Genomic DNA, 113,563 nt, shown 5'->3' with positions numbered 1-113,563 from the left:
CTGTTCGTGCGCAAGGGACGCAGCCTGGAGTCGGTCACCCCGGCCGGCACCGAAGTGATCAGCCGCGCCCGCGCCGTGCTGTCCGAAGCCAACAACATCCGCACCTACGCGGCCAACCAGCGCCGCGAGAGCCAGGGTCAGCTGATCCTGACCACCACCCACACCCAGGCGCGCTTCGTGCTGCCGCCAGCCGTGGCGCGCATCAAGCAGGCTTATCCGCAGGTCAGCGTGCACCTGCAGCAGGCCGGTGAGGCCGATGCGCTGGACCGGCTGAACCAGGGCGATGCCGATATCGCGATCATCAGTACCGCCGGCAGCGAACCCAGCGACGGCATCGCCGTGCCGCTGTTCCGCTGGCGGCGGCTGGTGGTGGTGCCCAAGGGCCATCCACTGGACCGCGCCGGGCGCGTGCCGGACCTGGCAGCATTGGCCCGCCAGCCGCTGATCAGCTATGAATCCTCGACCCGACCCAACTCCTCCCTGCAGCGCGCCTTTGCCGCGCAGAACCTGGTACCCGATCTGGCGCTGACCGCGCTGGACGCCGACCTGATCAAGACCTATGTGCGCACCGGTCTGGGGGTGGGGCTGCTGGCCGAGATGGCGATCAGCGCCAACGATGAAGACCTGCGGGTATGGCCGGCGCCGGCGCCGATCACCGAGTGCATCGCCTGGGCGGTGCTGCCGCGCGACCGGGTGCTGCGCGATTACGCGCTGGAGCTGGTGCATGTGCTGGCCCCGCAGATCGATCCGCGCGACCTGCGGCGGGTGCTGGATGGCAACCAGGCTGCGGCCTGGCCGGTGCCGCCGACCTGGGAATCGTTGACGCAGACGATCACAGTCTGAGGGTTGGTCGAGCAGGGCTGCGCCCTGCACCTGCTACCGGCCGGAGCAACAGCAACAGCAACAGCGTGCATTCCGTGGGGTGGCGGGGCGGTGTCGGAGTGCGGGGACGCCGCAAGTACGTCCCTGTAGGCTTGGCCGCGGCATCCATGCCGCGGACACCCCGCAATCCGACACCGCCCCGCCTCTGACAGATTCCGACGGCTGTTGGTAGGTGTCGACCTTGGTCGACACGGTAGATCCACGCCATGCGTGGATGCTTTTCGATCAATTGTCGAAATATTCGATTTCGATAGAGATTCATCCACGCATGGCGTGGATCTACAGATCGCGGAAATCTGTCGAAGGCGGGGTGGGTCCGGTTGCGGGGGTGTCCGCGGCATGGATGCCGCGGCCAAGCCTACAGGGACGTATTTACGGCGTCCCCCGCAACCGGACCCACCCCGCCATCCCACAGGAAGCCAGCTTCTGTTGTTGCTTCGGCCGTTGCCGTTGCTGTTGCCTCTGCGGGTGCAGGGCGCAGCCCTGCCGATACCCCCCCCTCCTGCGACGGTTCGTCGCACGGCGCCCCCGGGGGGCACCTCTAAACTAGCGCGGTGATCCGTACCGTCCAGCTGCATCGAACCCTGCTCCAGCTCGCCTTCATCGCGACGCTGCTGATGGTGCTCGCGCCGCTGGTCAGCCGCGCGCTGCAGGCGCAGCCGATGGATCATGCGGGCATGGCAGGCATGGACCATACGACCATGAGCCATGACATGCGCGACATGGCTATGGCCGGTCACGCGCACCACGATGCAGATCCGGCTGTGCCCAGCCCGCCCGCCGATCCGCACGCCATGCATGGCGAGGCCTGCGAGTACTGCGTGCTGGCCATGCGCCTGCTGCCGTGGCTGGCAGTGCTGGTGCTGCTGCTGCCACTGCTGTGGCGGCCGACGCTGGTGTTCCCATGGTCACCACCGCGACTGCCGCTGCTGCATTGGCCGGCACACGCCGCGCGTGGCCCGCCGCTGATCTCCACCGTCCGCTGATTTCCCTATCGAATCCGTCGCACGATGCCTGCAAGGGCGTCGTGCGCGCGTGCGTACCTTGGAGCTGTTTCCATGAAAATGACTTTCCCCGGCGCGGGCGCCCGAGCGCGCCTGCCGTTTACCCTTGGCGTTGCCTTGGCCGCGCCCTTCGCCCATGCCGCGCCCGCTGAAGAAGCGCGGACGCTGGATACGCTGGTGGTCACCGCCGCTGCACCGTCCTCGCCATTGCACTGGGTGACCGATCCGCGCCTGCCGCGGCAGCCGGTGCCGGCCAGCGATGGCGCCGATTACCTGAAGACGGTTCCCGGCTTTTCCGCCATCCGCAATGGCGGCACCAACGGCGACCCGGTGCTGCGTGGCATGTTCGGTTCGCGGCTGAACATCCTCAGCAACGATGGCAATCTGATTGGTGCGTGTCCCTCGCGCATGGACAACCCGCTGTCCTACATCTCGCCGGAGAGCTTTGACCGGCTGACCATCATCAAGGGCCCGCAGAGCGTGCGCTGGGGCGCGGGTGCGTCTGCGGGCACCGTGCGTTTTGAGCGTGATACCCCGCGTTTCGACGAGCCGGGGCTGCGTGCCGATGCCAGCACGCTGGTCGGTTCGCGCAACCGCAACGACCAGGTGCTGGACCTCACCCTGGGCAATCCGACGGGCTATGTGCGTGCCAGCGGCAATCGCTCCGAAGCCGACGACTACAAGGACGGCAACGGCGATGTGGTTCCGTCGAAATGGCGCAAGTGGAATGGCGACGTAGCCGTTGGCTGGACGCCTGATGCCGATACCCTGCTCGAAGTATCCGCCGGTGCCGGCGATGCGATCGCGCGCTACGCCGGGCGCGGCATGGACGGTGCCGCGTTCGAGCGCACCAGCTACGCCGCGCGCTTCGAGAAGCGCAACCTGCCCGGGGCGTGGGACACGCTGCAGGCCAACGTGTACTACAACGAAGCCGACCACGTGATGGACAACTACACGCTGCGCGAACCGAACCCGCACAGCATGATGCCGATGCCGATGGCGTCGAACGTGGATCGCCGCACGCAGGGTGGGCGCATCAGCTCCGAATGGCGCTGGCAGGACGTGCAGCTGGTGGCCGGCGTCGACGGCGAGGACAGCCGACATCGCGGCCGCATGGGCATGGGGCGCGACACCTACAAACAAGCAAGCTGGAGCACCGACGCCAATTTCCGTCGCTACGGTGCGTTCACTGAACTGACCCTCGGCGCCGGCACCGGCCAGCGCTGGATCGGCGGCCTGCGCGTTGATCGCGCCAGTGTGCGCGATGAGCGCGCCGGCATCGGCGGCATGATGATGCCCATGCCCAATCCCACCGCCGGCCAGCGCCGCAGGGAATGGCTGGGCAGTGGGTTCCTGCGCTACGAACAGGATCTCGCCGATGGCCTGACCTGGTATGCCGGGCTGGGCCACAGCCAGCGCATGCCCGACTACTGGGAACTGTTCTCGCCCGATCATGGGCCGGCAGGTGCGGTGAACGCGTTCGCTGGCATCCAGCCCGAACGCACCACCCAGCTCGACGTCGGCCTGCAATACAAGGGCCCGCGCGTGCAGGCCTGGGTCTCCGCCTATGCGGGGCAGATCCAGGACTACATCCTGTTCACCTACCGCGGCAGCGGCATGATGGGCATGAGCCAGGCCGACAACGTGCAGGCGCGCATCGCCGGTGCCGAGGCCGGTGTGCAGCTGCAGCTGGACGCGCAGTGGAAGCTGGGTGGCACCCTGGCCTATGCCTGGGGCGAGAACCGCGACCAGCATCGCCCGTTGCCGCAGATGCCGCCGCTGGAAGCGCGCTTGAGCGCTGACTGGGAAGGCCAGCGCTGGAGTGCCGGCGCGCTGGTGCGCGCGGTCACCCATCAGCATCGGGTCGCGGACGGGCAGGGCAACGTGGTGGCGCAGGACCTCGGGCCGAGCAGCGGCTTTGCCACGCTGGCGCTCAATGCGGCCTATCGTTTCAGTTCGCAGCTGCAGCTCAGCGCCGGTGTCGACAATCTGTTCGACCGCGCCTACAGCGAGCATCTGAATCTGGCCGGCAGCGCCGATTTCGGCTTCCCGGCCGATCCGGTACGCATCAACGAGCCCGGCCGCAGCCTGTGGATGAAGGTGAACTACCGGTATTGATCCGCCGGGCATGGCCCGGCGCTACCCATGCGCCGGGCAACAAAGAAAACGGGGTCGGATCCCCGCCAGGTTCCGACCCCGCCCGGCGCCCTCGGCCGGGCCTCCCGACTCTACGACGGCGTCGCCGCTCATGGCGCGCCGGGATACATCCCGACATACACCGACACCGTGCTGCGGACCCTTGCATGGAATGGGCGCACAGCGCTATCGCAGTACCCGTTCCACGCCGGTAAACGCTTGGCACATATCGCTTTTGCGGGGCCTTGCCTACACTCGGCGGCCGTGGATCACTCAGGATTGTTCATGTTGGCTCGTATCGCTTCGACCCTGGCCCTTGGCCTCAGCCTGGCCGTGTTGGCCGGGTGCGCAGGCAAACAGGAGGCCGCCGCGCGTCGGCAGGGCGAAGCCGTGCCGGTCACCGCGCAGGTCGTGCAGGCGATGCAGTGGAGCGACACGCTGCAGGCGCTGGGTACGGCCAAGGCGCGCGAGTCGATCAGCGTGACCGCCAAGGTGAGCGAGATCGTCGAGCGCGTGCATTTCGAAAGTGGGCAGCAGGTCGCCGCCGGTGCGCCCTTGGTGACCCTGCGCGGGCAGGCCCAGGAAGCCGCATTGGTGCAGGCGCAGGCGACCTTCCGCGAAGCCGATCAGTTGTACAAGCGCCAGCGCGAACTGGCGGCACAGCGGTTGGTGTCCAGCGCTACCCTGGATACGCAGAAGTCGATCCGCGACGCCGCCGAAGCACGCGTGGCGCAGATGCAGTCGGACATCGGTGATCGTCGTGTGCGCGCGCCGTTCGCCGGCGTCCTCGGCATCCGCCAGATCAGCCCGGGCACGCTGCTGACGCCGACCACGGTGATCGCCACCCTCGACGACGTCGAGCGCATGCACATCGATTTCCAGGTGCCGGAAGTGGAGCTGGCCGCGCTGACCATTGGCGACAAGGTGCAGGCCACCAGCGTGGCCTGGCCGGGCCGCACCTTCGACGGCGAAGTCAGCACCATCGATGCACGCATCGACCCGGCCACCCGCGCGGTGACCGTGCGGGCCGACTTCGCCAACAGCGACCATGCACTGCGTCCGGGCATGCTGCTCGACGTGCGCCTGTTCCATCCTGATCGACCCGCACTGGTGGTGCCGGAAATCGCCGTGGTGCAGGTCGGTCGCGATAGCTTCATGTACCGCATCAAGGCCGATGACACCGTCGAACGCGTGGACGTGGTCACCGGCGCGCGTCGCGCTGGCGTGGTCGAGATCAAGCAGGGCCTGCAGGCCGGCCAGCGCATCGTGGTGGACGGCACCGGCAAGCTGCGTGCAGGCCTGAAGGTGGCGGCCACCGACGCCGCGCCCGCCAGTGGCGCGCAGCCGGTGACGGCTGAAGCACCGGTCGCTGCCGAGGGTCACGGCGGATGAAGCTGTCTGACGTCTCCATCCAGCGGCCGGTGTTTGCCGTGGTGATGAGCCTGCTGTTGCTGGTGCTGGGTGTGATGTCCTTCACCCGCTTGACACTGCGCGAACTGCCGGCCATCGACCCGCCGATCGTTTCGGTGTCGGTGGACTACACCGGTGCCTCGGCAGCCGTCATCGAGAGCCGGATCACCCAGGTGCTGGAAGATGCGCTGGCCGGCATCGAAGGCATCGATACGATCAACGCACGCAGCACCAACGGCCGTTCGCAGGTCAGCATCGAATTCACCTCCAACCGTGACATCGAAGCGGCGGCCAACGACGTGCGCGATGCGGTCAGCCGCGTGGCCGACCGCATGCCCGAAGAGGCACGGCCACCGGAGATCGCCAAGGTCGAGAGCGATGCCGATCCGATCATCTGGTTCAACATGGTGTCCTCGACCATGGACACGCTGGAACTGAGCGACTACGCCGACCGCTACGTGGTCGACCGCTTCTCCAGCCTCGATGGCGTGGCCCAGGTCCGTATCGGTGGCCGCCAGCGCTATGCGATGCGCATCTGGCTGGACCGCGACCAGCTGGCCGCACGTGGCCTGACCACCGGCGACATCGAAACCGCGCTGCGCAACGAGAACGTGGAACTGCCGGCCGGCCGCATCGAATCCACCGACCGCGATTTCACCCTGCGCGTGGAGCGCAACTACATCAAGCCCGAAGACTTCGCGACCATCCCGCTGGGCAAGGGCAGTGATGGTTACGTGGTGCGCATGGGCGATGTGGCGAAGATCGAGCTGGCCTCGGCCGAGCGCCGCGCCTACTACCGCAGCAACGGCGAGCCCGGCATCGGCCTGGGCATCGTCAAGACCTCCACCGCCAACTCGCTGGACGTGGCGCGCACCGCGCGCGCCGAGGCCGAACGTGTTGCGCTGACCCTGCCCAAGGGCACGCAGATCTTCGTTGCCTTCGACAACACCACCTTCATCGAGGCCGCTGTCGACCGCGTGTACGCCACGCTGGTGGAGGCGATGATCCTGGTGCTGGCGGTGATCTGGCTGTTCCTCGGCAGTTTCCGCGCGGCGTTGATTCCCGCAGTGACGGTGCCGGTGTGCCTGGTGGCGGCGTTCATCGCGCTGTATGCGTTCGACTTCTCGATCAATCTGCTGACCCTGCTGGCGCTGGTGCTGTGCATCGGCCTGGTGGTGGATGACGCGATCGTGGTGGTGGAGAACGTGCAGCGCCGCATCGACCTCGGCGAACCGCCGCTGGTGGCGTCCAAGCGCGGTACCGCACAGGTGGCGTTCGCGGTGATTGCCACCACCGCCGTGCTGGTGGCGGTGTTCCTGCCGGTCGGTTTCCTGGAAGGCAACACCGGGCGCCTGTTCCGTGAACTGGCGGTGGCCCTGGCCGCAGCGGTCGCGCTGTCCGCGTTCGTCGCGCTGACGCTGACTCCGATGATGGCCTCCAAGCTGCTCAAGCCGCATACCGGGCAGGCACCGCGCGGGCTGCACGGTTTCATCAACCGCAATTTGGAACGCCTGGCCGGCGCTTACGGTCGCGTGCTCGATCATCATGTCGATCGCACGTGGATCTATCTGCTGGTGATGGTCGCAGCGCTGGCGGCCAGCTGGCTGCTGATCAAAGTTCTGCCCTCGGAACTGGCCCCGGCCGAAGATCGAGGTTCGTTCCAGATCATGATCGATGGCCCGGAGGGCGCCGGCTACGACTACACCGTGCAGCAGGTGCAGCAGGTCGAAGCGCTGCTGGCCCCGCATGTGGGCGCGGACAAGCCGATCGTGCGCGCCAACCCGCGCGTGCCCGGCGGCTTCGGCGCAAGCGAGGAAATGCACACCGGCCGCGTCAGCGTGTTCCTGCAGCCGTGGCGCCAGCGCAGCGAAGGCACGCCGGAAGTAGCCAACGAACTGCAGAAGGAACTGGACACCATCCGTGGCGTGCGCGTACGCACCCAGGTCGGTGGCGGCCTGGTGCGCAGTGGCGGGCAGCCGTTCCAGATCGTGCTGGGTGGCCCGGAATATGCCGAGATCGCGCAGTGGCGCGACCGCATCCTGCTGCGCATGGCCGACAACCCCGGCCTGGTCGGTCCGGACTCGGACTACAAGGAAACCCGTCCGCAGATGCGGGTGAACATCGACCGCCAGCGTGCGGCCGACCTCGGCGTGCCGGTCACCGCGATCGGTTCGGCACTGGAAACGATGATGGGCTCGCGCCGCGTCACCACCTTCGTCGACAACGGCGAGGAGTACGACGTGCTGGTCCAGGCCGGCCGCGATGGCCGCGCCAGCCCGGCCGACCTCGCCGCGATCCGCGTGCGTGCGACCTCCGGCGAACTGGTGCCGTTGTCCAACCTGGTCACGCTGAGCGAAGTAGCCGAAGCGGGTACCTTGAACCGCTTCAACCGGCTGCGCTCGATCACCATCAGCGCCGGTCTCGCACCGGGCTATCCGCTGGGCGAGGCCATCGCTTGGGCGCAGCAGGTGACCCGCGAAGAGCTGCCGCAGTACGCGCAGGTGAACTGGAAGGGCGAATCGCGCGAGTACCAGAGCGCGGGCGGCGCGGTGCTGCTGACCTTCGCCATGGCCCTGCTGGTGGTGTATCTGGTGCTGGCTGCACAGTTCGAGAGCTTCATCCACCCGCTGACGATCATGCTGACCGTGCCGCTGGGTGTGCTCGGTGCGCTGGTTGGCCTGTGGCTGAGTGGGGGTACGGTGAACCTGTTCAGCCAGATCGGCATCGTCATGCTGGTGGGCCTGGCGGCCAAGAACGGCATCCTGATCGTCGAATTCGCCAACCAGCTGCGCGATGACGGGCGAACCGTGCGCGAAGCGATCATCGAATCGGCGATGGTGCGCCTGCGTCCGATCCTGATGACCTCGATCGCCACCGTGGTCGGTGCCATCCCGCTGGTGGTGGCCGGTGGCCCGGGTTCGGCCAGCCGTGGCACCATCGGCATCGTGATCATCTTCGGTGTCACCCTCTCCACCTTCCTGTCGCTGTTCGTGGTGCCAGCGTTCTACGCGCGGCTGGCCCCGTATACCCGCTCGCCAGAGGCGGTGAAGCGCGAGCTGGAGAAGCAGGAGGCCGACTCGCCGTCGGTCGGTGGTCATGCCTGAGCCGGCGCGCATTCTGCAGGGCGAAGGCTTCCTCCTGCGGCCCTGGCGCAGCGATGACCTGGAGTCGCTGCTGCGCCACGCCAACGACGCGGACGTCTCGCGTGGACTGCGTGACCGCTTCCCGTATCCGTACACCCGCGAGGATGGCGAAGCCTTCCTGGGCGGGCGCGTGCTGGCCCCCGGCACCCTGAACCTGGCCATCGAGATCGACGGCCAGGCCTGCGGCAGCGTGGGCGCCCAACAGGGTGTGGCCGAGCGCGGGCATACCGCTGAACTGGGCTACTGGCTCGGCCAGGCCCATTGGGGACGGGGCCTGATGACCGGTGTGGTCGGTCTGTTCGCGCCCTGGGTGATGGACGAGCTTGGCCTGTTCAGGCTGCAGGCCACGGTGGTCGACTTCAACCTGGGCTCGGCCCGGGTACTGGAAAAGAACGGTTTCCAGGAAGAGGGCGTGGAGCGCTGCGCCGTCTACAAGCGCGGCGTCCTGCATGACCTGCGCCGCTTCGCCCGGGTGCGCACGCAGCTGCCCTGAACACGCGGGCTGGCCGCTGTAGAGCCGAGCCCATGCTCGGCTTGGGTCCCTGACGGCAGCCGAGCATGGGCTCGGCTCTACAAAACAGCGCTATCGCAGCGACCGTCGATCAGGGAGAATCGACCGGTCCCTTCCAGCCGACGGGACGTCCTCACAACCCGCCGACTGGAGAGAGCGCGCGTGGAAGCTACCGTACATTTCATCAACAGCATCATCTGGAGCAAGGCGCTGATCTTCATGTGCCTGGCCGCCGGCCTGTTCTTCAGCCTGCGCACCCGCTTCATGCAGATCCGTGGTTTCGTCGAGATGTGCCGCCTCACCGTGTCCGGTGAGAAATCCGACGCCGGCGTGTCCTCGTTCCAGGCCCTGGCCATGTCGATGGCTGGCCGCATGGGCATCGGCAACATCGCCGGCGTGGCCACCGCCATCGCCTTCGGCGGCCCCGGCGCGATCTTCTGGATGTGGGTGATGGGCTTCCTCGGTGCATCCACCTCGTACGTGGAATGCACCCTGGCGCAGATCTACAAGACCAAGGATGCCGAAGGCCGCTACCGCGGTGGCCCGGCCTACTACATCGAAAAGGCGATGGGCCTGAAGTGGTATGCCATGGCCTTCGCCATCGCCACGATCATCGCCGCCGGCTTCCTGATGCCGGGTGTGCAGGCCAACGCGATCGCCGACAGCGTCATCAATGCCTGCCGTGGCACCGCGCTGTGCGGTCCGCTCGATGGCCAGGCCTTCGGCATGGAATCGGCGCAGGCGCTGAAGCTGGGCATCGGCATCGTCGTCGCCCTGCTGCTGGGCGTGGTGATCTTCGGTGGCGTCAAGCGCATCGCCAACTTCGCCGAAGTGGTGGTGCCGTTCATGGCGGCCGGCTTCATCCTGATGGCCATCGTCATCATGATCATCAACTACGACCGCGTGCCGGAAATGTTCGGCATCATCTTCAAGAGCGCCTTCGGTACCCACGCCGCGTTCGGCGCGATGATGGGCCTGGCGGTGGAATGGGGCATCAAGCGCGGCATCTACGCCAACGAGGCCGGCCAGGGCTCGGGTCCGCACGCTGCGGCGGCCTCCGAGGTCTCGCACCCGGCCAAGCAGGGTTACGTGCAGGCCTTCGCCATCTACTTCGACACCATGATGGTGTGCACCGCCACCGCCTTCCTGATCCTGGCCAGCGGCACCTACAACGTGTATTCGCCGGTGGCCGGTGCCGAGCCGATCTTCCAGGGCCTGGCCGGCATTCCCGAAGGTGCGGGCTACGCGCAGGCGGGTGTGGAAGCGGTGCTGCCGGGCTGGGGCTCGGCGTTCGTGTCGGTGGCGATCTTCTTCTTCGCCTTCACCACGATCATGGCCTATTACTACATGGCCGAAACCAACCTGACCTACGTCAACCACAACAGGAAGCGGCCGCTCACCGTGCTGCTGCTGCGCCTGGGCATCATCGGCATGGTGGTGTTCGGTGCCTTCCACAACGCCACCCTGGCCTGGGCGCTGGGTGATATCGGCGTGGGCCTGATGGCCTGGCTGAACATCATCGCCATCCTCATCGTGCAGAAGCCGGCCATGCTGGCCCTGCGCGATTACGAACGACAGAAGAAGCTCGGTCTCGATCCGACCTTCGACCCCGATGCCCTGGGCATCAAGAACGCCGATTTCTGGCGTCAACGCAAGCTGGAGTTGTCCCGTAGTGAATGATCCCTGGAAGAATGTCCGCCGCCCGTCGTCGCGACCGCCGCGGGCCACCCCGCTGCCACCGCGTGAGGGCAGCACCCCGCCACCGCCGGGGCGCGGCAACGACGAACTGCGCCTGTATGGCTGGAACGCGGTGCAGGCCCTGTTCGCCAAGCGTCCGCAGGCGCTGCGCAAGCTGTACCTGGTGGAATCGCTGATTCCGCGCATGCAGCCGGTGCTGAAGTGGTGCGTGGCCAACCGCGTGGGCTATCGCGTGGTGGAAGAGGGCGACCTCAACAAGCTGGCCGCCACCACCCACCACGAAGGCCTGGTGGCCGATGTGCTGCGTGCGCCGGTGCTGCCGCTGGCGCAGTGGCTGGCCGAACTGGGCGAAGGCCCGGCGCTGGCACTGTGGCTGGATGGCGTCGGCAATCCGCACAACTTCGGTGCGATCCTGCGCTCGGCCGCACACTTCGGTGCCAAGGCGCTGCTGCTGCCGGCCAGCAGCACGCTGGCCCTGTCCGGCGCGGCGGCACGCGTGGCCGAGGGCGGTGCAGAGTCGGTGCCGCTGGTGCAGCTGCCTGAGGACGCAGAAGCGATGGCACAGCTGCGCGCGGCCGGTTTCGGCCTGGCCGCGACGCTGGTCGAGGGTGGCGATGACGTGTTCCGCGCGTCGTTGCCCACCCGCCTGGTGTACGTGATGGGCGCGGAAAGTGAAGGCATGGATCGCGGTCTGGCCAGCCAGTGTGACCAGCAGCTGTCGATTCCCGGCAGCGGCGCGGTGGAAAGCCTGAACGTGGCCTCGGCCACGGCGGTGCTGCTGGCGCAGTGGTCCAGCCGACACGGCTGAGCCCCGGACCGGGGTCAGATCCCTCGCCACGGCGAGGGCTCTGACCCCACTGTGTTACCGCATCACTCGTTCGGCGGCGTGGTCGCCTTCGCTTCACTGCCGAAACTGCCATCGGCTTCGGCGGCCAGATAGGCAAACACGGTGTAGGCCGCCACGTTCTGCGCCAGCGCCTTCGGGTCGATCTTGTCGAGCGTGTCGTCGGCAGTGTGGTGCAGGTGGAAGTAGTCCGAGCCATCCTGCGCCAGCCACGCCCACGCGCCGCCCTTGGCGGCCAGCGGGCCGACGTCCGGGCCCGGGCCGCCCTTGTCGGCCTGGTACTCGATGCCCAGCGGCTTCATCACCTCGGCAATCTGCTTGGTCGCCTCACGCGAACCTTCCGGGTTCGGCGAACCGGTGTTGAAGGCGTAGATGCGGCCAGCACCGAAATCGCTCTCGGCGGCCAGCTGGTGCAGGGCCACGTCCTTGGCATGCGCCTCGGCGTAGGCCTTGCCGCCGTACAGACCCTGTTCTTCATTGGCGAAGGCGATCACGCGGATGGTGCGCTTCGGTGCCTGCTTGAGCTGGCCGATCAGATGACCGGCGGCCATGGTGATGCCCACGCCCGCACCGTCATCGACCGCGCCGGTGCCCAGGTCCCATGAATCCAGATGTCCGCCGATGACGACTACTTCCTTCGGCAGCGTGCGCCCGGTGATCTCACCGATCACGTTGTACGAGGTCGCGGTGCCATCCCAACCGCAGTCCAGCGCCACCTTCACCGTGGTCGCGCCACGGGCGAGCAGGCGTGCCAGCTGGTCGGCGTCGGGCACCGACAGCGCTGCCGACGGTACCGGCGTCAGGCCATCATCGAAGCGGGTGATGCCGGTGTGCGGCACGCGGTGCGAATCGGTACCGGCCGAACGCATCAGGAAGCCGACCGCGCCCTTGCGGATGGCCTCGGACGGGCCCTTGCTGCGGATCGCGCCGCCGCGGCCATAGTCGCGGCCATCGCGGAACGGCAGCATCTGGTAATCGACGAAGGCGATCTTGCCCTTCAGCGAACCGGCCGGTGCGGCCTGCAGCGCGGCCAGATCGGCGAAGCGCACCACCTCGGCTTCCACCGTGCCGCCCGGGCTGCCACCCAGCGCAGTGATCTGCAGCGGCTGCGGGTTCCTGCCGGTCACGGCGGCGTGTTCACTGCGGCGCTCCCACTTCGGGAAGGTCACCGGTTCCTTCCACACCTTGTCAAAGCCCAGTGCCTTGAACTTGGCTTCGGCCCAGGCCACGGCCCGGGCGTCGGCTTCGCTGCCGGCAATGCGCGGGCCGATCTCGGTGGTCAGCGATTCGACCACCTTCCAGCCGGTGTCATCGGCCAGCGCCTGGTCGCGCAGCTGCGCGGCGGTGGCCAGCGAGGCCGGCGGCAGGGTGGTGGCATGCGGTGCCGCGAAGGCCGGCGCGGCCAGCAGGGCGAGGGAGGATGCGATGGCAAGGACGCGGCGACGCATGGACAGCTCCGGGAAGGGTGTAAGCCTTGGAGCTTAACAGTCGTTCAGCGCCGCGCATGGGCGGGAGGTCATGGCCGCTGCGGATGCTGTTTTCCGCCAGATGCAGCAAAGCGAAAGCCCCGCCGGAGCGGGGCTTTCGCGTGTTCAAGGTAGTGCCGGCCGCTGGCCGGCACTTCAGAACGGTGGAGCTGCCGGCCAGCGGCCGGCACTACCGCTAGGCGCTCTTATTTCTTCAGGCTGTCGCGGATCTCGCGCAGCAACACCACTTCTTCGGCCGGTGCAGCCGGTGCCGCTTCCTTCTTGCGCGACAGGCGGTTGATCACCTTGATCACCAGGAAAATGGCGAAGGCCACGATCACGAACTGGATCAGCGTGTTGATGAAATCACCGTAGCCGATCACCACGGCCGGAATCTCCTTGCCATCGACGCCGATGCTGGCCGGCGACAGCGTCCACGCAAGCTGCGAGAAATCGACCTTGCCGATCAGCATGCCCAGCGGCGGCATGATGATCTTCTCCACCAGCGCGGTGACGATCTTGCCGAAGGCCGCGCCGATCACCACGCCGACGGCGAGGTCGATGACGTTGCCGCGCATCGCGAATTCCTTGAACTCGGTGAGCATTCCCATTGTTGTTTTTCTCCTGAGGGCGAGGGGGGACAGCGCGCAGGGTAGCGCAGGTGATGTCAGCCGGCGATCACGCCGTGGCGCTCGGCCACGTTCTCAAGACGTGCGCTGAAACGGTCGCCGGGGTTGAGCGCGGCTACGCCGGAAGGCGTACCCATGAACACCAGGTCGCCGGCACGCAGCTGCCACAGCTTGGACAGCTCGTGCAGGATCTCCGGCACGTTCCAGATCATCTGGTCGAGCAGGGACTGCTGGCGTACTTCGCCGTTGATTTCCAGCGACAGGTTGAGCGCAGCCAGGTCGCCGACTTCACCGGCATGCACGATCTCGCTGATCGGCGCGGAGGCATCAAAGCCCTTGGCTGAATCCCACGGATGGCCCTTCTCCTTGGCGGCGGCCTGCAGGTCGCGGCGGGTCAGGTCCAGGCCCACGGCATAGCCGTAGACCAGTGCCTCGGCATCGGCCACGGCAAGCTCGCCGGCGGGCGCGTCACGGCCGATCGCCACCACCAGTTCCACCTCGTGGTGCAGGTTGCTGGTGGCAGGCGGGTAGGGGATCACATCATCGTGGCCGACCACGATGGCGTCGGCCGGCTTGGTGAAGAACATCGGGCGGCCGCGATCGTCTGCTGCAGGCACGGCAGCACCCATCTCACGCGCATGGTCGGCGAAGTTGCGGCCGACGCAGTAGATGCGGTGCACGGGAAAACTGCCGCCGCCAACAACCGGTACACGCGGCGTGGCTGCAGCAGGGATCACATCGGAGACATCGGACATGCGGGCATCCAGGAAGGGAGTGCCCGCAGTCTAGAACGCAGCAAGGCCCGCCGTCAGCGGGCAGCGTCGATCAACGCGACGCCGGCAACGCCGACTTGCGCACCACGTGGTACTCGCCCTCGACCACGTTCGGGTCGGCCGGGCGGCTCGGGCCGGGCTTGCGCGAAGCCAGCAGCTTCCACGCCAGGCCCACCAGGATCATGGCCGCACCGACAAATACGCCGATGAACACCATCGCGGCCAGGATCGCCAGGCCGAGCAGGCCTACGGCAACGCGCACCAGCGGATGGCGCGGCTTGCGCGGGGCAAACAGGGTGCGGAACTGGTTGAAGGCGAAATCGCGATTGAACATGGTGGCTCGATAGGCTGGAAATCAGCGAGCCATGAGTATCGGCAGCTGCCACTGTCATTGAGTGAAAAACTCGTTAAATATAGCCTTGGCTTATTACGGATCAATGACTTGTGTTCATGTCGCAGCTAGTCACATGACCAGGCATGCGACAATGCGCCACCCCGTCCGAGCCTTCGCCATGACTGCCGCTGTCGCCCTGATCACCCTGGATGCCATTGCCGATGGCGCGTTTGCCGAGGTTGAAGCGGTGGTCGATGGCGATGCCGAGTCGCTGCTGCTGTACCGCGAGGGTGGGCAGGTGCGCGCGTTCCTGAACATCTGCCCGCACGCGGGCCGCCGCTTGGACTGGGCACCCGGCCAATTCCTGAAGAGCCGCGAAGGCCACCTGGTCTGCGCCGCCCACGGCGCCTCGTTCGCGCTGGACAGCGGTGACTGTATCGCCGGCCCCTGCAAGGGCGACCGCCTGCGCGCCGTGCCGGTAGACGTGCGCGATGGGCAGGTCTACCTGGCCTGATGCATCGGTGTGCGGACCAACGGTCCGCACCCACCAAGCCAACAGTCCGCACCCAACCGATCAACAAGTATCCAGATCCATCCACGCATGGCGTGGATCTACTGCAGATTGCAGCGATCTGTCGAAGGCGGGGTGGGTCCGGTTGCGGGGGCGTGAGCGCCATGGATGGCGCGACCGAGCTTACAGGGACGTACTTGCAGCGTCCCCCGCCACCGGACCCACCCCGCCATCCCACGGAATGCAGGCTGTTGTTGTTGTTGTTGCTTCTGCGGGTGCAGGGCGCAGCCCTGCAGAGAAGACCCCTCAGAACATCAGGTTGATCATCACCACCACCACGCACGTATAGATCAGCGACAGCGGGCCGCCGACCCGCCACATCTCGCGCGGGGTGTAGTTGGCCGGGCCGGTGATCATCGATATCACCGGGTTCGACGCCGTCATCAGGTTGTTGGACGCCGACAGCGCCACGATCAGCGCGAATGCCGTGGGATTGCCGCCGGCCGCCAGCGCCAGGTTCACCGCGATCGGCACCATCACGATGGTCGCCCCCACATGGCTGATCACCAGCGAGAACACCGTGGTCAGCAGCGCCAGCGCCAGCTCCAGCACCCAGATCGGAATACCCGTGGGCAGCTTGTCGATGGTATGGCCGGCCACCCACGCCGCCGCGCCGCTGGAATCCATCGCCCAGCCAAGCGGAATCAGCCCGGCCATCATGAACACCGTCTTCCAGTTGATCGAGGCATAGGCCTCGTCCATGCGCAGCACGCCGGTCAGCAGCATGCCGGCCACGCCGGTCATCAGGGTCAGCGCCACCGGCAGCTTGCTGGTCAGCGCGATCAGGATGGTCAGGGCGAAGATCGCCATGGCGATCTTGAACTTGTGCGGGCGCTGCTCGCCGGTCGGGTAGTCGGTCACCACCACGAAGTCGCGGCTTTTGGCGGCCTGCGCCAGGTCGGTCCAGATGCTGTGGAAGACCAGCATGTCGCCGGCACGCAGCTGCACATCGCGCACATCCTCGCGGATCACCTGCTTGTCGCGGTTGATCGCCAGCAGGCTGATGCCGCGTTCCTTGCGCAGGCGAAGGTCGGCCGCGCTCTTGCCGATCACGTTCGAGGTCGGCGGCACCACCGCCTCGGAAATGCCGGCGCGGCTGGGATTGAACAGGTCACCCAGGTGTTTCAGGCGCGAGGACATGCGCAGGAACTGGTTCTGCGCGAAGTCGTGGATCTGTTCGCGCGGGCCCATCGCCCCCAGCACGCTGCCCACCCAGATACGCATTTCCGCTGGCGGCGCCAGGCGGGTGTCATTGCCGGTCTTCAGCGCGAGCAGCAGCGGTGAATCATGCAGGTTCTCCGCTTCGCCCAGGGTCATGCCGACCAGCGGACTCTCGGCGGTGACCACCAGCTCGAACACATCGCCTTCGATGCCGTAGGTCTTGGCGAAGTAGCTTTCGGTGCGGGCCGGCGTGGTGCCGTCGTTGACCAGGCTTTCCTCTTCCACCAGCTTGCGGTCGCCGTAATAGCGGAAATACAGCAGCGAGGCGATCAGCAGGGCGATGCCGATCGGCAGCGGCGCGAACATGCGCAGCGGCTCGATGGTGGCCAGACCGGAGGGCAGGTTGTTGTTGGCCGACGCCAGCAGATCGTTCAGCAGGATCAGCGGCGAGTTGCCGACCATGGTCAGCGCGCCACCCATCACGATCGCCGCCGAGATCGGCAGCAGCAGGCGCTGCATGGTCAGCCCGGTGCGCGCGGCCAGGCGAGAGGCGACCGGCAGGTACAGCGCCATCACCGAGGGGTTCTGCATGAAGGACGAGTTCAGGCCGGCGATGGCCGTGGTCATCATCAGCAGCCGCTGCTCCACGCCATGCCCGCGCCGCAGCAGCCAGGCCGCGAGGCGGTTCAGCGCACCGGTGCGGTCCAGGCCGGCGCCGAGGATGGTGGTGGCGATGATGCTCATCACCGCGTTGCCGGAGAAGCCGCCAAAGATTTCCTCCGGCGCGATCAGGCCGGTCACGCCCAGCACCACCAGCACCACCAGCGCGACCACGTCGGCGCGGATGCGCTCGAACAGGAACATCGCCATTGTGAAGCCGACCAGCCCGAGCACGAGCTTCATGTCAGTGGTCAGCGTCAGCGCGGTATCCATGTGGGGCGCGGCGTCCTCAGGCGTTCATCAGGTGCGGTCGTACAACAGGTCCCAGACACCATGGCCGAGCTTCTGGCCGCGGGTCTCGAAGTGGGTCTGCGGGCGCCAGTCCGGGCGCGGCACGCTGCCACGCGGGCCGGCGCGGTTGACCAGCCCGGGGGTGGCATCCAGCACGTCCCACATCTGCTCGGCGTAATCTTCCCAGTCGGTGGCGCAGTGCAGACGGCCACCGGAGCGCAGCTTGCGCACCAGCAGCTCGGCAAAGCCCGGCTGGATCAGGCGACGCTTGTTGTGGCGCTTCTTGTGCCACGGGTCGGGGAAATAGATGCGCACTTCGTCCAGCGCGCCATCGGCGATTTCCTTTTCCAGCACTTCCACCGCGTCGTGGTGGTACAGGCGCACGTGGTCGGCGTTGTCGTCGGCCAGTGCGTTCAACAGGCGGCCGACGCCGGGCGCGTGCACTTCCAGGCCGATGTAGTCGCGGCTCGGGTCGTGCTGTGCGGCAAAGCGCAGCGCGGCACCGTTGCCGAAGCCGATTTCCAGCACCTTGCGCGCATCGCGGCCGAAGGTGGCATCCAGATCACGCGGTTCACCGCTGAAATCCAGGCCGAAACGCGGCCAGCGCTCGTCGAACGCGCGCTGCTGGGCGGGGGTGAAACGACCCTGGCGCAGCACGAAGCTGCGCACCTCACGGCGGCCTTCGTTGACCGTGAACGGCTTGGGCGGCGCCTTCGAACCGGCGCTGTCGAATGGATTGGTCATCAGCCGATCAACCCATCGATCGGCGAGGACGCGCTGGCGTAGCGCTTGCGCGGAATGCGGCCGGCGAGGAACGCCTCGCGGCCTGCTTCCACGGCCTTGCGCATCGCGCTGGCCATCAGCACCGGGTGGCGCGCACCGGCGATGGCGGTGTTCATCAGCACGCCGTCGCAGCCCAGCTCCATCGCGATCGCCGCGTCCGAAGCAGTGCCCACGCCGGCGTCGACGATGATCGGCACCTTGGCGTCTTCGATGATCTGCAGCAGGTTGTACTTGTTCTGGATGCCCAGGCCCGAGCCGATCGGCGCGGCCAGCGGCATCACCGCAGCGCAGCCGATCTCTTCCAGGCGCTTGGCCAGGATCGGGTCGTCGGAGGTATAGACCATCACCTCGAAACCGTCCTTGACCAGCTGTTCGGCGGCCTTGAGGGTCTGCACCACGTCCGGGTACAGCGACTTCTGGTCGCCCAGCACTTCCAGCTTGGTCAGGTTGTGGCCGTCCAGCAGTTCGCGGGCCAGGCGGCAGGTGCGCACGGCATCCTCGGCGGTGTAGCAGCCGGCGGTGTTGGGCAGGATGGTGTAACGGTCCGGCGGCAGCACGTCGAGCAGGTTCGGCTCGCCCGGGTTCTGCCCGATGTTGGTACGGCGGATGGCCACGGTGACGATCCGGGCGCCTGCGGCCTCGGTGGCCAGGCGGGTTTCTTCCAGATCCTTGAACTTGCCGGTGCCGGTGAGCAGCCGCGAGCTGTAGGTCTTGCCGGCGATCACCAGCGAATCGGGGGAGACATGAGCGTTCATGACGCGATTATCGCTTATCCGCCTGAAGATGGGGTCACGCGGATGCGGGGGCGAGGGTCATTTCTCGCTGGTAGCGCCGGGCCATGCCCGGCGAGCGCAGGGCATGGCCTTGCTTCAACCACCGCCCAGCGCATGCACGATCTCCACCACATCGCCCTCGGCCAGTACATGCTCGGCATGACGGCTGCGGCTGACGATCTCGCCGTTGACCTCCACCGCCACCCGGCGTTGCAGCAGCTGCTCGGCCGCGAGCAGGTCCAGGAGGGTCGCCGAAGCGGGCAGGGTGCGGGGTTCGCCATTGAGCTGGATGTTCATGCGGCCATTGTCGCTGATCGCCGGTTCGCATCGGAACCGTTGCAAGTTGCGCGCTACGCCCGCACCGGCAAAGCCCACCAGGCTTGGCTCGGGCGACAATCCATGCGGCGGCGCAGCGTGAGCAATTGGCGGCGCAGTGAAACCATTCACCGTGCGCCGGCGTACGTGCGTCGGATCCTCAACGATATCCCCACAGGAGTTTTTACATGCTGCTCAGCAAACGCCCGATCCGCTCCCTCATGGCGGCCGCGATCGCGCTGGCCGCGCTGCCGGCCATGGCAGGCGAATCCCCTTACAGCCATGCGGTCTTCTTCGGTGACAGCCTGACCGACGCCGGCTACTTCCGGCCGCTGCTGCCGGCCGACGTGCGCCCGGTCACTGGCCAGTTCACCACCAACCCGGGCTGGGTGTGGTCGCAGCAGGTGGCCAACTACTACGGCCTCAATGGCGCTGCCAACGGCAACGGCCAGAACGGCGACAACTACGCTGTCGGCGGTGCCCGTGTCGGCGTCGACGTTGCCAGTGCCCTGGGCACCATCCCATCGTTGAAGAGCCAGACGGCCCGCTACCTGGCTGCCAACGGCGGCAAGGCTGACGCCAATGCCCTGTACACGGTCTGGGGCGGTGCCAACGATCTGTTCGCCGCAGCGCGTGCGCCGGCCCAGGCGCAGGCCATCATCGGCGCGGCTGTCACCGACCAGGTGGCCCTGGTGGGCGCCCTCAAGCAGGCCGGTGCCGAGTACGTGCTCGTCCCCAACCTGCCTGACGTCGGCATTGCCCCGCAGTTCCGCTCGCTGGGTCCGGCCGGTGCCGCGCAGGCCACCGCGCTGGCGGCTGGCTACAACAAGGCCCTGTATGGCGGCCTGAAGCAGGCCGGCATCGAGTTCATTCCGCTCGATACCTTCACCGTGCTGCGTGAAGTGGCGGCCAACCCGGCCATGTACGGTTTCCGCAACGTCACCGACACCGGTTGCAGGATCAACCCTGCTGACACCACCACCAGCATCCTGACCTGCAACCCGACCAGCTACGTCAGCCCGGATGCGGCCACCGCCTATCTGTTCGCCGACGGCGTGCACCCGACCACCGCCGGTCATGCGCTGCTGGGCCAGTACGCGGTGTCGATCCTCGAAGGTCCGCGCCTGCAGCAGGTGCTGAGCCATTCGGCACAGACCATCGGCCGCTCGCGTGCCGACCAGGTCAGCCTGCACCAGGCGGGTCGCCCGGCTGACGGCCTGTCGTGGTGGGGCGGCGTGCGCGGCGACATGCAGCGCTATGACCACGCCGATCTGTACGACGGTCTGGCCCCGGCCGGCCTGTTCGGTATCGACTGGGCGCGTGACGGCATGGTCTTCGGCGGCTTCGCCGGCTTTGGCCGTCTGAATGCCGACTTCGGCAACAGCCGTGGCGACTTCACCCAGAAGGACACCACGGCCGGTCTGTTCGCTGGCTGGTACGGCGACCGCATCTGGGTCAACGGCCAGGTCAGCTACACCTGGCTGTCCTATGACGTGAACCGCAAGGTCCAGCTCGGCCCGGCTACCCGTGAGCACAGCGGCTCGCCGGACGGCAGCAACCTGACCGCCGCCCTGAATGCCGGTTACGAGTTCGGCACCGAAGGCGGCTTCCGCCACGGCCCGATCGCCTCGGTGATCTGGCAGCAGGTCAAGATCGACGGTTACACCGAAAGCGCCGATGCCGGCACCCTGGCTACCGCGCTGGGCTACGGCAAGCAGGATGTCGATTCCACCGTGGGCCGTATCGGTTGGCAGGCCCGCTTCGACGGCGGCACCGTCAAGCCGTACGTGCAGGTGACCTACGACCACGAGTTCGAAGACACCAAGCAGGCCAGCGCCTGGGTGCAGAGCCTGCCGGACGTGGGCATGTACCGCGTACCGGGCATGGACTTCGACAAGAACTATGCGACCGCTATCCTGGGCGCGCGCATGGAACTGTTCGGCCTGCAGAGCAACATCGGCCTGAGCGCCACCACCCTGCAGAAGCGTGCGCAGGACGCGACGTTGTTTGCCAGCTTCAGCGGCAGCTTCTGATGCACACGACGGCAGGCCTGCGGGCTTGCCGTCTACTCGACGGGCAGGCTGCAAGGGCCTGCCCGTTGCGTTTGAACACGTGCCCCGCATAGACTTGTCGGGCAACGCGGGCGTAGCTCAATGGTAGAGCTGTAGCTTCCCAAGCTACTGACGAGGGTTCGATTCCCTTCGCCCGCTCCATGCCTCCCTAAGGTCTGCTGCTTCTCCAACCACTCCGCGATATCCGGACCGCTCCGCAATTCGCTGCGTCGAAGTGGCTTTGGAGTGTCTTTTCTTCTGGACGTGGATCCCGGTCGTGGTGACCGGTCAATGCCCCAGCCGGGCCGGCACCTCGCGAATGTCGATTGCCAAACAGGCCCTGTCTGCGCCGTCTCGGCGTGGAGATCGCGGAATTGAAAATCCCCTTCGCTCCTCCTTCGACCTTCCGGTTCCTGTCGAACCGATAGTTCAGTTGTTGCTTGGTTTGGAGATGCTAAAAGATCGTTAGCTAGGGGTTTTCATCATCCGTTGTCCGGAGCGCGAATGATCGCTGCACTTTTGCCAATCAGACGGTGCTTCGATTTTTCAGGGCGATCCAACCGGACAGAATTCTGGTCGTTCTTTCTGCTTGCTGCTCTCGTCGCGGCGCTCAGCTATAGCTTGGACAATGCCGGGTACTGGCTGATCGGCACCGATCTGCACAGCTGGGAACTGTCCTCGCGTCTCGGGGATGCGGGACGGGGGGTAGCGTTGGTTGCACTCATACTTTTCCCTCTGCCAATGCTCGCACTGACCGTTCGAAGACTGCACGACATTGATGAGTCTGGGTGGTTCGTTGTGATTGCGTTGGTTCCTCTAGGGGTGTTCGTTCTGTTTCCGGTGATGCTTCTCCCCGGCAGCGAGGAAGAGAATAGATTTGGTTGACCACCATGGACCCCACCGCTTCGGTTGGGCGGGTTGGGATTCGATTCCCTTCGCCCGCTCCTGAATCCAGGCCCCGGAAGCGGCATTGTCGTTTCCGGGGTTTTTCGTTTGCGCACGGCGTACAGATTCAAACAATCCGCATGTCCGACCGCTGCGGTCTTCGCTAGCGTATTGCTCTCATTTCAGGGAGTACGCAGGCATGGATCGCAGGGATGACGTCGTCACCGCGCTGCATCGGATCTTTCTTTCCGCTGGCATTGGCTCGGCCAAACAGGTTGAAGCGGTTCGAGCACTCGGGCGCGCCGGTGGCCCGCAGGCGGCGCAGTTGATCGGGCAGATCTATCAGGAGGCCTTCAGTGGATCGGCGATCCAGATGGCCTGCATCGCGGCGCTGGGCGAAGCGGCGCGCACTTATCCGTTGGCGCTGCCAGGCCCCGATTGAGCTGGGCAGCCACTGCCGCGCGTGGACCGAACAGCATCATCCAGACGCAACGTCGCCACGCTATGCTGCGCGCCTGCCGACCGATCCCACTGCGATGAAGCTCGCCATCCTGTCCCGCAATACCCGGCTGTATTCCACCCGTCGGCTGGTCGAGGCCGCGCGCGCGCGCGGCCATACCGTACGCATCCTGGATCCGCTGCGCTGCTACATGCGCATCGCCGCAGACGGCTTTTCCATGCACTACAAGGGCCGGCCGATGACTGGCGTGGACGCGGTCATCCCGCGCATCGGCGCTTCGGTCACCCGCTATGGCACCGCCGTATTGCGTCAGTTCGAGCTGATGGGCGCGCGCACGCCCAATCCGTCCGACGCGATCCTGCGCTCGCGCGACAAGCTGCGGGCGCACCAGCTGCTGGCGGCCAAGGGCATCGACATGCCGGTCACCGTCTTTGGCGACAACCCGGATGACACCGTCGACCTGTTGTCCATGCTCGGCCCGCCGCCGCACGTGGTGAAGCTCAATGAAGGCACCCAGGGTCGTGGTGTGATCCTCACCGAGAAGGCCAGCGCGTCGCGCGGCATCGTCGAAGCCCTGCGTGGGCTGTATGCCAACTTCCTGATGCAGGAGTTCATCGGCGAGGCCAAGGGCGCCGACCTTCGCTGCTTCGTGGTCGGCGACCAGGTGGTGGCGTCGATGCAGCGTCAGGCCCCGGAAGGGGATTTCCGCTCGAACCTGCATGCCGGCGGTACCGCGGTTGCGTCCAAGGCCAGTCGGGCCGAGCAGCAGGTGGCGGTGCGTTCGGCCAAGGCGCTGGGGTTGGGCGTCTGTGGCGTGGACCTGATCCGCTCCGAGCGCGGCCCGCTGGTGCTGGAAGTGAACTCCACCCCGGGCCTGGAAGGGATCGAGGCTGCCTGCGGGGTGGACGTGGCCGCACGCATCATCGCGCATGTCGAGAAAATCAAAAAACCTTGATATTTCAGTAGCTTGAAATTTAATTCAGGCAGGGTTGGCGGGTTTAACACCGCTTTAATCGCCCCGGGCGTAGCCTTCAACGAACCGCAGCTCTGCCTCTCAGCAGGATCGGTATCGGGATACAACTTCAGGCCCAGGCGGGTGCACCGCCTGGGTCTTTTTTATGCCCGCGCCCCCTGCCAAGGGTCCCTTGTGGGCGCGCGGGGACACTCGTAGAGTTGGGCCTTCGTTCCGAAGGATCGGGAGGTTGGCGATGTACCGCACCACGATGATCGTGCTGTTGCTGTGCCTGCCTGGCGTTGCACTGGCCAAGCCGGAAAAGGCGGCTGTGCAGATGGACCGCCAGAGCCCGGTGGCCGAGCAGGTCCGCCAGGTCGAAAAAGCCCTGCAGCAGGGCGATTACAGCGAAATCTCCGCCGAGGACCGCAGTCAGGTCCAGCAGGCACTGGCGCGGATCACCCAGCGGCTTGGCGACCGGCAGACCGTCCAGGAGCTGCCGCCGCAGGTGCAGAACGACGTTTTCAACGATCAGGAGCGGGTCAACAGCATCCTGACGCGCGCCCACGACGACAGTCGCCAGATCTGCTCATACCAGCGCACCACGGGCAGCAACATGCCCAAGAGCCGCTGCATGACCGTGGCCGAACGGCGCCGTATTGAAGAGAAGGGCAAGGCCCTGCTCAACGACCAGCGTACCTACAGCAACTTGAACCCGGATTCCAAGCTTTAGGGCCACCTGCACCCTGCCGGCCAGCACTTGCTGGCAGAGCGCGCATCCGCATACAGTCGGCGTTCACCTCAAACAGGGATTCGTTTGTCATGAAGCATCCAGTGATATCAGCGGTTCTGGTTTCGGCATTGGCCCTGGTCGCTGCCTCGGCAGGGGCCAAGAGTGCCGAAGAGGTATTCCTGCCGGGCCAGCCGCTGCTGCAGCAGGTAGAGCGCATCGAGATCGAACTCAACGACGGCGAAACCTATTCCGAGCTGCGCCAGGAAGAGCGCGGCAAGGTCCGTGAGACCCTGGTTCGCATCCGTGCCGCCGCCGAGCAGTATCCGACCAGGGAGGCGATGCCTGAATCGGTACGAACCGAGGTCTTCAACGATCAGCAGGTCGTGAACACCGTTTTGACACAGGCGCGTGAAGATAGTCGTCTAATATGCCGACGTGAGAAGGCCATCGGTTCCAACATGTCGTCCACGCAATGCATGACCGTCGCCGAGCGTGCTCGGCAGAAGGACAAGGCACAGCGCGACATGGGCCAGGCCCAGCGCGTCGGTAAATTCGTCAATTAGAGGTGACAGTGAGAATCCTGGTAATCGAAGACAACAGCGACATTGCGGCCAATCTGGGCGACTACCTGGAGGACCGGGGCCACACCGTGGACTTCGCTGCCGACGGAGTGACCGGGTTGCATCTGGCTGTCGTGCACGAGTTCGACGCGATTGTCCTGGATCTCAACCTGCCGGGCATGGACGGTATCGAGGTCTGCCGCAAGCTTCGCAACGAAGCACGCAAGCAGACCCCGGTGCTGATGTTGACCGCGCGCGATTCGCTGGACAACAAACTGGCCGGCTTTGATTCCGGTGCTGACGACTACCTGATCAAGCCGTTCGCGCTGCAGGAAGTCGAAGTACGTCTGAACGCCCTGTCGCGTCGCGGCAAGGGCGTGCAGACCCGCGTACTGGAGACCGGCGACCTGGAGTACAACCTGGATACGCTGGAAGTGCGCCGCCAGGGCAAGCTGCTGCAGCTCAACCCGACCGCACTGAAGATCCTGCAGGCGTTGATGGAAGCGGCCCCGGCCGTGGTCACCCGGCAGGAACTGGAAACCCGTGTCTGGGGCGAAGAGCTGCCGGACTCCGATTCGCTGCGCGTGCACATCCATGGCCTGCGCGCTGTGGTGGACAAGCCCTTTGAAGTGCCGATGATCCAGACCCGCCATGGCATCGGATACCGCATCGCCACGCCGGAAGCCTGATTCTGTGGCAAGCAAGGGGGAGCGCCGGCGCACGCCTTATCGGCGGCGTCTGCGCAGCCGCATCATCGTCTCGTTCGTGTTGTTGGGCTTCTGCCTGACGACACTGTTCGCGTTTGCCACCAACTGGGCCCGCATGCGGGTGGAAAACCAGTTGGTGGAAGACGTGATGAACCGCAACATCAGCGAGTACGTGCGGCGTTACTACGAAAGCCCGGACCGCAACCCCGACCTGCCGGTGCAGCAGATGCGCGCGCGCCTGATCAAGCCGGACAAGTTCGAGGCGCTGCGCGAGGAGGAGCCGGACTGGTACGAGTTCAAGGACGGCCTGTACAACATGGGCGGTGTGGACGAGCGCGGAGAGCGCTATTCCTACAAGCTGGCCGTGCGCAAGACCCCTGATGCCTGGGCGTTCCTGGCCTACGACATGACCGACAGCGTTCGCGGTGGGCAGCAGCTCAACCGCGCGCTGTTCCTGTCGGTGCTGGTGTTCAGCCTGTTGTCGTTGGTGCTGGGTTGGTGGTCGGCCTCCAAGGTGATGAAGCCGGTCTCGGATCTGGCCGCGCGCCTGCGTGCGTACCGTGGCGGCACCAGCGACCCCGAACCCTTGGCGCCGCGCTTCCCCGATGACGAAGTGGGGCAGCTGGCCCAGGCGCTGGATGACTATTCTTCGCGGCTGACCGAAGTGGTGCAGCGCGACCGTGAGTTCAATGCGGACGTCAGCCATGAGCTGCGTACGCCGCTGGCGGTGATCCGTGGCGCCACCGAGCTGCTGCTGACCCGCCCGGGCCTGGACGAGAAGGTGCTGCAGCGCCTGCAGCGCATCCAGCGTGCCGAGCAGCAGTGCAGCGATCTGATTGGTGCTCTGCTGCTGCTGTCGCGCAACGAGCGCGGGCAGGGCAGCAGCAATGTGGCCCGTGTGGCCGAACAGCTGCTGGATGCGCATCGCGCGCAGTTGGGTGGCAAGCCGCTGGAACTGCACTTGGATGGCGAACGCGATCTTGTCATCGACGCCCCCGAAGCGGCGCTGTCGGTGGCGCTGGGCAACCTGATCGGCAACGCGGTGAAGTATTCGCAGGATGGCGAGGTGCGCGTGCATGTGGGCGCCAATGCCGTGTCGGTGACCGACAGTGGGCCGGGCCTGAGCGAGGAAGATGCCGCCAAGCTGTTCCAGCGCGGTTATCGCGGCACCCATGCTGGCCACTCGCAGGGCGGCGGCATCGGCCTGTCGATCGTCAGCCGCCTGTGCGACCTGTACGGCTGGCAGGTAAGCGTGCGCCCGGGCGGCGCCCGCGGCGTGATCGCCACCCTGACGTTCTCGCCGAAGCCGCTGTAATCCCTTCTGGCTACCGCTTTGGTAGGTGCCGACCTTGGTCGGCACGAATCCATCCGTCGTCGAAATCTCCCACTCGGCGCGAAATGTCGCATGCAACGCCAATGCAGTTTTCGCGAAGGCGCGGCGTTTCTGGCCCCGCACGACACCTGCGTGACGTACTCCGCGCCCTGTGCGTGTCACACCGCACGGTTCCGCAGACGGTTGGCCCGCTTGGCGTTTTCGCCTCATGACCGCATTGCATGCAGCTGGCGAGATGGCATGGCTGGGGTCATCGCCCTGGCCGGGATTGGCGTCCCGAACAAACCCGACAATTCAAAAGCATCCTGATGGGCCGTTGGCCGTCGTGGAAAGATGCATCGTCTGCCTTCGCTATGGCGGGCGGTGCGTGGGGATTCACCAGAATCCGCTGGAGTCTTTTTCCTTCGCTTTTGAGTTGTTGGGTCTCCGGTACGCCAACCCGCACCGTCCGCCACCTCGCATCTGCGGGTGGCCTTGCCGTCTGCGAGGAGCACTGCCATGTCTACACGCACTACCTATCCGAACCTGCGCCGCCTGGTCGGCGAATCTGCCGACCAGCTGCCGGCCGACATCGCCGAACGCATCGAAGACGTGCTGGCCGAACCCAGCGACCTGCTGCCGGCACTGATGGCACGCATGGATGGCCGCGACAACGCCGATGGCCAGACCCGGCAGGGCGCCGGTCTCACCCCGACGCAAGCGGTAACCCTGGCCAGCCTCAGCCGCACCCTGGCCGGTCTCAATGCGTTGATCCAGATGCTGCACGCCGCCGAAGCGGCACGGGTGCAGGGCAGTGCAGGCCAGCAACTGCCGCCGGACGTAGTGGAAGGCCTGTTGCTGGCCGCCCGCGAACTCGCCCGCTACGCCCGCCAGCAGCTGGAGTAGATCCACGCCATGCGTGGATGCCTGTTCGCGCGGTACTGGTGAAGTAGATCCACGCCATGCGTGGATGCCTGTTCGGTCGGAGCCGGTAGACCTGCCGGCTTACCCGACAGCCAACCCCAGATATCGAGCGTGCAACCGCTCCACCTGCGCCTGCAGGTCATCCGGATGTCCATCATTGACGACCACGTCATCAGCCAGCGCCAAGCGCTGCGCGCGGGTAGCCTGGGCGGCGATCATCTGGTCGGCCAGCGCGGCGTCGATGCCGTCGCGCTGCATCAGCCGGGCGTGCTGTACGGCCTCGGGCGCGTCCACCAGTAGCACCCGGTCCAGCCACGGGTAGGCCTGGCGGCCGCCCACTTCGGTCAACAGCGGGATCGCCGCCAGTGCATAGGGGCTGGCGGCCTGCTCGCACTGCTGCTGCATCAACCGGCGGATGGCCGGGTGGGTGATCGCTTCCAGCGCCGTCCGCTCGGCCGGGTCTGCAAAGATGTGGGCGCGCAGGCGGGCACGGTCCAGGCTGCCGTCGGCCAGCAGCATGTCAGCGCCGAAGCGCTCTGCAATCAGGGACAGGGCAGGGCTGCCCACCGTCACCACCGCGCGTGCGGCAAGATCGGCATCGGCCACGACAATCCCCAGCGCCTCGAAGCGCCGGGTCACCTCACTCTTGCCCGAGGCGATGCCGCCGGTCAGGCCAACCACATACTGGCTCATGGGGACTCCCCTCAGCGCAGCCCGCTCATCACCAGATACTGGTTCAGCAGGGGCTCGCCCCACATGAAGAACAGCCAGCCGGCCAGGGCCAGATAAGGGCCGAACGGGATCGGCGTCGCCCGGTCACGGCCACGGCTGTACAGCCAGATCGAGCCGATGATGGCGCCCAGCACCGACGACATCAGGATGATCGGCAGGATGCCCTTCATCCCGCACCAGGCGCCCAGCGCGGCCAGCAGCTTGAAGTCGCCGTGGCCCATGCCTTCCTTGCCGGTCAGCTGCTTGAACAGCCACCACACCGACCACAGCGACAGGTAGCCCAGCAGGGCGCCGAGCAGGGCCGGTTTGGCGGGCATGTACAGGTTGTCGATGCTGCCTATCAACCCCAGCCACATCAGGGGCAGGGTCAATTGATCCGGTAGCAGCTGGGTGCGCAGGTCGATGCCGGACAGGGCGATCAGGAAGCAGGTCAGCACGATCGCGCCGAAGCCCTGCCAGCCAAAGCCGAACTGCCACACGCAGGCCAGCACCATCACCGCGGTCAGCGCTTCCACCAGCGGGTACTGGATGGAGATCGGCGCCTTGCAGTGGCGGCACTTGCCGCCCTGGATGATCCAGCTGAACAGCGGGATGTTCTCGTACCAGGCCAGCTTGTGCTTGCAGTGCGGGCAGTGCGAAGGCTCCACCACGATGCCCGGCGGGGGCGGCTCGTAGAAGTCCGGCTCTTCCAGAACCTCGCGCGCATCGCGCTTCCACTGCCACTCCAGCCGCTTGGGCAGGCGCAGGATGACGACGTTCAGGAAACTGCCCAGAAGCAGCCCCAGGCCGGCCGCAGCGGGATAGCCGAGGCCGGGATGCTGGTCGAGAAATGCCATTGTTACCTTTAGCCGACGACGGCGCCGAGTTTGAAGATGGGCAGGTACATCGCAATGACCAAGCCACCGACAAGGGTACCAATGAATACCATGATCATCGGCTCCAGCAGGCTGCTCAGGGCGTCCACTGCGTTGTTGACCTCCTGCTCATAATACTCGGCCACCTTGAACAGCATCGTGTCCAATGCGCCAGCCTCTTCGCCGATGCCGGTCATCTGGATGACCATGTGCGGGAACAGGTTGAGCTGTTTCATGGCCATATTGACCGGATAACCCACCGACACGTCGTCGCGCATGCGAAGTACGCCATCGCTGTAGACCTTGTTGCCGGTCGCACCGGCAACGATGCCCAGGCCTTCCACCAGCGGCACGCCTGCCTTGAAGGTCACCGCCGTGGTACGGGCGAAGCGGGCAATGGCACTGTTGTGCATGATCTGGCCGATCACCGGTACCTTAAGTACCAGCCTGTCCACCGTGTGCTGCATTTTCTCCGAGCGTCGGTAGGTCATGGCGATTGCGACAACCGAGCCGATCAGCACGATCGCCATCAACCACCACCACGACACCATGAACCGGGACAAATTCACTACCATCTGGGTGAACGCCGGCAGATCGGCGCCGAAGCTCTGGAAGACCTCTTCGAACTGCGGCACCACCCATACCAGCAGGATTGTGCTGACCAGAAACGCAACGGCCAAGACCATCGCCGGATAGAACAGGGCCTTCTTTATCTTGCCCTTCAGGGCCTCGATGTTCTCTTTGTAGGTGGCAATGGTGTCTAGCACCGTTTCCAGCACACCTGCGCTTTCGCCCGCTCGCACCAGGTTGCGATACAACTCGTCGAACTGCACCGGATGGCGGCTGATAGCCTCATACAGCGACGATCCGCCCTCGATGTCGGTGCGCACCGAATCGACCAGCTTCTTCATCCGTGGGTTCTTGTGGCCGCTGCCGATGATCTCCAGCGCCGACACGATTGGCACGCCGGATTTCATCATCGTAGCCATCTGCCGACTGAAGAATGCGATGTCCTTCGGCGTGACCGGTTTGCCGGCAGCCCCGAACAGCGGCTTCGGCTTGACCTTAACTTGGCCGGGATTGATACCCTGGCGTCGCAATTCGGCGCGCAGCAGGTTGGCGTTCTTGGCCAACTGCTCGCCCTTCATCTTGATTCCCCGCTTGTCAGTCCCCTCCCAGACAAACGGCTGCAACTCCATCGTGGCACGGGCCACGGGCTCATTCTTGATAGCTCTGCGACTGACAGACATGTTGGCTCCCCGGCCCGCCATCCCCAGACGGGCATCTGCCGATGGTAGCGGGTTCATCGCTGACTTGGCAGGGTCGCAGCGAGCCAGAGTGTGAATTCGTGCCGGCGACCGGCCAAAGGTGACGCACTGCGTCACATTGCCGGCTTCGTCGCAGAATCATGACTGGGGGGTTCACATCGTGGAAATTGCTGCCATCATGGGCGCGGGGAAATCCAGGGGGAGGCGTGCCGGGGTTGGCACGCAACCTGCGTTGATCCACCCGCAGGGTGTAGGACCCGCTCAGCCGGCCGATGGTCGGATCGATCCTGCGCACTGACTCAACCACCACTATCTTGGGGATGTAATCATGAAGAATCAGAAGGGCTTCACCCTTATCGAACTGATGATCGTTGTCGCGATCATCGCCATCCTGGCCGCCATCGCGCTGCCGGCCTACAGCGATTACACCAAGAAGGCCAAGGTCACTGAAGTGATCCTGGCTGCTTCGGCCGTGCGTACCGCTGTGTCCGAGTACGCTGCTGGCAACGGCGCCCTGCCGCCGGCATCTTGGAAGCCGGAAGCGCAGAAGTCCGATTACGTTTCGGGCGTGACCTGGGATGGCGCGAAGATCACCGCGACCTCAACCGTTAGTGGCGCCACCGGAGATGTAACCCTCACTGCAACCCTGAAGTCGAACCAGCAGGTAACCTGGGTCTGCGGCGGCACCGTCGACAAGAAGTACCGTCCGGGTACCTGCCAGGGCTGATCGCTTCTGATAGGCCTGTGGCATGAACGGGGAGGCTTCGTGCCTCCCCGTTTTCGTTTGGGCAGTTTGACCACCAGCCGCTGTTTCCTGCGTGTCTGGCTATGCAGTGGCGGTTTCGGGGAGTTGGTTGTATGTACTACGTCGTATCATTCCTGTGGTGCGGACTCTGGCTGGGGAGCCAATTCGTGCTGCTGTTTGGGCGTCAATCTGAGTTGATCGGCGGCCTGCCGCAGTCCGGCGGCAATGGCCTGGCCGGACTCCCGCTGTCTCAGGCTCTGACTGGGATGGCGTCCTATTTCGCGGTGATGCTGCTCTTGTATGCCGGCCTCGCGTGGGTCAACGCGGCGGCCTTCAAGACTCTACTGATGCCCCGCCTCCGATCACAGCAGCGTCTGCCTGCCCTGCTGGCGCAGCTGTTGCTGGTGACTCTTGCGCTGTCCTTCGCCGCGGCTTGGATGTACCCGCAGTCCGCAATGGGTGATGCACTGTCTCTGGCCCTGCTTCAGAAGAGTGCGCGGGGCATCGCTGTCCTTCTACTGCTGGTCTGCGCTGTCTTCTTTCTGACTTGGATTGTCGTCGCCTGCCGCCGTTCCCGTTCGATGCGGATCGCCCTAGCGCTGACTGTGGTCGCCTTGGTCCTGCCGGGTGCCGGGCTTTGGTCCAGCGCGCCACGCTCCGTCTCGGTGCAGGCGCCGGACGTGATCATCATCGGTATCGACTCGCTACGCCCCGACCATCTGCGGCGCAATCATGCGCCTTTCAAGATAATGCCTAACGTGGAGGCGCTGCTGGATCGATCGGTGGTGTTTGATGACACTCTGAGCCCGCAGCCTCACACCTCGCCTGCCACCACCAGTGTGCTGACCGGTCAATGGCCGGCACACAGCGGTGCGCGCGGCAATCTGTTCCCGTCTAGTCATGCTCTGACCTCTGCGAGCATGGCGCACGCCTTTGCTGCCGCTGGTTACGACACCGTGTTCGCGATGGACGAAACACGCTTTGCGAACATCGACCAGACCTATGGCTTCCAGCGGGTACTTTCGCCAGGCATGGGCGTCAGCGAGATGCTGCTCGGCGTGCTGGGCGACAACGTGCTGAGCAATCTGCTGATGGCTGCCCCGGTGTCGCGCCTGTTGACTCCCAACGTGTACGGCAACCGTGCGCATGCGTCGGTGTACCGGCCGGAGGCGTTCAGCCGAAGGCTGAGCCTGGGCGTGCAGCGGACGCCGTCCGACAAGCCGTTGTTCCTGTACGTGCATTTCTGCATGGGCCATTGGCCTTACCAGCTCGGCGATTTGGCCGAAGACGACCGTTTCGAGCATCTGCCCAGCGGCGACTATGTCGATACCAAGCCGCAGTACCTGCGTGCACTGGCGACCGCGGATCAACAGGCGGGCCAGTTGCTGGAGGACCTGCGCCGTGATGGGCGGCTGGACAATGCAATCGTGGTGTTGATGTCCGACCATGGCGAGGACTTCGACATGCGGAAAGACCTGTGGCCAGACGGCGACATCCGGGTGCCTGGCGGTATCGTCAACGGCCATGGAGGTTCGGCGATCCGTGCGCCGCAGACCTCGGTGCTGCTGGCCTTTACCCGTTTCGGCCACGGCGGTACGGTGCCAGTGGTTCGCCATGACCCGGCCAGCCTCGTGGATATCGCGCCGACCCTGCTGAAGGCTGCCGGCGTGGCCGACCGCGTGCTGCGCGATGGCCGTGACCTGCTGGCACCTGTTCCGGTCGAATCGGATGCTCGCATCCGATTCGTCGAATCCTCCTACTTCCCCGGTTCGCTGCGCAAGTCGGACATTGACGAAGCGGCGGTGCTGCGCGAGATGGCGGCGATGTACCAGATCACTTCCACGGGACGGGTAGAGGTGAAACCGCAGTGGATGGCCTACCAGATCAACCGACGACAGCGCGCGGCCTACCTGGGTGACTGGGTGCTGATGGCGGCCGAGACCCCGGAGGAGGGCTTGTTGGTGGTGGACCGTGCGGCCCGCAGTGGCTGGCACATGCATGACGCGCCGGAGCAGGCACCACTGGAAACTCTGCACGACGCTTGGTGCGAGCATTGGAAGATGGATGATGCCGCTCGCCTGTTCTGCCATGAAGCCACCTTGGCGCAAAGGGTGTCCAAGGTTGCGGCAGTGGCTGCGCCGTAGGGTTACCATGGCTACTGGCGCGGCCGCGCAGCTTTCGCGGCCGCGCGCCTGATCGAACCACGTCGTCCATTCCAGCCTGGAAACCCGCATGAACGCTGCCACCACCGCCAACCTTGTCGGCATCACCGGCCTGGCCCGCCGCTTGGTACAGGACGGGGCCTTGGATGAAGTCGGCGCCCGCGACGCCATGGCCAAGGCCACCGCCGCTCGCCAACCGCTTCCCACCTGGTTTGCGCAGAACAAGGTCGTCGGCGCGGCCCAGTTGGCCGCCGCCAACTCACTCGAGTTCGGCATGCCGCTGTTCGATGTGTCCACCTTCGACAGCAGCCAGAACGCGATGAGCCTGGTCAGCGAGGAGCTGCTGCGCAAGCACAACGTGCTGCCGCTGTTCAAACGCGGTGGCAAGCTGTTTGTCGGCACCAGCAACCCCACCCACTCGCTGGATGAGATCAAGTTCCACACCAATCTGGTGGTTGAACCGATTCTGGTGGACGAGGACCAGATCCGTCGCACGCTGGAGCAGTGGCATGCCAGCCACGACACCATGGGCGATGCGCTCGGCGGCGACGACGACGCCATGGCCAACCTCGACATCGCCGGTGGCGACGATGAGATGGCCAGCACCGACAGCGGCATCGACGCCAAGGGCGACGATACTCCGGTGGTCAAGTTCATCAACAAGGTGCTGATCGACGCCATCCGCAAGGGCGCGTCGGACATTCACTTCGAGCCCTACGAAGACGACTATCGCGTGCGTCTGCGCATCGACGGCCTGCTGAAGATGGTCGCGCGCGCACCGACCAAGCTCAACCAGCGCATCGCTGCGCGCCTGAAGGTGATGGCGCAGCTGGATATCGCGGAAAAGCGCGTGCCGCAGGATGGTCGCATCAAGCTCAACCTGTCCAAGACCCGGCAGATCGACTTCCGTGTCAGCACGTTGCCTACGCTGTTCGGTGAGAAGGTGGTGCTGCGTATCCTCGATGGCAGCGCGGCCAAGCTGGGCATCGACAAGCTGGGTTACGAGCCGGATCAGCAGAAGCTGTTCCTGGAAGCGATCCACAAACCGTATGGCATGGTGCTGGTGACCGGCCCGACCGGTTCGGGCAAGACGGTGTCGCTGTATACCGCGCTGGGCATCCTCAACGACGAAACCCGCAATATTTCTACGGCCGAAGACCCGGTGGAAATCCGTCTGCCCGGCGTCAACCAGGTGCAGCAGAACAACAAGCGCGGCATGACCTTCGCCGCAGCCCTGCGCTCGTTCCTGCGACAGGATCCGGACATCATCATGGTCGGCGAAATCCGCGACCTGGAAACGGCGGAAATTGCGATCAAGGCCGCACAGACCGGTCACATGGTGCTGTCCACGCTGCATACCAACGACGCGCCGCAGACCATCGCGCGCCTGATGAACATGGGCATCGCGCCGTACAACATCACCAGCTCGGTGACGCTGGTGATTGCTCAGCGCTTGGCACGTCGTCTGTGTTCAAACTGCAAGCGGCCGACAGACCTGCCCGCGCATGCGCTGCTGGCAGAAGGCTTCACCCAGGCGCAGCTGGATGCGGGCATCCAGCTGCACGAAGCGGTCGGCTGCGATGAATGCACCGAGGGCTACAAGGGCCGTACCGGTCTCTACCAGGTGATGCCGATGACCGACGAGATCGCGACCATCGTGCTGGCGGGCGGCAACGCGCTGCAGATTGCCGAGGCTGCACAGGCGATCGGTGTGAACGACCTGCGGCAGTCGGCGTTGAAGAAGGCGGCTGCAGGTGTGACCAGCCTCGCCGAGATCAACCGCGTCACCAAGGATTGATGCGGTAGATCCACGCCATGCGTGGCTAGCATGATGCATGGCTCTGCCGGCCAATGGCCGGCACCATTCATTCAATCCTGAGCAGGTACATGTTGATTGCTGTCTGGTTCGTAACGTCATCTGCGTAGACGATCGACAGCATTACCGGGTCACCCTTGTCGCAGGACCACGGTGGGGTTGAGGCCTGCGATATTGCTGCTTTGCCGTCCGGTGTGAACACAAGGCATCCCTTCGGCAGGTACATCAGTTTGTCCGATCCGGTGATGTCGGTGGCAACGCCATTTGGGTCGATCAGCTTGACCCGGAACTGCACGGTCGACCCCGCTTTGACACCTGTGGAGGAGTCGAGCGCTGCTGCCTTGACGTTCTCACCGTCACCAACGATCGGCATTTTGGAAAGCTCCCATTCGCCGACGAGCTCTTTACCTTCCAGGGACGCCTGCAGTGACCACGTAGGAGGCTGGTCCTCCTGAGCGACCGCTCCGAAGCTGATCAATGCAAGGCTGAGGCCGGTGAGTGAGGTCAGGGTCCAACTTCGCATACTTGCCCCTTGAGTTCGTCGTTGATTGGTTTCGGGCGGCCATCCAGAAATCTCTCAGCTTCGCAGAGGGTTCGAATCTCTCCGCGAACGGCGCTGATCAGGGTGCTGCCGAACTTGTAGTAGACCTCTGGAAACCCTGGCTGGGTTTCCCGCAGGCAAGGTTCGATTCTTTCGCCGACGAGGTTCCAGTCTCTTTGACTACCGCAGCCGTGTACGACCAGACTGTTACGAAGATCTGTCACGACGTGATACCAGCCCATAAGGGCGAAGCACTCTTGCTTTGCGACCCAGTTACCTCCGAATTTCGCTTTCAGCCTCATCATGTTCGCGGTGCATGAAGTCTCTATAGGCTGCCAGGAGTTCTGCTTTTTCAGATATGGGTCGACAAAGCCCGGAATGACGTTGTCCATCCATTTGCAGTTATCCATATCACATCGCAATGCGCAGGATTCCCGCGCGATGCAGGTCTGCTGTACATGGAATGGGTAGGTCGGACTGGAGGGCGCCGGTGTTGATGTCTCGAGCTGGGCGATGCTCTTGCCGCACCCGAAATTCTTGTTGTCTGGGTATTTTGCACAATCACCTGCAGGGCGCAGGCATTCTCCGTTGCTGAACATCATACTGAACCCAGGCCTGCAGACTCCGTAGATGCTGAGGTATCGCGAGGTGTCGTAGGCGTTTCCTGGCGGAGAGAGGCCATCAGGACGATAGCTTTGGCAGGTGTGCGTGAATTTCAGCGCTCCGTACCAACGCTGCGTGTACGCGTTATAGCTGACTTCCGTGTAATCCGTTTTCACCGGTCCACATTTTGTCCTCCAGACCGAAGCAGGTTGAGGAAGATCCCAGCCGTTCTTGTTGATGTAGTCCCCAATCCCTCTGGCTTTGGCCTGAGCTTCGGTCGAATACTGAGGGCTGCGATATTCATATGGTCCTGCTTTCCCTCCAGTGAAAATCGTACAGGGGCCTGTCTCGCAGTAGGCGTAGAACTCAAGATCTTTCCTGAGGTCCTGGGCGATGGCGCTGGAAACAGGCGCCGTCCCGGCGAGAAGGAAAATCAAAACAAGCAGGCGGCGAAGTGTGCCTGATGCATTCCGTTGCATTGTGCCGTCCCTGATCCCGGAGGGGGTGGCGCAAATATAGCGCAGGCATCGGGCCGGAGAGCACATGCGGGGGGCAGATTGAGACCCACTTCGCGTTAACTGCTGAAGGAGCAGCGAAGTCGTGCTGGGCCGGCACAGTCTTGCCGCTCAACGTTATTGCCTACCGATGCTCCGTAGATCCACGCCATGCGCGGATGGCGGTCAACGTCCAGTAGATCCACGCCATGCGTGGATGCGCGGCGCCTGAGGTTGCCGGCCAGCGGCCGGCACTACCTATTCCATCCCCAGCTTCTTCAGCTTGTAACGCAGTGCGCGGAAGGTGATGCCCAGCTGCGCGGCGGTACGGGTCTTGTTCCAGCGGTTTTCTTCCAGCGCGCGCTGGATCGCACTGCGCTCAAGCTGCTCGATGTACGAGGGCAGGGCGGCACTGCCAGGATGCAGATCGACCACGGCTTCGGCGTGGGCAGCACTGCCCGGTGAGCGCGGTGCGTGCTGCGGCAGGCGCAGGTCGTCTGCACCGATACGGTCTTCTTCCGCCAGCGCCAGCGCGCGTTCCAGGATGTTCTCCAGCTCGCGCACATTGCCGGGGAAGCCGTACTGGGCCAGCGCGTCCAGAGCGGAGGGCGCCAGCAGCGGGGTGGCGCGGCCGTGGCTGCGGGCCAGCCGTGCCAGGATCGATGCGGCCAGCGCCGGCAGGTCCTGGCGGCGCTCGCGCAGCGGCGGCACGCGCAGTTCGATCACGTTGATGCGGTAGTAGAGGTCGTGGCGGAAACGCCCGTCTTCGACCAGCTCGGCCAGATCCTTGTGGGTGGCCGAGAGGATGCGCACGTCCACCGGTTCTTCGCTGGGCGCGCCAACCGCGCGCACCGATTTCTCCTGGATCGCACGCAGCAGCTTCACCTGCATCTGCAGCGGCAGTTCGGCCACTTCATCCAGGAACAGGGTGCCGCCGTGCGCGGCCTGGAACAGCCCCGGCTTGTCGGCATGGGCACCGGTGAAGCTGCCCTTGCGGTGGCCGAAGAACTCGCTCTCCATCAGCTCGGTGGGGATGGCGCCACAGTTGACCGGCACGAATGGCCCGGCCGCGCGTGCACCCTGTGCGTGGATGGTGCGTGCGACCAGTTCCTTGCCCACCCCGGATTCGCCCAGGATGTAGACCGGTGCCTGGCTGCGCGCGACCTTGCTGATGGTGGCGCGCAGCACGTCCATGGCCGGCGATTCGCCGAGCAGGCGCGCGGCTTGTTCCGCGGCGGGTCCGGCAACGGGGCGTTCGCTGTTGTTGAGTTCCAGCGCATGCTTGACCAGGCCGCGCAGCACGGTGATGTCCACCGGCTTGCTGACGAAATCGAAGGCGCCGGCTTTCAGTGCTTCCACTGCCAGGTCCATGCTGCCGAAGGCGGTGATCATCGCCACCGGCGTGCGCGGGTAGTGCTGGGCAATCTCACTGACCAGTTCGATGCCGTTGCCGTCGGGCAGGCGCATGTCGGTGATGCACAGGTCGTACGGATTGCTGGCCAGCAGTTCGCGGGCTTCGGCGAGGTTGGCGGCGGTGCTGATGCGCAGGCCCATGCGGCCGAGGGTCAACACCAGCAGTTCGCGGATATCGCGTTCATCGTCGACGACGAGGGCGCTGCGGGTTTCGTTCATGGGAGGGAAAGATAGCCGAGGGGGTGGAAGGCGACAAATGTTTGACGCGTGGGATCAGTGCGGAAGCAGGGTGTGCGGGCCGGGCAGAACCAATCGGAAGCAGGAGCCGCCGGCGGGGACGGGAATGTAATCCAGCCGCGCCTGGTTGGCCCGGCACAGCTCGCGGGCGATATACAGGCCCAGGCCGGTGCCGTGCTCGGAGGTGGTGAAGAAGGGGCGGAACAGCTGCGCGGCGATGGTCTCGGGAATGCCGGGGCCACGGTCCATCACGTCGATCACCGCACTGCGTTCGTGCTGGGCGACGCGCAGCCGCACGCGCGCGGGCTGCTCGCCGATGCGGCCGTACTTCAGTGCGTTGTGCACCAGCACGGTCAGCACCTGGTACAGGTGGCGCGGGTCGACCTGTGCCGGCACCGAGGTGTCGTTGATGATCGGTTCGATGCTGTCGGTTTCCAGCGTCTGCCCCTGCTTGTACTCCAGCACGAAGCGGCGCACGAAGGCGGCGAGGTCGACGTTTTCCGGATTGGCGCGTTCGCGCCGGGCCAGGCCCAGCACGCTTTCAACGATGCCGTTGGTGCGTTGGCACTGCTGGTGGATGATCTGCAGCAGGCGGCGGTCGCTCTCGTTGAAGCCGGTGCCTTCCTCGAGCAGCTGCACGGCGTAGTTGATGGCCGCCAGCGGGTTGCGGATCTCGTGGGCGAGGCTGGCCGAGAAGCGCCCCATCGCCGACAGGGTGAGCGATTCGGCGCGACGCGAGACCACGCTGGAGTCATCCAGGAACACCAGCACCAGGTCGCTGCCGGCCAGCAGGCGGGCGAAGCGCGGTTGCACTTCCGGCTGGTCGGGGTTGAGCTGCAGTGGCATTTCATCCTGCGCCCAGCCGTTGCGCCACCGTTGCAGGCGCCTGGCAAGTTCGGGGGCGACGCTGGCCAGGTCGAGGCGACCGGAATCGCTGTTGCCATCGCTGTCGCCGAGCAGGATCGAGGCCGCTTCGTTGGCCAGGGTGATGCGGTTGTCGGCGTCCACCACCACGACGCCGGTACGCATGCGGCGGATGATCAGTTCGTTGATCTGGAACAGGTTGGCCACTTCGTCGCCGCGCTGGTTGGCCAGCTGCTGGTTGCGGCGCGCGCGGTTGCCGACCTGGTAGCTGATGAAGGCCAGCGCCAGGTAACTGGTGGCGAACATCGCCAGTTCGGCCAGGGTGCGGGTGGGATCGCCGCCTTCCAGCACTTTCCACAGGTATTCGGCGGCCGTGGCGACGCTGGCGGCCAGTGCCAGCAGCAGGCCCCAGCTGAGCGGCAGCAGGGTGGCGGCAGCGGCGATGTTGAACAGCAGCGACATCGAGATGCCGGCGCTGGCACCGGGCAGCGCGTGCGCCAGCAGGCTCGCGGCGACGATGTCCAGCAGCACGCCGCCGACCACGATCTGCCGAAGCCAGCGTTCGTTGCGGCCGATCACCAGCCACAACAGGGACAGAAGCAGGTAAGCCGCGCCTACGCTGTTGGCCAAGCGAGGGTGGTGGGCTTCGCCGACCATGGCCGACAGCGGGCTGTACAGCAGGGCGGCGATGACCGAGGCGATCAGCACCCGGTACAGGGCGAAGAAATACAGCTCTCGCCGCGGTATCGATTCGATGCGGTCGATCAATGAAGCACTGGGTGACACGCCGGAACTCCCCTTCTGGCTGCCTGGAACTGGATCATGCCGGCGGTGGGCCGAACCTTCCCGACGTCCCCCGATCGTCGGATCTGCTCGCTGCCCGGTTACCGGCACCGTGGGCTCGAATTTACGGGGTCAGTATAGGGCGCCTGCAGCGGGCTGGACTGCGCAATCGGCCGGGCCCCGCCTTTGGGCGGCGAACCGGGCCGTGCCGCAACTGCCTGAATGACCGTGGAAATCTGGCCGGTTCCGGCCTTTTGTCCATACTTCTTTGCGCCCCGGCGCTGGCTCGGCCACAATAGTGGGCCCGCCGCGGTCCATGCCGGCGCCCCGCCGGGGCCCTGAGGAATTGCGTGCGGTCGTTCCTATTCCCACGGTGACGCATGAATTTCCACGAATACCAGTCAAAACAACTGCTTGCCGAGTACGGCATCCCGGTCCCGGCCGGCAAGGTCGCTGCGACCCCGGACGAAGCTGTTGCCGCTGCCAACTCCCTGGGCCAGGGCCCCTGGATGGTCAAGGCGCAGATCCACGCTGGCGGCCGCGGCAAGGCTGGCGGCGTCAAGTTCTGCAAGACCACCGACGACGTGAAGGCCGCTGCGGCCAAGATGCTCGGCACCAAGATGGCCACCTACCAGACCGCTGGCGTTGAACTGCCGGTCAACCTGGTGCTGGTGACCACCGCTGGCGAGATCGTCAAGGAACTGTACCTGTCGGTGCTGGTTGACCGTGGCACCAAGACCATCACCTACATCGCTTCTTCGGAAGGCGGCGTGGAGATCGAGCAGGTTGCCGCTGAAACCCCGGAGCTGATCCACTCGCTGAACGTCGACTTCGTCGAAGGCGTGCAGGGTTACCACGGTCGTGATTTCGGCTTCAAGCTGGGCCTGACCGCCAAGCAGGCCGGCCAGTTCGCCAACATCATGGTGAACCTGTACCGCCTGTTCAACGAAAAGGACCTGGCGCTGGTTGAAATCAACCCGCTGGCCATCCTGGACGACGGCAACCTGTACGCGCTGGACGGCAAGTTCGACAGCGACGACAACGCCGCGTTCCGCCAGAAGGCCCTGGTCGCCATGCGCGACAAGACCCAGGAAGATCCGACCGAAGTGATCGCTTCGGAGCTGGACATCAACTACGTCACCATGGACGGCAACATCGGCTGCATGGTCAACGGCGCAGGCCTGGCCATGGCCACCATGGACGTCATCAAGCTCAACGGCGGCGAGCCGGCGAACTTCCTGGACGTGGGCGGCGGTGCCAACAAGCAGCGCGTCATCGAAGCGTTCAAGCTGATCCTGTCCTCGGACAAGGTCGAAGGCATCTTCGTCAACATCTTCGGCGGCATCGTCCGTTGCGACATGATTGCCGAAGGCATCATCGCCGCTGTGAAGGAAGTGGGCGTCAAGGTTCCGGTCGTGGTGCGTCTGGAAGGCACCAACGTGGAAGAAGGCAAGCAGCTGCTGCGTGACAGCGGCATGGCCATCATCCCGGCCGACAACATCAACGACGGTGCCAAGAAGGTCGTCGAAGCTGTCAAGAACGCCGCCTGATCCGACACCGAAGGAAATCCAATGTCAGTTTTGATCAATAAGAACACCAAGGTGATCGTGCAGGGCTTCACCGGCCAGCAGGGCACCTTCCACGCCACTCAGATGATCGAGTACGGCACCCAGGTTGTCGGCGGCGTGACCCCGGGCAAGGGTGGCACCACCCATATCGACCTGCCGGTCTTCAACACCGTTGCCGACGCCGTGCAGAGCACCGGCGCCAACGCTTCGGTCATCTACGTGCCGCCGCCGTACGCGGCCGACGCGATCCTGGAAGCCGCTGCTGCCGGCATCAAGGTCATCGTCTGCATCACCGAAGGCATCCCGGTGCTGGACATGCTGCGCGTCAAGAACGTGCTGACCCGTTCGCATCCGGACACCGTGCTGATCGGGCCGAACTGCCCGGGCGTCATCACCCCGGGTGAGTGCAAGATCGGCATCATGCCGGGCCACATCCACAAGCCGGGCAAGATCGGCATCGTGTCGCGTTCGGGCACCCTGACCTATGAAGCGGTCAAGCAGACCACCGAAGTCGGCCTGGGCCAGTCCACCTGCATCGGCATCGGTGGTGACCCGATCAACGGCCTGAACTTCGTCGACTGCCTGAAGCTGTTCAACGAAGACCCGCAGACCGAAGGCATCATCATGGTCGGCGAAATCGGCGGCGACGCTGAAGAAGCCGGTGCCGAGTACATCAAGAACCACGTGAAGAAGCCGGTCGTCGGTTTCATCGCCGGTGCTTCGGCTCCGGCCGGCAAGCGCATGGGCCACGCCGGTGCGATCGCATCGGGCGGCAAGGGCACTGCCGAAGGCAAGTTTGCTGCAATGGAAGCTGCTGGCGTCGTCACCGTGCGTTCGCCGGGCGACCTGGGCGCTGCCATCGCCAAGCTGGTGAAATAAGATCGACTGCCTCTGGCAGACGATTCTGTAGAGCCGAGCCAACGCTCGGCTGCCTGAAACAGAAAGGCCGCCTCCGGGCGGCCTTTCTGCGTCTGGTGTCCTGAGCATCGCAGCCAACCCCATCCACGCATGGCGTGGATCTACTGAGCAGGGCCTGTCCATGGAGTGGGAGCGCCCGGCGCGCACATGGCGCGGCGCTACAATGTGCGCATTGCAACCACAGGCTGGACCCTCATGGCTTCGATCCGCATCGCGATGGCGCAGTTCGACTTCCCGGTTGGCGATGTCGCCGGCAACACCGAGCGCATCATCGAGATGATCGGCCAGGCGCGCGACGAGTACGGCGCCGGGCTGGTGATGTTCCCCGAGCTGGCAGTCAGCGGCTATCCGCCAGAGGACCTGCTGCTACGCCCGGGCTTCCTGTATGAGTGCGAGCAGGCGATGACCCGCATTGCCGCTGCCTGCCGTGGCATCACCGCCGTGGTCGGTTGGCCACAGGCGGCCGGTGCGGTGGTCTACAACGCGGCCAGCGTGCTGCGCGATGGCCTGGTGGAGCAGACCTACCGCAAGCGCGAGCTGCCCAATTACGCGGTGTTCGACGAGCGCCGCTACTTCGATGTCGACCCCGACGGTGGCAGCTGCGTGTTCGAGGTTGATGGCATTCCGGTGGGCCTGCTGATCTGCGAAGACCTGTGGTTCGCCGAGCCGCTGGCCGATACGGTGCGTGCGGGTGCGCAGCTGGTGGTGGTGCCCAACGCTTCGCCCTACGAACGCGGCAAGCATGCCCAGCGCGATGCGGTGCTGGCGGCACGTACCCGCGAAAGCGGCGCGGCCATCGCCTACCTCAACGTGGTGGGCGGCCAGGATGCGCTGGTGTTCGATGGTGCATCGGTGGTGGCCGACGGCGATGGCACGGTGCATCCGGCCGCAGCTGCCTTCGTCGACCAATGGCTGGTGGTGGAGTACGACGGCGCTACGCGCCGCTTCATGCCACACGTGTGGATGGACGACGGCGACGAAAGCATGGATGCGCTGGCCTGGCGCGCGGTGACCCGCGGCATCCAGGACTACTGCAGCAAGAATGGTTTCAAGAAGGTGTGGCTGGGTCTGTCCGGCGGCATCGACTCGGCGATCGTGCTGGCGATGGCGGTCGATGCGCTGGGTGCGGAGAACGTCACCGCCGTGCGCCTGCCCTCGCGCTATACCGCAGGCATGTCCAACGACCTGGCCGCCGAGCAGTGCGAAACGCTGGGCGTGAAGCTGGAAGCCGTTTCCATCGAGCCGGCATTCCAAGGCCTGATGCAGGCGCTGGCACCGATGTTCGAGGGCACCACGCCGGATGTGACCGAAGAGAACCTGCAGTCGCGCAGCCGTGGCGTGATCCTGATGGCGCTGGCCAACAAGTTCGGTGGCCTGCTGCTGACCACCGGCAACAAGAGCGAATACGCGGTCGGCTACGCCACGATCTATGGCGACATGTGTGGCGGCTACGCGCCGCTGAAGGATCTGTACAAGACCGAGGTGTTCGGCCTGTCCAAGTGGCGCAACACGGTGGGTGGCGCACCGGTGATCCCGCCGGCGGTGATCAGCCGCCCGCCCTCGGCCGAACTGCGCGAGAACCAGACTGACCAGGACTCGCTGCCGGCCTACGATGTGCTGGACGGCATCCTGTACCGCTACATCGACCAGGAGCAGTCGCGCACGGAGATCGTCGCCGCCGGCTATGACCCAGCGGTGGTGGATCGTGTGCTGCGGCTGGTGCGCATCAGCGAGTGGAAGCGCCACCAGGCCGCGCCCGGCCCGAAGGTCTCGCGTCGCGCGTTCGGGCGTGAGCGCCGGTACCCGATCAGCAACGGCTACAAGAGCTGAGGGCCGGTCGCCGGTCATGGCCCGGCGCTACCAAACGATAGGTATAGGTAGTGCCGGCCGCTGGCCGGCAACCGCGTGTACCGCCCATCCACGCATGGCGTGGATCTACTGGGCTTCGTTGAGCAGCTGTTCCAGGCCTGCGGTTTCAGCGGCCTCGTTGAAGGAATCGTTGCCCAGCCGCGCACGCACGAATGCCAGGCCATCGGCCGCCGCTGCGTCAAGCGTGCCCCGATGGTCGACCGGGTATCGGCGGAATGCCACCGGTTCGGCGCGCAGGGCCAGGCCGACGGCATACAGCAGGGTGGTGAGATAGGGCACGTCGCGGTCCTGGCTGCCGTGGCCCAGCATCAGCGGCTGGCTGAAGCCCCGCCGTGGCACGCCCAGGTAGTCATGCAGCAGTGCCCAGATGCCAGGTACCGAGGTCAGCGGCGCGCTGAACATTTCTCCTGTGTTGGCGCCTTCCAGGCTGGCAGCCAATGGGCCGAGGCACTGCTGGCGCGCCAGCGCGACCCGCGCATGGCCTTCATCGCTGAGCACCTGCGCGATGCGCGGTTCCACCTGCAGCAGGCCATCGAGCAGGTAGGCGTGATAGGCGTTGACCGCCCCGGGATTGGCGGCGCGGTTGTCGGGCTTCATGACCAGTGCGGTCAGTTCGACGGCCGTGGGCGTGCCGGTGGTGAAGCTGCCGCGGTACTGCAGCGAGGGGCCATAGGATGGCGCCAGATGCCCGGCCTTAAGTGCGGCGGCGCCGCCCTGCGAGTGGCCCACGGAGACCCAGCGCGGCGACAGCGTGGCAGTGCCGAGGAAATGGCGGCCGGCCTTGATGAGATCGATGGCGTTGCGCGCGGAGGTACGCACGTGCAGGTAGGCATGGTCACCCGGGCTGCCCAGGCCTTGGTAATCGGCTGCAACGACGGCATAGCCCTGTCCCAGGAACTGGTCGAGGAAGCGGCCATCGCGCTCGGGCTGATAGGGGCCCGATACCGAAGGCGCGCAGTGATCGGCGATGCCCTGGGTGCCGTGCGCCCAGGACACCACCGGCCAGCCACCTGCCGGCGCAGGCCCGGCGGGCAGGTAGACCAGCCCGGTGGCCTGGGCCAGGCGACCGTGATGATCGGGGGTGCGGTAGGCCAGCTTGTAGGCCTGGGCGGCCTTGGAAGGCACCCAGCTCGCGCGGTAGGGCGAGGCTGAGAGCAGGTCGCCCGGCTGCGCCGCGAGGGCGGCAACGGGGCAGGCGGCCAGAACGAGCAGGGCCGTGACCAGCAGGGTCGGGCGGGGGCGGAACCGCAGGGACGATGAGGACATGTGGCGCTCCATGCAGGCCGGGATGGCCTTTGCGCCGCAGTCTGGAAGCTGTCCTTCGCGCTGACTGGGACGAACGTCGCAGCGATCGCGGATTCGGAGAATTCCTAGCGATGACGCCAGGCAAAAAAAGGCCCCTTGCGGGGCCTCTTTTCTTACTTCTTTTCCAGTCGCGCGTTGCGCTGGCCGGTGGCGGCGGACTTCTCGCCGGCAAACGGGTTCAGCTTGCGGACCATCCACGGGTACTTCGGCCACTTGCCTTCCAGCCACGGGTGGTCCGGCTGGTTCAGCTGCAGGACGCGGCGGGCGTCGTCGGCCAGGGTCTTGTTGCCCAGGTGGGTGTAGGAGTCAGCCAGTACCGCCACGGCATCGTTCTGGAACGCGCTCTGCGGGTAGGTTTCCAGCAGGTAGTTGGCGCGGCCGGCGGCCGAGACGTAGGCGCCACGGCGCATGTAGTACAGCGCGTTGTCGAGCTCGTGCTGGGCGAATACGTCACGCAGCACCAGCATGCGCTGGCGCGCGTCGGCGGCATAGCGGCTGTTGGGGTAGCGGTCGACCACGATGTTGAAGTCTGAATACGCCTGGTGCGGCGTGGACAGATCGCGGCGGCTGGCGTCCAGCGACCATACGCGACGCAGGAAAACCGTATTGCGGTTGGAGTTGGCCAGGCCGCGCAGGTAGTACAGGTACGCGATGTTGCGGTGGGTCGGGTAGGTACGGATGAAGCGGTCGATGCTGGACACGGCGTCATCGTGCTTGCCGGCCTTGTACTGGGCATAGGCCGATTCGATCATCGCCTGCTCGGTGTACGGGCCGTAGGGATACTGCGCCACCAGACGGCGGAAGCTGGCTTCAGCGCCGCTCCAGTTGCCGCCTTGCATCAGCTTGTGGCTCTTTTCGTAGAGCTGTTCGACCGGGGTGCCTTCATCAGGGCGATCGCCCTTGGTGCCGCGGTTGCAGCCGGTGGCGACGATGACCAGCACCAGCAGAAGGGCGGTGAGGCGGACGGGCGCGGAGAGCAGGACGGAGCGTCGGATCATGGGGTCAATGCGGGACGCGGCTGGAATACGAAGGGTCGATGATAGCCTAGTGTCCTGTCCAGCGACTGAAACCGGCTCGCCGGGACCCCAAAATTTCAAAGATGCCCCCCTGCCATGTCTGAACAACCCTCCGAATCGGCCCGCCAGGCCATTGTCCCCGACACCTCCGCCGGCCGTCGCTTCGACGCAGTCGTGGCCGAGCTGTTCCCCGAATACTCCCGCTCCCGCCTGACCGAGTGGATCAAGGCCGGCGACGTCCTGCTGGATGGCGCACAGGCGCGCCCGCGCGATGCACTGCGCGGCGGCGAGGTGGTTACCCTGCAGGTGGTGCTGGAAACACAGACCACCGCCGAGCCGGAAGACATCCCGCTGGACGTGCTGTTCGAGGACGAGCACCTGCTGGTGATCAACAAGCCGGTCGGCCTGGTCGTGCACCCCGGTGCCGGCAACCACAGCGGCACCCTGGTCAATGCGCTGCTGTACCGCGACCCGTCGGTGGCGGTGCTGCCGCGCGCGGGCATCGTGCATCGCCTGGACAAGGACACCAGCGGCGTGATGGTCGTGGCCCGCACGCTGGAAGCGCAGACCGCGCTGGTCGAGCAGCTGGCTGCCCGTGACGTGCACCGCCAGTACCTGGCCGTGGTGATGGGCGCGCTGGTGGCCGGTGGTACGGCCGATGCGCCGATTGATCGCCACCCGCGCGACCGCCTGAAGATGGGCGTGCGCGAGGATGGCAAGGAAGCGGTGACCCATTACCGCCTGCGCGAGCGCTTCCGTGCGCATACCGCACTGGAATGCCGCCTGGAAACCGGACGCACCCACCAGATCCGCGTGCACATGGCGCACCTGCGTCATCCGATCGTGGGCGATCAGCTGTACGGCGGCGCGCTGAAGCTGCCCAAGGGTGCCAGCGACGAGCTGGTGGCCGCGCTGCGCGGCTTCAAGCGCCAGGCCCTGCATGCAGAGACCCTGGAATTCGTGCATCCGATCAGCGGTGAGCCGGTGCGCAATACCGCGCCGGCGCCGGCTGACATGCTGCACCTGATGAAGGTGCTGCGCGAAGACAGCGCTGCCTTCGCCGAGCGCGAGCGGAACCGCTGGTAATGACGACTGCGCTCCCGCTGCTGCAGGCTGATTGGCCGACGCCCCCGGGCGTGCATGCGTTGACCACGCGCCGGCATGGCGCGGGCGTCTCGCCGGAGCCGTTCGCCCAGTTCAACCTGGGCAACCGGCACGCGGCCGACGGTGACAGCCCGGCCAACGTCGAGCACAACCGGCAGTTGCTGCAGCAGGGGCTGGCGTTGCCGTCGGCGCCGCATTGGCTGCGCCAGGTGCACAGCAGCACCGTGCTGCGCTTTGGCGCGCCGCCGGTGGAGGGAGCCAGCGAGCCGGTGGCCGATGCCGCGGTGACCTCGGTACCGGGCGTAGTACTGGCGATCCTCACCGCGGACTGCCTGCCGGTGGTATTCGCCGCTGTCGATGGCAGCGAGGTGGGCGCTGCCCATGCCGGTTGGCGCGGCCTAGCCGACGGCATGCTGGAGGCCACCGTGGCCGCCATGCAGACGCCGCCAGCACAGTTGCGCGCGTGGCTGGGCCCGGCAGCGGGACCGGCCGATTACGAGATCGGCGAAGAGGTGTACCACGCCTTCGTCGGCCACGACGCGGCCGCTGCGGCGGCCTTCGTGGCAACCCGGCCCGGCCACTGGAAGGTGGATCTGTTCGCGCTGGCACGACAGCGCCTGCAGGCGGCGGGCATGGAGCTGGGCAACATCCACGGCGGCACGGTCTCGACCATGGCCGATGCGGACCTGTACTCGCATCGCCGCGACCGCCGTACCGGCCGGATGGCGACGCTGGTGTGGATGGACTGATGCGGGGGGATCGCGCTGCGGGCGCAGAATCTGGCGGCGTGATCGTGTTCGACGGCGTCTGCGCGTTGTGCAGCCGCTGGGTACGTTTCCTGCTGCGGTTCGACCGGCAGGAGCGCTTTCGCTTCGCGGCAATGCAGGGCGCGCAGGGCAGCGCGCTGTTGCGGGCGCATGGCCTGGACGCGCACGACCCGACCTCGTTCCTGCTGTTGGACGGGCAGGGCGCGTGGACCGATACCGATGCGATCCTGCGCGTTCTGGACGCACTGGGCGGTGGTTGGCGCCTGGCGGGCGTGCTGCGCGTGCTGCCACGGCGCTGGCGCGATGGTGCGTACCGCGTGCTGGCACGCAACCGCTATCGCTGGTTCGGGCGGCATGACGCCTGCTTCCTGCCGACGCCGGCACAGGCCGCGCGCTTCCTCGATTGATCGCCTGTTGTTGTAGAGCCGAGCCATGCTCGGCTGGCTTCTGTAGAGTCAAGCCATGCTCGATTGCTCCGCTCGACTCTACGGAAGAGCCAGCCGAGCGTGGCTCGGCTCTACAGGAGCTCTTGCCTCAGCCTTCCAGCGCCTCGAGGTAGCTGCGGCGCCAGTGGTTGATGTCGTACGTGCGCAGGTGTTCCATCATCGCGTGCCAGCGCTCCTGGCGCTTGCGCAGGGACATCGTCGCGGCGGTGGCGATGGCATCGGCCACGCCGTCCAGGTCGTGCGGGTTGACCAGCAGCGCCTGCTTCAGTTCATCGGCGGCGCCGGCCAGCAGGGACAGCACCAGCACACCGGGATCTTCCGGGTCCTGCGAGGCCACGTATTCCTTGGCGACCAGGTTCATGCCATCGCGCAGCGGGGTGACCAGGCCGACAGCGGCGGCGCGGTAGAAACCGGTCAGGGTGGCGTGGGTGAAGTTCTGGTTGACGTAGCGCAGCGGGGTCCAGTCGGGCTCGGCGTGGCCACCGTTGATGTGGCCGGCGATCTGCTCCAGCTGGCTGCGCAGTTGCCGGTACTCGGTGACATCGCCGCGCGAGACCGGCGCGATCTGCAGGTAGGTGAGCGAGCCGCGCTGGTCGGGATGGCGCTGCAGGTAGCGTTCGAAGCCGAGGAAACGCTCGGGCAGCCCCTTGGAGTAGTCCAGGCGGTCCACGCCGATGGCGAGCTGGCGGTCGCGCAGGCTGCTGCGCAGGTTCTTCACTGCCGCCTTGCTGGCGGCGGTGCTGGCCTGGCGGGCGATCAGTTCGGTGTCGATGCCGATCGGGAACGCCGCGGCGCGGAAGTGGCGTCCACCGGGCGCTTCGAGGTTGCCGTTGTCGAGCACACGACCGCCGCCGAACAGGCGCAGGTAGGTCTGGAAGCGATCGGCATCGCGCTGGGTCTGGAAGCCGACCAGGTCGTAGGCATACAGCGCTGAGAACAGCCGCAGATGGTCGGGCATGGCCTGCAGCAGGTCGGCCGAGGGCATCGGGATGTGCAGGAAGAACCCGATGCGGCAGCCGATGCCGCGCTCGCGCAGCATCGCGCCGAGCGGAATCAGGTGGTAATCGTGGATCCAGACGATGTCGTCTTCGCGCAGCAGCGGCGCCAGCTTGTCGGCGAACAGTGCGTTGACCCGGTGATAGGTCTCGCGGGTGCCGCGGTCGTAGTCGACCAGGTCCAGGCGGAAATGCAGCAGGGGCCACAGGGTGCGGTTGGCGAAGCCGTTGTAGTAGCCATCCACATCGCGCTTGGCCAGGTCCATGGTGACGTACTGGATGTCACCATCGCGCTGTTCGTGCAGCGCGCCACTGGCCTCGCGCACGCTCTTGCCACTCCAGCCGAACCACAGCCCACCGCGCTCCTTCAGTGCCGCCAGCAGACCCACGGCGAGGCCGCCGGCGCGGTTCTCGCCGGGGACGGCCACGCGGTTGGAAACGATGACAAGACGGCTCACGAGGCCTCCTGCCAGGAACGCGACAGGCGCATGGCCGCGGTGATCAGGCCGACATGCGAGTAGGTCTGCGGGAAGTTGCCCCAGGCTTCACCACCGTCGAAGGCAAGGTCCTCCGACAGCAGGCCCAGATGATTGCGTTGCTGCAGCAGCGCTTCGAACATCTCACGCGCTTCATCCATGCGGCCGATCGCAGCGAGCGCATCGATGTACCAGAACGTGCAGATGGTGAAGCTGGTTTCCGGCTCGCCGAAATCATCCGGTGCGATGTAGCGGTACAGCGCGTTGCCATGCTTGAGGTCACGGCCGATGGCCTCGACGGTGGCGACGAAGCGTGCGTCGTTGGCGTCGATGAAGCCGATATCGGCCAGCAGCAGCAACGAGGCATCCAGTCGATGGCCATCGAAGGTATCGGTGAAGTGGCCGAGCTCCTCGCTCCAGGATTTTTCCATGATGCGTGCGTGGATGGTGTCGGCACGTTCGCGCCAGTACTGCGCGCGGTCATCACGCTTCAGGCGCACGGCGATCTTGCACAGGCGATCGCACGCCGCCCAGCACATCGCGCTGGTGTAGGTGTGCACTTCGGTGCGGCCGCGGAATTCCCACAGGCCGGCGTCGGGCACGTCGTGCAGGGCGAAGGCCTGTTCGCCCAGCGGTTCCAGCCGTGCGAAGGTATGGCTGTCACCCGGATCCTGCAGGCGGCGGTCGAAGAACAGCTGGGTGGAGGCCAGCACCACGCTGCCGTAGACATCGTGCTGGCGCTGCACCCAGGCCAGGTTGCCGCGCCGCACCGGGCCCATGCCGCGGTAGCCGGACAGGCTGGGTACTTCATCCTCGTCCAGCTTGGCTTCGAAGCCGATGCCGTACAGCGGCTGCAGGGTGCCGTCGGTGGTGGCGAGGTTGAAGATGTAGCCGAGGAACTGCTCCATCGTGCGGGTGGCGCCCAGGCGGTTCAACGCGCGCACCACGAAGGCGGCATCGCGCAGCCAGCAGTAGCGGTAGTCCCAGTTGCGCACGCTGCCGGGTGCCTCCGGAATCGAGGTGGTCATCGCCGCGATGATCGCGCCGCTGTCCTCGTACTGGCAGAGTTTGAGGGTGATCGCACTGCGGATCACCGCGTCCTGCCATTCCAGCGGAATGGACAAGTAGCGCACCCATTCGCGCCAGTAGTCGCGGGTGCGCTGGAAGGCTTCCTGCACGTAGCCGCTGATGGAACGGTTGAGCGATTCATCCACGCCCAGGATCAGGTGGATGGGATGGTTGAGCACGAACGGCATGCCATCACGCACGAAGCGCACAGGTACGTCGGTGGTCAGGCGCAGCACATGCTCGGGCAGGATCCAGCGCACGTGGTTGCTGCCCCAGGTGGACTCGGGCACGCGCGCGCCCCAGTCGGCCAGTGGGCGCGCACGGATGACAATGCGCGGGCTGCCGGACAACGGACGCACCTGGCGGATCAGGCTGACCGGCCGGTAGAAACGATCGTTCTGGCGCCAGCGCGGGGCGAAATCGAGGATTTCCAGCGCGCCGCCATGCGCATCGCGCAGCACGGTGCGCAGGATCGCGGTGTTGGTGAGGTATTCCTGTTCGCTGTCGGCGAAGTCCTCCAGCTCGATGGCGAAGTCGCCGCCGGTCTGCTGGTTGGGGCTGAGCAGGGCACAGAAGGTCGGGTCGCCGTCGAAGGTCGGCAGGCAACTCCAGACAACACGGGCGTGTTTGTCGACCAGGGCGCCGAAGCTGCCGTTGCCGACCACGCCCAGATCAAGATCGGGTTGGGTCATCACGCGGTACATCTCGGTTGCGGCCGTGGGGGCCGGGGTCAATACGCATTCTCACGCAGCCAGGCGTGCACGCTGCGTATGTCGGGCAGCGCGAACACCGCCGCGCTGGGTTCACGTTCGCCGATCAGCACGCTCCAGCCGTGCAGGCCGTTGGCCGCATCGAAGCCGAATTCATCGGTCAGGTCATCGCCGAGGAACACCGGCAGACGCCCACGGAACGGCAGGTACTGCATCAGCCGACGTACGGCCCGGCCCTTGTTGGTAGCCACCGGAACGAATTCAACGACATGGTCGCCGGGCTGCAGGCGGTAGCTGGCACGGCCGCGGATGTGGCGGTCGGCGAAGGCACGCACGTCGTTGGCTGCATGCGGCGCGCCACGCCAGTGAAGGGCCAGGCCTACGCCCTTGTTCTCGACCAGTACGCCGGGGTGGCCATGGGCGAAACGCATGGCTTGTTGATGAAGGGCATGCAGCCAGTCGGCGGTGTCGTCGCCATGCTCATCGCGTATGACATGCCCATCCTGTGCACGCAGCTCGTGGCCATGCAGGCCCGCGGCGGGAAGCTTGAGTGGCGCGAACAACTGGTCCAGCTGTTCAAGCGGGCGACCACTGACCAGTGCCACGGCACCTTCCAGTCGATCGCTGATGCGGCCGATGGCTTCACGCACATCGGGGAGAAGCTGCACGGCGTCGGGGCGTGCAGCGAATTCGATCAGGGTGCCATCCACATCGAGGAACAACGCACAGGCGTCGTCCAGCAATGGAGGTGGCGGACGCAGGGGGAGCGGTTCAGCCATGGCGACCACCATGCCAGCGCCAGCGTGTACGTGGGGTCGAGGTCAGGCTACGGCTGTGGGTCGTGCCGGCTGTGCGGACCAACGGTCCGCACCCACCCGCAGCGATCAATGGCGTCCCGGTGGGTGCCGACCGTTGGTCGGCACGCCGTTCGCAGCAATCAGAACGTGTAACGCACGCGCCCGTAGTAGTACGCACCGTTGCTGCCGATCGGCGACAGCACGTCGTAGGGCAGGTTGCCGAAGTAGTGGATGTCCTCGTTGGATCGATCCGGGTAGTTGTCGGTCAGGTTCTGCCCACCGATCGCCACGCTCCACTGCGGCGTGATGCGGTATTCAACTTCCGCATCCAGCTGCCATTCGGCCTGGTAGGTCTGACGCGGAATGTAGCCATCGCCGAAGTTGAATACGCGGGTCGCGCTGCCGTAGCGGTTCACCCGGCTGCTCAGCGACCAGCGGTCGTTGCTCCAGCTGGCCGCGAAACTGCCACGGGTGCGCGGCGTGGCATCGGTCAGCGTATTGGTCTCTTCGATGCCGAACAGTACGTAGTCCGGGTCGAGTGCCTGCAATTGCGCGGGCGTGGCCAATACGTTCTTCAAGGTGGTCTTGGTGTAGGCGTAGGTGCCGGTCAGCAGCAGCTGGCCATCGCCCAGCGACTGCCGCCAGTTGCTCACCAGCTCGGCGCCGCGGGTGCGCGTGTCGGCGGCGTTGACGAAGAAGCTGGCGCTCTGCAGGCCGCTGACGCCGTAGTTGGCGGCCACGTAGTCGGTCAGCGCATCACCGGTGATGCTCTCCGACAGTGCGATGCGGTCATCGATGTCGATCTGGAAGAAGTCCAGCGACAGGTCGAAGTGCTCGCCGATGCGGCTGGTGAAGCCGAGCGAGGTGTTCAGCGACTTCTCCGGCTTCAGGTCCTGCGCACCCAGGCCACGGGCGATGGGGTTGTTGACCGACAGCAGGCGGCCCTGCACCAGCTGGCCACCGGCGTTGTAGCCGGTGGAGGTGGATTCGTAGCCGATCTGCGCCAGCGACGGCGCGCGGAAATTGTTGGAGATCGCGCCGCGCAGGGCGAATGCGGGGGTGAATTCGTAGCGCAGGCCGAGCTTGCCGGTCAGCTCGCCACCGAAGTCATCGCTGTGCTCATAGCGCGCGGCCAGATCGGTGGAGAATTTGTCGCCGAACTGGCTGGACAGGCTGGCGTAGGCGCTGGCCACATCACGCGACAGGGTGGCCGCGTCCTGCGGGGTCAGGCCGCCACCCGCCTGCGAACCGGTCGGACGATCGGTGTACGGGCCGGCGGCGTAGCTGGCCGGGTCGCCTGGACGCGTCTGGTAGCGCTCGTGGCGGGCTTCCGCGCCCAGGCCCAGGGTGTGGCTGATGCTGTCGGACTGCGAGAACACGCGGCTCAGATCGACGTTGCCCACGGTCTGCGCGTACTCGTAGTCGGCGGTCTTGAAGCGGGTCGGGCTGGTCGGGCCCAGCGAGGCGTTCAGCGAATCACGCAGGCGGTAGGTGAAGTCATTCTGGCCGTAATCCAGGCTGCCGTCGTAGCCCCATTCGCCCCACTGCCCGCGCACACCGGCCACCGCCTGCACGTCGCGGTTCTCGCCTTCGGAGATCGGCCGGTAGCCATTGGGATAGACCTGCTTCCAGTTGGCATCGCCGTCGGGGTAGCGGAAGTAGTTCGCGCCTTCGGTGTCACGCTGGTTGAACGTGCCGAACGCATAGAACGTCGCGGTCTTGCCGACCGGGATCTCGGTGTTCAGCCACAGGTTGATGTCCTTGCTGGCGCCATCACCGAGCACGTAGTTGCGCTTGCCCTGCAGGGCAAGATTGGCCTCGGTCTGGTCCCACGGCGGAATCTGGTCGAAACCGGCGCGGTTGGTGCCGTTGCGCTTTTTGTATTCCAGGCCCACGCGCAGGAAGCCGCCGTCCTCGCCCAGCGAAGTGCCGACCTTGGCGCTGAGGTTGCCGGTCTGGCCATCGGTGAGGGTGCGGCCGATCGGCTTGAGATCGGTGTGGTTGGCGCCGTAGCTGGCTTCGATCTCGCCGCCGTCGCCGCCGTTGTCGAGAATCACGTTGATCACGCCGGCCACCGCATCGGAGCCGTACAGCGCACCTGCGCCATCGCGCAGCACTTCGATGCGCTTGATGGCGCTGACCGGGATCGAATTGAAATCGACCGGGGTGGTGCCCTTGCCGATCTTGCTGTCGGTGTTGACCAGCGCGGTGTGGTGGCGGCGCTTGCCGTTGATCAGTACCAGCACCTGGTCCGGTGACAGCCCGCGCAGCTGCGCGGCGCGCACGTGGTCGGCGCCGCCGGAGTTGGACTGGCGCGGGAAGTTGAACGAGGGCAGCAGGGCCTGCAGGGCGCTGCCGAGCTCGCCATTGACCACGCCGGCCTTGCGGATGTCCTCGGCGGTCAGCACGTCCACCGGCGAAGTGGACTCAAGCACAGTGCGGTCGGCGGCGCGGGTACCGGTGACGATCACCGTGTCCAGGTTGGTGGCGGCGTCCTGGGCCGAAGCCAGGGCGGGGGACAGGGCGAGCGCGATGGCGAGGCCGAGCGGCGACGCGGACAGGCGGGGGGACATGCGGACTCCAGCAGCAACGACGTGGGGAAGGGGCGGGGGAGATAGTTTCACTTACATCCATCCGGATGAAGCGATATATTATCTTGGCGTGAGGAGGTGGTGCGATGCAAGCCCCTTCTCCCATCGCATCACTTCATGCCCTGCCGGCATGAGGGCATTGGTTGCAGCCGCAACCGAGGCGCAGGTGTACCCTCCGTGCCCCTTCGTCGTGCTTTTTCCCCTTCCCGGAGTGCTGTTCCCGATGAAACACCTTGGCCTTGTCTTCGCCGTGCTGCTGGCCACCAGTGGCTGCGCCAGCCTGTCTTCCAAGGCGCCCAGCGCCTATGCCACCACCGCCGACCTGCAGGGCGACGCCGCGCGGCCGTCCAGCGGCCACGGCTGGGTGCGCAGCGAGCTGTACTTCGGCGTGGGCGAAGAGCAGGGCGCCGGTGACCGCCCGCAGGCCGACACCATCAGCGATGCGCAGTGGCGCGCGTTCCTGGACAAGGAGGTGACCCCGCGCTTCCCGGAAGGGCTGACCGTGTTCGATGCCTACGGCCAGTGGCTGTTCCGTGGCGATGCCTCCCCGAACCGCCTGCGCACCAAGGTGCTGGTGGTGCTGCACGAGGACAGCCCGCAGCGCCGCGCCGACATCGAAGCGATCCGGCTGGCGTGGAAGCAGCAGACCAAGCACCAGTCGGTGCTGTGGTCGCGGCAGCCGGTTGACGTATCGTTCTGACCCAGAGGCGCCACGGTGGCGCTGCAGGGAATGACGATGAAACCCAGGGATGTGCTGTTGGGCGCGATGCTGGCCGGCGTGTTGGTGCCCGTGGCGCAGGCGCAGGATGACGGCCAGGGCCCGCTGCGGTTTTCGCCGGCAGCGGGTGTGCAGGTGACGGCCGAGGTGCAGGAGGACGGCATGCTTGCCGTGCTGCTGCAGCCGGCCGGGAAGCGCCAGCACTTGCCCGGCGCGCCGGACGCCGATGGCAATTCACGCCTGAGCGCGGAGGACCTCGATTTCGATGGGCACCCTGAACTGGTTGCGCGCGCGGCGGTGGGCATGGTCAACGAGGCTGTTGCGGTGTATCGCTTCGACGCGGGCAGTGGTGAATTCCGCGCGCTGAAGGCGGTGACTCATGGACACGATCAGTGCGGTGAACTGATGGGCCTCACTGCCGATGCCGCCACGCGCACGCTGACTGCCAGCTGCCGCAGCGGGCCGATGTGGTACACCGACGTGTATCGCTTCAACGGCCCGCAGCTTTATCTGTATCGCGGTGAGAATGTGCTGATGCTGGGCGATACGCTCAACCAGGCGCTGCGCTGGGAAGAGACCGGAAACCAAGGCCCGCTGGCGGTGTGGCGCACCTATGATCCTGCCGGCAAGGTGCTGGAAAGCGCCATTGGTGACGGGTTGGGCGCACCCGCCAGCAGCGCACCGCTGCGGGGCCAGGACGGCACCGTGGTGCCAGCGCGCCTGTTCCTGTTCGACCGGCCCGGCGCATCAAGCACCAAGCGCTACCTGGTACAGGGCGATCAGGTGGAAATGCTGGATGAGCAGGACGGCTGGGTGAAGCTGCGTTACCGCACTCCGAAACAGGGCGCGATCGAGGGCTGGATCAACGTCAACGATTGACGGCAGCGCTGCCCGGAGTTTGCACAACAAGGCGATCGGCCTCTTGCCCACGGGAGCATCACTTCACCGGGTCTAGCCTCGGGTTTCCCCCGAACCAGGCTGCAGCACCATGAGCAAGCGCGTTGCCGAGATCGTTGTCGATACATTGCAGCAGGCGGGCGTCCGCCGTTGCTATGGCATCGTCGGCGACACCCTGAACCATGTCACCGACGCACTGCATCGCAGTGAAATCGAGTGGGTGCATGTGCGCCATGAAGAGGTCGCCGCGTTCGCGGCCGGTGCCGATTCATTGATCAGCGGCCAGCTGACCGCCTGCGCAGGCTCGTGCGGGCCCGGTGGCCTGCATTTCATCAACGGCATCTTCGAGAGCAACCGCAACCGGGCACCGATGGTGCTGATCGCCAGCCAGGTGGTCACCAGCGAACTCGGCATGGAATTCCCGCAGGAAGTGGATTTCAAGGCGGTATATGGCAGCTGCACGGTGTTCTGCGAGCAGGTGCACAGCCCGGCGCAGGCACGCCGCGTGGTGGCGCTCGCCTGCCAGGCGGCCATCAGCCGTCGCGGCGTGGCGGTGGTGATCCTGCCGGCCGACATCAGCGAAGCGGACGTGAAGCACGATGTGCCGTTCTCGGTGCATTACACCCAGCCGGTGCTGCGCCCCTCCGATAGCGAGCTGCAGCAGGTCGCTGAACTGCTGGGGCAGGGCAAGCGCATCGGCATCTATGCCGGCGCCGGTTGCCAGGGGGCGCATGCGCAGCTGCTGGAGCTGGCGCGGCGCCTGCAGGCACCGGTGGCGCACACGTCGCGTGCGAAGGACTTCGTCGAACCGGACAACCCGTACAACATGGGCATGACCGGCGTCTTCGGCATCGAATCCGGATTCCATACGCTGATGGAGTGCGACACGCTGCTGCTGCTCGGCGCGGATTTCGCCTGGGGCCAGTTCTATCCGGACAAGGCCACGATCATCCAGGTCGACCGCGACGGCAGCCACCTCGGTCGTCGCCATCCGGTGAACCTGGGCGTGGTCGGTGATATCGCGCCGACGCTGGATGCGCTGCTGCCGATGCTGCCTCCTCGCGAAGACAGCAGCTTCCTGGACGAATGCATCGAGCATCGCGACAAGGCGCTGAAGAAGCGCGAGCAGGAGGAGCAGCCGGGTGAGGGCGAGTTGATCCATCCGCAGCACCTGACCGCGCTGCTGTCCAAATACGCTACCGACGACGCACTGTTCACCGCGGACGGTGGCTCGCCGATGGTGTGGGTGCTGCGGCACATCCGGGTGAACGGCAGGCGCCGTACGTTGACCAGCCTGCTGCACGGCACGATGGCCAACGCGATGCCACAGGCGCTGGGTCTGCAGAAGGCGTTTCCGGGAAGGCAGGTGATTTCGCTGTCCGGCGATGGCGGGCTGGCGATGCTGCTGGGCGATCTGCTGACGGCGGTGCAGGAAAATCTTCCGATCAAGGTGGTGGTGTTCAACAACGGCTCGCTGAACTTCGTCGAGCTGGAGCAGAAGGTGGAGGGCCTGCTGGACAACTACACCGACCTGAAGAATCCGGACTTCGGGCGGTTGGCCGAGGTGATCGGCTTCCACGGCCGCACGGTGACCCGCAGCGAGGATCTGGAGGAAGCGGTGCAGGATTTCCTGGCCCAGCGTGGGCCGGCCCTGCTGGACGTGCACACCAGTCGCGCGGAGCTGGTGATGCCGCCGCAGATCGAGGCCAAGCAGGTGGCGGGTACGGCGCTGTACGCGGCCAAGGCGGTGCTGAGTGGTCGCATCGACGACGTCAAGCATCTGCTGGTGGACAACTTCCTGAAGAAGTAAGAGGTTGGGTTTGATGCAGGGCTGCGCCCTGCACCTGCAGAGGCAACGGCAACGGCCGAAGCAACAGCAACAGCTTGCTATCCGTGGGATGGCGGGGTGGGTCCGGTTGCGGGGGACGCCGTAAACCCATCCTTGGGGGCTTGGCCGCGGCATCCATGCCGCGGACACCCCCGCAACCGGACCCACCCCGCCTTCGACAGGTTTCCGCGATCTGTGGGAATTGCATGGCCTGCTCTTGGTGGATGTCGACCTTGGTCGACACGGTAGATCCACGCTATGCGTGGATGCTTCCCGGTAGTGCCGGCCGCTGGCCGGCAACCAGGCAGATGCCTGCGATCAGGCGCTTGAGAGCGAAGCGACCGGCTTCTGCCTTTGATCTTTTGATTCTGTTCCGTGGCCGGCGCCCGCAGGAAACTGTCAGGGGCCGGGCGGGCAGGCTGTGCAGGGGCGTGAGCCGCATGGATGCGGTGACCGAGCTTACATGGGTGAGGGCGCTTTGCTTGCGAAGCACTGCTTCGCAAGCGCCCGAACGCACAGCCGCCAGCGGCTGGGCCGGGCCCCGGAGGGGGACTTGCAGCGTCCCCTGCGCAGCCTGCCCGCCCGGCCCAACCTCAGAACCCGCTTTCGGCGACCAACCACGATGGGCTCCGCCGTTGGCTGGAACCCATCATTCCACGCGGGAATTGGCGCGCCGGCCCCGCTGGGCCTACCATCGGCGGTCCCCACCCCCACCGCCCCTTCCATGTCCGCTCCCGCTTCCACCGCGCCGCGCCGCTGGTTCGTCGCTGGCGACTTCAATGGCTTCTTCGGCCTGGTCGTCGACAATCTTTCCATCCTCGGCTTCATTGCCATGGCCCTGGTCGGGATGTTCCAGTTCCCCGCCGACGTGGTCTTCGGCCGCATGTTCCCCGGCACTGCCCTGGGCGTGCTGGTCGGCAACCTGCTGTACACCCTGATGGCACGGCGCCTGGCCGCGCGTACCGGGCGCGATGACGTCACCGCCATGCCGCTGGGCCTGGATGCGCCGACCAGCATCGGCATGGCACTGCTGGTGCTGGGCCCGGCCTTCCTGGCCTTCAAGCAGCAGGGCCTGGACCCGCATGCCGCCGCCATCGCCACTTGGCAGCTGGGCATGGCCTCGCTGGTCATCATGGGCGTGCTCAAGCTGATCCTGTCCTTCTTCGGCGAAGCAGTGACCCGCGCGCTGCCGCGTGCCGCGCTGCTGGGCTCCATCGCCGGCATCGCACTGGTGCTGATGGGCCTGCTGCCGCTGCTGGAAACCCTGCGCTCGCCGCTGGTCGGCTTCACCACGCTGGGCCTGCTGCTGTACGTGCTGATCGCCAAGGGCAGGCTGCCGGTGCGCGGTCCGGGCGTGCTGCTGGCGTTCGTGTTCGGCACCGTCCTGTATTACGGGCTTGGCCTGGCCGGGCTGGGCGTGCCCGGTTTCCAGATTCCGGCCTGGGTGCCGCCGCAGGTGGTACTGCCGCTGCCGACGCTGGGCTTCATCGAGGGCCTGCCGACCGCGATGACCTACCTGCCGCTGCTGCTGCCGTTCGGCCTGCTGATGGTGGTCGGTGGCATCAACGTCTCCGAGAGCGCGCGCGCGGCCGGCGATGACTACCGCACCCGCGACATCCTGCTGGTGGAAGCGGTGGCCACGCTGGTGGCTGGCGTCTGCGGCGGCGTTGCGCAGACCACCCCGTACATCGGTCAGCCGGCCTACAAGCACATGGGCGCGCGCAGCGGCTACACGCTGCTGACCGGCCTTTTCGTTGGCATCGGCGGCATGCTCGGCATCATTTCCGGGCTGGTGCAGTGGCTGCCGCTGGCGGTGCTGGCGCCGATCATCGTGTACGTGTCAATCGACATCACCACCCAGGCGTTCCAGGCGACGCCGCGCCAGCATGCCGGCGCGATGGTGCTGGGCTTCCTGCCGTCGGCAGCTTACCTGCTGGCCATCAAGGCACCGGGCTGGATTCCGGCCGAGCAGATGGGCGCACTGCTGACCCACGTCGATGGCCACGGCCTGCCGGAGCTGGCGGTGATCTTCGCACTGGGCAACGGCTTCATCATCACGTCGATGCTGTGGATTGCCACCGTCGCGGCGATGGTCGATGGGCGCCTGCGTCGCGCCTGTGGCTTCCTGCTGGTGGCGGCGGGGCTCACCCTGTTCGGCCTGATCCATTCGGTGGATCCGCGCGGCGGCATCTACCTGCCGTGGGATCTGCAGGGGCTGGCCCGTGTCATCAGCTGGCAGTTCGCCGGCGCGTATGTGGCACTGGCCATCCTGTTGGGGCTGTTGTCGCTGCAGAAGCAGGCGGTGAAGACGCTGGCTGAAAACGCCCATTGACCGGTAGCCGGGCCATGCCCGGCGCTGGGCTGCGTTGCCGCCGGGCATGGCCCGGCACTACCGCTCTGAATCCAGCTCCGGGTAATGCCGGAAGATGCCGTTGGTATTGAAGGCAAGCCGCCGCTCCGAAGCGAGATAGGCGGCGATGCCGGGCCGCTGTTCCACTCGATCCTTCAACGCGCGCAGCAACGGCAACGTGGGCCACAGCGCCTGCATGCGGCGCGGAAACATGTAGTCCAGCCCGCTCAGCAGCTGGAACAGCGACAGATCCACGTAGGAGTGTTCGCGCAGTGGGTGGCGACCACCATTGGCCTTCAGCACCTGCTCGAAGTAGCCGAGGAACTTCGGCAGGCGCTCACCGCGCATCGCTGCTGCACGCGCCCTGGCTTCGGTCTTCTGGTCTTCGTAGTACTTCGACGCGGCGATCGGATGGTGGGTGTCGTGCACCTCGGCCACCAGATCGGCGATGGTCAGCTGCCACTGCAGCGCCTGCATGCGCCGCGAGGCGGCCTGCGGAACCAGGTCGAGTGTCGGGCCGAGGAAATCGAGAATGGCCGCGACCTGTGCGATGACCTGTCGCCCGGCCTTCAGGAACGGTGGCGCGAAAGGTTGCGCACCTTCGCTGTGGCCGTCCAGGAACGGCTGCATCACCGCGTCGCCGTGCACCCGCGCCATGTCGACATAGTCGGCGCCGGCATCTTCCAGCGCCAGCCGCACGAATTCGCCACGGCCCTGGATGCCGGTCCAGTAGTACAGCGCGTACTGCATGAGGCTTCTCCGCAAGACAAGAACAGCAGGGTCGCGCGTACCGCGCAAAGCAGGCGTGAACCACAACGCCAGCGGAACGGGGAGGGAACCCAGCGGAACGAGGGGAGTCACACCTTGTCCATGCAGGTGAAAAGCGAGGTACTGCATCATGCAGAGTGGAAAAGCGGTCTGGCCCTGGGTTCTGGGCGTGGTGGTGGTGGGTGGCGCGGGCACATGGTTGTTCCGCGACCAGTTGCAGGGCCTGGCAGATGGCGTATCGGTGCCGGTGCAATCCGCGCCGACCTCGGCAGGCGCCGCACCGAAGCCTGTTGCTGTCGAAGAGCCCGCACCACCGCCGATCAGGCATCCGCTGGATGCCGAGGCTGCCGCTGACCCGGCGCTGCCGAAGCTCGCTGACAGCGATACCGCTGCCTGGAGCGCATTGAGCGCACTGTTCAAGGGCGAGGGTGCGTTGACCGTTCTGCTGCGCGATCACCTGATCCAGCGGCTGGTTACCCAGGTCGACAACCTGGACAAGGCCAGTGTGCCGCCTACTGCGCTGGCCGCTCGGCCGCTGCCGGGCAGTCTGCAGGTGGAGCAGGGCGAGGGCGGGGACCGCATCGCTGCGGCCAATGCGGCGCGCTATGCGCCCTACGTGAAGGCCTTCGCTGCGATTGACCCAGCGGCCGCGGCCGATGCCTACAAGCGCTTCTATCCGTTGATCCAGCAGGCCTATGTCGATCTTGGCCGGCCCGACGGCTACTTCAATGATCGTCTGGTGACGGTGATCGATCATCTGCTGGACACCCCTGAGCTGGCTCAAGCGCCGCTGGTGGAACGCGATGAGCGCGGACGCTACCGCTTCGTCGATGCCACCCTGCAGTCGCGCTCGATCGGCCAGAAGGCCTTGCTGCGCATGGACGCGGCGCAGGCGCGGGCGGTCAAGCAGCAGCTGCGGGCGATCCGGGGCGCGATCAACCGTTGAGAGCCCCCGTCGTGCGGATGTGATCCGGATCAACGCGCCGACAACACCCCGTCCGGCATGCTGGCCCTAGGCTGACTGGCCTTCGAATGCAGTCGCAGCCACCCTTGAAACGAGGTGGGGCAACCGCATCTCTCCAGCATCGCCGGCGCGGCCGGCCAAGATGACCGATGAGGTTTCACAATGCGCATGGACAAGCTCACCTCGCGTTTCCAGCAGGCGCTGGCAGACGCGCAGTCGCTGGCGGTAGGCCGCGACAACAGCATCATTGAACCGGTACATGTCTTCAGTGCCCTGCTGGACCAGCAGGGCGGCAGCACCCGGCCGTTGCTGGCCCAGGCCGGCGTCAACGTGCCGGTGCTGCGCGAGCGCCTGGACGAGGCGCTTGAAGCGCTGCCGAAGGTGTCCGGCCAGGCCGGCAACCTGTCGATCGGCAACGATCTCAACCGCCTGCTCAACCACACCGACAAGCTGGCACAGCAGCAGGGCGATGCCTTCATCGCCAGCGAGTGGTTCGTGCTGGCCGCGCTGGAAGACGGCGGCACATTGGGCATGGCGCTGCGCGCTGCCGGTGCCGACAAGGCGCGCCTGCAGACCGCCATCGACAAGCTGCGTGGCGGCGAGAACGTGCAGTCGGAGAACGCCGAAGAGCAGCGCCAAGCGCTGGAGAAGTACACCATCGACCTCACCGCGCGTGCCGAGAGCGGCAAGCTCGACCCGGTAATCGGCCGTGACGAGGAGATCCGCCGCACCATCCAGGTGCTGCAGCGTCGTACCAAGAACAACCCGGTGCTGATCGGCGAACCCGGTGTGGGCAAGACCGCGATCGTCGAAGGCCTGGCCCAGCGCATCATCAACGACGAAGTGCCCGAAGGCCTGCGTGGCAAGCGCGTGCTGTCGCTGGACATGGGCGCGCTGATCGCCGGTGCGAAGTTCCGCGGCGAATTCGAGGAGCGCCTGAAGGGCGTGCTCAACGACCTGGCCAAGAGCGAAGGGCAGATCATCCTGTTCATCGATGAGCTGCACACCATGGTCGGCGCGGGCAAGGCCGACGGCGCGATGGATGCCGGCAACATGCTCAAGCCGGCACTCGCTCGCGGTGAACTGCACTGCGTCGGTGCGACCACGCTGGACGAGTACCGCAAGTACATCGAGAAGGATGCCGCGCTGGAGCGCCGCTTCCAGAAGGTGTTCGTGGGCGAGCCGACGGTGGAGGACACCATCGCGATCCTGCGCGGCCTGAAGGAAAAGTACGCAGTGCATCACGGGGTGGAGATCACCGACCCGGCCATCGTCGCGGCGGCCACCCTGTCCAACCGCTACATCACCGACCGCCAGCTGCCGGACAAGGCCATCGACCTGATGGACGAAGCCGCTTCGCGCCTGCGCATGGAGATCGACTCCAAACCGGAGGAACTGGATCGGCTGGAGCGTCGCCTGATCCAGTTGAAGATCCAGCGCGAGATGCTGAAGAAGGAAAAGGACGATGCCTCGCGGCAGCGCCTGGCTGACCTGGAAAACGATATCGATGCGCTGGAGCGCGAGTTCTCCGATCTGAACGAGGTCTGGAAGTCGGAGAAGGCCGCGCTGCAGGGCACGACGAAGATCAAGGAGCAGGTCGAGCAGGCCAAGGTCGAACTGGAGTCGGCGCAGCGCCGGCAGGATTTCGCCCGCATGAGCGAGATCCAGTATGGCGTGCTGCCGCAGCTGGAAAAGCAGCTGGCCGCCGCCCAGGAAGTGGAGAACCACGACTTCAAGCTGGTGCAGGACCGCGTCACCGACGAGGAGATCGCCGAGGTCGTCTCGCGTTGGACCGGCATTCCGGTCAACAAGATGCTCGAAGGCGAGCGCGACAAGCTGCTGCGCATGGAAGAGGTGCTGCACAACCGTGTGGTCGGCCAGGAAGAGGCAATCAAGGTGGTGTCCGACGCGGTGCGTCGTTCGCGCGCTGGCTTGTCTGATCCGAATCGACCGGGTGGCTCGTTCCTGTTCCTGGGCCCGACCGGCGTGGGCAAGACCGAACTGTGCAAGTCGCTGGCCGAGTTCCTGTTCGACAGCGCCGACGCGATGATCCGCATCGACATGAGCGAGTTCATGGAGAAGCACAGCGTTGCCCGCCTGATCGGTGCGCCCCCGGGCTACGTGGGCTACGAGGAAGGTGGTTACCTCACCGAGGCCGTGCGCCGTCGCCCGTATTCGTTGATCCTGCTGGATGAGGTGGAAAAGGCACATCCGGATGTGTTCAACATCCTGCTGCAGGTGCTGGACGACGGTCGCCTGACCGACGGCCAGGGCCGCACGGTGGACTTCCGTAACACCGTCATCGTGATGACCTCCAACCTGGGTTCGCACCAGATCCAGGACATGAGTGGCGATGACACGCCGGAGGCCTACACGCAGATGAAGGCGGCGGTGATGGGTGTGGTGCAGGCTCACTTCCGTCCGGAGTTCATCAACCGGCTGGACGACATCGTGGTGTTCCATCCGCTGGACAAGCAGCAGATCAAGCAGATCGCGCGCATCCAGATGCGTGGCCTGGAAAAGCGCTTGGCCGAGCGTGGCCTGAAGCTGGTGGTGTCCGATGCGGCGTTCGATCTGCTCGGCAACGTTGGCTTCGATCCGGTGTACGGTGCGCGTCCGTTGAAGCGTGCGATCCAGGCACAGCTGGAAAACCCGCTGGCACAGAAGATCCTGTCCGGTGCGTTCGTCAACGGCGATACCATCGAAGTGGGCAACGACGGCGGCCATCTGGTGTTCGCCAAGGCCTGAGCCTGAGCCGAACGGGGCGCTGCATGAGTGCAGCGCCCCGTTTCGGTTGCAGCGACCGGCCGCATCCGGCGCTTGCCGGCAATGCTCAGAACCGGTGCGTATACCCGGTCATCAATCCGAACTGGTTGGCCTTCTGCACGATCGGGCTGTCGGCCGCATCGCCCAGCAGTCGGGTGCCTTCCACAGCGATGTACCAGTTGCCGTTGCGACCGGCGCGATGGCTCCATTTCATGCCCAGGCCGGCGCTGACCAGACCGGCCTTGGGCTTGTGCTGGGCGAAACCGGTGCGAGCGGCCTGGTCAGGGCTGACGCCATACCAGGTCTGCATGTAGCCGCGGTTGCCGTAGTCGGTGGATACGCTGCCGCTGACCACGCCACCGGCCAGATCGAACAGTGGCATCTCCAGGTTCAGGTGGATCTGCTGGGTGGCAAGGCCGTTGTCGCCCTTGTCGTCGTCTTTCAGCGTGTACTGCCAGGAACCGCTCAGCACCGCCTCACCCAGCGTATAGCCAGCCGCCAGGCCGACCAGGGGCCGGGTATCGATATCACCCATGCCACGCAGGAAGTCCGAGCCGCCGAGGATCGAGTTCTTCTCGCGGCGGCTGCCGCTGCCACCGACGTAGGCACGCACGCGGGTGTGTTCGCCGATCGCCGTACCCCAACCCGCACCGCTGGTACCCAGAAACCAGCCGCCCGGTGAGGTCACGTCGAAGGACAGCGTCGGTGCGGCCTGGAATTCCTCGCTGCCGCTGTAACGCGGGGCGACACCACCGCCAGCAGCAAGCTCGAAGGTCCACTGGTCATCCTTGGCATGCGCTGCGGACGTTGCCAACAAGGGCAACAGGGCCAGGCCGAGCAGGGTGGGGAAACGGCGAAGGTGGGACATGGCAACTCTCTACATTGGGAGGAAGTGCAGCGCGCGCATCCGGCGCGTGCTGCTGGGTCGCCAGCGTGGCGGGACGCCGGCGACCAATCCGTCCGCAGTTGTGCGGGAGTTGTAAGCAACTGTAAGCGCGGCCTGCGCTGTTCAGCTGGCAGCCATTGGCCAGTGCATTTCCAAGCGCGCGCCACCGAGGGTCGCGCGTCCCACGCGGAGTTCGCCGTGGTGCCGAACCGCGATGCGCCCGGCGATGGCCAGGCCCAGGCCGAAGCCCCCGGTATCGCGGCTGCGGCTGTCATCCAGGCGGGTGAACGGGCGCAGCACCTTTTGGCGATCACCTTCGGCGATGCCGGGGCCATCGTCATCCACGCGCAGGCAGGCCTTGCCGGCCACGCTGACCAGTGACACCTCCACGCGGGTGCGTGCATAGCGCATCGCGTTGCCGACCAGGTTGCTCAGGGCCAGCTGCAGCAGGCGCGGCTCGGCATCCACGCGTGGCAGCGCACTGGGCCACACCTGCAGCACCAGTCCCGCGCGCTCGGCATCGCGCCGCGCGTCCTCCATGCAGGCCTGCAGCCAATCGTTCGCTTCGATCCGCTGCATGGGCTCGGCATCGTTGGGATGCTCCAGCCGCTCGTACGCCAGCAGCTCGCTGACCAACCGGTTGAGCTCGGCCAGATCGCCATGCAGGCCGGTAGCGAGGTGTGCCCGCCGCGCCGGATCGTTGCTGTCCTGCATCAGGTCCAGGCCGAAGGCCAGGCGTGCGATCGGCGTGCGCAGCTCGTGGGAAATGGCGTGGGTAAGGTCGCGCTGTCGTTGCACCAGTTCGGCCACGCGCGCTGCCATGCGGTTGGAATGCTCGACGATGACCCGGATCTGCGAGCGCGGCGATACCTGCGCACGCGCCTGCAGATCGCCGGCACCGATGCGGTCTGCATGACCCCGCAGCGCCTCCAAGTCGCGCCACAACAGGCGTACCCAGGCATAGAGGCAGGCGCCAACCAGCAGCAGGATGCACAGGTACGCGGCGATGGTCATGTACAGGGTCATCTGCACTTCGCCGGGAAAGCGCAGTTGCAGCCAGCGTCCGTCAGCCCCCTCGATGGGCAGCAGGACCTGCTGGTAGCGCTCCCGAACGATGAAGCCATCACCGCGCAGGGCGCTGCGCTCTTCGTCATCCAGTGCCGGCGGCGCATCCAGCAGTGACAGTGCAATGCCGTAGTGCGGTTGCCATTGCGCCACGCGCTGCTGTTGCTGCGGGGGGGCCAGGCCGGCCAGTCCGCTGCGCAGTGCATACACCTGGCCGCGCACCTGTTCGGCGAAGACACGTTCCTGCAGGGGCGTGTAGATGCGGTCCAGCAGATGGTTGAGGCTGAACACCGACACCAGCAGGCAGGCACCGGTAACGAACCACAACCACAGGAACAGGCGCTTCACGCCGACCAGGCCGACGGATTGAACTGGTAGCCACGGCCCCACACGGTCTTGATACGGCGTGGTTCGCGCGCGTCGTCGCCGAGCTTGCGGCGCAGCTTGCCGATGCAGACATCCACGCTGCGGTCCAGGCCGTCGAAACCGATACCGCGCGCCGCCTGCAGGATCTGGTCGCGCGAGAGGATCTGCCCGGGCTGGCTGGCCAGCAGCCAGAGGATCTCGAATTCGGTGGTACCCAGTTCCACCGGCTGCCCATGCAGGTGAACCTCGCGTTGCACGCGATCGATCAGCAGTTCGCCATGCATCAGCCGGCACGGCACGCCCGCAGGGCCGCTGCCATGGCGACGGCGCAGCAGTGCGCGCAGGCGCGCCAGCAGCAGGCGCGGCTCGATCGGCTTGTGCACGTAGTCATCGGCGCCGGACTCCAGGCCCAGCACCTGTTCGATATCGTCCTCGCACGCCGTCAGCATCAGGATCGGCACGTCGGAAAAGCTGCGGATCTGCCGGCACACGTCGATGCCACCGAGGCCAGGCAGCATCAGGTCCAGCACCACCAGTTCCGGCGCGTGCTGGCGACAGGCCGCGCTGGCCAGGTCGCCGCGCGGCACGTGCTGCACGGCAAATCCATGTTCGCGCAGGTAGTCGCTGACCAGCTCGGCCAGGCGGCGGTCGTCCTCGACCAGCAGCACCTGGGTCGGGGTGCCGGTGGCGGGAGTCCACGGGGAGGGCTGCATCGGTAGGGCGTCCTTGTCCGGGGCGAAAGGCCCGGCGGCGAAGCCTAGCAATGGCCCATGACGACTGCCTGAATCCCGGGCAACCTGATAACCGCCGGTACTGGCGTCATCGCCAGGGGCTCTCAGTGGCGGTCGAAGGCTGGCCTATGGTGGGCGTTTCCCCGGATGGAGCCTGGCGCAATGAGCGATCCGCAGTGGCAACTGGAAACCCTGGCCGTGCACGGCGGTTATCGTCCCGACCCGACCACCCGCGCGGTGGCGGTGCCGATCTACCAGACCGTGGCCTACGCATTCGATGACACCCAGCACGGGGCGGACCTGTTCGACCTGAAGGTGCAGGGCAACATCTATACGCGCATCATGAACCCCACCACCGACGTGCTGGAGCAGCGCGTGGCGGCGCTGGAAGGGGGCATCGGCGCGTTGGCACTGGCCTCCGGACAGGCGGCGATCACCTATGCGATCCAGACCATCGCCGAGGCCGGTGACAACATCGTTGCCGCCAGCGCGCTGTATGGCGGCAGCCTCAATCTGCTGGCCCACACACTGCCGCAGTACGGCATCCAGACGCGTTTTGCCGATCCGGCTGACCCATCTGCGTTCGCAGCCCTGATCGACGAGCGCACCAAGGCGGTGTTCGTTGAATCGATCGGCAACCCGCGCGGCAACGTCACCGACATCGCCGCCATCGCCGAGGTCGCGCATGCGGCGGGCGTGCCGCTGATCGTCGACAACACCGTGGCCACGCCGTTCCTGCTGCGCCCGTTCGAACATGGCGCCGATATCGTGGTGCACTCGCTGACCAAGTACCTCGGTGGCCACGGCACCAGTCTGGGCGGCGCGATCGTCGATTCCGGCCGTTTCGACTGGACGGCACAGCCGCAACGCTTTGCCCGTTTGAACCAGCCCGACCCGAGCTATCACGGTGTGGTCTATACCGAAGCGCTCGGCGCGGCGGCCTACATCGGCCGTGCGCGGGTAGTGCCGTTGCGCAATACCGGCGCAGCGTTGTCACCGTTCAATGCCTTCCTGATCCTGCAGGGCATCGAGACCCTGGCTCTGCGCATGGAGCGGATCAATGCCAATGCGCTGGCCGTGGCGGAGTACCTGCGCGCGCATCCGAAGGTGGCGTGGGTGCGTTATGCCGGGTTGCCCGACGACCCCGAACACGCGGCGGCGCAGCGCTATCTGGGCGGCCACGGCTCCGGCGTGCTGACCTTCGGCCTGCCCGGCGGGCGCGTTGCCGGCGCGCGTTTCCTCGATGCACTGAAGCTGTTCACCCGGCTGGTGAACCTGGGGGATGCGAAGTCGCTGGCCACCCATCCAGCGTCGACCACCCATCGCCAGCTGGATGCGGCCGAGCTTGCCAGGGCCGGGGTCAGCGAGGACACCGTGCGCCTGTCGATCGGCATCGAGCACATCGGCGACCTGCGCGCTGACCTGGAACAGGCGTTGGCCGACGCCTGATAGCCGCCGGCTTGGTTGTCATCGCCACAGGCGATCACCACCGCCGTAGGAACGCGCTACGGTAGAGACGCTCTCCAAGGGCGTGGCGATATCATCCCCGGCCGATGCGGGTCGGCCGGGGATTCTTTTGGGCGCAACCCACCCCGGTAGATCCACGCCATGCGTGGATGAATCTCAATCGAAATCCAATAGTCCGACGACAAGCATCCACGCATGACGTCGATCGACGTGTCGACCAAGGTCGACACCCACCAAGATCAGGCCATGCCATTCCAGCAGATCGCGGAAATCTGTCGAAGGCGGGGTGGGTCCGGTGGCGGGAGTGTCCGCGGCATGGATGCCGCGGCCAAGCCCCCATGGACGGGTTTACGGCGTCTCCCGCCACCGGACCCACCCCGCCAACCCACAGGAAACCCGCTTTTGCTGTTGCTTCGGCAGTTGCAGTTGCCACCGCGGGTGCAGGGCGCAGCCCTGCCGCACACCCCTCACACCACCGGAATGCTGTGCTGCCCAAGACTGCGGTACGGCGGAGTTGCCATCACCATTTCCGCCAGCGAGTAGGCCAGCTCGCGCTCGGCCATCACCGTGCCGTCGGCACCATGTTCAAGCAGATGCTTCACTTCGGCATCGCTGTGCGCGCGCGCCAGCAGGGTCAGGTTGGGGTTGATCGCACGCAGCTTGGCCAGGGTCTCACCGGCTTCCAGTGGCTGCGGGATCGCCAGCACCGCGATCTTGGCGCGCTCGGGATGGGCCTCGGCCAGCACCTTGTCCGAAGCGGCGCTGCCGCGGATGCCGGGCAGGCCCGCCGCATGCGCTTCGGCAACATGTTCCTTGTTGTCGTCGATGATCATCACCGGCACGCCACGGTCGCGCAGCACCTGTGCCAGCGCGCTGCCAACACGGCCGTAGCCGATGACGATGGCATGGTCGTGCAGGTCCAGCGACGGTCCTGGCGGCAGCTCGGTCTCCACCGCCGTAGGCGTGGTTTCCTGGTGCTTCAGCAGCCAGCGGTCGAGCAGACCGAACACCAGCGGATTGAGCATGATCGAGATCAGCGCGCCGGCCAGCACCAGCGCCTGGCCGGTGGGCGGCAGGATCTTCAGGGTCACGCCGAGGCCGGCGATGATGAAGGCGAACTCGCCGATCTGCGCCAGGCTGGCCGAGATCGTCAATGCGGTGCCGGTCGGGTGGCCGAACGCGCGCACGATGAAGAACGCCGCCGCCGATTTGCCGAACATGATGATGCCGGCGGTGGCCAGCACCTGCCACGGGTGCTCGATCAGGATGCCGGGATTGAACAGCATGCCCACCGAAACGAAGAACAGCACCGCGAATGCATCGCGCAGCGGCAGTGAATCGCTGGCCGCCTTGTGGCTGAGTTCGGATTCGTTGAGCAGCATGCCGGCGAAGAACGCGCCCAGCGCGAAGGACACGCCGAACAGCATCGCCGAACCGAACGCCACGCCCAGCGCGATCGCCAGCACCGACAGGGTGAACAGTTCGCGTGAGCCGGTACCGGCGATGCGCTCCAGGATCCACGGAATGACCCGGCGGCCGACCACCAGCATCACTGCAACGAACAGGCCCAGCTGCACGAACGTCCAGCCAATGCTGGCCAGCACGCTGCCGATGGTGTGGTGTTCGTTGGCCGCGTCGGGCCCGAACACGCCGGCCATCACCGGCATCATCACCAGTGCCAGCACGCAGGCCAGGTCTTCGACGATCAGCCAGCCGACTGCGATCTTGCCGCGCTGGGTTTCCAGCAGGCGGCGCTCCTCCATCGCGCGCAGCAGCACCACGGTACTGGCCGTGGCCAGCGCGAAACCGAACACCACGCCGTGGATGACCGGCCAACCCATCAATGCCGCCAGGCCCCAGCCGAGCAGGGTCGCGACCAGGATCTGGCCGATGGCACCGGGAATGGCGATGGCCTTGACCGCCATCAGGTCCTTCAGCGAGAAGTGCAGGCCGACGCCGAACATCAGCAGCATCACGCCCAGTTCGGCCAGCTGGTTGGCCAGGGCCTGGTCGGCGACGAAGCCCGGGGTGAACGGGCCTACACAGATGCCAGCAACCAGGTAACCGACCAGAGGAGACAAGCGCAGCTTGTTGGCCAGCGCGCCGAAGATGAAGGCGAGCCCGAGACCAACGGCAACGATGTTGATCAGGTCGGTGTCATGGTGCATCGGCTCTCGCAGGAAACAGGGGGGTACCCCGATTTTCACCGATACGGCCAGATACGGCAAACCCGCAGGCCATGATCCGTGGCCTGCGGGTGCCCACGCGTCGTTGCCGGCCAGCGGCCGGCACTAGCAGAGCAGGCACCGGGCAGGTCCCGGCACTCCCGCTACTGCTTACCAGTTGTACTTGATCCGCCCATACACATACGCGCCATTGAAGCCGAACGGCGAGTAGTTGCTGTACGGCAGCATGCCGAAGGTCGAGTTCTGCAGATCCTCGGTGCGGTCCGGGTACTCGTTCAGCAGGTTGTCGGCACCCACCGTCAGCGTCCAGTTGGCACTCGGCTTGTAGCTGGCCGAAGCATCCAGCACCCACTTGTCGCCGTAGGTCTGGTCACGCGTGGCCGTGGCCGAGTTGCGCACGGTGAACTTGCCGTAGCGGGTCGCGGCCAGGCCCAGCTCCCAGTGGTCCGAGCGCCAGGTGCCGCTGAGGATGGTCTTGTCGTGCGGGTAGCTGTCCTCGATGCGACCGATCTCATCGCGGCCGATCAGCGACTGGGTCAGGCCCAGCGTGCCGAACACCGCCGGCGTGCCACCCACGCGCTGCACTTCGGTGTCGTTGTAGCTGTACGCCGCGGTCAGTTCCAGGCTGCTGGCGCTGAACGGCACGGTGTAGCTGGACACGAAGTCAACACCGCGGGTGCGCGTATCCAGGCCGTTGGTGAAGTACGAGAAGGCAGTCACCTGCGGCAGGCCCAGCCCGGCCAGCAGCGCACTGGAGGCGGCGTTGGTGGTGATGCTGGACGACAGCGCGATGCGGTTGTCGATGTCGATCTGGTACGCATCGACGGTGACGTAAAGGCGGTCGATCGGCTGCAGCACCAGGCCCAGGCTGTAGGAGGTGGACGTCTCGGCCTTCAGCGGCGAAGCGCCCAGCGCCTGTGCGGCCTGGCTGGTGGTCGGGAAGGTGCCGCGTTCGACGAACACGCCGTTGGTGAACTGGCTGGTCACCGCCTGGTAGCCCTGCTGCGGCAGCGACGGCGCGCGGAAGCCGCTGGAGGCGGTGGCCCGCAGCGCGACCTTGTCGGTGAACGCGTAGCGCGCCGACAGCTTGCCGGAGAAGCGGTCACCGAAGTCCGAGTAATCCTCGTAGCGGCCGGTGATGCCGGCCGAGAACTTCTCGGTCAGGTCCGCTTCCAGGCCCGCATAGACCGCGTAGTTGTGGCGGTCGGTGTGCACTTCGTTGGTCGGGGTGAAGCCGGCGAAACCCTGCGCGCCGGTGCCGGTGTAGGAGTTCAGTTCACCCGGGTTCTGGTCCCACTTCTCGCGGCGGTACTCACCGCCGAAGGACAGCGTGACCGGATAGGCCAGTCCCCAGTCCAGCGACTTGGTCAGGTCGGCGTTGAAGATGTCCTGCTGGTACTTCAACGTGCCGTCGTAGAACGAACGCGGGCTGGTGGCGCCCAGGCTGTAGTTGATGCTGTTGCGGGTGTGGAAATCCAGGGTGTTCTCGCCGTGGTTCAGGCTCAGGTCCCAGGTCCAGCCGTTGTCGGTGTTGCCTTTGACGCCGGCCACCAGCGAACGGTCCTTGGAATACTGGTTGATCTGCGGCACGTAGCCGTCCGGGTAGGTCTGCGCCAGCAGCGCGGTCTGACCGTTGTGGTTGCGCGAACGGTAGAAGGCGAACGAGGTGATGTCGCGGTTGCTGAGCAGCGCGCTGGCATAGCCGGTCACGTGGTCGCTGAAATCGAAGCTGGCGTTGGCCGAGGCGGCGGTGGCGTCCACGCGCGGGTCACCGACGATGAAGGTGGTCTGGCCAACGGACGGGTAGTTGACGGTGTTCGGCGTGGTGCCGCGGTAGGGACCGGCGCGGTCGCTCTCGTCCTGCTGGCTGATCTGGCCGGCTACGTGCACGCGGCCACGGCCGTTGCCGAATTCCACGCCGGTATCGCCGGACAGCTGGTACTTGTTGCCGTCGCCGGCCGAGTACTGGCCGTAGTCGACGGCCAGGCTGCCGCCACTGCCGCTGCCCTTCAGCACGATGTTGATGACGCCGGCGATGGCATCCGAACCGTACTGTGCGGAGGCGCCGTCACGCAGCACCTCGACGCGCTCGATGGCGGCGATCGGAATCGCGTTGATATCCACTGCCGACGAGCCACGGCCGATGCTGCCGTTGACGTTGATCATCGCCGAGGTGTGGCGGCGCTTGCCGTTGACCAGCACCAGCACCTGGTCCGGCGACAGGCCGCGCAGCTGTGCCGGGCGCACGCCGCTGGTGCCGTCGGTCAGTGCCGGGCGCGGGAAGTTCAGCGACGGCAGCGCGCGCGACAGCGCGGTGGCCAGCTCACCGGTGCCGGTGGACTGCAGGATCTCGGGGGTGATGATGTCGATCGGCGACTGCGATTCGGCGACCGTGCGGTCGGCCACGCGGGTGCCGGTGACGATCACCGTATCCAGGGTGTTGGCGGCGGTGCCGGCCTGCTGGGCGGCGGCAACGAACGGAGAGCCACCGAGTGCGACAGCGACGGCGGCGGCGATCAGGCTGGTCTTGCGGGTCATCGGGAGGGGGCTCCGGTTGGCGGGATGGCACCGGAATCGACATCACGGGGGTGAGCGGACGACGGTTGTTGCGGTGCGCAATACAGGAATTAACGGGATATTCAGTGCCTGTCAAATGCCGGTCATCAGAAAAAACGTTGCAGCAGCAACCATTTAGCTGCGACAGGCAGTGACGGGGGAGGGGGCCCGGGAGGCGCGCGGACAGGACGTGGGAGAGAGGAACGTCGCCCGCCGCGCATCCCGGGGCGCGTCAAGTATTCGTTAACGTTAGAATTGCGTCGCAGGAACAGTGCTTACCAGCACATTCCATTCGGTTATATGGACGCCTCCCCCCATGATTTCGCTTCGTAATTTCGCCTTGCGCCGCGGCGAGCGGCTGCTGTTGTCCAATGTCGACCTGACGCTGCACGCCGGTTACCGGGTGGGTGTGGTCGGCCGCAATGGTGCTGGCAAGTCCAGCCTGTTCGCGGCGGTGAAGGGCGAGCTGGAGGCCGACAAGGGTGACGTCGACCTGCCCGGCAAGATCCGCATCGCCAGCGTCGCCCAGGAAACCCCGTCGCTGCCGGACCCGGCGCTGAGCTTCGTGCTGGGCGGCGACGTCGAGGTGGCCGCCGTGCTGGCTGCCGAGGCCGAAGCCACCGCCCGCGAAGACTGGGAAGCGGTGGCCGAGGCGCATACGCGCATGGCCGAGCTGAACGCCTACGACGCCGAAGCGCGCGCCGGCAAGCTGCTGCATGGCCTGGGTTTCCCGGCCGAAACGCACCACCGCGCGGTGTCCTCGTTCTCCGGCGGCTGGCGCGTGCGCCTGAACCTGGCCCGCGCGCTGATGATGCCCAGCGACCTTCTGCTGCTCGACGAACCGACCAACCACCTGGATCTGGACGCGGTGTACTGGCTGGAACAGTGGCTGCTGAAGTACCCGGGCACGCTGCTGCTGATCTCGCATGACCGCGAGTTCCTCGACAACGTGGCCACCCACACCCTGCACCTGCACGGTGGCGGCGCCAAGCTTTACCCGGGTGGCTACACCGACTTCGAGCGCCAGCGCGCCGAACAGCTGCGCCAGCAGCAGATCGCGCACGAGAAGGAACAGGCCGAGCGCGCCCATCTGCAGAGCTTCATCGACCGCTTCAAGGCCCAGGCCAGCAAGGCCGCGCAGGCACAGAGCCGGATGAAGCGACTGGCCAAGCTGGCCGGTACCGAAGCAGTGCGCGCCGAGCGCGAGTTCCGCATCGAGTTCGCGCCGCCGGCCAAGCTGCCGTTCTCGCTGATCCGCCTGAACCACGTCGAGGCCGGCTACGGCAGCGACTCGGTGATCCTGCACAACGTGGGTTTCGGCCTGGAAGCGGGCCAGCGCATCGGTCTGCTGGGCCCCAACGGCGCCGGTAAGACAACGCTGGTGAAGACCCTGGTGGGCGAACTGGCACCGATCGCCGGCGAGCGCGCCGCGCATCCGGACCTGCGCATCGGCTACTTCGCCCAGCACACGGTCGAGTCGCTGCATGAAGGCCAGTCGCCGATGGAACACTTCCGCGACCTGGCCCCGGATGCACCGAACCAGTCGTTCCGCGACTTCCTCGGCAAGTGGAATTTCCCGGGCGACCGTGCCTTTGAACCGGTGGACGGCTTCTCCGGTGGCGAGCGCGCGCGCTTGGCGTTGGCGTTGATCGCCTGGCAGCAGCCGAACGTGCTGCTGCTGGACGAACCAACCAACCACCTTGACCTGGAAATGCGCGAAGCGCTGGCTGAAGCCCTGGCCGATTTCGACGGCGCAATCGTGATGGTCTCGCATGATCGCCATCTGATCGGCCTGGTCTGCGACACCTTCTGGCGCGTGGCCGATGGCGTGGTCGAACCGTTCGACGGCGACCTCGACGCGTACGCTGCCTGGCTGCGCACGCGCCCGCAGGCGCAGGGCACCAAGGTACGCATGGAGCAGGTGGAGGAGCCGGTGGTGGTCAAGACCGCACCGGTCGCGCAGATGGTGCAGAAGAAGCCGGTCAACCCGCACAAACTGGCCAGTGCCGAAGCCAAGGTCGCCGAGCTGGAAGGCGTGCTGGCCGAACTGGACCGGCAGCTTGCTGACTCGAGCAACTATGCCGATGCCACGCGCATGGCGGTGCTCGGCCGCGACCGCGAAGCCACCGCCGCGCAGCTGGAAAAGGCCGAAGCGGCCTGGATGGAACTGCTGGAGTCCTGATTCCATCGGTAGCGCCGGGCCATGCCCGGCGGCTTTTCCCATCCGCTGCGCTCGCCGGGCATGGCCCGGCGCTACCCGCGGCGCGCGTGTTTCATCCCTGCGCCTGCAGCCATTCGCGGAACCGCTTGGCCGGTTCCCGCTCTGCGCGTGAGCGCAGCCGGGTCAGCCAGTAGCGGCCCAGTTCCAGCGTGGTAGCAAACGGTTGCAGCAGCCGGCCCTCGGCCAGCTCCGCCTCGAACATGCGCAGCGGCAGCAAGGCCACGCCTGCGCCACCGGCCGCAGCCACAGCCAGCGTCAACGACGAATCGAACACCGGTCCGCGCGCTTCCACGCCGTTGGCCCCGGCCATCTGCAGCCACCGTGGCCACTCGTCGCTGCGGTACGAACGCAGCAGCGGCAAGGTCGCCAGGTCGCGCGGATGCTTCAGCCGCCGTGCCAGTGCCGGTGCACACAACGGTGCGAACGGCGCGTCCAGGATCGCCGTGCAGGTCTGCCCCTGCCAGTCGCCATCACCGAAACGGATCGCCAGGTCCAGGCCTTCACCGGCCAGGTCGATGCGGTTGTTGTGGGTCTGCAGCCGCAGCTCGATATCCGGGTGCGCGGCGTCGAACGCAGCCAAGCGCGGTAGCAGCCAGCCAGTGGCGAAGGTGCCGACCACGCCGATCGTCAGCACTTCCCGTGCCGGGCCGCCGGTGTAGCGGGCGATGCTGGCTGAAATGCGTTCGAAGGATTCATTCAGCACCGGGTACAGCGCTGCTCCTTCCTCGGTCAGTGCCACGCCACGGGGCAGGCGATGGAACAGGCGGACGCCCAGACGGTCTTCCAGCCCGCGTATCTGGTGGCTCAGCGCTGCCTGGCTGACACAGAGTTCCAGAGCAGCCCGGGTGAAGTTCTGGTGCCGGGCAGCGGCTTCGAAGGCGCGCAGCGCATTCAGCGGCAGAGTGGGGTGAAGCATGCGCGAGCCGTGAGCCGGAATGATGGCTGATCGTATCTGGTTGGCGGGTGGCTTTGAAATAGCCGCAAGATGTCTGCGTCATGCATGAATAAACCTAATGCCTCCTCCTGAAAATCCGCGCTGGTAGCCAGCGTTGATGGCCTCCGATAATCGGAATTCGCCCAGGAGAACCCGAATGCTCGCTCGTCGCCGATTCCTGCAGTTCAGTGGCGCTGCCGCCGCTTCCGCGCTCGCCGCACCGCTGCTCGCCCGTGCCGCCACAACAACCATGGCCGCCGCGCCAACCCCTGCCGCCATCGCCTCCGCCAGCGATTTCGCCGCGCTGGAAAAGGCGTGCAGCGGTCGACTCGGCGTGACCCTGCTCGACACCGGCAGGGGGCGTCGCCTCGGCCATCGCCAGGACGAGCGCTTCCCGCTCTGCAGCACCTTCAAGAGCGTGCTGACTGCCACGGTGCTCAAGCAGGCCGAGCGCGATCCGGCCCTGCTGGACCAGCGCCTGCCGGTGCGGGTGCAGGACATCCTCGAGCACGCGCCGGTCACCCGCCGTCACGTCGGCAAGGACCTGACCGTGCGTGACCTGTGCAGGGCTACGTTGATCACCAGCGACAACACCGCCGCCAATCTGTTGTTCGCGGCGATCGGTGGGCCGCCGGCAGTGACCGCGTTCCTGCGCGCCAGCGGCGATACGATCACCCGCAGCGATCGCCTGGAGCCGGAACTGAACAGCTTCGCCATCGACGATCCGCGCGACACCACCACCCCGGCAGCCATTGCTGCGACGCTGCAGCGGCTGGTGCTGGGCGATGCACTCAAGCCGGCCTCACGCCAGCAGCTGGCCGACTGGCTGATCGACAACGAAACCGGTGATGCCTGCCTTCGTGCAGGCCTGGGCAAACGCTGGCGGGTCGGCGACAAGACCGGCAGCAATGGTGAAGACGCCCGCAACGACATCGCCGTGTTGTGGCCGATGCAGGGCGGCTCGCCGTGGATCCTGACCGCCTATCTACAGGCGGGCGCGATCAGCTTCGAACAGCGCGCGGCGGTGCTTGCGCAGGTCGGTCGCATCGCCGATGGGCTGATCGGCTGAGCGCAGCAGCTGTGCATGGATGTGGCAGGGCAGGGGCTGATTTTCAGCAATGTTCTACTTGTCCCGCCGCGCGCAGGCGTGCATCCTGCGCGCGTTCGATCCACATGGAAGTCGCCGATGAGTCATGAACTGGTCTACCTGCTGCTGATCTTCGCGCTGCTGGTGATCCCGCGCGCGCTGCAGCGGTTCAGCCTGCCCGCGCCCCTGACCTGCCTGCTGTTCGGCATCATCGGCATGCTCTGGCTGGGCGACCAGGCGCACGACGCGGTCATCGGGCTGCTGGCCACGCTGGGCATCTCTTCGCTGTTCCTGTTCGCCGGCCTGGAAGTGGACCTGCAGGCCCTGCGGCGCGGCATGTGGCCGCTGCTGGCGCATCTGCTCATCCGCAGTGCGACCCTGTTCGGCGTCGGTTGGCTGGCCTGGCGTTACGCCGGTCTGCCATGGCAGGCGGCAGGGCTGCTCGCGCTGGCGCTGCTGACCCCGTCCACCGGCTTCATCATGGATTCGCTGTCGCGGCTGGGGCTGAGCGAGGACGAACGGTTCTGGGTCACCAGCAAGGCCATTGCCGGTGAACTGCTGGCCCTGGCGGCGTTGTTCATCGTGCTGCAGGCGGGGGATCCGGCGCACATGGCGCTGTCCAGCACGGCGCTGCTGGCGATGATGGTCGGCCTGCCGCTGGTGTTCATCGCGCTCGGTCGCTGGGTCGCACCGCACGCGCCGGGCTCGGAATTCTCGCTGCTGGTGATGGTCGGCATGGTGGCGGCGTACATCACCTACCTGCTGGGCGTGTACTACCTGGTCGGCGCCTTCATCGCCGGCCTGGTCGCGCGCCTGCTGCACCAGCGCATGCCGCTGCTGGCCTCGCACGAAAACCTGCATGCGCTGCGTCTGTTCGCCTCGTTCTTCGTACCGTTCTATTTCTTCAACGCCGGCACCAAGGTGCCCAGCGAAGCGCTGAGCTGGGAAGCGCTGGGGCTGGGCATCGTCATCACCCTGGTGGTGCTGCCGCTGCGCATCGCGGTGGTCTGGCTGCAGCGCCGCGTGATGTTCGGCGAGAGCTTCCGCAGCAGCCTGCGTGTGTCGCTGGCGCTGGCACCGACGTTGATCTTCACTCTGGTGCTGGCCGCGATCATGCGCGATCGCTTCCAGATTCCGGCGGTGCTGTTCGGCGCGTTGCTGCTGTACGCCGCATTGACCACGCTGTTGCCCTCGCTGGTGTTCCGCACGCCGTTCGATGTCGACCCGGTCGAGCAGGAGCCGGCAGGGCAGGGCGAAGATGCGCCGGTGGCGGCGACGGAAGTGGTTGCGGCCGCCCCTGCAGCCGAGCGCTGAGGCAGATCCAGGGAGTGCGGTTTGCGCGCATCGGCCATGGCCGTTAGGGTTGGGGCATGAAACCGATCGCCGCTGTTGCTTCCGCCATCGCCCTGCTCGGCCTCGCCGCCTGCTCGCAGCCATCGCATACGGTCAACCACGATCTGGCGACCGCACCAGCCGACGCCTTCATGGCCGCCATCGCAGCCCATTGCGGCCAGGCCTACGAGGGCAAGGTGGTGGAAGACACGCCGGCGCCCACCGGCAACGATCCCTTTGCCGGGCAGAAACTGGTGATGCATGTGCGTGGCTGTGCCGACCCGGGGCATGAGCTGCGCATCCCGTTCCACGTCGGCGATGACCATTCGCGCACCTGGGTGTTGACCCGCACCGAGCACGGCGTGCGCCTGAAGCACGACCACCGCCACGCTGATGGCAGCCCCGATGCGATCACCCTGTACGGGGGCGACAGCAAGCCGCCGGGCACCGCCGAACGCCAGCAGTTCCCCGCCGATGGCGAATCGGTGGCGATGTTCCGTCGTGCCGACATGCTGGCTTCAACCCACAACACCTGGGCGATGGAGATCGAGCCGGACCAGCGCTTCGTCTATGAGCTGACCCGTCCGGAGGGCCGTCGATTCCGGGTCCAGTTCGACCTCAGCAAGCCGGTCGCACTGCCGCCGGCGCCCTGGGGTGATGCAGCGGCGCCGGCACCCTGATCGGCGCCCTGGCATGCTGCCGCGGACAGCCCGGTAGCGCCGGGCCATGCCCGGTGGCTTTCAAGCGGAGATCCTGCCGCTGCGCTCGCCGGGCATGGCCCGGCGCTACCCCTCAACGCGTGCCGAAGCGCGCCCGGCAGCCGTTGCTGACCCACACGTTGCCGCGCGAGTAACCCCAGGTCCGGCCTTCCTGGCAGGCACTGCCGGACAGCTGCTGCTGCAGCACCGGCCGGCCCTGGCGTTCATCCCAGTTGCAGCTCTGCTGGCGGTTGTTGTTGCTGCTGCAGGTCACGGTGTAGTTGCTGTTGCCGCCCCCCCAGCCGCCGCCATTGCCCCCACCATTGCCGCCGCCCCAGCCTCCGCGGGCTTCGGCGAACTCGGCGCGGCAGCCGCGGTTGACCCAGATGGCGCCGTTGCGCACGCCCCAGTTCTGGCCCTCCACGCATTGGGTGCCGGATATCTGCCGGACCACGCGCGCGTTGCGCCAACCGACCGGGCAGCTGCGTTCGCGGTTGTCCTGGCTTTCGCAGCGCACGGTGCCGCCGTTGCCGTTGCCGCCCCCCCAACCGCCGCCGTTGCCGCCACCCCAGCCACCACGGCCCTGGGTGAATTCGGCGCGGCAGCCGTTGTTGACCCAGATGCTGCCATTGCGGGTGCCCCAGGTGCGGCCCTCCACGCAGGCCGAGCCGGACAGTTGGCGGACCAGCTGCGCGTCGCGCCAGCCGGTGTTGCAGACACGTTCGCGGTTGTTCTGGCTCTCGCAGCGAACCACCCCGTCCTGCGCGGCGGCAGGGGCGGAGGGCAGGGCGAGCGCGGTAAAGGTACCGAGGATCACGGCCAGGCTGGCCAGGGACTGCGGTTTCATGGCGACATCCCCATACGGGAGTAGGTGCGCGACTATAAGGACGGGGGCGATCAAGCCCGCGTGACCGTCTGCATTTGCCCCGGCCGGGGCCTCGGCCGCAGAATAAGAGGCTTTCCGGCCCCCATCAGGCGCCGGCGTTCTCCAGCGGAGCTTTCCCCCCATGCGTACCCACTTCTGCGGCCTGGTCGATGAGACCCTGATTGGCCAGACTGTCACCCTCGCCGGCTGGACCGACGTGGCCCGTAACCAGGGCGGCGTCTGCTTCATCGATCTCCGCGATCATGAAGGCATCGTGCAGGTGACGGTGGAGCTCGACAACGCCGAAGTGTTCGCCGTGGCCGCCAGCCTGGGCTATGAAGACGTGCTGCAGGTGGAAGGCGTCGTGCGCGCCCGCCACGCGGTCAACGACAAGCTGCGCACCGGCAAGGTGGAAGTGATCGCCACTGCCATCACCGTGCTGAACAAGGCCGCGCCGCTGCCGTTCCACGCCCACGAGAACCCGGGCGAAGAAACCCGCCTGAAGTACCGCTACCTGGACCTGCGCCGTCCGGAAATGCAGCGCATGCAGCGCACCCGCATCAAGCTGGTGCAGGCCCTGCGCCGCCACCTGGACGAAAAGGGCTTCCAGGACATCGAAACCCCGATCCTGACCAAGGCCACCCCGGAAGGCGCACGCGACTTCCTGGTGCCGGCGCGCATGCACCCCGGCGAGTTCTACGCCCTGCCGCAGAGCCCGCAGCTGTTCAAGCAGATCCTGATGGTGGCCGGCTTCGACCGCTACTACCAGATCGCGCGCTGCTTCCGCGACGAGGCCCTGCGCGCCGACCGCCAGCTGGAATTCACCCAGCTGGACATGGAGTTCGCCTTCGTCCGCGAGCGCGACGTGCAGGATTTCGTCGAAGACATGATCCGCGGCATCTTCAAGGAAGTGGTCGACGTCGAACTGGAGGCCAGCTTCCCGCGCATGACCTGGGCCGAGGCGATGCGTCGCTACGGCTCGGACAAGCCGGACCTGCGCATCGCGCTGGAACTGGTGGACGTGGCCGAACTGGTCAAGACCAGCGAATTCCCGGTGTTCACCGCGGCTGCCAACGATGCCGATGGCCGCGTCGCCGCGCTGCGCATCCCGGGTGGTGCCAGCCTGTCGCGCAAGCAGATCGATGAGTACGCCGCGCACGCCGCCAAGTACGGCGCGAAGGGCCTGGCGTACATCAAGGTGGGCGAGAACGGTGAAGTCAGCTCGCCGATCCAGAAGTTCTTCAGCGAAGAAGGCTTCGCTGCGCTGGTGGCCCATGTCGGCGCCGGCAACGGCGACATCGTGTTCTTCGGTGCCGGCGGCTACAACAAGGTGTCCGACTTCATGGGCGCGCTGCGCCTGAAGGCCGGCAAGGACTTCAACCTGGTCGCCGACGGTTGGGCGCCGCTGTGGGTTACCGACTTCCCGATGTTCGAGTGGGACGAGGAAGCACAGCGCTACGTCGCCCTGCATCACCCCTTCACCGCGCCGGCCGTGGACGACATCGCCGATCTGCGCGCGCACGCCAAGACGGCCGTTTCGCGCGGCTACGACATGGTGCTCAACGGCAATGAAATCGGCGGCGGTTCGATCCGTATCCACCGCCCCGACATGCAGAGCGCGGTGTTCGAGCTGCTCGGCATCGGTGCCGAAGAGGCCCGTGCCAAGTTCGGCTTCCTGCTCGACGCGCTGAACTACGGCGCGCCGCCGCACGGTGGCATCGCCTTCGGTATCGACCGTATCGCCGCGCTGATGGCCGGCACCGAGTCGATCCGCGACGTCATCCCGTTCCCGAAGACCACCGGTGCACAGGATCTGATGACCGACGCGCCGTCGCCGATCGTCGACGAGCAGCTGGCCGAAGTGCACATCCAGGTTCGCCCCAAGAAAAACTGATCAGGAGATCCAGGCAATGACCGAGTTTGCGTTTTCGCTGGAGTGGGAAAAGCTGGGCAATGAAGGCTCCGAGGCCAACCTGGTCACCGAGCGTGCACGTGTCTTCGGTGGTTGGCTGGTCCGCGTCGGTACCAACCCGTCGGCCATGGCCCTGACCTTCGTCGCCGACGGCGAAGGTCGCTGGGACGGTGAAGACTTCGGCGTCGAGGATTACGAAGACGACGAAGAGGAAGAGTACGACGAGGACGAGGAAGGCGAAGAAGAGGAAGAAGGCGAGGAAGAAGAGGACGACGAGGAATACGAAGAAGAGGAAGAGGAAGAAGACGGCAAGGAACCGGCGGAGCGGGCTTGACCCGAACCGTTGTCCTGACGTCAACTCGACCCATGTATTCGATCCGCCGCGCCACTGTGGACGACGCGCCGACCCTGTCGGCGCTGGCCGCGCGCACGTTCACCGAAACCTTCGGCCATCTGTATCCGCCGCAGGACCTGCAGGACTTCATCGACGAGTCCTACACGGTCGAGCGCCAGCGCACGATCCTGGGCCACCCCGATTACGCGGTGTGGCTGCTGGAGCTGGATGGGGAGGCGGTCGGCCACGCCGCCGCCGGCCCCTGTGGGCTGCCGCATCCGGACGTGAAGCCCGGTGACGGCGAACTCAAGCGCCTGTACCTGGTCAAGACGCAGCAGAGTTGCGGCTGGGGCAGCCGCCTGCTGGAAACCGCGCTGACCTGGTTGGAACGCGACGGCCCGCGCACGCTGTGGCTGGGTGTGTGGTCGGAAAACTTCGGTGCCCAGCGTTTCTACGCCCGGTATGGTTTCGAAAAGGCCGGCGAGTACCTGTTCCCGGTGGGCGATACCAACGATCTTGAGTTCATCCTGCGCCGTCTGCCGCATCCGGCCTGAAGCCGTTCACCGCCGCTTGCCCCTGGCTTCTGTTCAATCACCGTAGTTCCGCCCCGCTGACCGCCAGGCTGTCGCACATGACTCCCCCCGTTCTGTTGTTGCATGGCATCTGGAATGCCCGTGCCTGGGTCGGGCCACTGGCCTGGCGCCTGCGCGCGCGCGGCTTCCAGGTCCATACCTTTGGCTACTCGTCCGTATTCGGCGGCCCCGATGTGGCCGTCCCGCAGTTGCTGGAGCGGCTGGCAGACGCCGGCCCGCTGTCGCTGGTCGGGCACAGCCTTGGCGGCCTGCTGGCGCTGGAAGCCCTGCGCCGGCAGCCGCAGCTGCCCGTGCAGCGCGTGGTCTGCCTGGGTTCGCCACTGCGTGGCAGTGGCACCGCACGCTCGTTGTCCGAACATGGTTGGGGCCTGGCCCTGGGCCGCAGCAGCGAACTGCTGCTGGACGGGCTGCCGGACTGGCAGGGCAAGGCTGCGGTCGGCCTGATCGCCGGCTCGGTGCCACATGGGCTGGGCAGCCTGCTCGGGGCGCTGGATGATGATTCCGACGGTACCGTGGCACTGGCCGAGACCCGCCTGCCGGGCCTGTCCGACCACTGCGTGGTGCGCACCAGCCACAGCGGCCTGGTGGTGTCGCCCGATGCCGCGCGACAGACCGCGCATTTCCTCCGCCATGGCCAGTTCGACCATGGCCGCGACGCCGCTGCGGCCTGAGCGACGTCACCCAGCGCCGCTGCACTCGCCGGGCATGGCCCGGCGCTACCGGGGCGCCGTGCCCTGCGGCATCTGTCCGCCCTCGACACGGTCGCCGGGCCCGATCAGGTAGAATCCGCGGCCTTATCCATCAACGCACGTACGGAAAGACCCATGGGTAGAGGCCCCTCCATCGAGAACCGCAAAAACGCGTCTGACGCGAAGCGCGGCAAGATTTTCACCAAGATCATCCGTGAGATCGGCGTCGCCGCGCGCGGCGGTGGAGGCGACCCCAACAACAACCCGCGCCTGCGTGTGGCCGTGGACAAAGCGTTGACCGCGAACATGTCCAAGGACGTGATCGAGCGCGCCATCAAGAAGGCCACCGGTGAACTGGAAGGCGTCGAGTACGAAGAGATCCGCTACGAGGGCTACGCGCCCGGTGGCGTGGCCGTCATCGTCGATTGCCTGACCGACAACCGCGTGCGCACCGTGGCCGATGTCCGCCATGCGTTCAGCAAGTGCGGCGGCAACATGGGCACCGAAGGCTCGGTCAGCTTCATGTTCAAGCGCGTGGGCGTGCTGCACTTCGCCGCTGGCGCCGATGAGGATGCCATCTCCGAAGCGGCCATCGAGGCCGGTGCGGATGACATCGTGGTCTACCCGGAGGATGGCGCGATCGACGTGCTCACCGCCGCGGACAGCTTCCACGCGGTCAAGGATGCGATGCAGGCGGCCGGCCGCACGCCGGACCATGCCGAGCTGACCTTCCGCGCCGACAACGACATCAAGGTCGAGGGCGACACCGTCCTGCAGGTCAAGAAGCTGCTGGACATGCTGGAAGACCTCGACGACGTGCAGGACGTTTACTCCAACGCCGATCTCGGCGCGGACGCCTACGCCTGAACGTACGCTCCACCGGTCGCCTTTGGCGGCCGGTGAGCGGACAATGCGGACCATGATGACCCCAGACGTTTCCAGCCATCACCGCCGCATGCGTCCTTCCCGGATCAGCGGCGCCAGTGTGCGTGCCGCATGACCCGTATTCTCGGCATTGACCCGGGTTCACAACGGACCGGGGTCGGCATCATCGACGTCGACGCCAGCGGCCGGGTCAGCCACGTGCATCACCAGCCGCTGGTGCTGCTCGGGGCCGACGACTTCCCGCAGCGCATGAAGCTGCTGGTGCTGGGCCTGGCCGAGCTGTGCCACGAGTACCAGCCGCAGGAAGTGGCCATCGAAAAGGTGTTCATGGCACGCAACCCCGACTCGGCGCTGAAGCTGGGCCAGGCCCGTGGCGCGGCGATTTCGGCGGTGGTGCTGCGCGACCTGCCCGTGCACGAATACGCTGCCAGCGAGATCAAGCTGGCGGTGGTCGGTCGTGGCGGCGCCGAAAAGCAACAGGTTCAACACATGGTCGGGCTCATGCTCAACCTGAAAACCAAGCTGCAGGCCGACGCGGCCGACGCGTTGGCCGTGGCCATCACGCATGCCCACGTAAGGGCAACGGCCAACCGCCTGGGGCTGACTGCCCGCCAGGCGTGGGGTCGCAAATGAGGAGCTGCACGCAATGATCGGTCGACTGCGCGGAATCGTCGCCTACAAGGCGCCGCCGTGGCTGGTGGTGGACGTCAACGGAGTGGGCTACGAGCTGGAGGCGCCGATGAGCACCTTCTACGACCTGCCCGAGCTCGGCCGTGAGGTCATCCTCTACACCCACTATTCGCAGAAGGAAGACAGCGTCTCGCTGTACGGCTTCCTGCGCGAAGGCGAGCGCCGCCTGTTCCGCGACGTGCAGCGGGTCAGCGGCATCGGCGCGAAGATCGCGCTGGCCGTGCTGTCCGGCGTCACCGTCGAAGAATTCGCACGCATGGTCCAGGCCGGTGACATCACCGCGCTGACCCGCATCCCGGGCATCGGCAAGAAGACCGCCGAGCGCATGGTGCTGGAGCTGCGTGACCGCGCGGCGCAGTTCGGCGCCGGTGGCGCACTGCCGACCGGCAGTGGCCCGGCCCCGGCCGATCCGCTGTCCGATGCCACCGTGGCGCTGCAGCAGCTGGGCTACAAGCCGACCGAGGCGGCGCGGATGGCGCGCGAAGCCTTCAACGAGGGCGACGAAGTGGCCATGGTCATCCGCAAGGCCCTGCAATCGGCGCTGCGCTGAGCCGCTCCGTTTCCTTTCCCATTACACCCTGAGCTTCGCCAGGAGCCCCATGTCCAGCAGTCAAACCCCGCACACCGCCGCCCATGGCGGCCATGGTCACGCTCCCCCCGCCGGGGGGCTGGCGCTGATCATCGGTGCGATCGGCGTGGTCTTCGGCGATATCGGCACCAGCCCGCTGTACACCCTGAAGGAGGCGTTCTCGCCGCACTACGGGCTCAGCAGCGACCATGACACCGTGCTGGGCGTGCTGTCGCTGGCGTTCTGGGCGCTGAACATCGTGGTCACCCTGAAGTACGTGACCATCATCATGCGCGCCGACAATGACGGTGAGGGCGGCATCATGGCGCTGATGGCGCTGACCCAGCGCACGCTGCGCAACGGGTCACGCTCGGCGTACGTGGTCGGCATCCTCGGCATCTTCGGCGCCTCGCTGTTCTTCGGTGACGGCGTGATCACGCCAGCGATATCGGTGCTGGGCGCTGTCGAAGGCCTTGAGGTGGCGGCCCCCGGGCTGCATGCCTTCATCGTGCCGATCACCGTGGTGGTGCTGCTGGCGGTGTTCGCGGTGCAGCGCTTTGGCACCGAGAAGATCGGCAAGCTGTTCGGTCCCATCACCTCGATCTGGTTCATCTCGCTGGCGGCGATCGGCATCTACAACATCGTCGATGCGCCGGAAGTGCTGAAAGCGTTCAACCCGTGGTGGGCGATCCGCTTCTTCATGGAACACGGCTGGCACAGCATCTTCATCCTCGGCGCGGTGGTGCTGGCGGTGACCGGTGGCGAGGCGCTGTATGCCGACATGGGCCACTTCGGTGCCAAGCCGATCCGCCACGCCTGGTACTTCTTCGTGCTGCCGTGCCTGGTGCTGAACTACCTGGGGCAGGGCGCGCTGGTGCTCAACCACCCCGAGGCGGTGAAGAACCCGTTCTTCGAGGCGGTACCGTCGTGGGCGCTGTACCCGATGATCGTGCTGGCCACGATGGCCGCAGTGATCGCCTCGCAGTCGGTCATCACCGGTGCGTTCTCGGTCTCGCGCCAGGCCATGCAGCTGGGTTACATCCCGCGCATGCGCATCAAGCACACCTCGCACGACACCATCGGCCAGATCTACATCCCCGGCATCAACTGGGGCATCGCGGTGATGGTGATCGGCCTGGTGCTGGCCTTCCGCAGCTCGTCCAACCTGGCCGTGGCCTACGGCATCTCGGTGTCGGCCACCATGCTGATCGATACCCTGCTGCTGGCCCTGGTCGCCCGTTCGCTGTGGCCCAAGGCGCGCAACTGGATCCTGCCGCTGTGCGTGGTGTTCTTCGTCATCGATCTGGGCTTTGTCATCGCCAATGGCGCCAAGCTGCTGCAGGGCGCCTGGTTCCCGGTGGTGCTGGGCATCTTCCTGTTCACCATGATGCGCACCTGGCGCCGTGGCCGCGAACTGCTGCGCGACGAGATCCGCAAGGACGGCATCCGCATCGACACCTTCCTGCCGGGCCTGATGCTGGCGCCGCCGGTACGCGTACCGGGCACTGCGGTGTTCCTCACCGCCGACCCGACCGTGGCCCCGCATGCGCTGATGCACAACCTCAAGCACAACAAGGTGCTGCACGAGCGCAACGTGTTCCTGCACGTGGTGACCCTGCCGGTGCCGTACGCGGCGGAGGGGCAGCGCCTCAAGATCGAATCGGTGGGCGATGAGTTCTACCGCGTCTACGTGCGTTTCGGCTTCATGGAGACCCCCGACGTCCCGCTGGCGCTGATGCGCTCGTGCGACCACGGCGGCATCTACTTCGACCCGATGGACACCACCTTCTTCGCCAGCCGCGAAACCATCGTCGCCACCGCCAACCGTGGCATGCCGATCTGGCGCGACAAGCTGTTCGCGCTGATGCACAGGAACGCCGCCCCGGCGACGGGCTTCTTCCGCATTCCGGGCAACCGGTTGGTGGAGCTCGGAGCACAGGTGGAGATCTGACCGCACGGGGTCGGATCCCTTTTCCTCAGGAAAAGGGCTCTGACCCCATGTTCGTGCCCTCCGGCTCCATCCACGCATGGCGTGGATCCACCGTGTCGACCAAGGTCGACACCTACCAAGAGCAGACCATGCCATTCCGGCAGATTGCGCAGATCTGTCGAAGGCGGGCCCACCCCGCCATCCCTCGGGAAACCTGCTTCTGCTCTTGCTTCGGCTGTTGCCGTTGCTTTGGCCTCCGCGGGTGCCGGGCGCAGCCCGGCCGAATCCCCCCGTTTTTGCCGCATAATCAGCACATGACCGACGACCGCATCATCGCCGCCGGCGCCACCCGCGAGGATGACGCCGCCGACGCCAGCATCCGACCCAAGCGACTTGCCGACTACCTCGGCCAGGTGCCGGTGCGCGAGCAGATGGATATCTACATCCAGGCCGCCAAGGGTCGTGGCGATGCGCTGGACCACGTGCTGATCTTCGGCCCGCCCGGCCTGGGCAAGACCACCCTCAGCCATGTCATCGCCAACGAACTGGGCGTGGCCCTGCGCGTGACCTCCGGCCCGGTGATCGAAAAGGCCGGCGATCTGGCTGCGCTGCTGACCAACCTGCAGCCGCACGATGTGCTGTTCATCGACGAGATCCATCGCCTGTCGCCGGTGGTGGAAGAAGTGCTGTACCCGGCGATGGAAGATTTCCAGATCGACATCATGATCGGCGAGGGCCCAGCGGCGCGCTCGATCAAGATCGATCTGCCGCCGTTCACCCTGATCGGCGCCACCACCCGTGCCGGTCTGTTGACCGCGCCGCTGCGCGACCGCTTCGGCATCGTCCAGCGCCTGGAGTTCTACAGCGTCGAAGAACTGACCCGCATCGTGCGTCGCTCGGCCGCCATCCTGGCCATCGACTGCACCGCCGACGGGGCAGGGGAGATCGCGCGCCGCGCGCGTGGCACCCCGCGTATCGCCAACCGCCTGCTGCGCCGCGTGCGCGATTACGCCCAGGTCAAGGCCGGTGGCCACATCGACCAGACCGTGGCCCAGGCGGCGATGCAGATGCTCAAGGTCGACCCGGAAGGCTTCGACGAGCTTGACCGCCGGCTGCTGAAGACCATGGTCGACTACTTCGACGGTGGTCCGGTTGGCATCGAGTCGCTCGCCGCAGCGCTGTCCGAAGAGCGCGGCACGCTGGAAGACGTGGTCGAGCCGTACCTGATCCAGCAGGGCTACCTGGTGCGCACCGCGCGCGGCCGCATGGCCACCCACAAGGCCTACCGGCACATGGGCCTGAAGCCGAAAAACCCGCCGCAGGATCTGTTCGCCGAGGTCCCCGATGTCGGTTGAACCCCGATTCAGTTGGCCGACACGCATTTACTGGGAAGATACCGACGCTGGCGGAGTGGTTTACCACGCCCGCTACGTGGCCTTCATGGAACGGGCCCGGACCGAATGGATGCGTGCGCTGGGCTACGGCCAGGAGCGCATGCGGTCCGAGCACGGCATGGTCTTCGCGGTGCGCTCCATGCAGATGGACTTCATCAAGCCGGCACGGCTGGATGACCAGCTGCAGGTCAGCGCCAGCCTGGTCCAGCTGAAAAAGGCCAGCATGGTCTTCGACCAGCAGGTCCTGCGCGACGGCCAGCTGCTGCTGTCCGCGCAGGTCCGCATCGCCGCACTGGACGCGGCCAGTTTCCGCCCGCGTGGCATGGACGATCTGGTCCTTGCCGCGCTGCAACCCCACCTCCACCCCGAATCCGAACAGAACTCTTGAGGAACAACGGATGATCGCAACGCTCCTGGCCCTGCAGGCCACGGTCACCGAGGCTTTGCCGGCTGACGTCAGCAATGCCGCGACCCAGACCCTTGCCCAGGCCACCACCGGCGGCGGCATCAACTACCTCGAACTGATGGCCAAGGCCAGCCTGCCGGTGAAGATCATCGTGCTGGCGCTGCTGGTCGGCTCGTTCGTCAGCTGGGTGATCATTTTCCGCAAGGCCCGCATCTTCAAGCAGGCCACCCGCGAAGCCGACGAGTTCGAGAACCGCTTCTGGTCCGGTGCCGACCTGGGCAAGCTGTACAGCTCGGCCACCGACCGCAGCCGCAATGTCGGCGGCCTGGAAGCGATCTTCGAAGCCGGTTTCCGCGAGTACACCCGCCTGCGCGACAAGCGCCGGCTGGATGGCCGCGCGCAGCTGGAAGGTGCCCAGCGCGCGATGCGCACCACCTATACCCGTGAAGTCGACCAGCTCGAGCGCAACCTGGAACTGCTGGCCAACATCGGCTCGACCGCCCCGTACGTGGGCCTTGTCGGCACCGTGTTCGGCATCATGGTGACCATGCACGACATGATCAGCAGCGGTGCCCAGGCCGGTATCGCCGCCGTCGCCCCGGGCATCTCCGAAGCGCTGTTCGCCACCGCCATCGGCCTGTTCGTGGCGATTCCGGCAGTGTGGGCCTACAACCGCTTCACCACCCGCGTGGAGCGCATGTCGGTGCGTTTCGAGACCTTCGCCGACGAGTTCAGCTCGATCCTGCAGCGCCAGAGCGCTGGCGACGAGTAAGCGCCAGACCCGGGAGTCCAAGCCATGTCCGCTGCCATCGGTCGCCGCAAGCGCCGCAAGCTGAAATCGGAAATCAACGTCGTTCCCTATATCGACGTCATGCTGGTGCTGTTGATCATCTTCATGGTCACCGCGCCCATGCTCACCCTGACCTTCGACGTCGACCTGCCCAATTCCAACGCCAAGGCGCTGGAAAGCAAGCAGGATCCGTTGATCGTCTCGGTGCGTCAGGACGGCCAGCTCAGCCTCAAGCTGCCCGACGCCAAGGAACCCACCGCAGTCACCGCCGAGGAACTGCAGGGCCACCTGTCCGGCATCGCCGCGCAGGACAAGGACGTGCGCGTGATCGTCGCCGCCGACCGTGCCGTGGCCTATGAAAAGGTCATCGATGCGATGGATGTGATCAAGCGTGCCCACGTCGACAAGGTGAGCCTGGCCACCGATGCACGCTGACGCCCTGCCGCCGCCGCATACGGAGGAACCGGGCTGGGGCCTGCCCCTGGTGCTGGCCGTGCTGGTGCACCTGCTGGTGGCGCTGATCTTCATCGGCGCCTGGCTGTGGTCGCCCCAGCGCAATACCGATGCCGCCGCAGGCGATCCCTCGGTGGAGGCCAGCCTGGCGCTGTCCGCCTCCGAGGCGGCTGCCGCGCGCCAGGCCCTGCGCCAGTCGGAGAAGCTGGAAGACCTGCCGCCGCCGGTGGCCGAGCCGATCCCGGTGCCGGAAGACACCATCCCGCCGCCGCAGCCAATTGAAGAGCCGCGCCCGCAGGACGCGCCGACGCCGCAGCAGCAACAGGCGCAGGAGCGCGTGGCGCAGCCCGACACCAAGGACCAGGATGCGGTCAGCGCGTTGGCGATCTCGCAGGAAAAGGCCAAGCAGGAGCAGGAAGCCAAGCGCCGCCAGGAGCAGATCGACCTGACCGAGCGCAAGCGCCAGGAAGAGGCCGAGCAGAAGCTGCGCCTGGCCAAGCAGCAGGAAGCGGACGCCAAGAAGAAGCAGGCCGAGCAGGAGCGTCTGGCGGCCGACAAGGCCGAGGCCGAGAAGCAGAAGAAGATCGCCGACATCCGTGCCCGCCGCGAGCAGGCCGAGAAGGAAGCCAAGCTGGCCGAGCAGAAGCTGCGCCAGGTCGCTGCCGCGCGTAACGCTGCCGGCACTGCTGCTGCAGGCGCCAGCGGCGCCGCTCAGCCGGCTGCCGGTGGTGGTGGCAGCAGTGACGACCTGTCTGCCAAGTACGCTGCGGCCATCCAGGCCAAGGTGCTGGCGCAGTGGGTGCGTCCGGACAGTGTTCCGCTGGGCCAACGCTGCCAGATCACCATCAACCAGCTGCCGGGTGGGACGGTCCGCAGCGCTACGGTCAGCGCCGGCTGCCCGTTCGACGAGGCCGGCAAGCGCTCGATCGAAGCCGCCGTGCTCAACGCCCAGCCCTTGCCGTACCGAGGCTTCGAGCAGGTGTTCGCGCGCACGATCAACTTCACCTTCACCGCCCAGGATCGCTGAGGCGCAGGGGCAGGGCAGCCCTGTGGGGCTGTCCCGTCATCCGATGACGCCTCTGACTCTGGATCGTATGGTGCCGTCCAAGCCATGCTTTGGGCGAGTCATCCGCACGGAAGTTGGCCGCGACGTTAACGGCATGTGAGAGAACCGGCTGGCACTGACCCGGAATTCACGTACCCTTGGTTCATGATTGCGAAGCGGTTCACTGCCGTTTTGCTATCCCTCGTTCCGGTTTCCCTTTTTTGAGCTCTCCATGAAGAAGATGCCTCGCTGGCTTGCCGTGTTTGCGGCTCTGTTGCTGCCCTTTGCTGCCGTCGCGCAGCAGAAGGGGCTGGATATCGACATCATCGGCGGCAATGCCTCCGCCCTCCCGATCACCATCGTGCCGATGCCCTACCAGGGTTCGGCCGCCGCCCCGCAGACCGACGTCGCCGGTGTGGTCCGTGCCGATCTCGAGCGTTCGGGCCAGTTCCGCACGCTGCCCGAAGCGCAGATCGTGGAAAAGCCGATCCGTGGCGGTGACATCCAGTTCGCCACCTGGCGCGCGCTGAAGCAGAACTACATCGTCGTCGGCCGGGTCATGGATGCCGGCGCCGGCGCCTACCGCGTCGAGTACGAACTGTTCGACGTGCCCAAGGGCGAGCGCCTGCTGGGCCTGGCGATGACCGCGCGCGGCAACGCCATGCGCGACGTCGCCCACCAGATGGCCGACGCCATCTACGAAAAGATCACCGGTGTCCGTGGCGCCTTCTGGACCCGCATCGCCTACGTGACCGCCAGCGGCAAGGGCGACGCCATGCGCTATGCGCTGATGGTCGCCGATTCGGACGGCTTCAACCCGCAGACCATCGTGCGTTCGGCGGAGCCGCTGCTGTCGCCGTCGTGGAGCCCGGATGGCAACAAGCTGGCCTACGTCAGCTTCGAGCGTGGCAACTCCGCCATCTACATCCAGAACATCTCCACCGGCGCCCGTGAACTGGTCACCAGCTTCCGCGGCATCAACAGCGCACCGGCCTTCTCGCCGGACGGCCGCAAGCTGGCCCTGACCCTGTCGCGTTCGGGCAACCCGGAAATCTACGTGATGGACCTGGGCAGCAAGCAGCTGACCCAGCTGACCAACCACTTCGCCATCGACACCGAGCCGACCTGGGCCCCGGACGGCAGCGCGGTGTACTTCACCTCTGATCGCGGCGGCCGTCCGCAGGTCTACAAGGTCGGGGCCGGTGGTGGCAGCGCCGAGCGTGTGACCTTCCAGGGCAACTACAACGCCAAGCCGTCGGTGTCCTACGACGGCAAGAAGATCGCTGTCGCCCAGGGTTCGGGCAACAGCTACAAGATCGCGCTGATGGACAGCTCGCTGGGCTCGCCGCGCTGGAGCACGCTGTCGCCGGGTTCGCTGGACGAATCGCCGAGCTTCGCGCCCAACGCGAGCATGGTGCTGTATGCCGCCCGTGAGGGTGGTCGTGGTGTGCTGTACGCCGTCTCGGCCGACGCGCGCGTGCGCCAGCGCCTGGTCCTGGCAGACGGTGATGTGCGCGAGCCGGCATGGTCCCCATACCGTACCCAGCGCTAAAAGAGTGTTAATATTTTCTCTGTATTGAACCCCTCATCGGCTTAGGAGCCACAAAGGTATCGCCATGAACAAGTCCACCCGCGTTCTGCTTGTTTCCCTGCTGTCCGTGGCCGTCCTGGCCGGTTGCTCGAAGAAGGTCAAGGAAGAAGTCCCGGCTCCGGTCGATACCGGCACCTCGACCACCACCCCGACCGGTCCGTCCACCTCCGGCCTGTACGGCCCGGGCGATCTGGACACCGATGCCTGCCTGCGTCAGCGCGTTGTCTACTTCGACCTGGACAAGGAAGAAGTGAAGCCGGAATTCCAGGCCATCATGGCTTGCCACGCCAAGTACCTGCGTGACCGTCCGTCTTCGCGCATCACCCTGCAGGGCCACACCGACGAGCGCGGTTCGCGCGCGTACAACCAAGCTCTGGGCGAGCGTCGTGGCAACGGCGTCAACTCGGCGCTGCAGGCCAACGGTGGCTCGGCTTCGCAGCTGACCGTCGTGTCCTACGGTGAAGAGCGTCCGGTCTGCACCGAGTCGAACGAGTCCTGCTGGTCGCAGAACCGTCGCGTCGAAATCGTCTACACCGCGCAGTAATCCATGCGCCTTGGCATCAAACTGATGCTGGTCGTTGCGGCAGCCCTCGTGGCTGCCGCACCGGCGCATGCACAACGTCAGAGTCTGGCCGACCGTGTCGGTTCGCTCGAGCAGCAGATGTACAACAACAGTGCCAACCAGGACCTGTTGAACCAGATCAACCAGCTGCGGCAGCAGGTCACCAGCCTGCAGGCCTCGATCGAGCAACTCCAGCACGACAACGCCCAGCTCAAGCAGTCCGCCCAGGACCAGTACCTGGATCTGGACAGCCGCCTGAACCGGTTGGAAGGGGGCTCTGCCGCCCCGGCCCTGCCTGCTGTTCCGGCGAGCGCACCGAAGGCTCCTACAGCCCCGGCAAAACCCGCAGCGGCGGCCACTTCCGAGCGGCCGCCTTCCGTCCATGGTGACCCGGGCAGCCTGGCCGTCACCGGTGACGAGCGTACGTCCTACAACGTGGCTTTCGATGCGTTGAAGGCAGGCAAGTACGATGATTCGGCGCAGCTGTTCCTGAGCTTCCTGGAGCTGTACCCGAACGGTGTCTACGCCCCCAATGCGCTGTACTGGCTGGGCGAGAGCTACTACGCTACCCGCAATTTCCCGATGGCCGAGTCCCAGTTCCGCGAACTGCTCTCGCGCTATCCCACCCACGACAAGGCCGCAGGTGGCCTGCTCAAGGTCGGCCTCTCGCAGTATGGCGAGGGCAAGGTCGACCAGGCCCAGCAGACGCTGGAGACCGTCGTGGCGCAATACCCGGGCTCGGATGCCGCGCGTACCGCGCAGGACCGCCTGCAATCGATCCGCCTCGGCAATCAGATCCGCTGATCCGCTGACCGGGCGTACAATACGCACCCTGGCGCCGGGCTGACTCCCGGCAGCCTCCTGTAGAGCCGAGCCCATGCTCGGCTGCTTTCGTTTCCGGCGCCGATACATCCGTCGCCCGTCCCATGAAGAATTGTTTGCCATGACCGCCGTTTCCCCGTCCGCCGCCGTCGCCACGCCCAGCGAAATCGTGCAGTCGCCACTGCCGCGCCTGAAGATCACCGAGATCTTCACCTCGCTGCAGGGCGAAGCCGATACCGCTGGTTGGCCGACCGTGTTCGTGCGCCTGACCGGTTGCCCGCTGCGCTGCCAGTACTGCGACACCGCGTACGCCTTCCACGGCGGCACCTGGTGGGACATCGATGACATCGTCGCCGAGGTGCTGGCGCAGGGCGTGCGTCACGTCTGTGTGACCGGCGGCGAGCCGCTGGCACAGAAGCGCTGCCTGGTGCTGCTGCAGAAGCTGTGTGATGCCGGCCTGGATGTGTCGCTGGAAACCTCCGGTGCGCTGGACGTCGGCGCGGTCGATCCGCGCGTGTCGCGTGTGGTCGACATCAAGACCCCCGGCTCGGCCGAGGTCGCCCGCAACCGGCTGGAGAACCTGCCGCTGCTGACCACGCGCGACCAGATCAAGTTCGTGATCTGCAACCGCGAAGACTACGACTGGGCCAAGGCCATGGTCGCCGAACACGAACTGGTACAGCGCACGATGGTGTTCTTCTCGCCCAGCAAGGGCGAGATCACTGCCCGCCAGCTGGCGGACTGGATCGTGGAAGACCGGTTGCCGGTGCGCTTCCAGATGCAGTTGCATAAGATTCTCTGGAATGACGAACCGGGCCGCTGAGCCCGTTTGTTGTTCCTTGATGTAGTTCCGGCGCGGGACAGCGTGCTGGCTTTTCCCCCAAACCGGATGATTTACCCATGAAGAAGGCAGTCGTGCTTCTCTCCGGCGGCATGGATTCAGCCGCCGTCATCGCCATGGCCCAGGAACAGGGCTTCGCCGTGCATGCCCTGAGCGTGCGTTACGGCCAGCGCCATACCTCCGAGCTGGATGCCGCCGCGCGCGTGGCCAAGGCCCAGGGCGTGATCGTGCACAAGACCGTGGACGTGGACCTGCGCAGCATCGGCGGCTCGGCGCTTACCGATGACATCGATGTGCCCGAGGCGGGCGGCGAAGGCATCCCGGTCACCTACGTGCCGGCGCGCAACACCATCATGCTGTCGTTGGCCTTGGGCTGGGCCGAAGTGCTCGGTGCCAACGACATCTTCTGCGGCGTCAACGCCGTGGACTACTCCGGTTACCCGGATTGCCGTCCCGAGTTCATCGCCGCCTTCCAGACGCTGGCCAACCTGGCGACCAAGTCGGGCGTGGAAGGCGCGGGCATCACCGTGCATGCGCCGCTGCAGTTCCTCAGCAAGGGCCAGATCGTCAGCGAAGGCGTGCGCCTGGGCGTGGACTTCGGCCTGACCGTGTCCTGCTACAACGCCGATGCCAACGGCGCGGCCTGTGGCCATTGCGACGCCTGCCGCCTGCGTGCGCAGGGCTTCACCGACGCCGGCGTGGCCGACCCGACGCTGTACGCCTGAGGTAATGGGGGCTGATGCCCCAATGGTAGGTGCCAACCTTGGTTGGCACTGTGCGCCGGGCACGGTCCGGCGCTACCGCTGCTGCAACCACCCCGACGCCTCGATAAACGCCCGCACCGTGGCCGGATCTGTGTAATCCAGCTCGATCATCCGCGCGATCCCCGCCTTCTCCTCGGCCTGCTGCCGCATGTACTCCTGCGCGATGCGATACCCCGCGTAGTAGCCCACATCACTCACCCCGAACGCGTTGCGGGCGTTGTTGTACAGCCAGTTGTCCAGATCATCGCCGTCCATCTCGGCGATGAAGCGAGTGCGGATGTCGGATTCGTGCAACGGCCCGTAGGTGTACAGCGGCAGCGCCGGTCGGCGACCGCTGATCCGTTCGGCGATGTACTCGGCCACGCCTTCGAGCACCGCGTACTGCGCAAGCGAGCCGGTGGTCTCGCGCTGCTGGGTGTGCACGTACTCGTGCAGGTTGTTCTGCGCGTTGTTCGCGCCGGGAGTGCTGTCGTAGAAGACCCGAAGGCGGCTGCGCAACGGCTCCGGCAGTTCACTGACATCCACGCTTGCATCGCCGAGTGCCATCTCCGCGCCTATCAGCACCTGGTTGCCCAGCGTGGTGCCACCTGTGCGCAGCACGCCCACGGCATAGGTGATGCTGGCCGGGCGCAGGGCGGGGTAGAGCCTGCGGAACGCCGCCAGATCCCGCTCAAGCATGGCGCTGGCCTGCTGGGCGTTGGCGGTCAGCGGCCGCACCGAGGCCCAGAAGCGCGGCCAGGCGAGCATTGCGTCGGCGTACTCGACGGCGGTGTAGTTGCGCACCTTCATCAGTGCATGCAGGCCGGCACTACCCGGCTCGATGTAGTGCTGCCGGACCAGGGCCACCCGCTGCGCGCCATCGGGCTCGGCAAGCACCGCATCGTAGGTACTCCAGAATCGGGCGATGTCATCTGTCTGTACCGATGGGGTCGCAGCAGTGGTGATGGCGCAGGGCAGGAGCAGGCAGGCGTACAGACAGAAGGACAGGCGCATCCGTGGCTCCGAAGGAAGAAGGATCGTGGATGAGATGCGTCCGGTGCATGGAACGGTTTAACTGCAGGCCGATACTGCAATGATTTCTCTCTGCCGCGCAAAGTAGGGTAGAATGCCCACCCCGCCGACAGGCAGGGATGTTGCATGGGCCGTTAGCTCAGTCGGTAGAGCAGAAGACTTTTAATCTTTTGGTCGATGGTTCGAATCCATCACGGCCCACCATCGTAGACAGCGCCGGCATCATCTGCCGCGCAACCCAGAAAGCGCCGAGAGGCGCTTTTTTGTTGCCCGCGTGCGGCCACGGTCGGCCACGCCCGCGACGCTGGCGCAGGAAATCTTCCAGCAACACCGAATAATTACCTTTAAGGTAATTAATTTGGGCATATGAAGTAATGAATCGTGCGACTCTGGCCGGTCAGAATCGACCGGCCAGGTCTTTTTCAACCGTAGTGCGCGCGTAGAAGCCCGGCGTCGTGGAAGGAAATCCCCTCGCGGATGCACTCCTCGGCGCGTTCCATGTCCTTGTGCAGCTGGATCAGGGCATCGTCGGCGAGCTGGTCGATGTCCACCACTCCGCAACAGGCCTGGTCGATCACATGCTGCATCGGCTCCCCCCAGCGCCGCCGTACGTTGCGGATCATGCGGCAATGCCACTCGCGCATGATGGCGTCCATCCGCCGTTCCCCCGGGGCTGCATGCGCCTCACCGGCCACCACCCGCAAGGCCGGCGCCGGGCTGCGACCGCCGCGCAGTTCCTGGGTCCTAGCGGCCAACCGCTGTGCGAGCTCCTCGAGTCGCGTGTGAGTCATCCTTCGCCTCCCTGATCCGTTTTGCCAGAAGCTTCGTCAGGTCGAGCACATTGTCCGGCGCCGAAGGCTGACCGAACGCGTCCACGACCATGAATGCGGTCTCCAGCAGCACAGGATCGTAGATCCATTCCGGTGGATCGCCGACCAGCTCCAGGTAGTGCGAAAGCACCTTGACCGCAGCGCTCATCTTCTCGAAATCCAGTCCCGTAGATTGAGACTGAAGCGACACATCAACGTCCTGATCGGCACGGTCGAGCGTGCCGTGCGGGAGCTGCATTGCCGACTCGAGATCGCGGGCCAGGCGATGGCCGATGCTCTTCGGGTTGCTCTCCGAAATCCACTGGCTGACCTGGGGCTGCGCCCAGCGGGTGCCGCCGAACAGGCGGGCCCATTCGGCCGGGCCGCCGGCAGCGGCAACGCGGAGGCGCATGTTGAGGGTGCGGGCGGTACTGGCGTCCATCTGTAGATGGTGCTCTGCATTACCAATCCAGCAAATGACCAAAACGGTATTGACTATCCATTACCTTGACGGTAATGTGTGGGCCATGAACCTCATCGACTACGCCATCTCCCAAGGGGGCTACGGCACCCCCAGTTGCCCCGTGATGCGCCGTCTGGCCCACCAGACCGGCTGTGCGCTGCGGACCCTCTACATGATCGCCCGCGGCCACAAGTTGCCCGGTGCCCGTCTGTGCCGACGCATCGAGCTGGCCACGGCCGGCGCGGTCCGCCGCGAATTCCTGCGCCCGGATGTGTTCGCGCCGGGTCCGTCGTCCATCCAAGGAGAAGCCCACCATGCAGCTTGATACGTTCGGCGAATACGTCCGCAGCCGTCTGGAGCACTGGGGCGGTGAGTACGCCCTGCATCGCGACTGCGAATACCTGGGCTTCCAATCACGCAACCTGCTGGCTGTCCTGATCGAGCATCGCGGCGACATGCCTGGCCGTGCGCAGGGGTACAAGCCACTGGAGACGGATCTGCTGGCGCAGCAGATTGAAGACATCATCACCGCAGTTGCCCGTGACAACGTGGCGATGGCCTGCGCACTGCGTGGCTACTACTGCGGTCGCGGCCGTCGCAAGGTCGAGCGCTTCGAGACCGCCAATCTGCTGCTCGCCAACTGCGGGCAGCGACCGGTCTCCAACCGGCATTACCTGAATCTGGTCGAGCTGGGCTTCCAGCGCGTGCGCGGCTGGATGGAAGGCATCGCCCAGGCCGCATGAGCGGTGGGCTCAACTTTCGCCCGTCTCCCGACCGGATGAACCCTCGCGCCCAGCCGGCAGCGAGACGGGCACCTCTCCCGGCCACCTCCGTACGTCGTGGCCAGCATCGAATCCTGGACTTTCCATGAAAGAAGAAATCTTCAGCGCAGTGGGCGCAGCGGCGGCCAAATCGGCTCCGCCGGTAACCGTTGCCGGTGCACTTGCCGCCGGCATAACCCTGGACCGCCTGGTGGTGGTCCTGACCATCATCTATCTCGCCGCGCAGATCGCTTACCTGTGCTGGCGCTGGTTGCGCGAGTGGCGGCGGAAGGGACGCGAATGAGCAGGCCGGCCACAGCGTTGCCTGTACGCCGTCTGGTTGCCGCGCTGGTCCTCAGTGCCGCAGGCCTGATCGCCATTGTCGAGCATGAGGGCTATACCGACGCGGCGGTGGTGCCGACCCGCAATGATCGGCCGACCTATGGTTTTGGCTCGACCCGACGCGAGGATGGCACGCCGGTGCGGCTCGGAGACCGGACTACACCGGTCCGTGCGCTGCGTACCGTGGAAGCACATCTGGCGCGCGAGGAATCGCAGTTCCGCGCATCGTTGCCGGGCGTCGCGCTGACCCAGGGTGAGTACGACACCTATGTCGACTTCCTCTACCAGTATGGGATCGGCAACTGGAATGGATCGTCCATGCGCGGGCACCTCCTGCGAGGTGAATACCGCCAGGCATGCGATGCGCTGCTGCTGTGGAAGCGGGCAGGGGGCTACGACTGCTCGACCCGGGTCAACGGACAGCCCAATACGGTGTGTTGGGGCGTATGGCAACGGCAGCAACAGCGTCATGCCCGCTGCCTGGCGGAGCAGTGAGGGATGCCACGCACATTGATCGCGATAGCGCTGCTGGTGCTGTGGTCGTCGGTGATGTTCGCGGCTGGCTGGGGCTGGCGTGGCGATCGCAGCGATGCCGCAAAGGCAGAGGTTGCGTCGCTGCAGCACGCCGAGGCAATGCAGGCCGAGCGCGCAGCACGCGAACGACAGGCGGTACAGACCGGGGCGATGGCCTCGCTGGGAGTACGACATGAACAAGATCGCGAACGTGCGGCCGAAGTGGAAGACGAGGTGGTCGCTGGCCTGCGTGCTGGCAGTCTCCGGTTGCGCAACGACCTCGCCGCCTGCCATACCGGTCGCCTGTCCGACGCCACCGCCAGCGCCCGCGAACGTGATGCGGGCGCCCAACTACGAGCAGAGGTTGCGGCGGCGCTTGTTCGAATCGGACGCGACGCCGACGACCAGATCAGGAGCTGCCAGGCGGTGATCGCGTTGGACCGGCGTTGAAGGCGTGCGGGTCGGGGTGGGGTCAGACCTTCGGTAACCCATGACGAGCGTTCAGCAGCGGATCTTCGCAATCGGGGTCGAGATGAAGTCTGCCGTGCGATCAGCGTGGCGTTATGCTCAGCGTCTTTCCCAGGATGGGCCGCCCCATGCGTTTGATCGTGCTGTCGCTGTTGTTGTCCGCAATCTCCGCCGCGCCGCTGATGGCCGCCGAGTCTGCGGCTGAGCCGGCGGTCGCTTCGCCGCTGGCCATCGGCGAAACCTTCACCATCGAATCCAAGGCGCTGGGCGAAACCCGCCGCATCAACGTGTACCGCCCAAAGCCATGGGGCCTGGACTCGAAGACGCCGCTGCCGGTGATCTACATGCCGGACGGCGGCATCGGCGAGGACTTCCTGCACGTGGCCGGGTTGGTGCAGGTGCTGACTGGCAATGGCAGCATGCGTCCGTTCCTGCTGGTCGGTATCGAAAACACCGAGCGCCGCCGTGACATGACCGGCCCCAGTCGTGATCCTGAGGATCAGAAGATCGCACCGCGCATCGGTGGCTCGGCGGCGTACCGTGATTTCCTGCGCGATGAACTGATGCCGCAGGTGCGCCAGCGCTACCCGACCACCGACGAGCGCGCGCTGATCGGCGAATCGCTGGCGGGCCTGTTCGTGGTCGAGACGCTGCTGCAGGAACCGACCTTGTTCAACAGTTATATCGCGCTGGATCCCAGTCTGTGGTGGAACCGCAGCGCTTTGCTGTCTGGCGCAGGCAAGCAGTTGCCGTCAGTTGCCCGCAGTGGCGCACGGCTGTTCCTGGCCAGCAGTGGTCAGCCGGAGCTGGCCGCGTCGAGCGCACGCTTGGCGGCAGTGATGCAGCAGGCATCACCGGCAACGCTGGTGAAGTACCAGCCGCTGCCGGAAGAGACCCACGCGACGATCTATCACCCCGCGGCACTGCAGGCCCTGCGGACGCTGTTCCCGGCACCGCCGCCGGCTTCGCCCTGAGAGTGGCTTGGCGTACGGCAACGCGGCGTGTGAAGATGCGGTAGCGGCGCCACCTGCGTGCGCCGCCCGCAACGGGAGAGCGAACGGATGCAGCGTGTGCGTGGATGGAGTGTGGCGGTCTGCCTGGCCGTAAGTGGTTGTGCGATGTCGGTGGCGCCGCCGGCCGCGCAGGGTGAAGCGAAGGAGAGCGCGGCCACCGCTGTGCCGGGCGTGGTGCTGCCGGATACCGAAGCGCTGCGCGTGCACGATCCTGTTGGTCGTGATTATCCGATATGGGTGGCGCTTCCGGCCGACTATGCCGCGCATCCTGAAAAGCGCTATCCGGTGCTGTACGTGACCGATGCGCTGTACAGCTTCCCGTTGGTGCGCAGCGTGCGCAACCTGGTAGGGCAGCAGGGCGTCAACATCGAGGATTTCATCCTGGTCGGGTTGCCGCCGCAGGAAGGGCTGACGTCCAAGCAGAGCCGCTCGCGCGATTACACGCCCAGCAACCCGGTGCGCACGCCAGCCGGCTACTACAGCGATGATGTTATCTACGGTGGTGCCGCGCACTATCGCGACTTTGTGGCTGCGCAGGTGTTGCCGATGGTCGATGCGCGCTACCGTACCGATCCGGCCCGGCGCGTGTTCGCGGGTCATTCCTATGGCGCGCTGTTTGGTGCTTACGTGCTGACGACCCAGCCCGACATGTTCGGCACCTACATCCTGTCCAGTCCGTCGCTGTGGTTCGACCAGGGCCTGCTGCCGCGCATGCAGGACGCTGCCGTCATCCCGGCGCAGCCGACCCGCGTGCTGTTGTCAGTGGGCAGCTACGAGACGGTCAAGGAAGGGCCGCGCTACTCCACCGGCAACGACATGCTGCAGCAGGCCGCCGACTTTACTGCCCAGCTGCAGCGCAGTGGCCGCAAGCTGCAGGTGGAGAACATCGTGATTGATGGCGAAGACCATCTCACTGTGTATCCGCGGGTGATCACCCGTGCGCTGCTGCAGGTGCTTCCAGGCGAAGGACCGTATACCGGCGGTTGACGGCCAATTCCATCCACGCATGGCGTGGATCTACTGCGATGCGCACCGTTGCGTGAACGGAAAATGCTGCCAGTAGATCCACGCCATGCGTGGATGGGACCTCACGCTGCCTGTGCATCCGCCCCGGTCAACACGCCCACGTCCGCATGCCGGAAGCACAGCCGGATCGCATCCAGCAGCTCGCTCATGTTGTAGGGCTTGGGCAGGAAGTGGATGCCGTCCTGCAGCTGCGGCAGCACGGCATGCTGGTCCATGCCCGAGGTCACCAGGATCGGCAGCTCGGGGTACAGACCGCGCACGCGGTTGGCGGCCTCGATGCCACTGACCCGGCCGAGATTGACGTCGGTGAACATCAGGTCGAAGCGCTCACCGGCCGCCAGCAGGCCCAGCGCGGCTTCGGCGCTGCTCACGCCTGCGACGTGGCAGGCCTGGCTCTCCAGCGCCATCCGGCTCAGTTCACGGGTTTCCTCGGCGTCTTCGATCAGCAGGACGCGTGGTTCAACGTGGCGCTTGGACAGCAGCATGACGCAACAACTCCGGACGGCAGGGCATGAAAGGCGCGCAAGTATGCGCAAGCCCCCAGTGAGCCCCGTGTGCAGGATTGGCTAAGTGGGCGTTACAAGGCGTTGTTGCGCTGGCGGCGTACATTCCACGCCAGCGTTGCAACGGCCAGCAGCGCTGTGGCGATGCGCAGACTGGTGGCCTGCCAACCCAGCGCAACGGCGTCGTCGAGGCTGAACACATTCCAGGCCAGGTTCATCGATACGTGCAGGGCCAGGCCGCACCACAGGGTGTTGCCGTCGAGGTGGTCGAGCCAGGCGAAGATGAAGCCGCCGAAGGCGATCACTACACCGACGAACAAGGCCGTGCCGCCGCCGTCGAGCCCGCCGAAGCCAAGCCAGTGAACGATGCCGAACAGCACGGCCTGCGGCAGTGCGAGCAACGGCCAGGGTCCACGTACGATCTTCACCAACAGCACGAAGCCGAGGCCGCGGAACAGCACTTCTTCGGCCAGCGGGAACAGCACCGCCAGCATCGTGGCATCCAGCGCCGTCAGCGCCGTGTTGGGCGTCCCCAGCATGGCCAGCCCCAGCCAGCACGGCAAGCTGGCGAGCAGCACCCACAACGGGCCACGCGTGCCGTTTCGCCGCAGGCCGAGGCTGGCCAGCAGGCCCACGCCGCGGGGACGCAGCAGCGTGGCCAGCAGTAGTGCGGCCAGCACCGCCAGCGCGTTGTCCAGCAGGCCGCCTCCGTAGGGGATGGGTAGAGCGGGAATCGGCGCGCCCAGCGCGGCAATGATGTCGCGCACGTTCAGGCCGAGTCCAACGCCAAGCAGCACCAGCAACAGGCGCATGCCGGTGGGAATAGAGTCGCGGGCAGTCACATGCATTCCTTGCAGCGAGGTCGCGAGGCAGTCTGCAGGGCGGCGGACGTGGCGGCACGCGCCGGAAGTCCCTGTGCCATCGGTCATGCGTTGCCGCACAGTCATCCGCACGCAGGTACAGTCGAGGCCAGACCGACAGGAGCAATGCGAATGCTGTGCCCCGTGTGCAAGACCCAGACCCTGCAGATGGCCGAGCGCCATGGCATCGAGATCGACTACTGCCCGAGCTGCCGTGGCGTATGGCTGGATCGTGGCGAACTGGACAAGATCATCGAACGCGCCACCGATGGTGCAGGCGTCGCCATGCCGCCGCCAGGGCCCGCGCCTGTGCAACCGCAGGTCGCACCGCCGCCGGTGATGCACCGCGATACCCGTCATCTCGGCCAGCGCCATGATGACAACCGTGGCCAGTACAGCCAGGGTTACAAGAAAAAGAAGAAGGAGAGCTTCCTCTCCGAGCTGTTCGATTTCTGAGGTCGCTCAGGGCCGACGCAGGATGAACTCGCGGTCGCGGCTGTCGCCGACGATGAAGTCGTACTCGCCGGCCTTGCTGCAGCCGTAGCGCGCGTAGAAGCGCTGCGCGCCGAAGTTCTCTTCCCACACGCCCACCCACAGGGTGCGGCGCTGTGGCTGGTCCAGCCAGGCCATGAACGCATCCATCAGCCGCGCACCGTGGCCAGCGTTCTGGTGGCTGGACAGGATGTACAGACGCTTCAGTTCGACGTCGCCGTCGCGCGCGTCCGCATGCGGCAGGGTGTTGGCGCCGGCGGCCAGATAGCCCACCACCGTTTCGCCCTCCAGCAGCAGCCACACCGCGCTGCGCGGGTCGGATAGCTCGACCCGCTGCGGTGCGGTGCCGTAGTGATCCTGCAGGAAGGTGTGCAGGTCCTGCGGCGGATAGGAATCGCCCCAGGTTTCGGTATAGGTGGCGATGGCGATCGCCGACAGGGCGTCGACGTCGGCCAGGGTGGCGCGGCGGATGTGCAACGACATGGTGCAGCCTGCAATGGAACGTGCGGCAGTGTAGCCGGCCCCGGCGGTTGCCGGGGCTGGCTGCTGCTCATGATCCGCTGCTCAGAACCACATGCGGATGCCGGCGACCCAGCGCGTATCGCGTGCATGGTCGCCGGCATAGTCCGCCGTGTCGCCGAACGCGCGTTCGTGGCTGATGCCGATGTACGGCGCGAAGCGGCGGCTGAACTCGTAGCGCAGGCGCAGGCCGGCTTCGACCTTGTTGAGGCCGCGGCCGATGCCGTACTCGGGTTCATCCTTGCTGGCCACGGTGGCTTCCAGCAGTGGCTGCAGGATCAACCGGTTGGTCAACAACACGTCGTATTCGATCTCGGCCTTGGCCATCAGCTGGCCACCGGAACCGGCATACAGCGTGGCCGAGCTTTCGAACTTGTACGGCGCCAACCCCTGGATGCCGATCGCCGCCCAGGTGCGTGAATCGGCGGGGCGGAAGTCCTGGCGTACGCCGACCAGCACGTCCCACCACGGTGAAATGGCACGCCCGTAGAGTGCTTCCACGCTAGAGGATTCCGTGCGGCCCTGGCTGCGTTCACCATCGGTACGCAGCCACAGGCGGTTGATGTTGCCGCCGATCCAGCCGCTGGCCTCCCAGGCCTGGCCGTTGCTGCTCTTGCCGTCCCAGTGTTCGAGGCGGTCGATCAGCAGCAGGCTGTTGATCTCCGGGGCGTGCTCCATCGCACCATGCGCGATGGGCGGGAATGCGGCCGCACGATCGGCATCGGTGGGGACCGGGATCGGCTCGCGTGGCTCGGTAGGTGCGGGCGTGCCATGGCCCATTTTCGAGTGATCCATCGCGCCATGATCCATCGTTGAATGGTCCATCGCGCCGTGATCCATCTTCGAGTGGTCCATCTTCGAATGATCCATGTCGGCCGCTGCCGCTGGTGTGGTATCGGCAGGAGGCGAGGGCGCTGTCATGTCATGACCGGCATGGGACTGCGCGAACGCGGGCAGCGCGGCCAACATGCCGAGGGTCAACAGGCTCGGAGCAAGCAGGGAACGGCTCATTCTTCGATCCTCACTTCGCGCATCATGCCGGCTTCCATGTGGTACAGCAGATGGCAGTGGTAGGCCCAGCGGCCGAGCGCATCGGCGCGCACGCGATAGGTGCGGCGGGTGCCGGGCGGCATGTCGATGGTGTGCTTGCGCACCTGGAATTCGCCCTGTGCGTTCTCCAGGTCGCTCCACACACCGTGTAGATGGATCGGGTGCTGCATCATCGTGTCGTTGACCAGCACGATGCGCATGCGCTCGCCGTAGTTCAGGCGCAGCGGCTCGGCACCGGCGAAGGGAATGCCATCGAATGACCAGGAGAACTTCTCCATGTGGCCGGTCAGGTGCAGCTCGATCTCGCGACCGGGCTCGCGGCCATCGGGGTCGTCGAACAGGCTGCGCATCGCACCATAGGTGAGCACCTGGCGGCCGTTGTCTCGCAGGCCGATGCCGGGGTCGTCCAGCTTCGGCTCGGTGGCCGAGCTCTGCATGTCCACCAGCGGATTGTTGCGCTCACTGGCCGGATGCTTTGGCGCCTTGCTGGCGGCATCGCTGCCGCCGCCATGCGCACCGTGGCCCATGCTGGCTCCACAGCCGCCTTCCATGCCTTTCATTGCTGCCATGTCGTGGCCACCATGGCCACCGCTGCCCATGTCGTGACCCATGTCGCTCATCGTCAGCAACGGGCGCGGGTCGCGCGCAGGAATCGGTGCCTGCAGGCCATGGCGCACGGCGAGGGTGCCGGCGGCATAGCCGGTGCGGCCCATGTCCTGGCAGAAGATGGTGAAGGCATCCTGGCCGCTGGGTTCGACCAGTACGTCGTAGGTTTCGGCCGGGGCGATGCGGAACTCGTCGATGCTGACCGGATGGATGTACTGGCCGTCGGCGGCGACCACGGTCATCTTCAGGCCGGGGATGCGTACGTCGAAGTAGGTCATCGACGCGCCATTGATGAAGCGCAGCAGCACCTTTTCGCCACTGCGGAACAGCCCGGTCCAGTTGCCGGCCGGCGCAGTGCCGTTCATCAGGTAGGTGTAGGTGTGCGCGTTGATGTCGGAGATGTCGCTGGGCGTCATCCGCATCCGGCCCCACATGCCGCGGTCGGACAGTGCGGCCGACCAGCCATCGCGACGGGCGTCGCGCAGGAAGTCAGGCAGGGTGCGCTTGTAGTAGTTGTCGTGCTCGGCGAGCTTCTTCATGCGCCGGAACAGCGCGCCAGGATCCATGTCGGTCCAGTCGGACAGCATGATCACGTGCTCGCGGTCATGCCGGTAGGGCGCCGGTTCGGCCGGGTCGATGATCAGCGCACCGTACAGCCCTGCCTGTTCCTGGAACAGCGAATGGCTGTGATACCAGTAGGTGCCGGATTGCTTGAGATCGAAGTGGTAATGGTAGGTCTCGCCGGGGCCGATGCCGTTGAAGCTCAGGCCGGGTACGCCATCCATGTTGGCTGGCAGCAGGATGCCGTGCCAGTGGATGGAGGTGGGGTGCTGGCCGAGCGTGTTGCGCACGAACAGGTCCACGGTCTGGCCTTCGCGCCAGCGCAGGATCGGTGCCGGCAGCGAGCCGTTGACGGTGATCGCCGGGCGGGTGCGGCCGGTGAAGTTGGCCAGCGACTCGCCGATGGCCAGTTCAACGCGGGTATCGCTGATGACCGCCGGCGCGCCGGCCAGGCGTGGCGCGGCAGAGGCGGCGGCAAGCGCGCGCTGCGGGACGCCGGCTGCGGCGATGCCGGCAACCACGCCGCCAGCAGCGATGCCCTGCACGAAAAGACGGCGCGAAGGCATGGGCACAACGCCCGGGCCAGGAGGAATACGGGTACTCATGGTGGTGACTCCAAACACGGAAAGACGCCAGCGCAGGGCCGGCTTCAGTGCGCAGCGCGCACGAGGCGTGTTGGATCAGCCGATGGGAGGGCGTGAGATCGGCGGCAGCGGCGGTGCCGGGCGGCCGTTGGCCGGCATCGGCTGCGGGGTCAGGGATAGACCGGGGCCGGCCAGGAACGGCAGTGCCTGCACCGCCAGCAGCGGGTGCTGGGCGCAGCTGCGCACGCAGTCCTTGATCTGGCAGTGCGCGTCATGGGCGGGAGCCTTGGCCTGCGGCGTCTCGTCGGCGGTCATGCCGGCGTGGTGGTGGCAGTCCGCGTCGCCCTCATCGGTCATGGCCGAGGTCATCGCATGGGCCATGCGACCCATGTCCTCGTGTCCGCTGGCCATGGCCGCGTTCAGCCCGTTGAGCAACAGGCTGAGCATGAGCACGACACGGAGCAGGGTCGAGGCGAGGGACATGGCGTCAATTTAGCCGCAAGCGGGGCCGGATGCACTTCATGCTGAATGGTGCGTTCAAGGTTGGAGCTGCACCAATGTAGTGCCGAGCCCATGCTCGGCTGCTTCTGCGCGAACGGCAGCCGAGCGCGGGCTCGGCTCTACAGGGGCATCAGCGTACGGTTGGCGCTACCCTTCCTCGCGCACAATTTCCACCAACCTCGGGCCATAGCGGCTGAGCTTGGTGCCGCCGATGCCACCGACCCGGGCCAGTTCGTCCAGCGAGGTCGGGCGCTGTTCGGCGATGTTGCGCAGGGTGCTGTCGTGGAAGATCACGAAGGCCGGTACGTTCTGCTCGCGCGCCAGCTCGGCGCGCAGGCCGCGCAGCGCATTGAACAGGGCCAGGTCCTGTGGCAGCACCGACAGGCCGGTGCGCTGCGCACTACGTTCGCGACCGGTACTGGCACTGACCGCATCACGGCGCATGCTGATCTGGCGGCGACCGGTCAGCACATCGCGGCTGGCATCGGTCAGGCGTAGGCCGCCGTGGCCCTCGCTGTCCACTTCCAGCAGGCTGGCGGCCACCAGCTGGCGGAACACGCTGCGCCAGGTGCGCGCATCCAGATCGCGGCCGATGGCGTAGGTGCTCAGCTTGTCGTGGCCCTGCTGCTTGACCTTCTCGTTCTCGCTGCCACGCAGGACATCGATCAGGTGGCCGACGCCGAAGCGCTGGCCACTGCGGTACACACAGCTCAGAGCCTTCTGCGCGGGGATGGTGGCATCCCAGGCCGCAGGCGGGGTCAGGCAGTTGTCGCAGTTGCCGCAGGGCTTGGGATAGGTTTCGCCGAAACCGGCCAGCAGCACCTGGCGGCGGCACTGCATCGATTCGCAGTAGCCCAGCAGGTGATCGAGCTTGGACCGCTCCAGCTGCTTGCGCTCCTCGCTGGCCTCGGACTGCTCGATCATCTGCTTGAGCAGCACCACATCGCCCAGGCCGTAACAGAGCCAGGCCTCGGCGGCCTCGCCATCGCGACCGGCGCGGCCGGTCTCCTGGTAATAGCCTTCCATCGACTTGGGCAGGTCGGTGTGGGCGACGAAGCGCACATCCGGCTTGTCGATGCCCATGCCGAAGGCGATGGTCGCGCACATGACGATGCCGTCTTCGCGCAGGAACCGACGCTGGTTGTTGGCACGCACTTCCGAGGGCAGGCCGGCGTGGTAGGGCAGGGCGTTGAAACCCTGCGTACACAGGAACTCGGCGGTTTCCTCCACCTTGCGCCGTGACATGCAGTAGACGATGCCGGCCTCGCTGCGATGGCTGCGCAGGAAATCGCTCAGCTGCTTGCGGGCGTTGTCCTTCTGCACCACGGTGTAGCGGATGTTGGGGCGGTCGAAGGAACTGACGAAGTGACGTGCTTCGGCCAGGTCCAGGCGCTCGGCGATCTCGCGCTGGGTCGGCGGGTCGGCGGTAGCGGTCAGGGCAATCCGCGGAATCTCCGGCCAGCGCTCGTGCAGGACGGTCAGCTGCCGGTATTCGGGGCGGAAGTCGTGGCCCCATTGCGACACGCAATGGGCTTCATCGATGGCGAACAGGGCGATCCGGCTGCGCGACAGCAGCGACAGGAAGCGGCCGGTCAGCAGGCGCTCGGGGGCGACATAGAGCATGTCCAGCTCACCGGCGAGCAGTTCGCGCTCGACCCGGGCGGCGGTTTCTGCGTCCAGGGTCGAGTTCAGGAATTCGGCGCGCACGCCGAGCTGGCGCAGGGCTTCGACCTGGTCCTGCATCAGCGCGATCAGCGGCGAGATGACGATGCCACAGCCGTCACGCAGCAGGGCGGGCACCTGGTAGCACAGCGACTTGCCGCCACCGGTAGGCATCAGCACCAGGGCATCGTGACCGGCAGCCACATGCTCCACGATGTCCTGCTGCGGACCACGGAAATCGTCGTAACCAAAGACGCGGCGGAGCAGGTCGTGCGCGGGACGGGAAGCCATCCGGCTAGTTTACCCCGGCGGGGGAGTCGGCAGGGCTGCGCCCTGCACCTGCTACGAGCCAGAGCAACGTCAAAGGCAACAGCCGGCTCTGGGGTGATCCGTGGTTTGGCGGGGCGGTGTCGGAGTGCGGGGACGCCGCAAGTACGTCCCTGTAGGCTTGGCCGCGGCATCCATGCCGCGGACACCCCGCAATCCGACACCGCCCCGCCTTCGACAGTTTCCCGGTGGCGGTGGGTCCATCCACGCCATGCGTGGATCAAAATCCATCGAAATCGAATATTTCGAGATCGAAACGAAAAGAGCCGAGCATGGCTCGGCTCTACCAGGGCAGGCAGATCGCGGAAAACTGTCGAAGGCGGGGTGGGTCCGGTTGCGGGGGCGTGAGCGCCATGGATGGCGCGACCGAGCCTCCATGGACGGATTGCGGTGGTCTAATCAACTTGGACACTCGATAGGATCATTTT

Annotated in this window: 103 protein-coding genes and 2 tRNA genes (1 of these 105 cut by a window edge); 66 read left to right on the top strand and 39 right to left on the bottom strand. The window is 66.1% G+C overall.

Annotated features, from left to right (window positions below; genetic code table 11):
- The 8 genes from HFK18_RS08500 to HFK18_RS08465 all read left to right on the top strand — a co-directional run.
- On the top strand, positions 1-843 hold the 3' portion of the coding sequence (locus HFK18_RS08500; protein ID WP_180165771.1) for a LysR family transcriptional regulator. The gene continues 141 nt to the left of window position 1, outside the view; 843 of the gene's 984 nt are visible here — the last part of the coding sequence; its start codon lies off the left edge, out of view; it ends in the stop codon at positions 841-843.
- Positions 844-1,439: 596 nt separating this feature from the next.
- Positions 1,440-1,868, top strand: a complete 429-nt coding sequence (locus HFK18_RS08495) for a DUF2946 family protein (protein WP_180166058.1) — start codon at positions 1,440-1,442, stop codon at positions 1,866-1,868.
- Positions 1,869-1,940: 72 nt separating this feature from the next.
- Positions 1,941-4,004, top strand: coding sequence for a TonB-dependent copper receptor (locus HFK18_RS08490; RefSeq protein WP_180165769.1), 2,064 nt, complete (start codon positions 1,941-1,943; stop codon positions 4,002-4,004).
- Between the two features lie 303 nt (positions 4,005-4,307).
- Positions 4,308-5,414 (top strand): efflux RND transporter periplasmic adaptor subunit, encoded by a 1,107-nt coding sequence (locus HFK18_RS08485; protein WP_180165767.1) that lies wholly within the window; start codon positions 4,308-4,310, stop codon positions 5,412-5,414.
- The gene (locus tag HFK18_RS08480) at positions 5,411-8,536 is read left to right on the top strand and encodes an efflux RND transporter permease subunit (protein ID WP_180165765.1); all 3,126 of its coding nucleotides are present in this window, start codon (positions 5,411-5,413) and stop codon (positions 8,534-8,536) included. The genes HFK18_RS08485 and HFK18_RS08480 overlap by 4 nt, the downstream gene beginning before the upstream one ends.
- Entirely contained in the window at positions 8,529-9,068 is a 540-nt protein-coding gene (locus tag HFK18_RS08475; RefSeq protein WP_180165763.1) for a GNAT family protein, read from the top strand. Before HFK18_RS08480 ends, HFK18_RS08475 begins: the two co-directional genes overlap by 8 nt.
- A 180-nt stretch (positions 9,069-9,248) precedes the next feature.
- The gene (locus HFK18_RS08470) at positions 9,249-10,766 is read left to right on the top strand and encodes an alanine/glycine:cation symporter family protein (protein WP_180165761.1); all 1,518 of its coding nucleotides are present in this window, start codon (positions 9,249-9,251) and stop codon (positions 10,764-10,766) included.
- 52 nt (positions 10,767-10,818) lie between these two features.
- Positions 10,819-11,592, top strand: a complete 774-nt coding sequence (locus tag HFK18_RS08465; RefSeq protein ID WP_257216115.1) for a TrmH family RNA methyltransferase — start codon at positions 10,819-10,821, stop codon at positions 11,590-11,592.
- A 62-nt stretch (positions 11,593-11,654) separates the two neighbouring features.
- Here HFK18_RS08465 and HFK18_RS08460 read toward each other — a convergent pair whose 3' ends face one another.
- The 4 genes from HFK18_RS08460 to HFK18_RS08445 form a co-directional block, all read right to left on the bottom strand.
- The gene (locus tag HFK18_RS08460; RefSeq protein ID WP_089236617.1) at positions 11,655-13,076 is read right to left on the bottom strand and encodes a M28 family peptidase; all 1,422 of its coding nucleotides are present in this window, start codon (positions 13,074-13,076) and stop codon (positions 11,655-11,657) included.
- Positions 13,077-13,300: 224 nt separating this feature from the next.
- On the bottom strand, positions 13,301-13,705 hold the full coding sequence (gene mscL / locus HFK18_RS08455) for a large-conductance mechanosensitive channel protein MscL (RefSeq protein WP_180165757.1): 405 nt from the start codon (positions 13,703-13,705) through the stop codon (positions 13,301-13,303).
- Between the two features lie 56 nt (positions 13,706-13,761).
- Positions 13,762-14,478 carry a fumarylacetoacetate hydrolase family protein gene (locus tag HFK18_RS08450; RefSeq protein ID WP_180165755.1) on the bottom strand — a complete coding sequence of 239 codons (717 nt, stop codon included), beginning with the start codon at positions 14,476-14,478 and terminating at the stop codon, positions 13,762-13,764.
- Between the two features lie 70 nt (positions 14,479-14,548).
- Positions 14,549-14,830 carry a hypothetical protein gene (locus HFK18_RS08445; RefSeq protein WP_089236615.1) on the bottom strand — a complete coding sequence of 94 codons (282 nt, stop codon included), beginning with the start codon at positions 14,828-14,830 and terminating at the stop codon, positions 14,549-14,551.
- A 178-nt stretch (positions 14,831-15,008) separates the two neighbouring features.
- On the opposite strand from HFK18_RS08445, the gene HFK18_RS08440 reads away from it, so the two are divergent.
- Positions 15,009-15,344: a Rieske (2Fe-2S) protein gene (locus HFK18_RS08440; protein ID WP_180165753.1), complete on the top strand. Its 336-nt coding sequence runs from the start codon at positions 15,009-15,011 to the stop codon at positions 15,342-15,344.
- Positions 15,345-15,647: 303 nt separating this feature from the next.
- Here the strand turns inward: HFK18_RS08440 and HFK18_RS08435 are convergent, their stop codons facing one another.
- The 4 genes from HFK18_RS08435 to thiS form a co-directional block, all read right to left on the bottom strand.
- Entirely contained in the window at positions 15,648-17,495 is a 1,848-nt protein-coding gene (locus HFK18_RS08435) for an SLC13 family permease (RefSeq protein ID WP_089236614.1), read from the bottom strand.
- 27 nt (positions 17,496-17,522) lie between these two features.
- Positions 17,523-18,257, bottom strand: a complete 735-nt coding sequence (gene trmB / locus HFK18_RS08430; RefSeq protein WP_089236613.1) for a tRNA (guanosine(46)-N7)-methyltransferase TrmB — start codon at positions 18,255-18,257, stop codon at positions 17,523-17,525.
- Positions 18,257-19,051, bottom strand: a complete 795-nt coding sequence (locus tag HFK18_RS08425) for a thiazole synthase (protein WP_089236612.1) — start codon at positions 19,049-19,051, stop codon at positions 18,257-18,259. The genes trmB and HFK18_RS08425 overlap by 1 nt, the downstream gene beginning before the upstream one ends.
- A gap of 114 nt (positions 19,052-19,165) precedes the next feature.
- Positions 19,166-19,366, bottom strand: coding sequence for a sulfur carrier protein ThiS (gene thiS / locus HFK18_RS08420; protein ID WP_025874279.1), 201 nt, complete (start codon positions 19,364-19,366; stop codon positions 19,166-19,168).
- A 206-nt stretch (positions 19,367-19,572) separates the two neighbouring features.
- Here thiS and HFK18_RS08415 point away from each other — a divergent pair, with 206 nt between their 5' ends.
- From HFK18_RS08415 to HFK18_RS08370, 10 genes are all read left to right on the top strand, one after another.
- Positions 19,573-21,417 carry an autotransporter domain-containing protein gene (locus HFK18_RS08415; protein ID WP_100460181.1) on the top strand — a complete coding sequence of 615 codons (1,845 nt, stop codon included), beginning with the start codon at positions 19,573-19,575 and terminating at the stop codon, positions 21,415-21,417.
- 106 nt (positions 21,418-21,523) lie between these two features.
- Positions 21,524-21,597 (top strand) — tRNA-Gly (locus tag HFK18_RS08410).
- 342 nt (positions 21,598-21,939) lie between these two features.
- Positions 21,940-22,320: a DUF805 domain-containing protein gene (locus HFK18_RS08405; RefSeq protein ID WP_180165751.1), complete on the top strand. Its 381-nt coding sequence runs from the start codon at positions 21,940-21,942 to the stop codon at positions 22,318-22,320.
- Between the two features lie 199 nt (positions 22,321-22,519).
- On the top strand, positions 22,520-22,762 hold the full coding sequence (locus HFK18_RS08400) for a hypothetical protein (RefSeq protein WP_180165749.1): 243 nt from the start codon (positions 22,520-22,522) through the stop codon (positions 22,760-22,762).
- 94 nt (positions 22,763-22,856) lie between these two features.
- On the top strand, positions 22,857-23,735 hold the full coding sequence (gene rimK, locus HFK18_RS08395) for a 30S ribosomal protein S6--L-glutamate ligase (protein WP_100553389.1): 879 nt from the start codon (positions 22,857-22,859) through the stop codon (positions 23,733-23,735).
- A gap of 253 nt (positions 23,736-23,988) precedes the next feature.
- Complete coding sequence (locus HFK18_RS08390) at positions 23,989-24,465, top strand: hypothetical protein (RefSeq protein ID WP_180165747.1); 477 nt, start codon at positions 23,989-23,991, stop codon at positions 24,463-24,465.
- An 89-nt stretch (positions 24,466-24,554) separates the two neighbouring features.
- Positions 24,555-25,028, top strand: coding sequence for a hypothetical protein (locus HFK18_RS08385; protein ID WP_180165745.1), 474 nt, complete (start codon positions 24,555-24,557; stop codon positions 25,026-25,028).
- A gap of 8 nt (positions 25,029-25,036) precedes the next feature.
- Positions 25,037-25,714, top strand: a complete 678-nt coding sequence (locus HFK18_RS08380) for a response regulator transcription factor (RefSeq protein WP_025874286.1) — start codon at positions 25,037-25,039, stop codon at positions 25,712-25,714.
- Positions 25,677-27,047 (top strand): HAMP domain-containing sensor histidine kinase, encoded by a 1,371-nt coding sequence (locus HFK18_RS08375; RefSeq protein ID WP_100460170.1) that lies wholly within the window; start codon positions 25,677-25,679, stop codon positions 27,045-27,047. The genes HFK18_RS08380 and HFK18_RS08375 overlap by 38 nt, the downstream gene beginning before the upstream one ends.
- Positions 27,048-27,563: 516 nt before the next feature.
- Complete coding sequence (locus HFK18_RS08370) at positions 27,564-27,950, top strand: hypothetical protein (RefSeq protein WP_100553386.1); 387 nt, start codon at positions 27,564-27,566, stop codon at positions 27,948-27,950.
- Positions 27,951-28,049: 99 nt separating this feature from the next.
- Here HFK18_RS08370 and coaE read toward each other — a convergent pair whose 3' ends face one another.
- The 3 genes from coaE to HFK18_RS08355 are packed head-to-tail and all read right to left on the bottom strand — an operon-like array spanning position 28,050 to position 30,804.
- A complete protein-coding gene (gene coaE, locus HFK18_RS08365) occupies positions 28,050-28,661 on the bottom strand; it encodes a dephospho-CoA kinase (protein ID WP_180165743.1) in 612 nt (203 codons plus the stop codon).
- A gap of 11 nt (positions 28,662-28,672) precedes the next feature.
- A complete protein-coding gene (locus HFK18_RS08360) occupies positions 28,673-29,536 on the bottom strand; it encodes an A24 family peptidase (RefSeq protein ID WP_089236602.1) in 864 nt (287 codons plus the stop codon).
- An 8-nt stretch (positions 29,537-29,544) separates the two neighbouring features.
- A complete protein-coding gene (locus HFK18_RS08355; RefSeq protein WP_180165741.1) occupies positions 29,545-30,804 on the bottom strand; it encodes a type II secretion system F family protein in 1,260 nt (419 codons plus the stop codon).
- 346 nt (positions 30,805-31,150) lie between these two features.
- On the opposite strand from HFK18_RS08355, the gene HFK18_RS08350 reads away from it, so the two are divergent.
- The 3 genes from HFK18_RS08350 to pilB all read left to right on the top strand — a co-directional run bounded on the left by HFK18_RS08350 (position 31,151) and on the right by pilB (position 35,527).
- Positions 31,151-31,549, top strand: coding sequence for a pilin (locus HFK18_RS08350; protein WP_180165739.1), 399 nt, complete (start codon positions 31,151-31,153; stop codon positions 31,547-31,549).
- Positions 31,550-31,680: 131 nt separating this feature from the next.
- Positions 31,681-33,711: a sulfatase-like hydrolase/transferase gene (locus HFK18_RS08345; protein ID WP_180165737.1), complete on the top strand. Its 2,031-nt coding sequence runs from the start codon at positions 31,681-31,683 to the stop codon at positions 33,709-33,711.
- Positions 33,712-33,799: 88 nt separating this feature from the next.
- Positions 33,800-35,527 (top strand): type IV-A pilus assembly ATPase PilB, encoded by a 1,728-nt coding sequence (gene pilB / locus HFK18_RS08340; RefSeq protein ID WP_180165735.1) that lies wholly within the window; start codon positions 33,800-33,802, stop codon positions 35,525-35,527.
- A gap of 67 nt (positions 35,528-35,594) precedes the next feature.
- Here the strand turns inward: pilB and HFK18_RS08335 are convergent, their stop codons facing one another.
- From HFK18_RS08335 to HFK18_RS08320, 4 genes are all read right to left on the bottom strand, one after another.
- Positions 35,595-36,068 carry a hypothetical protein gene (locus HFK18_RS08335; protein ID WP_180165733.1) on the bottom strand — a complete coding sequence of 158 codons (474 nt, stop codon included), beginning with the start codon at positions 36,066-36,068 and terminating at the stop codon, positions 35,595-35,597.
- Positions 36,050-37,168, bottom strand: a complete 1,119-nt coding sequence (locus HFK18_RS08330) for a hypothetical protein (protein ID WP_180165731.1) — start codon at positions 37,166-37,168, stop codon at positions 36,050-36,052. The genes HFK18_RS08335 and HFK18_RS08330 overlap by 19 nt, the downstream gene beginning before the upstream one ends.
- A gap of 273 nt (positions 37,169-37,441) precedes the next feature.
- A complete protein-coding gene (locus HFK18_RS08325) occupies positions 37,442-38,815 on the bottom strand; it encodes a sigma-54 dependent transcriptional regulator (protein ID WP_100553378.1) in 1,374 nt (457 codons plus the stop codon).
- A 54-nt stretch (positions 38,816-38,869) separates the two neighbouring features.
- Complete coding sequence (locus HFK18_RS08320; RefSeq protein WP_100553377.1) at positions 38,870-40,483, bottom strand: ATP-binding protein; 1,614 nt, start codon at positions 40,481-40,483, stop codon at positions 38,870-38,872.
- A gap of 377 nt (positions 40,484-40,860) precedes the next feature.
- Here HFK18_RS08320 and sucC point away from each other — a divergent pair, with 377 nt between their 5' ends.
- The 3 genes from sucC to HFK18_RS08305 all read left to right on the top strand — a co-directional run bounded on the left by sucC (position 40,861) and on the right by HFK18_RS08305 (position 44,796).
- A complete protein-coding gene (gene sucC / locus HFK18_RS08315) occupies positions 40,861-42,030 on the top strand; it encodes an ADP-forming succinate--CoA ligase subunit beta (protein WP_025874298.1) in 1,170 nt (389 codons plus the stop codon).
- A gap of 21 nt (positions 42,031-42,051) precedes the next feature.
- Positions 42,052-42,927 carry a succinate--CoA ligase subunit alpha gene (gene sucD / locus HFK18_RS08310; protein WP_017356169.1) on the top strand — a complete coding sequence of 292 codons (876 nt, stop codon included), beginning with the start codon at positions 42,052-42,054 and terminating at the stop codon, positions 42,925-42,927.
- A 234-nt stretch (positions 42,928-43,161) separates the two neighbouring features.
- Positions 43,162-44,796 carry an NAD+ synthase gene (locus HFK18_RS08305; protein ID WP_180165729.1) on the top strand — a complete coding sequence of 545 codons (1,635 nt, stop codon included), beginning with the start codon at positions 43,162-43,164 and terminating at the stop codon, positions 44,794-44,796.
- Positions 44,797-44,901: 105 nt separating this feature from the next.
- On the opposite strand, the gene HFK18_RS08300 is transcribed toward HFK18_RS08305, so the two are convergent.
- Together HFK18_RS08300 and HFK18_RS08295 are read right to left on the bottom strand one after the other, a co-directional pair.
- Positions 44,902-46,101, bottom strand: a complete 1,200-nt coding sequence (locus tag HFK18_RS08300) for a lipase family protein (RefSeq protein ID WP_180165727.1) — start codon at positions 46,099-46,101, stop codon at positions 44,902-44,904.
- A 152-nt stretch (positions 46,102-46,253) separates the two neighbouring features.
- Complete coding sequence (locus HFK18_RS08295; protein WP_180165725.1) at positions 46,254-47,138, bottom strand: outer membrane protein assembly factor BamD; 885 nt, start codon at positions 47,136-47,138, stop codon at positions 46,254-46,256.
- A gap of 114 nt (positions 47,139-47,252) precedes the next feature.
- On the opposite strand from HFK18_RS08295, the gene rluD reads away from it, so the two are divergent.
- The 3 genes from rluD to HFK18_RS08280 are packed head-to-tail and all read left to right on the top strand — an operon-like array spanning position 47,253 to position 49,434.
- Complete coding sequence (rluD, locus tag HFK18_RS08290) at positions 47,253-48,242, top strand: 23S rRNA pseudouridine(1911/1915/1917) synthase RluD (protein WP_099820878.1); 990 nt, start codon at positions 47,253-47,255, stop codon at positions 48,240-48,242.
- Positions 48,242-49,009, top strand: a complete 768-nt coding sequence (pgeF, locus tag HFK18_RS08285) for a peptidoglycan editing factor PgeF (protein ID WP_180165723.1) — start codon at positions 48,242-48,244, stop codon at positions 49,007-49,009. Before rluD ends, pgeF begins: the two co-directional genes overlap by 1 nt.
- Positions 49,009-49,434 carry a thiol-disulfide oxidoreductase DCC family protein gene (locus HFK18_RS08280; RefSeq protein ID WP_180165722.1) on the top strand — a complete coding sequence of 142 codons (426 nt, stop codon included), beginning with the start codon at positions 49,009-49,011 and terminating at the stop codon, positions 49,432-49,434. Before pgeF ends, HFK18_RS08280 begins: the two co-directional genes overlap by 1 nt.
- A gap of 127 nt (positions 49,435-49,561) precedes the next feature.
- On the opposite strand, the gene otsA is transcribed toward HFK18_RS08280, so the two are convergent.
- The 4 genes from otsA to HFK18_RS08260 form a co-directional block, all read right to left on the bottom strand.
- Positions 49,562-50,926, bottom strand: coding sequence for an alpha,alpha-trehalose-phosphate synthase (UDP-forming) (gene otsA, locus HFK18_RS08275; RefSeq protein WP_180165720.1), 1,365 nt, complete (start codon positions 50,924-50,926; stop codon positions 49,562-49,564).
- Complete coding sequence (locus tag HFK18_RS08270; RefSeq protein WP_180165718.1) at positions 50,923-52,704, bottom strand: glycoside hydrolase family 15 protein; 1,782 nt, start codon at positions 52,702-52,704, stop codon at positions 50,923-50,925. The genes otsA and HFK18_RS08270 overlap by 4 nt, the downstream gene beginning before the upstream one ends.
- A gap of 38 nt (positions 52,705-52,742) precedes the next feature.
- A complete protein-coding gene (gene otsB / locus HFK18_RS08265) occupies positions 52,743-53,501 on the bottom strand; it encodes a trehalose-phosphatase (protein ID WP_099820904.1) in 759 nt (252 codons plus the stop codon).
- Between the two features lie 158 nt (positions 53,502-53,659).
- Positions 53,660-56,092: a TonB-dependent receptor gene (locus HFK18_RS08260; RefSeq protein WP_180165716.1), complete on the bottom strand. Its 2,433-nt coding sequence runs from the start codon at positions 56,090-56,092 to the stop codon at positions 53,660-53,662.
- 241 nt (positions 56,093-56,333) lie between these two features.
- Here HFK18_RS08260 and HFK18_RS08255 point away from each other — a divergent pair, with 241 nt between their 5' ends.
- The 4 genes from HFK18_RS08255 (at position 56,334) to HFK18_RS08240 (ending at position 61,885) form a co-directional block, all read left to right on the top strand.
- Positions 56,334-56,810 carry a DUF3574 domain-containing protein gene (locus HFK18_RS08255; RefSeq protein WP_180165714.1) on the top strand — a complete coding sequence of 159 codons (477 nt, stop codon included), beginning with the start codon at positions 56,334-56,336 and terminating at the stop codon, positions 56,808-56,810.
- A gap of 36 nt (positions 56,811-56,846) precedes the next feature.
- Positions 56,847-57,707, top strand: coding sequence for an SH3 domain-containing protein (locus HFK18_RS08250; RefSeq protein WP_180165712.1), 861 nt, complete (start codon positions 56,847-56,849; stop codon positions 57,705-57,707).
- Between the two features lie 109 nt (positions 57,708-57,816).
- A complete protein-coding gene (locus HFK18_RS08245) occupies positions 57,817-59,535 on the top strand; it encodes a thiamine pyrophosphate-dependent enzyme (RefSeq protein ID WP_180165710.1) in 1,719 nt (572 codons plus the stop codon).
- 742 nt (positions 59,536-60,277) lie between these two features.
- The gene (locus HFK18_RS08240) at positions 60,278-61,885 is read left to right on the top strand and encodes a hypothetical protein (protein WP_180165708.1); all 1,608 of its coding nucleotides are present in this window, start codon (positions 60,278-60,280) and stop codon (positions 61,883-61,885) included.
- A gap of 57 nt (positions 61,886-61,942) precedes the next feature.
- On the opposite strand, the gene HFK18_RS08235 is transcribed toward HFK18_RS08240, so the two are convergent.
- Positions 61,943-62,653: a glutathione S-transferase gene (locus tag HFK18_RS08235; RefSeq protein ID WP_180165706.1), complete on the bottom strand. Its 711-nt coding sequence runs from the start codon at positions 62,651-62,653 to the stop codon at positions 61,943-61,945.
- A 148-nt stretch (positions 62,654-62,801) separates the two neighbouring features.
- On the opposite strand from HFK18_RS08235, the gene HFK18_RS08230 reads away from it, so the two are divergent.
- Complete coding sequence (locus tag HFK18_RS08230; RefSeq protein WP_180165704.1) at positions 62,802-63,617, top strand: DUF3014 domain-containing protein; 816 nt, start codon at positions 62,802-62,804, stop codon at positions 63,615-63,617.
- 180 nt (positions 63,618-63,797) lie between these two features.
- A complete protein-coding gene (gene clpB, locus HFK18_RS08225) occupies positions 63,798-66,383 on the top strand; it encodes an ATP-dependent chaperone ClpB (protein WP_180165702.1) in 2,586 nt (861 codons plus the stop codon).
- An 85-nt stretch (positions 66,384-66,468) separates the two neighbouring features.
- Here the strand turns inward: clpB and HFK18_RS08220 are convergent, their stop codons facing one another.
- The 3 genes from HFK18_RS08220 to HFK18_RS08210 form a co-directional block, all read right to left on the bottom strand.
- Positions 66,469-67,269, bottom strand: a complete 801-nt coding sequence (locus HFK18_RS08220; RefSeq protein WP_180165700.1) for a MipA/OmpV family protein — start codon at positions 67,267-67,269, stop codon at positions 66,469-66,471.
- A gap of 141 nt (positions 67,270-67,410) precedes the next feature.
- On the bottom strand, positions 67,411-68,700 hold the full coding sequence (locus HFK18_RS08215; protein WP_180165698.1) for an ATP-binding protein: 1,290 nt from the start codon (positions 68,698-68,700) through the stop codon (positions 67,411-67,413).
- The gene (locus HFK18_RS08210) at positions 68,697-69,431 is read right to left on the bottom strand and encodes a response regulator transcription factor (protein ID WP_180165696.1); all 735 of its coding nucleotides are present in this window, start codon (positions 69,429-69,431) and stop codon (positions 68,697-68,699) included. The genes HFK18_RS08215 and HFK18_RS08210 overlap by 4 nt, the downstream gene beginning before the upstream one ends.
- A 180-nt stretch (positions 69,432-69,611) precedes the next feature.
- Between HFK18_RS08210 and HFK18_RS08205 the strand changes: the two genes are divergently transcribed.
- Positions 69,612-70,898 (top strand): aminotransferase class V-fold PLP-dependent enzyme, encoded by a 1,287-nt coding sequence (locus HFK18_RS08205; RefSeq protein WP_180165694.1) that lies wholly within the window; start codon positions 69,612-69,614, stop codon positions 70,896-70,898.
- A 485-nt stretch (positions 70,899-71,383) separates the two neighbouring features.
- On the opposite strand, the gene ybaL is transcribed toward HFK18_RS08205, so the two are convergent.
- A complete protein-coding gene (gene ybaL, locus HFK18_RS08200) occupies positions 71,384-73,084 on the bottom strand; it encodes a YbaL family putative K(+) efflux transporter (protein ID WP_099820893.1) in 1,701 nt (566 codons plus the stop codon).
- Positions 73,085-73,252: 168 nt separating this feature from the next.
- Positions 73,253-75,640, bottom strand: coding sequence for a TonB-dependent receptor (locus HFK18_RS08195; RefSeq protein ID WP_180165692.1), 2,388 nt, complete (start codon positions 75,638-75,640; stop codon positions 73,253-73,255).
- 334 nt (positions 75,641-75,974) lie between these two features.
- Between HFK18_RS08195 and HFK18_RS08190 the strand changes: the two genes are divergently transcribed.
- A complete protein-coding gene (locus HFK18_RS08190; protein WP_099820896.1) occupies positions 75,975-77,840 on the top strand; it encodes an ABC-F family ATP-binding cassette domain-containing protein in 1,866 nt (621 codons plus the stop codon).
- Between the two features lie 91 nt (positions 77,841-77,931).
- On the opposite strand, the gene ampR is transcribed toward HFK18_RS08190, so the two are convergent.
- Positions 77,932-78,795, bottom strand: a complete 864-nt coding sequence (ampR, locus tag HFK18_RS08185; protein WP_099818793.1) for a LysR family transcriptional regulator AmpR — start codon at positions 78,793-78,795, stop codon at positions 77,932-77,934.
- A gap of 175 nt (positions 78,796-78,970) precedes the next feature.
- Here ampR and blaL2 point away from each other — a divergent pair, with 175 nt between their 5' ends.
- The 3 genes from blaL2 (at position 78,971) to HFK18_RS08170 (ending at position 81,912) form a co-directional block, all read left to right on the top strand.
- Entirely contained in the window at positions 78,971-79,882 is a 912-nt protein-coding gene (blaL2, locus tag HFK18_RS08180; RefSeq protein ID WP_180165690.1) for a L2 family extended-spectrum class A beta-lactamase, read from the top strand.
- A gap of 117 nt (positions 79,883-79,999) precedes the next feature.
- A complete protein-coding gene (locus HFK18_RS08175; protein ID WP_100553355.1) occupies positions 80,000-81,214 on the top strand; it encodes a cation:proton antiporter in 1,215 nt (404 codons plus the stop codon).
- 56 nt (positions 81,215-81,270) lie between these two features.
- Positions 81,271-81,912, top strand: coding sequence for a hypothetical protein (locus tag HFK18_RS08170; protein ID WP_180165688.1), 642 nt, complete (start codon positions 81,271-81,273; stop codon positions 81,910-81,912).
- Positions 81,913-82,024: 112 nt separating this feature from the next.
- On the opposite strand, the gene HFK18_RS08165 is transcribed toward HFK18_RS08170, so the two are convergent.
- Complete coding sequence (locus HFK18_RS08165; protein ID WP_180165686.1) at positions 82,025-82,777, bottom strand: DUF3011 domain-containing protein; 753 nt, start codon at positions 82,775-82,777, stop codon at positions 82,025-82,027.
- A 160-nt stretch (positions 82,778-82,937) separates the two neighbouring features.
- Between HFK18_RS08165 and aspS the strand changes: the two genes are divergently transcribed.
- The 18 genes from aspS to queC all read left to right on the top strand — a co-directional run bounded on the left by aspS (position 82,938) and on the right by queC (position 99,025).
- Positions 82,938-84,689 carry an aspartate--tRNA ligase gene (gene aspS, locus HFK18_RS08160; protein WP_180165684.1) on the top strand — a complete coding sequence of 584 codons (1,752 nt, stop codon included), beginning with the start codon at positions 82,938-82,940 and terminating at the stop codon, positions 84,687-84,689.
- Between the two features lie 16 nt (positions 84,690-84,705).
- Positions 84,706-85,041: a DNA primase gene (locus HFK18_RS08155; protein WP_180165682.1), complete on the top strand. Its 336-nt coding sequence runs from the start codon at positions 84,706-84,708 to the stop codon at positions 85,039-85,041.
- A gap of 32 nt (positions 85,042-85,073) precedes the next feature.
- Positions 85,074-85,595, top strand: coding sequence for a GNAT family N-acetyltransferase (locus HFK18_RS08150; protein WP_180165680.1), 522 nt, complete (start codon positions 85,074-85,076; stop codon positions 85,593-85,595).
- 77 nt (positions 85,596-85,672) lie between these two features.
- Positions 85,673-86,305 (top strand): alpha/beta fold hydrolase, encoded by a 633-nt coding sequence (locus HFK18_RS08145; protein ID WP_089236565.1) that lies wholly within the window; start codon positions 85,673-85,675, stop codon positions 86,303-86,305.
- Positions 86,306-86,458: 153 nt separating this feature from the next.
- Positions 86,459-87,190, top strand: coding sequence for a YebC/PmpR family DNA-binding transcriptional regulator (locus HFK18_RS08140; protein ID WP_180165678.1), 732 nt, complete (start codon positions 86,459-86,461; stop codon positions 87,188-87,190).
- A 129-nt stretch (positions 87,191-87,319) separates the two neighbouring features.
- Positions 87,320-87,841 (top strand): crossover junction endodeoxyribonuclease RuvC, encoded by a 522-nt coding sequence (ruvC, locus tag HFK18_RS08135; protein WP_089236563.1) that lies wholly within the window; start codon positions 87,320-87,322, stop codon positions 87,839-87,841.
- A 13-nt stretch (positions 87,842-87,854) separates the two neighbouring features.
- Positions 87,855-88,448 carry a Holliday junction branch migration protein RuvA gene (gene ruvA / locus HFK18_RS08130; RefSeq protein ID WP_089236562.1) on the top strand — a complete coding sequence of 198 codons (594 nt, stop codon included), beginning with the start codon at positions 87,855-87,857 and terminating at the stop codon, positions 88,446-88,448.
- A 49-nt stretch (positions 88,449-88,497) separates the two neighbouring features.
- The gene (locus HFK18_RS08125) at positions 88,498-90,417 is read left to right on the top strand and encodes a potassium transporter Kup (protein WP_180165676.1); all 1,920 of its coding nucleotides are present in this window, start codon (positions 88,498-88,500) and stop codon (positions 90,415-90,417) included.
- Positions 90,418-90,710: 293 nt separating this feature from the next.
- Positions 90,711-91,751 (top strand): Holliday junction branch migration DNA helicase RuvB, encoded by a 1,041-nt coding sequence (gene ruvB, locus HFK18_RS08120; protein ID WP_180165674.1) that lies wholly within the window; start codon positions 90,711-90,713, stop codon positions 91,749-91,751.
- Entirely contained in the window at positions 91,741-92,178 is a 438-nt protein-coding gene (ybgC, locus tag HFK18_RS08115) for a tol-pal system-associated acyl-CoA thioesterase (protein ID WP_180165672.1), read from the top strand. Before ruvB ends, ybgC begins: the two co-directional genes overlap by 11 nt.
- Before the next feature lie 10 nt (positions 92,179-92,188).
- Entirely contained in the window at positions 92,189-92,968 is a 780-nt protein-coding gene (gene tolQ / locus HFK18_RS08110) for a protein TolQ (protein WP_025874672.1), read from the top strand.
- 24 nt (positions 92,969-92,992) lie between these two features.
- The gene (gene tolR, locus HFK18_RS08105; RefSeq protein WP_100553348.1) at positions 92,993-93,421 is read left to right on the top strand and encodes a protein TolR; all 429 of its coding nucleotides are present in this window, start codon (positions 92,993-92,995) and stop codon (positions 93,419-93,421) included.
- Positions 93,411-94,466, top strand: a complete 1,056-nt coding sequence (gene tolA / locus HFK18_RS08100; RefSeq protein WP_180165670.1) for a cell envelope integrity protein TolA — start codon at positions 93,411-93,413, stop codon at positions 94,464-94,466. The genes tolR and tolA overlap by 11 nt, the downstream gene beginning before the upstream one ends.
- Before the next feature lie 250 nt (positions 94,467-94,716).
- Positions 94,717-96,036, top strand: coding sequence for a Tol-Pal system beta propeller repeat protein TolB (gene tolB / locus HFK18_RS08095; protein WP_100460130.1), 1,320 nt, complete (start codon positions 94,717-94,719; stop codon positions 96,034-96,036).
- 64 nt (positions 96,037-96,100) lie between these two features.
- Entirely contained in the window at positions 96,101-96,619 is a 519-nt protein-coding gene (gene pal, locus HFK18_RS08090; RefSeq protein WP_180165669.1) for a peptidoglycan-associated lipoprotein Pal, read from the top strand.
- A 3-nt stretch (positions 96,620-96,622) separates the two neighbouring features.
- On the top strand, positions 96,623-97,441 hold the full coding sequence (ybgF, locus tag HFK18_RS08085; protein WP_180165667.1) for a tol-pal system protein YbgF: 819 nt from the start codon (positions 96,623-96,625) through the stop codon (positions 97,439-97,441).
- A 139-nt stretch (positions 97,442-97,580) separates the two neighbouring features.
- Positions 97,581-98,282, top strand: a complete 702-nt coding sequence (gene queE / locus HFK18_RS08080) for a 7-carboxy-7-deazaguanine synthase QueE (RefSeq protein ID WP_100553344.1) — start codon at positions 97,581-97,583, stop codon at positions 98,280-98,282.
- A 77-nt stretch (positions 98,283-98,359) separates the two neighbouring features.
- The gene (gene queC / locus HFK18_RS08075; protein WP_180165665.1) at positions 98,360-99,025 is read left to right on the top strand and encodes a 7-cyano-7-deazaguanine synthase QueC; all 666 of its coding nucleotides are present in this window, start codon (positions 98,360-98,362) and stop codon (positions 99,023-99,025) included.
- Between the two features lie 72 nt (positions 99,026-99,097).
- Here queC and HFK18_RS08070 read toward each other — a convergent pair whose 3' ends face one another.
- Positions 99,098-100,057 carry a DUF2268 domain-containing putative Zn-dependent protease gene (locus HFK18_RS08070; RefSeq protein ID WP_180165663.1) on the bottom strand — a complete coding sequence of 320 codons (960 nt, stop codon included), beginning with the start codon at positions 100,055-100,057 and terminating at the stop codon, positions 99,098-99,100.
- A gap of 146 nt (positions 100,058-100,203) precedes the next feature.
- Between HFK18_RS08070 and HFK18_RS08065 the strand changes: the two genes are divergently transcribed.
- Positions 100,204-100,279, top strand: a tRNA-Lys gene (locus HFK18_RS08065).
- A 218-nt stretch (positions 100,280-100,497) separates the two neighbouring features.
- Here HFK18_RS08065 and HFK18_RS08060 read toward each other — a convergent pair.
- Together HFK18_RS08060 and HFK18_RS08055 are read right to left on the bottom strand one after the other, a co-directional pair.
- Complete coding sequence (locus HFK18_RS08060; protein WP_025874663.1) at positions 100,498-100,731, bottom strand: hypothetical protein; 234 nt, start codon at positions 100,729-100,731, stop codon at positions 100,498-100,500.
- An 88-nt stretch (positions 100,732-100,819) separates the two neighbouring features.
- Positions 100,820-101,326 carry a hypothetical protein gene (locus HFK18_RS08055; RefSeq protein ID WP_100553302.1) on the bottom strand — a complete coding sequence of 169 codons (507 nt, stop codon included), beginning with the start codon at positions 101,324-101,326 and terminating at the stop codon, positions 100,820-100,822.
- A gap of 85 nt (positions 101,327-101,411) precedes the next feature.
- Between HFK18_RS08055 and HFK18_RS08050 the strand changes: the two genes are divergently transcribed.
- The 7 genes from HFK18_RS08050 (at position 101,412) to HFK18_RS08020 (ending at position 105,431) form a co-directional block, all read left to right on the top strand.
- The gene (locus tag HFK18_RS08050; protein WP_025874662.1) at positions 101,412-101,672 is read left to right on the top strand and encodes a YdaS family helix-turn-helix protein; all 261 of its coding nucleotides are present in this window, start codon (positions 101,412-101,414) and stop codon (positions 101,670-101,672) included.
- Entirely contained in the window at positions 101,662-102,090 is a 429-nt protein-coding gene (locus tag HFK18_RS08045; RefSeq protein ID WP_100553301.1) for a hypothetical protein, read from the top strand. Before HFK18_RS08050 ends, HFK18_RS08045 begins: the two co-directional genes overlap by 11 nt.
- A gap of 124 nt (positions 102,091-102,214) precedes the next feature.
- Positions 102,215-102,412, top strand: a complete 198-nt coding sequence (locus HFK18_RS08040) for a hypothetical protein (RefSeq protein WP_025874660.1) — start codon at positions 102,215-102,217, stop codon at positions 102,410-102,412.
- Positions 102,409-102,945 (top strand): lysozyme, encoded by a 537-nt coding sequence (locus tag HFK18_RS08035; RefSeq protein ID WP_180165661.1) that lies wholly within the window; start codon positions 102,409-102,411, stop codon positions 102,943-102,945. Before HFK18_RS08040 ends, HFK18_RS08035 begins: the two co-directional genes overlap by 4 nt.
- 3 nt (positions 102,946-102,948) lie before the next feature.
- Complete coding sequence (locus tag HFK18_RS08030; RefSeq protein ID WP_180165659.1) at positions 102,949-103,413, top strand: lysis system i-spanin subunit Rz; 465 nt, start codon at positions 102,949-102,951, stop codon at positions 103,411-103,413.
- Positions 103,414-103,559: 146 nt separating this feature from the next.
- Positions 103,560-104,405, top strand: coding sequence for an alpha/beta hydrolase-fold protein (locus HFK18_RS08025; RefSeq protein ID WP_180165657.1), 846 nt, complete (start codon positions 103,560-103,562; stop codon positions 104,403-104,405).
- Between the two features lie 87 nt (positions 104,406-104,492).
- Positions 104,493-105,431 (top strand): alpha/beta hydrolase-fold protein, encoded by a 939-nt coding sequence (locus HFK18_RS08020; RefSeq protein ID WP_180165655.1) that lies wholly within the window; start codon positions 104,493-104,495, stop codon positions 105,429-105,431.
- 101 nt (positions 105,432-105,532) lie between these two features.
- On the opposite strand, the gene HFK18_RS08015 is transcribed toward HFK18_RS08020, so the two are convergent.
- Both HFK18_RS08015 and HFK18_RS08010 read right to left on the bottom strand, forming a co-directional pair.
- Positions 105,533-105,955 carry a response regulator gene (locus tag HFK18_RS08015; RefSeq protein WP_100553296.1) on the bottom strand — a complete coding sequence of 141 codons (423 nt, stop codon included), beginning with the start codon at positions 105,953-105,955 and terminating at the stop codon, positions 105,533-105,535.
- A 92-nt stretch (positions 105,956-106,047) separates the two neighbouring features.
- Positions 106,048-106,785 (bottom strand): CPBP family glutamic-type intramembrane protease, encoded by a 738-nt coding sequence (locus HFK18_RS08010; RefSeq protein ID WP_257216113.1) that lies wholly within the window; start codon positions 106,783-106,785, stop codon positions 106,048-106,050.
- Positions 106,786-106,965: 180 nt separating this feature from the next.
- Between HFK18_RS08010 and HFK18_RS08005 the strand changes: the two genes are divergently transcribed.
- Positions 106,966-107,289 carry a zf-TFIIB domain-containing protein gene (locus HFK18_RS08005; protein ID WP_180165652.1) on the top strand — a complete coding sequence of 108 codons (324 nt, stop codon included), beginning with the start codon at positions 106,966-106,968 and terminating at the stop codon, positions 107,287-107,289.
- A gap of 6 nt (positions 107,290-107,295) precedes the next feature.
- Here HFK18_RS08005 and HFK18_RS08000 read toward each other — a convergent pair whose 3' ends face one another.
- From HFK18_RS08000 to recQ, 5 genes are all read right to left on the bottom strand, one after another.
- Positions 107,296-107,808: a GNAT family N-acetyltransferase gene (locus HFK18_RS08000; RefSeq protein ID WP_180165650.1), complete on the bottom strand. Its 513-nt coding sequence runs from the start codon at positions 107,806-107,808 to the stop codon at positions 107,296-107,298.
- A gap of 81 nt (positions 107,809-107,889) precedes the next feature.
- Complete coding sequence (locus tag HFK18_RS07995; protein ID WP_180165648.1) at positions 107,890-108,855, bottom strand: copper resistance protein B; 966 nt, start codon at positions 108,853-108,855, stop codon at positions 107,890-107,892.
- Positions 108,852-110,666 carry a copper resistance system multicopper oxidase gene (locus HFK18_RS07990; protein ID WP_180165647.1) on the bottom strand — a complete coding sequence of 605 codons (1,815 nt, stop codon included), beginning with the start codon at positions 110,664-110,666 and terminating at the stop codon, positions 108,852-108,854. Before HFK18_RS07990 ends, HFK18_RS07995 begins: the two co-directional genes overlap by 4 nt.
- Positions 110,667-110,741: 75 nt before the next feature.
- On the bottom strand, positions 110,742-111,128 hold the full coding sequence (locus tag HFK18_RS07985) for a CopL family metal-binding regulatory protein (RefSeq protein WP_180165645.1): 387 nt from the start codon (positions 111,126-111,128) through the stop codon (positions 110,742-110,744).
- 165 nt (positions 111,129-111,293) lie between these two features.
- Complete coding sequence (recQ, locus tag HFK18_RS07980; protein ID WP_099818829.1) at positions 111,294-113,099, bottom strand: DNA helicase RecQ; 1,806 nt, start codon at positions 113,097-113,099, stop codon at positions 111,294-111,296.
- Between the last annotated feature and the right edge of the window lie 464 nt (positions 113,100-113,563).

Origin of the sequence: Stenotrophomonas sp. SbOxS2 (assembly GCF_013416715.1) — a bacterium.
GTDB lineage: Bacteria > Pseudomonadota > Gammaproteobacteria > Xanthomonadales > Xanthomonadaceae > Stenotrophomonas > Stenotrophomonas lactitubi.
Note: the sequence above shows the minus strand (reverse complement) of the source record. Positions and strands in the feature narration are given on the sequence as shown.

Excerpts from the sequence above, each read along its gene's own strand:
- HFK18_RS08490 (WP_180165769.1), top strand. The coding sequence starts at position 1,941 with ATGAAAATGACTTTCCCCGGCGCGGGCGCCCGAGCGCGCCTGCCGTTT.
- HFK18_RS08485 (WP_180165767.1), top strand. The coding sequence starts at position 4,308 with ATGTTGGCTCGTATCGCTTCGACCCTGGCCCTTGGCCTCAGCCTGGCC.
- HFK18_RS08480 (WP_180165765.1), top strand. The coding sequence starts at position 5,411 with ATGAAGCTGTCTGACGTCTCCATCCAGCGGCCGGTGTTTGCCGTGGTG.
- HFK18_RS08475 (WP_180165763.1), top strand. The coding sequence starts at position 8,529 with ATGCCTGAGCCGGCGCGCATTCTGCAGGGCGAAGGCTTCCTCCTGCGG.
- HFK18_RS08460 (WP_089236617.1), bottom strand. The coding sequence starts at position 13,076 with ATGCGTCGCCGCGTCCTTGCCATCGCATCCTCCCTCGCCCTGCTGGCC.
- mscL (WP_180165757.1), bottom strand. The coding sequence starts at position 13,705 with ATGGGAATGCTCACCGAGTTCAAGGAATTCGCGATGCGCGGCAACGTC.
- HFK18_RS08450 (WP_180165755.1), bottom strand. The coding sequence starts at position 14,478 with ATGTCCGATGTCTCCGATGTGATCCCTGCTGCAGCCACGCCGCGTGTA.
- HFK18_RS08445 (WP_089236615.1), bottom strand. The coding sequence starts at position 14,830 with ATGTTCAATCGCGATTTCGCCTTCAACCAGTTCCGCACCCTGTTTGCC.
- HFK18_RS08440 (WP_180165753.1), top strand. The coding sequence starts at position 15,009 with ATGACTGCCGCTGTCGCCCTGATCACCCTGGATGCCATTGCCGATGGC.
- HFK18_RS08435 (WP_089236614.1), bottom strand. The coding sequence starts at position 17,495 with ATGGATACCGCGCTGACGCTGACCACTGACATGAAGCTCGTGCTCGGG.
- trmB (WP_089236613.1), bottom strand. The coding sequence starts at position 18,257 with ATGACCAATCCATTCGACAGCGCCGGTTCGAAGGCGCCGCCCAAGCCG.
- HFK18_RS08425 (WP_089236612.1), bottom strand. The coding sequence starts at position 19,051 with ATGAACGCTCATGTCTCCCCCGATTCGCTGGTGATCGCCGGCAAGACC.
- thiS (WP_025874279.1), bottom strand. The coding sequence starts at position 19,366 with ATGAACATCCAGCTCAATGGCGAACCCCGCACCCTGCCCGCTTCGGCG.
- HFK18_RS08415 (WP_100460181.1), top strand. The coding sequence starts at position 19,573 with ATGCTGCTCAGCAAACGCCCGATCCGCTCCCTCATGGCGGCCGCGATC.
- HFK18_RS08405 (WP_180165751.1), top strand. The coding sequence starts at position 21,940 with ATGATCGCTGCACTTTTGCCAATCAGACGGTGCTTCGATTTTTCAGGG.
- HFK18_RS08400 (WP_180165749.1), top strand. The coding sequence starts at position 22,520 with ATGGATCGCAGGGATGACGTCGTCACCGCGCTGCATCGGATCTTTCTT.
- rimK (WP_100553389.1), top strand. The coding sequence starts at position 22,857 with ATGAAGCTCGCCATCCTGTCCCGCAATACCCGGCTGTATTCCACCCGT.
- HFK18_RS08390 (WP_180165747.1), top strand. The coding sequence starts at position 23,989 with ATGTACCGCACCACGATGATCGTGCTGTTGCTGTGCCTGCCTGGCGTT.
- HFK18_RS08385 (WP_180165745.1), top strand. The coding sequence starts at position 24,555 with ATGAAGCATCCAGTGATATCAGCGGTTCTGGTTTCGGCATTGGCCCTG.
- HFK18_RS08375 (WP_100460170.1), top strand. The coding sequence starts at position 25,677 with ATGGCATCGGATACCGCATCGCCACGCCGGAAGCCTGATTCTGTGGCA.
- HFK18_RS08370 (WP_100553386.1), top strand. The coding sequence starts at position 27,564 with ATGTCTACACGCACTACCTATCCGAACCTGCGCCGCCTGGTCGGCGAA.
- coaE (WP_180165743.1), bottom strand. The coding sequence starts at position 28,661 with ATGAGCCAGTATGTGGTTGGCCTGACCGGCGGCATCGCCTCGGGCAAG.
- HFK18_RS08360 (WP_089236602.1), bottom strand. The coding sequence starts at position 29,536 with ATGGCATTTCTCGACCAGCATCCCGGCCTCGGCTATCCCGCTGCGGCC.
- HFK18_RS08355 (WP_180165741.1), bottom strand. The coding sequence starts at position 30,804 with ATGTCTGTCAGTCGCAGAGCTATCAAGAATGAGCCCGTGGCCCGTGCC.
- HFK18_RS08350 (WP_180165739.1), top strand. The coding sequence starts at position 31,151 with ATGAAGAATCAGAAGGGCTTCACCCTTATCGAACTGATGATCGTTGTC.
- HFK18_RS08345 (WP_180165737.1), top strand. The coding sequence starts at position 31,681 with ATGTACTACGTCGTATCATTCCTGTGGTGCGGACTCTGGCTGGGGAGC.
- pilB (WP_180165735.1), top strand. The coding sequence starts at position 33,800 with ATGAACGCTGCCACCACCGCCAACCTTGTCGGCATCACCGGCCTGGCC.
- HFK18_RS08335 (WP_180165733.1), bottom strand. The coding sequence starts at position 36,068 with ATGCGAAGTTGGACCCTGACCTCACTCACCGGCCTCAGCCTTGCATTG.
- HFK18_RS08330 (WP_180165731.1), bottom strand. The coding sequence starts at position 37,168 with ATGCAACGGAATGCATCAGGCACACTTCGCCGCCTGCTTGTTTTGATT.
- HFK18_RS08325 (WP_100553378.1), bottom strand. The coding sequence starts at position 38,815 with ATGAACGAAACCCGCAGCGCCCTCGTCGTCGACGATGAACGCGATATC.
- sucC (WP_025874298.1), top strand. The coding sequence starts at position 40,861 with ATGAATTTCCACGAATACCAGTCAAAACAACTGCTTGCCGAGTACGGC.
- sucD (WP_017356169.1), top strand. The coding sequence starts at position 42,052 with ATGTCAGTTTTGATCAATAAGAACACCAAGGTGATCGTGCAGGGCTTC.
- HFK18_RS08305 (WP_180165729.1), top strand. The coding sequence starts at position 43,162 with ATGGCTTCGATCCGCATCGCGATGGCGCAGTTCGACTTCCCGGTTGGC.
- HFK18_RS08300 (WP_180165727.1), bottom strand. The coding sequence starts at position 46,101 with ATGTCCTCATCGTCCCTGCGGTTCCGCCCCCGCCCGACCCTGCTGGTC.
- HFK18_RS08295 (WP_180165725.1), bottom strand. The coding sequence starts at position 47,138 with ATGATCCGACGCTCCGTCCTGCTCTCCGCGCCCGTCCGCCTCACCGCC.
- rluD (WP_099820878.1), top strand. The coding sequence starts at position 47,253 with ATGTCTGAACAACCCTCCGAATCGGCCCGCCAGGCCATTGTCCCCGAC.
- pgeF (WP_180165723.1), top strand. The coding sequence starts at position 48,242 with ATGACGACTGCGCTCCCGCTGCTGCAGGCTGATTGGCCGACGCCCCCG.
- HFK18_RS08280 (WP_180165722.1), top strand. The coding sequence starts at position 49,009 with ATGCGGGGGGATCGCGCTGCGGGCGCAGAATCTGGCGGCGTGATCGTG.
- HFK18_RS08270 (WP_180165718.1), bottom strand. The coding sequence starts at position 52,704 with ATGACCCAACCCGATCTTGATCTGGGCGTGGTCGGCAACGGCAGCTTC.
- otsB (WP_099820904.1), bottom strand. The coding sequence starts at position 53,501 with ATGGCTGAACCGCTCCCCCTGCGTCCGCCACCTCCATTGCTGGACGAC.
- HFK18_RS08260 (WP_180165716.1), bottom strand. The coding sequence starts at position 56,092 with ATGTCCCCCCGCCTGTCCGCGTCGCCGCTCGGCCTCGCCATCGCGCTC.
- HFK18_RS08255 (WP_180165714.1), top strand. The coding sequence starts at position 56,334 with ATGAAACACCTTGGCCTTGTCTTCGCCGTGCTGCTGGCCACCAGTGGC.
- HFK18_RS08250 (WP_180165712.1), top strand. The coding sequence starts at position 56,847 with ATGAAACCCAGGGATGTGCTGTTGGGCGCGATGCTGGCCGGCGTGTTG.
- HFK18_RS08245 (WP_180165710.1), top strand. The coding sequence starts at position 57,817 with ATGAGCAAGCGCGTTGCCGAGATCGTTGTCGATACATTGCAGCAGGCG.
- HFK18_RS08240 (WP_180165708.1), top strand. The coding sequence starts at position 60,278 with ATGTCCGCTCCCGCTTCCACCGCGCCGCGCCGCTGGTTCGTCGCTGGC.
- HFK18_RS08235 (WP_180165706.1), bottom strand. The coding sequence starts at position 62,653 with ATGCAGTACGCGCTGTACTACTGGACCGGCATCCAGGGCCGTGGCGAA.
- HFK18_RS08230 (WP_180165704.1), top strand. The coding sequence starts at position 62,802 with ATGCAGAGTGGAAAAGCGGTCTGGCCCTGGGTTCTGGGCGTGGTGGTG.
- clpB (WP_180165702.1), top strand. The coding sequence starts at position 63,798 with ATGCGCATGGACAAGCTCACCTCGCGTTTCCAGCAGGCGCTGGCAGAC.
- HFK18_RS08220 (WP_180165700.1), bottom strand. The coding sequence starts at position 67,269 with ATGTCCCACCTTCGCCGTTTCCCCACCCTGCTCGGCCTGGCCCTGTTG.
- HFK18_RS08210 (WP_180165696.1), bottom strand. The coding sequence starts at position 69,431 with ATGCAGCCCTCCCCGTGGACTCCCGCCACCGGCACCCCGACCCAGGTG.
- HFK18_RS08205 (WP_180165694.1), top strand. The coding sequence starts at position 69,612 with ATGAGCGATCCGCAGTGGCAACTGGAAACCCTGGCCGTGCACGGCGGT.
- ybaL (WP_099820893.1), bottom strand. The coding sequence starts at position 73,084 with ATGCACCATGACACCGACCTGATCAACATCGTTGCCGTTGGTCTCGGG.
- HFK18_RS08195 (WP_180165692.1), bottom strand. The coding sequence starts at position 75,640 with ATGACCCGCAAGACCAGCCTGATCGCCGCCGCCGTCGCTGTCGCACTC.
- HFK18_RS08190 (WP_099820896.1), top strand. The coding sequence starts at position 75,975 with ATGATTTCGCTTCGTAATTTCGCCTTGCGCCGCGGCGAGCGGCTGCTG.
- ampR (WP_099818793.1), bottom strand. The coding sequence starts at position 78,795 with ATGCTTCACCCCACTCTGCCGCTGAATGCGCTGCGCGCCTTCGAAGCC.
- blaL2 (WP_180165690.1), top strand. The coding sequence starts at position 78,971 with ATGCTCGCTCGTCGCCGATTCCTGCAGTTCAGTGGCGCTGCCGCCGCT.
- HFK18_RS08175 (WP_100553355.1), top strand. The coding sequence starts at position 80,000 with ATGAGTCATGAACTGGTCTACCTGCTGCTGATCTTCGCGCTGCTGGTG.
- HFK18_RS08170 (WP_180165688.1), top strand. The coding sequence starts at position 81,271 with ATGAAACCGATCGCCGCTGTTGCTTCCGCCATCGCCCTGCTCGGCCTC.
- HFK18_RS08165 (WP_180165686.1), bottom strand. The coding sequence starts at position 82,777 with ATGAAACCGCAGTCCCTGGCCAGCCTGGCCGTGATCCTCGGTACCTTT.
- aspS (WP_180165684.1), top strand. The coding sequence starts at position 82,938 with ATGCGTACCCACTTCTGCGGCCTGGTCGATGAGACCCTGATTGGCCAG.
- HFK18_RS08155 (WP_180165682.1), top strand. The coding sequence starts at position 84,706 with ATGACCGAGTTTGCGTTTTCGCTGGAGTGGGAAAAGCTGGGCAATGAA.
- HFK18_RS08150 (WP_180165680.1), top strand. The coding sequence starts at position 85,074 with ATGTATTCGATCCGCCGCGCCACTGTGGACGACGCGCCGACCCTGTCG.
- HFK18_RS08145 (WP_089236565.1), top strand. The coding sequence starts at position 85,673 with ATGACTCCCCCCGTTCTGTTGTTGCATGGCATCTGGAATGCCCGTGCC.
- HFK18_RS08140 (WP_180165678.1), top strand. The coding sequence starts at position 86,459 with ATGGGTAGAGGCCCCTCCATCGAGAACCGCAAAAACGCGTCTGACGCG.
- ruvC (WP_089236563.1), top strand. The coding sequence starts at position 87,320 with ATGACCCGTATTCTCGGCATTGACCCGGGTTCACAACGGACCGGGGTC.
- ruvA (WP_089236562.1), top strand. The coding sequence starts at position 87,855 with ATGATCGGTCGACTGCGCGGAATCGTCGCCTACAAGGCGCCGCCGTGG.
- HFK18_RS08125 (WP_180165676.1), top strand. The coding sequence starts at position 88,498 with ATGTCCAGCAGTCAAACCCCGCACACCGCCGCCCATGGCGGCCATGGT.
- ruvB (WP_180165674.1), top strand. The coding sequence starts at position 90,711 with ATGACCGACGACCGCATCATCGCCGCCGGCGCCACCCGCGAGGATGAC.
- ybgC (WP_180165672.1), top strand. The coding sequence starts at position 91,741 with ATGTCGGTTGAACCCCGATTCAGTTGGCCGACACGCATTTACTGGGAA.
- tolQ (WP_025874672.1), top strand. The coding sequence starts at position 92,189 with ATGATCGCAACGCTCCTGGCCCTGCAGGCCACGGTCACCGAGGCTTTG.
- tolR (WP_100553348.1), top strand. The coding sequence starts at position 92,993 with ATGTCCGCTGCCATCGGTCGCCGCAAGCGCCGCAAGCTGAAATCGGAA.
- tolA (WP_180165670.1), top strand. The coding sequence starts at position 93,411 with ATGCACGCTGACGCCCTGCCGCCGCCGCATACGGAGGAACCGGGCTGG.
- tolB (WP_100460130.1), top strand. The coding sequence starts at position 94,717 with ATGAAGAAGATGCCTCGCTGGCTTGCCGTGTTTGCGGCTCTGTTGCTG.
- pal (WP_180165669.1), top strand. The coding sequence starts at position 96,101 with ATGAACAAGTCCACCCGCGTTCTGCTTGTTTCCCTGCTGTCCGTGGCC.
- ybgF (WP_180165667.1), top strand. The coding sequence starts at position 96,623 with ATGCGCCTTGGCATCAAACTGATGCTGGTCGTTGCGGCAGCCCTCGTG.
- queE (WP_100553344.1), top strand. The coding sequence starts at position 97,581 with ATGACCGCCGTTTCCCCGTCCGCCGCCGTCGCCACGCCCAGCGAAATC.
- queC (WP_180165665.1), top strand. The coding sequence starts at position 98,360 with ATGAAGAAGGCAGTCGTGCTTCTCTCCGGCGGCATGGATTCAGCCGCC.
- HFK18_RS08070 (WP_180165663.1), bottom strand. The coding sequence starts at position 100,057 with ATGCGCCTGTCCTTCTGTCTGTACGCCTGCCTGCTCCTGCCCTGCGCC.
- HFK18_RS08060 (WP_025874663.1), bottom strand. The coding sequence starts at position 100,731 with ATGGACGCCATCATGCGCGAGTGGCATTGCCGCATGATCCGCAACGTA.
- HFK18_RS08055 (WP_100553302.1), bottom strand. The coding sequence starts at position 101,326 with ATGGACGCCAGTACCGCCCGCACCCTCAACATGCGCCTCCGCGTTGCC.
- HFK18_RS08050 (WP_025874662.1), top strand. The coding sequence starts at position 101,412 with ATGAACCTCATCGACTACGCCATCTCCCAAGGGGGCTACGGCACCCCC.
- HFK18_RS08045 (WP_100553301.1), top strand. The coding sequence starts at position 101,662 with ATGCAGCTTGATACGTTCGGCGAATACGTCCGCAGCCGTCTGGAGCAC.
- HFK18_RS08040 (WP_025874660.1), top strand. The coding sequence starts at position 102,215 with ATGAAAGAAGAAATCTTCAGCGCAGTGGGCGCAGCGGCGGCCAAATCG.
- HFK18_RS08035 (WP_180165661.1), top strand. The coding sequence starts at position 102,409 with ATGAGCAGGCCGGCCACAGCGTTGCCTGTACGCCGTCTGGTTGCCGCG.
- HFK18_RS08030 (WP_180165659.1), top strand. The coding sequence starts at position 102,949 with ATGCCACGCACATTGATCGCGATAGCGCTGCTGGTGCTGTGGTCGTCG.
- HFK18_RS08025 (WP_180165657.1), top strand. The coding sequence starts at position 103,560 with ATGCGTTTGATCGTGCTGTCGCTGTTGTTGTCCGCAATCTCCGCCGCG.
- HFK18_RS08020 (WP_180165655.1), top strand. The coding sequence starts at position 104,493 with ATGCAGCGTGTGCGTGGATGGAGTGTGGCGGTCTGCCTGGCCGTAAGT.
- HFK18_RS08015 (WP_100553296.1), bottom strand. The coding sequence starts at position 105,955 with ATGCTGCTGTCCAAGCGCCACGTTGAACCACGCGTCCTGCTGATCGAA.
- HFK18_RS08010 (WP_257216113.1), bottom strand. The coding sequence starts at position 106,785 with ATGCGCCTGTTGCTGGTGCTGCTTGGCGTTGGACTCGGCCTGAACGTG.
- HFK18_RS08005 (WP_180165652.1), top strand. The coding sequence starts at position 106,966 with ATGCTGTGCCCCGTGTGCAAGACCCAGACCCTGCAGATGGCCGAGCGC.
- HFK18_RS08000 (WP_180165650.1), bottom strand. The coding sequence starts at position 107,808 with ATGTCGTTGCACATCCGCCGCGCCACCCTGGCCGACGTCGACGCCCTG.
- HFK18_RS07995 (WP_180165648.1), bottom strand. The coding sequence starts at position 108,855 with ATGAGCCGTTCCCTGCTTGCTCCGAGCCTGTTGACCCTCGGCATGTTG.
- HFK18_RS07990 (WP_180165647.1), bottom strand. The coding sequence starts at position 110,666 with ATGAGTACCCGTATTCCTCCTGGCCCGGGCGTTGTGCCCATGCCTTCG.
- HFK18_RS07985 (WP_180165645.1), bottom strand. The coding sequence starts at position 111,128 with ATGTCCCTCGCCTCGACCCTGCTCCGTGTCGTGCTCATGCTCAGCCTG.
- recQ (WP_099818829.1), bottom strand. The coding sequence starts at position 113,099 with ATGGCTTCCCGTCCCGCGCACGACCTGCTCCGCCGCGTCTTTGGTTAC.